Raw genomic sequence first — 115,343 nt, forward strand, 5'->3', positions numbered from 1 at the left:
GCAAGGCGGCCGATTCCTTGGGCATGTCGAGTTCCACGCTCTCGCGCAATATCGCCGCGCTGGAAAAGGAGATCGGCGTGCGGCTGCTGCACCGCTCCACGCGCCGGGTCGAACTGACCGAGGCTGGCGAGGCTTACTTCAACCGCTGCCAGGGCATCGTGGAAGAAGCCAACGTGGCGCACGAAGCGCTGCGCGGCGAGGCGGCCCACCCGAGCGGCACGCTGCGCATCTCGATGCCGGTGGACTTTGCCATCAACTATCTGGCACCGGTGCTGGCCGAATTTGCCCGAGCGTACCCGCTGATCGACTTTGAACTCGATGCCGGCGCGCGCCGGGTCGACCTGCTGGCCGAACCGTTCGACCTGGCGATCCGCATGGGGCCTGCTCCGGCCGCGCCATCGACCCTGGTCGCGCGCCAGATCGCGCTCCTCGAGCGCCATCTATATGCATCGCCCGCTTACCTCGATCAAGCGCCGCCGCTGGCCCATCCCGAGGATCTGGCGCATCACACATTGTGCGTCGCCGGGGGCATCAAGCAGGACGGATGGGTACTTTTCAACGGCGCGGACAGCATGGCTGTGCCGATCGCGTCGCGCTTCAGGTTGAACAGCATGGGGCTGAGCCGCGCGCTGGCGGCCCAGGGGGTCGGCATCGCAGTCCTCGACAACATGATCGCGCGCGCGGAACTGGCGTCAGGGCTGCTGCAGCGGGTGCTGCCGCAATGGAGCCTGGCGCCGATCCCGGTACACGCCATTACCGATACGCGCCTGCTGTCGGCGCGCACGCGGCTGTTCGTCGACTTCCTGAAGGCGCGTCTCGGCGGGCAGGACTCAGTGGTGCGGCGCTAGCACCCGTGCAGGGTTGCCGACCGCCGTGGCACCGGCTGGCACATCGCGTGTAACCACGCTGCCGGCGCCGATGATGGCATCGTCACCGATGGTCACGCCGGGCAGGATGATGGCGCCACCGCCGATCCACACATTGCGGCCGATGCTGACCGGACGGCCGAACACCAGGCCCGCGCTGCGCTGCGCCGGGTCGCGCGGATGGTCCGCCGTGTAGATCTGCACGGCCGGCCCGATCTGCGTGCCGTCACCGATGGTCACGCCGGCGACATCAAGAATCACACAGTTGAAGTTCAGGAAAACGCCTTTGCCGAGGCGGATGTTGTAGCCGTAATCACAGTGGAACGGAGGACGGATCACCGCACCCTCGCCCACCGCGCCGAGCTGCTCGGCCAGCAGAACGCGGCGCGCCGACGCCGGCTCGGCCAGCGCCGCGTTGAAGCGCACCATCCACGCCCTAGCCGCCGCGTCGTCGGCCTGGATTTCCGGGTCGCCGAAGCTGAACGCCTCGCCAGCCAGCATTTTCTGTTTTTCGCTCAGACTCACTTGGCGCTCCTATTGGCCGGGATGGTATTTGCGTTCGAGCTGCTTCTCGATATCCGCCTTGTAGAACAGCACGTCCTTGAACTGGCCCTTGCTGTACATCTCGGCCTGGTCGCTGAAATGCGGCGAGGCCGGATTGCTGCTGTTGCCACCCGCCAGAATGCTCTTGGCGCGCACGCGCGGCCCAAATTCCACCGCCGCCACGAAGCTGTTGCCACGGTCGCCGTAAATGCGTTTGGTCTTTTGCGGCGCCACCATCCCGAAAGCCGCCAGCGAACCCCAGCTGGCCGACGCGAACGCCACCGGATAACTCGGCTTGGCGTCGTCGTACTGCTGCCTGACGTCGCCGCTGATGCGCTGGAAGCGGTTGATGTCGCCCCAGGGCGTCTGCCAAGTGCCGAAATCGGCTTCCAGCTTCGCCGTGGCGCGCACCAGCGCCTGCAGGCGCTCGGCCGGCGCGAGGCTGTCGCGGATGTAGTCGACCGTCGGCACACCCTTCGCCTTGGCCGCGCCTGACGCCTTCTCGACCATGTCCTGGCCCCAGTAAACGGCCAGCGAGGTCGGTACCGATGACACGCCGTAGCGCCGGTCCCACGCGCGCAGGGCGGCCATCTGCGGCGCCAGCTGCGCTTTAAGCGGGTCGCTCTCCAGCAGTTCGTCATACGCCGCGGACAGGGAGGCGATCAGCGGATCGAAGGCGGTCAGGTGGCTGTCGTACGCGGCGGCGATCAGACTGTCGAGGGTGAAGTCCTTGCGTTCTTCCAGCACGGCCACGGCATGCAGGCCGCGCGCGTTTTCCGGCAGCGTCCACATATACAAGGGATAGTCCTGCTGGCGCGGGCTGCTGGCGCCCGAGGCGGCGAACGGCCAGTTGTTGGTGTTCTGGATCCAGCCGCTGGCGGGATTGAACAGCGTGATGGTCTCGTCGATGGCGTGCAAGCCTTGCCATTCGGTGGCCGGATTGCTGCCGTCGACCGGCTTTTTCCAGTCGAAGGCGGTATCGCGCCGGGGCAGGAAGTTCCCGTGGAAGTAGGCGATGTTGCCGTCGCCGTCCGCATACACGGTATTGTTCGACGAGTTGGTGCGCAGTTCCATCGACTTGCGGAACTGCTTGTAGTTTCGGGCCTTGGTGCGCGTGTACGACTGCATCAGCGCCTTGAGCGGCTCCTCCATCAGCTTGACCGACACCCACTTGCCGCCCTCCTCGCGCACCACCGGGCCGTGGTGGCTGAAGTAGGCGGTGACGGTCTTGCTGGCCATGCCGCCGTCGGTCTTGTAAGGCAGCGTTACCTTCACTTCGCGCAGCGCGCGCTCGCCGCTGCCGTATTTGTAGACGTACTTGCCGTCTTTTTCGGTCACCGTTTCGAGATACTCGTCGATCACGTCGCCGCCGCCCGAGGTGTGCATCCAGCCTGCCTTGTCGTTGAAGCCCTGGTAGACGAAGAACTGGCCCCAGGTTACGGCGCCGTACGCGTTCAGGCCCTCGTCGCTGACGACGTGGACCTCGGGGCGGAAATAGAACGAGGTATGGGGGTTAATCAGCAGGAGCGCGCGCCCGGACGCGCTCAGTTTCGGCGCGATGGCGAAGCCGTTCGAGCCGCGCGGTTCCTTGTCCAGTACATTGGATGCGTCGGCCAGCGCCAGCGCGGGCTTCTTGCCGTAGAACTGTTCCAGGTCCTTGAGGTTGATCGATTCGATGTCGCCGCCGATACTGCCTTCGCTGAACGCGAGCGCCATCCACGGCTCGAAATGCGTGATCAGACGCGGCTTGACCTCGGGATGGGTGTGCAGGTAAAAGTTCAGGCCATCGGCAAAGGCGACCATGAGCTTCTTGAGCCACGCCGGACTAGCCGCGTATTTGGCCTTCATGTCCTGCGGCGTGATGTACATCTTCATGCGCAGGTCGCGCCAGATTTCGGCCTCGCCTTCGACTTCCGCCAGGCGGCCCAGCGCGTTGATGTAATTGAGTTCGACCCGGTTGAAATCGTCCTCCGCCTGCGCGTACAGCAGGCCGAAGACGGCGTCGGCATCGGTCTTGCCGAACACGTGGGGAATACCCCACTTGTCGCGCATGATGGTCACGCGCTTGGCGGTCTTGTTCCAGCGCGCCTGTTCGGACGAAACGCTGGCGCGGGTATCAGGCGCGGCGCCGGCCGGCAGCGTGGCGCCGAGGGTGGCGCAGCCTAGCAGTGTCGAGACGAGAATGGGTCGAAACATCGATGAATCTCCTGACGAAAATGGGAATGCGAGGCTGCCGCCCGCGCTGCTACTCGCTGCTGTCGCCCAGGGCCGCGAGGCGCTCCTTGAGGGCCTGGTTCTCGGCGCTCAGAGCGTCGACCTTACCGCGCAGGGTAGCTACCTGGGCGCGCAGTTCGGTCTCGGCATCGGCTGCCGGCTCTTTCGGCGGACGGCTCGAAGCCTTTTGCTCGCGCACCTGGCGCGCTGCCTGCTGCAGTTCCTTGCGGCCGCCGGCGACGGCCGCGATCTGCACCGATTCGGGCAGCGAAGCCACGTTGGCGGCGGCGTTGATCGAGATGGTCCCCGAGCGCACCGCTTCGACCAGCTGCGGCGTGGCCGCCTTCTGGATACGTTCGATCTGGCTGATGGTATTGCTCGACACGCGCGCGGCCTTGGCCACGTCTTCACGCGTGTTCCAGGGCGGCGATTCGGGCACCTTCGGCGCATCCGCCGCGTCCTGCGTGGCAGCCTTCTGCTCCGGTTCGGCGGCGCGCTGCGCCACGCGGGCGGCGACGATATCCTTCTTGCGCAGGGCGAGCACGCCGCGCTGGTAGTCCGACACGCTGCGGCGCGCCAGGTGGTTATCGATCATCCACAGCATCACGTCGTCGAGCGTGGCGAAAGTCGCGTTCTGCACGGTTTTGAATTCGATGTTGTGCTTCTGGCAGATTTCGTAGCGATTGTGGCCGTCGATGAGCACATCGTTCCACAAAACCAGGGCGTCGCGGCAGCCCTCGGCCAGCAGGCTGCGTTCGAGCGCGGCGTATTCGTTGGCGGTGAGCGGGTCGATGAAGGAACGCAGTTCCTCGTTGATAGTGATGTTCAATTCGTGTCCTTGTAAGTACTGCGGCGGCCGGACTGCGGCGCGCCGCCACGAATGCTACACCATCCCGTGGGCCAGGGGAATGCGAAGCGGATCGTTCAGGATCCGGCGGCGTCAGCCAGCTGGGCGCAGTACCAGCGCCGCGCGACGGCGGCGATTGGCTCGCCCAGTTTGCGCGCGTCGAAACCATTTGCGCTGATCGTGTCCGCCTCCTCCTTCATCACGTCGCCGACCACCCAGCGAATGAAATCGGCCATGCCGGACATATCGAACGGCTTGCGCTGCTCATAAATGAGGTTGTGCAGACCCTGGCTCAGGCGCGCCTCGCTCACTGCCATGGCGACGAAGTCCGATGTCTTGGCGATCTTCTCCACGCTGACGGCCGCCAGCTTGGTCACGCGCGAGGCGGAATGCTTCTGGCCCTTGACCTTGAACCAGTAGTCCGAGCCCGGTTCATCGAGGCACCGCCATACGACGCCCTCGCCCACGCCCTCCCGGCCGAGCGCCAGTCCTGCCGGGCAGCGCAGCTCGACGGCCCGGGTGATGTCACCCAACATGCCCTGGGCCAGGGCCGGCTGCGCGAAGTCGATCACCATGTCGTACTGGGGAAAGTCGGCGATGCTGCGGATACGCGCAGGCTCGCTGAACAAGCAGTCCAGTGTATCGACGTCGTACCAGTTGCCGTTAATCCACACCGCGGAAACGACGAACATGGTTGGCAGCCCGGTCAGGGCGACTTTGTTCTGAATCGTGCCGCCGCACCACTCGCCGTACATGACCATCTGCGTGTCTGGCTAAGGCGACACCTGCGCCTGTGTCGCGATGAGGCCGGCGATACGCCGCAGCTCGTCCATGTGCCCACTCATATGAGCATGGAAGCCGAAGTTGTCGTCCTCCAGCGTCAGCAGCCGCTCGCGCGACTGGAAGCCGATGCCGTTTGGCCCGAACACGACAGCGGCATTACTGCCGTGCAACTTCACCGAGCCGCGAAAACGCAAGGCCGGAACAGGCCGCCGGTTGTCGTAGATGGGCTCGCCCGCCGAATCGAGCCCGACAAAGTGGGCTTTGTTGTGCACATTCCGGATGACATCACGAAACTGCTTAATCGATGGGAATGGGATCATTGTTGTGTTTACACCAACTGGTAGTTCGAAGTCGACCTCGGGCGGCAGCACAGCTCACCACGGATGGCGCCAGAGCGGCGAATCGGTCAGGGATAAAAAGGAGATTTTGCGGAACAGACCTGCATTTGCGGAATAGGTGGCGGGGCTTCGAAAACTTCAAAACCCCGCCATTGCTGGTGCCCGGAGCCGGAATCGAACCGGCACGCCCTTACGAGCACGAGATTTTAAGTCTCGGGTGTCTACCAGTTTCACCATCCGGGCAGCGGGCGAGATTCTAGCACAGGATGTGGTCGATACCGCTACTTTTGCCGGGAATGGGCGGGCAATGCGCTCGCGTCACCGGCTGCAGCTGTCCAATCACCGTCGGCCCGAGCGGCAAATGTGCACTCGGCGGGAGAATTTTATATTTCCGTCAATACATAGTTACCTATTATGCAAGTCATCTGATAACATACAATTTATCTTTGAATAACACTAGGGAGACACATGACGAACTTCATTCGCAAAACCTTCATCGCCAGCGCCACCGCGTTGCTGGCCTGTGGCGCTTCAACACAGGTGTTCGCCGCCGATTGGCCAAGCGGTTACACCAAGTGCGCCGCCGAGAACGGAACCTGTGTTGTCGGCGCCAGCAAGCGCTCCGTTTCTTACGGCGCCAGCAACAAGTGGGTCACCAAGAGCCTGTCCGGCAATGTGGCGTGCACCAACGCGACCTTTGGCGATCCGATCGTGGGTAAAAAGAAGTACTGTGCGATTGGTCCGGTAACGCCGACGCCCACTCCGACTCCGACGCCCACTCCGACTCCAACGCCGACACCCACTCCGACTCCAACGCCAACGCCTACACCAACTCCGACACCGACGCCAACGCCGGTCGTCGATGCGGGCACCACGACGACCGTCTGGGCCACCGGCTGCGACACCGGCAAGCCCGCCACCACACCGGGCACCTGGACGGCGGGCGGCCCCTCCCCCGACCGCGCCAACTACCGGCTGGTCAAGGAATCGGCGCACTTTGCCTTCTACTCCGACGAAACAGTGTCCGACGCCGACCTCAATCTGGCGGTGAACACGCTCGAAAACACGGTGTGGCAGAACCTCTTCAACAGCAACCTGTACATGCCCGAGCCGTTCTACAACACGGCCAACAAGATCAAGCCGTCGATCCACATCCATTCAACCGACGGCCTGACCGCCGGTGGCTGGGCGCGCGACCGGGTCGGCATGTGGATCGGCCCTGGCGCCTTGAAGGACCACTGGGGCCTGACCCACGAGTTCACCCACGCCTGGCAGTTCTGGATGGCCTACAACGGCGGCCTTGGCTGCCCGGACTCGAACACCTGCGGCTGGATCGCCGAGAGCCACGCGAACTACACGCCGCACCAGCTCCCTGAATACAAGAACGAGACTCACTGCTCCGAGATGCTGGTCAACGCGCCGCACCTGTATCTCGGATCGACCCGCGACCGCTACTGCAACTGGCAGTTCATGGAGTACCTGAAGGACAAGCAGTGCCCGGCCGCGACCAACCAGATCTTCACCACCCCGGGCCCGGACCCGTTCACCAACATCCAGAAGTCGCGCGGATGGAGCATCTCGCAGCTCAACGACTTCTTCGGCGACTGGGCCATGCACAACGTAACGTGGGACTACAAGTCCACGCCCGACGCCTTCCGCAACGCCTACGGCAATATCACCCAGACCGACAAGTCCGAGCGCTTGCACCGCCTGATGCCGCTCGAATCGCTCGACACCAACTGGACCAGCAACCGCCGCTTCGTCTCGCCGCACTACGGCGCGCCGCAGCGTTTCGGCTACAACGTGGTGCGCCTGTATCCGGCCAGCGGCGCCACCACGGTTACCGTCAAGTTCCGCGGCGTGAACCAGCCCGGATCAGACGCCGATTTCCGCTGGGGCCTGGTGGCCACCAACGCGCAGTTCACCGCGCCGCGCTACAGCGCCTTGCAGAAGGGCCTCGACGCCAACCTGACCTACAAGGTCAATGCGGGCGAGCCGCTGTTCCTGGTGGTGACGGCCACGCCGGCGGTGTTCAAGACCATCGTCGCAGAACAGGAGTACGGGAGCATCTGGCGCTACCCCTACATGATCGAACTGGCCAACGCCTGGCCGCAGGGCTTCCAGAACGGCCAGCGCGACCCCTGCCCATCGGGCACGGCGCGTCATGCCAACGGCGGCGGCTGCGCGCCGTCCACGACGCCGGCGAGCGTTTATGTCGGCCCGTATGCCACGGTACTTGCGGGGAACTCGGTGACTGGCAATGCCCGCATCGAAGACCAGGCCATCATTGCCAACGGCACGGTATCGGGTGGGACGGTGGGCGGCTTGAGCGTGATCGGCGAGAGGGGCAACAATGGCGACAACGCCTTTATCGTGGGCGGCTCGGCCCAGGTACGCACCACGTTCTATCCGCTCGGTTTCTTCGAGCGCGCCCAGGTCGCATCCGGCACCTTGAACCTGTACGGCGATGTGGAGTACCGCGGAACGGGCCTCAATCTGAGTTCAGGGAACCGGTCGGGCTTCGTCGACGCCACCTCCAATGTGGGATCGGCTACCGACATCAACACCAAGGCCCGGCCGGTCTGGCGGCCATGATCGGCGCCTCGCGGCATCTGTAATACGAAGCCCAGCCTCATCGCCGCAGCCGGCGGTGAGGCTGGCACCTCGCGCCCACATCGCTGTGCGGGCAGGGCAAATATCGTCACCTGATGCGCCATATTCGCCGGCACCTTTCTGTCCAGATACAGCGGTGCGATATCCGCAGCCAATTTCATAACGACGACCAATCTGCAGTCAATGCCTTCCCAACATAATTGTTGAACTTACTCAATTGTTGAGATAGCATGGGCTCGCCCTTTTCTGAAACTTTACTACGCAATTTTTGCTGGGGCAAACAAGCAGCGCGAGGACCACACTCGCGCGCACACGACAACAAGAACGAGACAGTCCCATGCACACAACAATGAACACGACGGAGATCTTTCTCCTCGCGATGCTCCTTATTTTCTCCATTCCCTATCTCGTCTGGCGGGTCTGCAAGACCGACTATTACGCGCCGCTGGTGGTGGTGCAGATCATCACGGGTGTGCTGCTCGGGCCGGGCGTGATGGGGGCGATTTATCCGGATTACTACAAATTCATCTTCAACCCTTCCGTCATGCTGGCCATGAACGGGATCGCGTGGTGGGCGGTGATGATCTTCGTGATGATCGCCGGCATCGAGCTCGACCTCAAGCAAGCCTGGGCCCACCGCCGCGAAACCACGATTACCTCGGCCTTGGCGCTGGGCGTGCCGCTGGCCTTCGGCGCGGCGGTCGCGGCCGGGATGCTCGGCTACGCAGGCTGGATCGGGCCCAAGGCGATGACCTGGCAGTTCGTGGTCGGCGTCGGCATGGCATGCGCGGTCACGGCGCTGCCGATCCTGATCCTGCTGATGGAAAAGCTCGACATCCTGCGCCAGCCGATCGGCCAGCGCATCCTGCGCTACGCCAGCCTGGACGACATCGCCATCTGGGGCGTGCTGGCCCTGATCCTGCTCGACTGGGACCGGGTCGGGCGCCAGCTGGGCTTTTTGCTCGCCTTCGGCATCGCCACGGTCGGCTACCGCCGCCTGATGGTCTGGCTGGCGGAACGCGACCGCTGGTATGTCGGCCTGATCTGGCTCGCACTGTGCGGCTTCGGCGCCGACTGGGCCGGCCTGCACTTCATGGTCGGCGCCTTCCTGGCCGGCGCGGTGATGGACGCGCACTGGTTCGACCAGGCCAAGATGGACCTGATGCGCCACCACGTGCTGCTGGCGATCATGCCGGTGTACTTTCTCAGCACCGGGCTGCGCACCAACTGGGACATGGGCAGCGCCGCGGTCTTCATCGCGGCCGGGGCGCTGCTGGTGGCCTCGGTCGGCGGCAAACTGATTGGCGCCCATATCGCGGGGCGCATCCTCAATTGGAAAAAGGGCGAAGCGGGCATCATCGGCTGGCTGCTGCAGACCAAGGCGCTGATCATGATCATCTTCGTCAACATCCTGCTCGACAAACAGATCATCACCAGCGAAACCTTCACCGCCCTGCTCCTGATGGCGATTGCCAGCACCATGCTGACGGTGCCGGTGGTCTACCCGCGCCTGCAGCGGATGAAGGAAATCATCTTCCGCAATACCTGACGGCGCGTCCTCAGAAGGTCGTGCGCAGGCTCGCGCACGCTGAGCGGCTCGATCGGGTGCACCAGGCGTGCGTCGATGCCGCCGCCACTGCCGTCGCGCCGTTCGGCGCGCGTGCGGGCGCCGCCCCATTACTCGACGTCATAATTTCCCAACCGGGGTCAGACCTCTGACTCGAAACATTTCCCGCGCGACGACGAACAATCCGGGCCTTCCCCAAATTTTGTTCACTCAATCGCCATCGCGCCTTACAAAAACGGGATTCATTGCCGATTCGGCAATTAGTTTCTAATTAGAGCTCTGACCCCGGTTGGGCGTTGGCGTGCGAACGCGCACGCGCGCATGGCCAGACACGCGAGCCGGCGCGCCGTAGCTAGGCAATGCATCGATGTCGGCAACAAATGAACAAAACCACGCCATGCCGCTGGGAACGCCAGGCGGGGAAATATGATTTAAGATGCAGCACTTCCCCCACGTCGCCCCGCCTGGCCCTTGCCGCACCATGAAACTTTACGAAGCGCTCGCGCGCGATATCTCCGAATCGATCCTCAGCGGCGTGCTGCAGCCGGGCGACCGCTTGCCGTCGGTACGCAAGACCAGCGCCAGCCGCGGCGTGAGTCCGGCCACCGTCTTCGAAGCCTATTACACGCTCGAGGCCCAGGGCCTGGTGCAGGCCCGCGAGCGCTCGGGTTATTTCGTCAGCGTCGGCGCCGCGCGGCTGCCGCCGGAACCGGATACGGCCTCGCGTCCGGCCGAAGATGCGCTGCCGATCGCCATGAGCGAACGCGTGTTCGACCTGCTCGAAACCACCATGCGGCGCGATGTGGTGCCGTTCGGCTCGGCCTTTCCCAGCCCGCTGCTGTTCCCGCTGGCGCGCCTGGCGCGGATGATGAGCACCAGCGTGCAGCAGCTCGACCCGTGGGCCAGCGTCGACGATCTCACGCCGGGCAACGCGCGCCTGCGGCGCCAGATCTCGCTGCGCTACCTGATCGACGGGATGACCGTGCACGCCGACGATATCGTCGTCACCAACGGCGCGCTCGAAGCACTGAGCTTGTGCCTGATGGCGTTGGCGCGTCCGGGCGATGCGGTGCTGATCGAGTCGCCGGCCTTTTACGGCTCGCTGCAGGCGATCGAGCGCCAGGGCCTGGAAGCGATCGCGGTGCCGACCCACCCGCGCGACGGGATGGACCTGGCCGCGGCCGAACGCGCGCTCGAACGGCACCGCCCCAAAGCCTGCTGGCTGATGACGAACTTCCAGAATCCCCTCGGCAGCCTGATGCCCGACGAGAAAAAGCGCGACCTGGTGCGCCTGCTGGCGCGCTACCAGGTGCCGCTGATCGAGGATGATGTCTTCGGCGAGCTCTATTTCGGCGACAAGCGCCCGCTGCCGGCCAAGGCCTTCGATACCGGGGGCCTGGTGATGCACTGTTCATCGTTCTCGAAATGCCTGGCGCCCGGCTACCGGGTCGGCTGGGTGGCGGGCGGACGCTTCACGCGCCAGCTGGCGCGCCAGAAGCTGGCCAGCACCCTGACCACCTGCGCCCCGGCCCAGGGCGCGCTGGCGCTGTACCTGGAAAAAGGCGGCTACGACCGCCATCTGCGCCTGCTGCGCCACACGCTGGCCTCGCAGCAGGCGCTGTTCATGGAAGCCGTGCGGCGCCACTTCCCCGAGGGCACGCGCGTCACGCGCCCCAAGGGCGGCTATCTGTTATGGCTGGAGCTGCCGGGCGCGGTCGATGCGCTGGCGGTGCACGCGGCCGCGCTGGCGCAGGGCATCAGCGTCGCGCCGGGACCGATCTTTTCGCCGCAGCCGGGGTTTGAAAACTGCCTGCGCCTGAACTACGGCCATGCGTGGGACGCGCGCGCCGAGGCGGCACTGGCCACCGTCGGGGGCATCGTGCAGGCGCAGATGGGGAAACAGAACGCTTAGTCGCGCCCGTCCTTGGTCTGGGTCTGCTGCAGGGTAAAGCCGATCAGGCGCGAGACCACCGCCGCCAGGTAAATCAGGCCGACGAACATTTCGACGCTGGCCAGCGCGCGCGCATGCGCCGTGAGCGGAATCACGTCGCCGATGCCGGTGCTCGATAACAGCGCGAAGCTGAGGTAATTGAGTTCGGTCCAGGTGCGCGCGTCGGCCGCGTTGACGGCGGCGGCGTAGGCCCCGGGATGCATGGCCTGCACCAGCACGAACAGGTGGGTGAAGCCCCAGGCGATCAGGGTGAAGGTGGCGCCGGCGGCGAACAGTTCGTCGGTGGTCGCGAGGCGGTCTTCCATCATGTAGGCAATCAGGCTGGCCGCGGCGTAGAAGTAGAACAGCGCTTCGAGCGCCGACGACCATGGCAGCAGGTCCGCGCGCCCGAATAGCATCTGCAGCACCAGCAGCACGATGATCGGCAAGGCGATGCCGGCGCTGATCCAGGCGTGGCCGGGCGTGCGCCGCACCATGCGCGTGGTGAAGCCGAGCACGACGATGCCGAAGGCGTTGAACACCACCAGCCCGCTCGGCGTCGATTCGATGAAGGGATACAGAAGCATGCCGAGCAGTTGCACCATCAGCAGGATGGCGGACGGGTGGCGGTGGGTGCTGCGCATCAGGTTGAAAGCGTTCATGGTCGAAAAAGTCGTACGGAAAGACGGCATTGTAGACCAGTCAATACGCGCGCTGTCGACCACGTGTACGAAATTTCTGAAAGGCAACATGCGCGGCGAACGCGGGCTACAACGGTTCAGGAAGCGAGCGCCAGCGGCTCCTGGTCGGCCTCGGTCGCCGGCGCGGGCTTGAGCAGCAACAGCTGCCCTTCCAGCACCCGGAACACCAGCGGCGCGTTCAGATGCGTGACCTCGCCATCGATGGCGACCTTGATCCGGCGCCGCCCAACCAGCCCGCGCTGCTTGACCGTCATGCTGGTCAGGCCGAAGGCGTGCAGATCGGGCGAGTCGCCCAGGCGCCCGAGCGCGCCGCGCAGCAGCAGGGCCAGCATGCCGAACTTGCCCACCACCTGGGGCGCCAGCGCGGCCAGCTTGCCATCCTCGATGCGCTCGGCCAGCGGCGCAATGCCGACCTGCTCCATCTGCAAACGGTTATTGCCGACGAACAGGGTGGAGGTGCGCAGAGTGCGCGTCTTGCCGTTGAGCTCGACGGTGATGTGCAAATGCCGGTAGGAACCGAGCACCGTCTTGAGGGCCGACAGCAGGGCCACCAGCCGGCTGCGTCCGTACTGTTTCTTGTCGATCTCGCGCTCTTCGAGCAGCTTGGGATACAGGCCGATGCTGGCGTTGACCAGGAAAACCTTGTCGTTGACCAGCCCCACCTGCACCGGCTCCACGCGCGCCGTCAGCAGCGCCTGCACGGCCTCGGCCAGGTCTTCCGGAATCTGGTGGGTGCGGCCGAAATAGTTGAAGGTGCCCTGCGGCAGCACGCCGAACTGGCAGCCGCTGTCCACCGCCGCGCGCGCGACGGTGTTGATGGTGCCGTCCCCGCCGGCGGCGACCAGCACGCCCCCGGTGTCGCGTGCGCGCGCGGCCATGTGCTTCGCGATGCCGGCCAGCTCGCTGGCCTGCTCGAGCACGGCCAGTTCAAACTCGCGTCCGGCGGCGGTGAGCAGGTCTTCGATGGTTGTACGCTGGAGTTCCGTTTCCGCGTGACCAGATCCGGCATTGAGAATGATAAAAAGCGGCGCGGGCATGTGGGCTGACTGTGAGATGGACGAAGCCAAACTTTACCATCGCGCTTGCGATGTTGCGCTTTCGATACGCCAAATGGCGCGTCGCGCGCGGCCTTTACCCACGTCGCATGCGCGCCGTCAGCCGTGCGCTCCGGCCTCGGCCGGCATCGCCTGGTTGGCGCTGGCAACCGGCTTGATCCGGGCCAGTACGCCGATCAGCTCGGCCGTATTGGCCGGCTTGACGAAATAATGGTCGAAACCGGCCTGCACCGCGCTGGCTTTGTCGTATTTGTTGCCGTAGCCGGTCACGGCGATCAGGGTGGCGCCGCGCGCGTGCGTGCTGGCCCTGAGCCGGCGCGCCAATTCGTTGCCGTCCATGCCGGGCAGGCCGATGTCGAGCAGGCAGGCGTCCGGCCCGAAGCTGCCCACGCTTTCCAGCGCCCGATGCGGATCATGCTCGACCATCACCACGTGGCCGGCCGACTCCAGCACCATGGCCATGGCGTTCGCGGCATCCTTGTTGTCGTCGACCAGCATCAGGCGCAGCCCTTCGCCCTCGTGGTGGCGGGGTCCGCGGCCTGAACCGCCGGCCCCGCCGGGCGCGGCGTGCTTTTGCAGGTACACCGAGAAGGTCGCGCCCTCCCCCGGCCCCGGGCTGGCCGCCGTCACATGGCCGCCATGCAGCGATACCAGGCTGCGCACCAGCGCCAGTCCCAGGCCCAGCCCGCCCTGGGAACGGTCGGACGAGCGTTTTTCTTGCGTGAACAGGTCGAAAATGTGCGGCATCAGCATGGCATCGAGGCCAATGCCGTTGTCGCGCACGTGCAGCTCGACCGTGTCGGCGTGATGGCTGATCTCGAGCATGATGCGCCCACCCGGCTGCGTGTACTTGGCCGCGTTGTGCAGCAGGTTGGTCAGCACCTGCACCAGCCGCTTGCGGTCGCCCCACACGGCAACCTCGCCTTCGCCGGGCACGTCGAGGCTGAGCGTATGGCCGCGCTCGGAAATGAGCGGCTGGGTTTGCTCGACCGACTCCAGCACCACCTGGTGCAGGTCGATCGGCTGCTTGTCGAGCACCACCAGCCCCGTGTTCACGCGCGACACGTCCAGCAGATCGTTGATCAAACTGGTCATATGGTTGACCTGGCGCTCAATGATGACGCTCGACATCTTCACGCGCGAGGCATTGTCTGGCGCCATGGCCAGCAAGTGCGCGGCCGAACGGATCGGCGCGAGCGGATTGCGCAGCTCGTGCGACAGCATCGCCAGGAATTCATCCTTGTGGCGCCCCGCCTCGCGCAACGATTCCTCGGCGCGCTTGCGGGCGCTGACATCGATCGACACGCCGCGTATGCACCTTGCATTGCCGGCCTCGTCCGGCACCACGGTGGCGTACACCTGCAGCCAGACGGTCTGGCCATTGTCGGGCCGGCGCAGGCGCACTACCTCGCCGTAGCTGCCATTCGATTTGATCGCCTCGCTGCGCGCAAGTTCCATCCTTTGCAGATCGGCGGGATCGAGAAAATCCCACAGACTGCGCATGTCGGTCCAGTTTTCGCCGAACAGTTCGGGCGCGTTATCGGAGAACAAGACCTCATTGCTGGCCAGGTCCCAGTCCCACACCACCATGCGCGCCACTTTCATGCCTTCTTTCAGGCGCAGTTCGCTGCGCTGCAGCGCCTGGCGCCCCATGGTGCGGTCGGTGACGTCGAAGCCCTGCACGAAAATGCCGCTCACGCTGCCGTCTTCGATGATCGGCTGGTACACGAAGTCGATGTAGGCCTGGACCGGCCCGCTGTCGGGCGTGGTGCGCAGTTCGATGCGCAGGTCGCCCGCCTTGTACGGCTTGCCGCTGGCATACACCGCATCGAGCAGCTCGAAAAATCCCTGGCCGACGATGTCGGGCAGCGCCTCGCGCACGCTCTTGCCGATCAGCGGACGCTCGCCCACCAGGCGCAGGTAGGCCGAATTGGCAAATTCAAAGACATGCTCCGGCCCGCGCAGGATGCACATGAAGCCGTGCGCCTGCTCGAACAGCGAACGCAGGCGCGTGGTTTCGGCTTCGCGCTGCTCGCGCAGGGCCTGTTCGGCGCGCAGGCGCTGTCCGGTCTGGATGGCTTCGAGCCGCTGCGCCTGCTCGCGCTGGGCGATCTGTTCGGTCAGGGCCAGGTTCATCCGTTCCAGCGCCGCCTTGGCATTGTGCTGGGCCGTGACGTCGTTGCACACCACCAGCACCCCGTGCACGCCATCGTGGTCTTCGATCGGGCTGTAGCCGTAGGTCCACCAGACATCCTCGCGCTTGCCGTGGCGCGTGACCGGCACCAGCTGGTCTTCGTGCCAGGTGCTGCCGCCGCCGGCCATGACCGTCTCGATCTGCGGGCCGATGATGGGCCAGATTTCTTCCCAGCAGTCGCGCCCGCGCTGGCCCAGCGCACACGGATGGCGCTCCGGACCCATGGTCAGCCGGTAGGCGTCGTTATAGAACTGCACCAGCTCGCCGCCCCACCACAGGAACATCGGATGGCGGGAGGTGAGGATCAGGCGGATCGTGCTCTTGAGCAGCGTTGGCCAGTGTTCGGGGGGACCGAGGGGCGTGGTGCTCCAGTCCTTGGCGCGCATCAGGGCGCCGAGTTCTCCGCCGTTGGAGAGGAAATCAAATGTCAGACGCATCCAGTGCCCGAGTTGTTGTCGCCGATAATGAAAGCACGCACACGGTAAAGCGGTGGCGCGTGCGTAATCGTATCATTATGTAACGACATGCGACGTACGGTTTGTCCAACGTCGGCGGATGACAACACGCGCGCGCAATCAGCCCGGCAGATCATTGCGTGCGGCGCGCGCCGCGGGCAGCAGCGCCGCCACCGGCGCCAGGGGGGCGCCGGAATTGAAGTACGCGGACAGCGCATGGCGCGACCAGCCGCCGGCGGCCCGGCGCAGCGGCCGCGCGCGCAGGGTCGGCACGTTCGGACGCTTGCGAAACGCAGGCTCGGGCGGCGGCGGCAACAGCACGGGAACGTCGTGCGCCATGCCCCTGGCGCCCGCCAGGAAGCCGAGGATGCGGTTCTCGACATCGTAGAACACGCCATCCTCGAACCAGCCGATGTGCTCGCCCTTGAGCGAAAACGCGCTCAGGCCGAACACGAAACCAGCCGGCTCCCCGCCGATGGTGCGCAAGCAGAATTCGTCCAGGATGGCGGACGCCCTGCCCGCCTCGTCATATAGCCAAGTAACCAAAAATCATCCCCTCAATGCGCCATGTTGTTCCTTCCACTGATTTTAACTTGTAATATTCGCAACTTGGCGCACCGTTGAAACGATCGCGGAATCAGGTCCAGCCGGCGTCGACGACAAATTCCTGGGCCGTCATCATGCGGCTGTCGTGCGCGCCCAGGAACAGCGCCATGCTGGCCACATCCTGTCCGACGATGCGTCCCGGCAGGCACTGGTGTTCATCCATGGCGCGCTCGCCGGCCGGGTCGACCCATGTGTCGAGCTGGCGCGGAGTCATGACCCAGCCCGGCGTGAGCGTGTTGACGCGGATGCCGCTCTTGCCGAATTCGCGCGCCAGGCTGCGCGTGAGGCCGTTCACGGCCGATTTGCTTGCCGCGTACACCGGATAGCCGGCCACCTTGTTCTTCCAGCCGGTCGAGCCGAGGTTGATGATGGCCCCGCCGCCGCGCCGCTGCATGCCTTCCATCACCGCCTGGGCCGCGAAAAACGCGACCTTGAGGTTGATCGCGACCTTGTCGTCGAAGTACTCTGGACTGACCTGCAGGAAATCGTGGCGCTCGTCGTTGGCGGTATTGTTGACCAGCACATCGAAGTCGCCCAGCTTTTCGCCGGCCGCCTTCACGCTGGCGCGCAGCGCATCGATATCGGACAGGTCGCAGCCGATGAAGTACGGCGTGTGCGCCACCGTGCCGGCCAGGCCGTCGACCAGCTCGGTGGACGAGGCGATATCGCGGTCGGCGAACGCCACGCGCGCGCCCTGGCGCGCAAAGGCGGCCACGATATCGGCCCCGATGCCCGAACCGCCGCCGGTCACGAAGACGGCCTTGCCGGCCAGGCTCGGGTAATTCGCAAATTCCATGGTATTTCCTTTTTCTTGTTGTTGAGCGCTGCTTCTGCCTATGCGGCTGCTGATGCACTTCGACTGTTCATGCACGCGGCATGTCGACCGCTGCTGCTAGCTGGCCCGGGTGGCCTGCCACGCGGCGACGAACGCCGCGGCCCGCGCACCCAGTTCGCCCGGCGTCACGCCCGGTGCATACAAGGCGCCGCCGATGCCGAAGCCGGTGGCCCCGGCCGCGACCCAGGCGGGCATGGTTTCCGGCGACACGCCGCCGACCGGCCACAGGGGCGTGCCCGGCGGGAGCACGGTCTTGAAGGCTTTCAGGCCGGCGTAGCCGACCATCTCGGCCGGGAAAATCTTGAGCGCGTGGGCGCCGGCGCCGAGCGCGTCGAACGCTTCGGTCGGCGTTGCCACGCCGGGCGCGCACAGCATGCCCAATGCTGCCGCACGCGCGATCACGGCCGTGTTGCAATTCGGCGCGACCAGCATGCGTCCGCCGGCCGCATGCACGGCGTCCACATCGGCCACGCTGAGCATGGTGCCGCCGCCGACGATGGCGCCGGCCGGCGCCATGCGCGCGAGCAGCGCGATCGATTCGAGCGCGCCGGGGCGGTTGAGGGGCACTTCGAGCAGGCGAAAGCCGGCCCCGAACAGGGCTGCGCCGGCCGCCTCGGCGTCACGCGCTTGCAGGCCGCGCAAGATGGCGACCAGCGGCGGATTGAAGTGGGTCAGGTCCATGATCAGAGCCTTTCAAAAAAGTGGGCCAGCGCGGCCAGGTAGACTTCGTCCGGATCGTGCGCGCGCGCCGGCATGCCGTAGTGCTCGGCCGCGCGCTCGTAACGCGCACTGAGCGCGGGCGAAGCGATGATGTCGATGGCGCTGTCGGCATGGCCCTGCGCCGCCACGAACTCGGTGCCGATCAGCAGGCCGCTGACGAACGAGCGCGCCTGCGCCGCCGCCATGGTCTTCGACACCACGCGCGCGCGCACGCCGAACAGCGCGTTCGACAGCGGCCGCGCGCGCCGCGCTTCCTGCAGGCCGGCGGCAAAGGCGCTGGCGTCGTCCGGGCCGCCGGCCATCAGCGCGGCCAGGGTACCGCCGGCGGCCAGCATCGCAAACAGTTCGCCGGTCATGTAGGTCACCAGCTGGTCGACGCGGCCGCCGCGCAGGAAGACCCACTTGCTGTGGGTCCCCGGCAGCACCACCCAGCCGTCGCTCAGGCCGCGCCCGGCGGCGCCGAGCAGTTGCGTCTCTTCGCCGCGCATCACATCGACCGCGCCATCGCGCGTGCAGTAGCCGGGCACGATGAAGCAGCCGGGGTGGCCCGCCACAGGCGCCAGATGGGCCGGCAGCGCGGTCAGCGGCACGCCGGTATCCAGATAAGGTACTTCCTGCCAGCCGCTGGCCGAACCGACCATGCCGGACATGACCACCGGGATGGCGGCGCCGACGCCCATGCTGGCGCGCAGCGCCGCCAGCGAGCCGGCGAAGTCGCCGCCGACGGCCAGCATGCCCTGGTCGTCCGCATGGCGCGCGAGACACTTGCCGTCGCGTCCGACCAGATAGGCGCGGCGGTTGCTGGTTCCCCAGTCGATACCAAGTAATTGCGTATGCATGGTTCCTCTCATAGTTTGTACGATAAGCCGAGATTGAAGCGGCGCCCGAACTCCGTCACTTCCTGCTCGTACGGATTGTTCGCGCTGGTGTAGACCACCTTCTGGTTGGTCACGTTATCGACACCAAAACGCAGCTGAAGTTTCGGCGTGAGGTGCTTGGCGAATGACAGCGCGACATAGGTTTCGGCGTCGTTGTCGACCAGCTGGCCCGCGCCCCAGGTCGGGTTGCGCACAAAAGCGCTGTGATAGTTGGCCGACATGCGTGCCTCGTAGCCGGCTTTTTCGTACCAGACGGTCAGGCCGCCGTTGTGCTTCATCAGCCCTTCGATCGGGAACGGTTTGGCGGCCGGGATATTTTCGTGGATGTTACTGGCAGTGTAGGCGTAGTTTCCGGAGAGTCCAAGGCCGTTGGCGAAGGATTGCTGGTACACCAGCTCGACCCCGCGGATATTGCCGCCCTTGCCGTTGACCGAACGTGTCACCAGCGCGCCGCGCCCGTCCAGCGTGGTCTTGTCGCTGGTGATGCCGATGTAGCGGCTGATATCCTTGTAGAACAGGCCCGCCGACAGCAGCGCGCCTTTGTCGAAGTACCACTGGTAAGCCAGGTCGATCTGGTCGGCCAGCATGGGTTTCAACTGCGGATTGCCGGCGCCGCCGGTCAGCGGCTGGGTGGGATTGGCGTCCACGTTCAGGTTGCGCGAGGCGCGCATTTCGTCGAGCGGCGCGCGCGACATGGCGCGGGCGATGGAGAAGCGCACCTGGCGTTCCTGCGTCTCGTCCACATTGAAAATCAGGTTCACGCTCGGCAGCACTTCGGTGTAGGAAGTGCCGTCGCCGACCGCCGTGGGTGCGGCACCGTTGAGCGCCTGCATGCCCTCGCCGGTCTGTGTGGTGTGGACCACGCGCAGGCCGGCATTGCCACGGAAGGTTTTGCCGAACAGCGTGCCATCGAGGTCGGCCTGGCCGTACAGCGAGGCGCCGCGCTCGCGCACCTTCCAGCCCGACAGAAGGTCGTTCTGGGTGCGCGGGCGGCCCGCCGCGTCGAAAGCGCCCGGCCCGAAGGCGGCCGCCGTGCTGGCGCCGAAGTCGCGCAGGGCGATGTAGGGCGCCATGCCGGCCACGTTGACGGTCTCGTAGTCCGCGTCGGGAATCGCCGCGATCGGGGCGACCTGCCACGTGGTCTGGCCGTACGATTTTTCGCGGTGGGTGGCGCGCGCGCCGAACTTGAGGCGCTTGACCGGGCCGAGCTCGATATCGCGCGCCGCGTTCAGGTGCAGCGCGCCCAGTTCGTCCTTGAGGCGGCCGTCGGTATCGATGTGCATGGTCGGCCCCCAGAAATTGGCCGGGTTGCCGCTGTCCTGGCCGAGCGAGAACGATTGCTGCTCGCCGCCGGTGAAGGCCCAGCTGAGGGTGCCTGTGCCGCGGCTGAACTGGCGCAGGTCGCGCCACTGGCTGTCGCGCTGCGCGCGCGAGGTGGACAGGTCCGCCTCGAGCTTCCAGGCGCCGGCCGTGGTTTTGCCGTTCACGCCCAGCGCCAGGGTGCTGGTGTCCTGCACCCACAGCGTATCGTGGTTGCTGAAGCCCATATCGGCCACGCTGGCGCCGGCCACGTAACCGTTTCGGATATCGAGCTTGCTGTAGCGGCCCTTCTGGCCGTTGTCCCAGTTGCCGATGTCGCCGCTCCAGTGCTGCAGGCCCGGCTCGCGGATCCTGGCCAGGGCGTAGTAGGCGTCGGCGGTGAGCAGGCTCTCGCCGCTCTTCCATTCGACTTTCCCCAGCACGCTGGAGCGTTCGTCGGTGCCGCGCAAGACCTTGTCCTGGAAGCCCCACGGCGTTTTGTCGACCTTGCCGTCGCCATCGATGTCGCCCGCATTGTTTTCGTTGAAGCCCCAGTGATCCTTGTTTTTTTGCAGCGATGGCTGGTCCTGGTAGCTGAACGCCAGCGCCACGCCGAGCGACTTGTCGACGAACTGGTCGAGGTAGATGCCGCCCACGCGCGGCGCGGTTTTCTTCGCGCCCGGGATATCGCGCCCCAGCGCGTAGTACAGCGCATCGGCGCGCAGCGAAGCCTGGCGGCCGCTGTATTTGAGCGGCTGCACGGTTTTCAGGTCGATCGTGGTGGCCACGCCGCCTTCCACCAGTTCGGCCGACTGGGTCTTGTAGACGGTGGCGCCGCTGAGCGACTCGGACGGAAACTGCTCGAAACGCACCGAACGATCCGGTTCCGACGTGGCCAGTTCGCGCCCGTTGAGGGTGGCGCCGATGAAGCGCGGGCCGAGGCCGCGCGCCACCACCTGGCTGGCATTGCCGCGGTCGATGCCGGACGACAGGCCGGGCAGGCGCGCAAGCGATTCGGCGATGGTGGTGTCGGGCAGCTTGCCGATGTCTTCGGAGGCGATCACTTCGACCATGCTGTCCGACGCTTCCTTGACCGCCAGCGCATTGCGCACCGACGAACGGATACCGGACACCGTCACTTGCTGTACCTCGTCGGCTTGGGCGCGGGCGTCCGCCGCGGCGAGCGGCAAGGCGAACAGGCTCGCGATCAGCCAACTGAGTTTCTTCTGTTTCATACGGGTCTCCTGGGTTGTATGGTGCTGCCACGCCCAGTTCGCTTTGCTGTCCGCGAATCCGGGTCATGGTCAGGATCGTACGGACTCCAGGGATATGATTCCAATTGCTTATTTACAAAAAAGCATGCTTAAATCATATAGCTTGGGACGGTGGATAGCGCAGGGCCGCCACTTCGCGCATCGTGGCCAGCATGCTCTCGGCGCCGGGCGAGAGCTGGTGGTGGCGGCGCGTGATGATGCCGTACATGTCCATGCGAATGTTCAGGTCGAACGGCAGCACGGTCAGCAGGCCCGTTTGCAGGTAGGGCTGCGCCAGTTCCAGCGGAAGCGCTACCACCATGTCGCTGCCGGTCAGCAGGTGCGCGATCACGGGAAGGGCCAGCGTTTCGACCGTTTCGGCCGGCGGTTCCAGGCCGCGCGCGAGGAACAAGGCGGTCAGACGGTCGCGCAGGATGCTGCCGTTGGGCGGCAAGATCCAGCCCTGGCGCGCCAGTTCGTCGAGCGTGAGATCGGTGCGCTCAGCCAGCGGATGGCCGGCGCGCACGATCAGGCTGTGGGGTTCATCGGTGACCGGCTCGAAATACAGTTCGGAGGCGGCGCCCGTGTCGAGAATGCGTCCGACGACCAGATCGAGTTCGCCGGCGCGCAGGCGCTGCACCAGGATCTTGCTGGTATCGACGGTGATCGACACGTGCACGCGCGCGTGGCGCGATTTGAGCAGGTTGACCGCCTCGGGCACCAGGCTGGTGGACGGCGTGAGCACGGTGCCCACATCGACCCGGCCGCGCAGGCCGGAGAGCAGTTCCATCACTTCCTGGTGGGCGGCGTCCATCTCGGCCAGGGCCGCGCCGGCGCGGCGGATCAGCACCTGGCCGTACCAGGTGGGCGCCACGCCGCGCGGCAGGCGCTCGAACAGCTGCACGCCGAGCGCGTGCTCGAGTTCGCCGAGCAGCTTGGAGGCGGCGGGCTGGGTCAGGTTCGCGGCTTGCGCCGCGTGCATGATGGAGCCGTGCCGGCCCAGTTCGACCAGCAGCACCAGGTGGCGGGTCTTGAGGTGCGAGCGGACAAATCGGTCGGAGCGTGGATCAGGCATAGGTGTCTGTCGGAAATCAGGGATGCCGATGATATATGTACAGTAAGCAAAACGTCAACACATATGACATCTGACGTTCCGACAACCATTATCCTCGCTTATGTGCGGCGCTCGCCCCGTGCCTTGAGCTGATCGAGCAGCACGGCGGCCAGCAGGATCGAGCCGCGTACCAGATACTGGTAGAACGAGTCGACGTTCAGCAGATTCATCACGTTCTCCACGGTCCCCATGATCAGTACCCCGATCAGCACACCGAAGATGCGCGCCTTGCCGCCCTGGAGCGAGACGCCACCGAGCACGCACGCCGAAATCACATCGAGTTCGAACCCCTGGGCCGCATTCGGCTGGCCGCTGGTGATGCGCGACGCCAGGATCAGCCCCGCCAGCGCCGTCACCAGCCCTTGCAGCAGAAAGATCCACACGCGCAGCTTCTCGACCTTGACGCCGGCCAGGCGCGCCGCTTCCGGGTTGCCGCCGATGGCCAGGGTGTTGCGCCCGAAGACCGTATGATTGAGCAGCACGCCGAAAATCAGGAAGCAGGCGCCGGCCACCAGCACCGGCAGCGGCAGCCCGAACACCTGGGCATCGCCGAACGCGATGAAGGCGTCGGAGTTGATGCCCACCGCCTGCCCTTGCGAGGCGATGAACGCCAGTCCGCGCACCATCAGCATGGTGGCCAGGGTGGCGATCAGCGCATTGACGCGCAGGTACGCAATCAGCACGCCGTTGCCGGCGCCGATCAGTGCCCCCGCGCCCAGGCCGGCGCCCACCGCCAGCGCCACGCTGCCGGTGCGCTCCAGGACCATGGCCCCGAGCACGCCGGCAAAGGCGATGGTGGAGCCGACCGACAGGTCGAAGTCGCGCGAGGCCAGGCACAGCATCATGGTGCAGGCGACCATGCCGATCTGCGCCACCGACAGCATCAGGCCGACCACGTTGGCGACCGAGAAGAAGTTATCGACCGTGGCCGCCAGCACGGCGAACAGCACCGCGTACGCCAGCGGCATGCTGTATTCGATCAGGAGCGCGCGCTGGCGGCCTGCCGGCGCGGGGGCGCCGGTGTGGGTGACTGGGATGGTGCTCATGCGGTTCTCCGGGAGGTGTTATCGGCGTTGTCGCCGTCGTTATCGTTATCGTTGTCGTTGCCGGTGTCAGGCAGCGCCAGGCGCAGCACCGCTTGTTCGTCGGCGTCGGCCCGCGCCAGCTCGCCGACGATGCGGCCGTCGCGCATCACCGCCACGCGGTCGGAAATGCCCAGCACTTCGGGCAGTTCGCTCGAGACCACGATCACGCAGCAGCCGCGCGCGGCCACTTCGTGGATGATGCGGTAAATGTCGTTCTTGGCGCCGACGTCGATGCCGCGCGTCGGCTCATCGAGCACCAGCACTTTCAGGCCCGGTTCGGCCAGCCAGCGCGCCAGGATCACCTTCTGCTGGTTGCCGCCCGAGAGCAGGCGGATTTCCTGCTCTCGGCTGGGGGTCTTGATGCGCAGGCGGGCGATGAATTCGTCGGCCAGCGCCGCCTCGCGCGCGTGGCGCAGGAACACGCCGCCCAGCAGCGCGTGGCGACGGCAGCTGACGTTGATGTTCTCGGCCACCGAGGACTGGGCCAGGATGCCCTGCTCCTTGCGGTCTTCGGGACACAGCACGATCCCGGCCGCGATAGCCGCCGAGGGGCCGCCCATCGCTACCGGCGCGCCGTCGAGCATCACGGTGCCGGGTGCGCGCTTGTCGGCGCCGTACATCTGGCGCATCAATTCGCTGCGCCCGGCCCCCACCAGGCCGAAAAAGCCCAGCACTTCGCCCGCGCGCACGGAAAAATCGCAGCCATCGGCCATGCCGCGCACCGCCAGGCGTTCGGCGCCCAGTTCACGTTCGCGGTAGTCGTAGATGTCGCTCAGCTCGCGCCCGACCATGTCGCTGATCAAACGGTCGCGCGGCACCTCGGCCATCACCGGGTGGGTGGCGACCTTGCGCCCGTCGCGGAAGATGGTGCAGGCGTCGCACAGCGCGTACAGTTCTTCCAGCCGGTGCGAGATGTAGATCAGCGTGCGCCCTTCGGCGCGCAGGTCGCGCACCAGCCGGAACAGGATTTCCGTTTCGCGGTGCGACAGGCTGCTGGTCGGCTCGTCGAACGCGATGACCTGCGCGTCCTGCATCACCGCCTTGCAGATCTCGACCATCTGGCGCTGCGCGATCGACAGGTCGGCCAGGCGCGCGTTCGGATCGAGGTCCACGCCGATCTTCGCAAGGCGCTCGGACACCAGCTTGTTGGCGGCGCCCTTGTCGAGAAAGCCCATGCGGGTCGGCATGCGGCCCAGCAGGACGTTCTCGGCCACCGTCAGCTCCGGAACGTACTGCAGTTCCTGGTGAATGATCGACACGCCGGCGGCGATGGCGTCGCTGGCCGAACCGAAGCGCACTTCGCGCCCGTCCAGCAGCAGGCGCCCGCCGTCCGGGCGGTATTGCCCGCCCAGGATCTTGAGCAGGGTCGACTTGCCGGCGCCGTTTTCGCCCAGCAGGCCGTGCACGGTGCCGGCATGGGCCTCGAAGCTGACGCCCCCGAGCGCGATCACGCCGGGGAAGTGCTTGGAGACCTGGTCAAACTGGAGGTAAGCGGACATCGTGGATCACTTCTCCATTTCGGCGTGCACTTTGGCGGCATTAGCGCGCGTCATCAACGTGCCGGCGGTCAGCGTTTCGGCAGCCGGGACCTTGTTGGTGGCGATCCAGTCGTACAGATTGGCGGTGGTCTCGTAACCGTGGCGTTTCGGGCTGATCATCACGGTGCCGAAGAAACCGGTCGGCTGCGGCTTGGCGAATTCGTTCAGGGCCGTCTTGCTGCCGCCGATGCCGATGCCGATCATGGCGTCGGCGCGCATGCCGCGTCCTTCGGCGGCGCGCACGGCGCCGAGCACCGCTTCATCGTTCAGGCCCACCGCTACCCAGCGCTTGAAGCGCTGCTGCTTGGTGTAGGCGATGTTGGCGGCGTTGAAGGCCGATTCGGTATCGGTCTTCGATTGGGCCGCATCGACCACGTTCGCGGCCGGTACGCCGGCCGCTTTCAAGGTGTCGACCGCGCCCATGGTGCGCTCGCGCGCGGTCGGCAACTGGTCGTACGACACGCGCAGGATGCCGACTTCGGCCAGGTTCCAGCCGCGCGCCTTGATTTCGGCGGCCAGTCCGGCGCCCACCTGCTTGCCGATTTCGTAGCCCGAAATGCCCATGTGCGGCACCGATGCCAGCGGCTTGCCGGCGCCATCGAGCAGGCGGTCGTCGACCGAGATCACTTTCATGTTATTGCGCTTGGCGGCGCGTTCGACCGCCTTGCCCAGCTTGACGTCCGGCGCGCAGATGACGAAGCCCTGCGCCTTTTGCGCGGCCAGGTTGTCGATCGCGGCGATCATTTTTTCGCCGTTCGGGATACCGATCTTGATCAGGGTGAAGCCCTTGTCTTTGGCGGCTTGCTCGGCGAAGCGCCATTCGTCCTGAAACCACGGTTCCTCGGCCTGCTTGACCAGGAAGCCGATCTTGACCGGGTCGGCCGCCTGGACGGCGCCGAAAGCGCATGCCACGACAGCGGCTGCCGCCAGTTTTGCGAGAGTAGGGAAGGTTTTCATGGTGGTCTCCTGTTCAATTATTGTGATGGATGATCGTCGAATGGACTGTCTGGCTGGCCCGCGACGCCGGGAACAGAGACGGTGAACAAACCGCCCTCGCCTACTGCGGCGAGCTGCGTAAGGCCAGCACCGCCAAAGGCGATGCTGCTGCAATCGAGCGCGATGCGCCGTAACACCTTGCCGTCGGGCGCGTACTGGACCAACTGGCCCGCCTGGGCGTTCCACAGGCAGCCGGCGGCGTCCAGCACCGCGCCGCGCGGCGTGGCACCGGCATCGAGCTGCGCGAACACCGTGACGCCGCCGACGTGGCCACGCTCGGCGTCGTAGTCGCAAGCGAGCAGCTGGCTGGCGCGCGCATCGGCGAAAAACATGCGCTTGCCGTCGGCGCTGAAGCAGATCGCGCTCGCTTCGGCCACCACCGGCAAGGCCAGCCGGCGCAAGCCGTACTTGCCCGAAAACTGATAAAAACTGCCGATCGCGCGCCCGTCCTTGGCCACGTTGCGGGTTCCGAACACCAGAAAGCCGCGGCGGTCGGTGCAACCGTCGCTGATCGCCGTGCGCGGTTCGGCGGCGTCCACCGCCACCAGCGGCTGCACGCGCAGCTGGCGCGGGCCGGTGTCGCGGCCCGGCTCGGAGAAACCGAGGCGCTTGCTCAGCCCAAACAGCACGCGCCCGGACGCGCAGTGCGCCAGCAGGCCGGCGGCGTCGGGCAGGCGGCAGGCCAGCGGCGCCGGATCCCGCTCCGCCAGGGCGTGCACCGCATGCGCGCCGCTGCCCGCCCACCACCAGCGGTGGCCGCGCGCATCCCAGCGCAGGCAGCGCCCGGGATGGTGCGACAAACGTGACGATGGCGCCGTCATCGTCACGGCTTCACGTCGAGACGGTAGATCGGGGTCACGCGCACGGCGCGCAGTTCGGCGATCTGCTCCTTGCCGCCGAAGTCCGGGCGGCCTTCTGTCGGAATGTAGACCGGGGCGTCGGCGCGCAGCGGCAGCACCGACAGGGTCAGCGGGCCGCTGCCCGCATGGCGCGCCGCGAACTGCCAGCCGTAGCCGCTGTAGTACCAATCGTCGAGCATGCGGGTGCCGTTGAACAGACGTCCGATGTCGCCGACGAAATCGAGTTCGACCAGCGCATCGAGCTTGTTTTTGATTCGTGGCAGCTCGATCGACCAGGCCGCGGCGGCGCTGAAGCTCTCGGGCAGCGGTTGCAGCGCGGCGTTGGCCAGGCCGCCGATCATCACCGGGCGCACCATGCGCGCCGCGCGCACCGGCTTGAACGCCGCCTCATGGCTGCGCGCGGGCAGCGTAACGGCGAACGACTGGAACATCCCGTCCTGGCCGGCGATAAGTGGCATGCCGGCCTTCGGGGTGCGCGGCAGCGCCGGATAGACGGCGAAGCGGAAGGCCGGATTGCCGTCCGAGCGCATGCGCAGGCCGCCGTCGGCAAACCAGGTCTGCTGGGCGCCGATGACAAGGCGGCGCTGGCCGGCCAGCTGGCCGATGGCCAGTTGCTGCGATTGTTCTGGCGTGAGCACCAGCAGCGTCACGGGCGCCTTGCCGGCGCGCCGGATCGTCACCGCCGCCTGCGTGCCGGGGGTGATGCCGTCGATGACGGTCTTGCCGCCCTCCTGGTTGACGCGCGCGCCGGGGGCTGTCAGGCTGCTTGCGGCGGCGGCGTCGAAACCCAGTTCGACCGGAATGCCGGCGCTGGCCGCGAACACGTACACGACGCCGGCCGTGCCGTTGTCGAGCCGCGCCACCGGCTGCGCCGTGGCATAGGCCAGGCGCGTGCCGTCCAGGTCCATGTTGAGCGGCCAGATAAAGTAGGCGCCGTCGGCCAGGTCGACCGGCTGGCGCGGGAACTCCACGGTCCGGCCGGGCAGCTTGACCGAGAAGCGCACCTGGCGCTGCAGCGGCATCGGATACTGGCGCACGTGGTTGCTCACGAACAGAAAGGCGCTGTCGCCCTGGCTGCGCACGGACAAGCGCGGCGTTGTCAGGTCCTCCGGGCCGGTCGGCACGACATCGGGCTTACGCACCGTCATGGGCGCGAGACGGTCGCCGAAGTCGCGCATGAACAGGTGGAACGGCCGCAGGCGCGTGAGCACGGGGCGCTGCTGGCCGTCCGGGCCCAGTGGCGCCTGGAAGTCGTAGCTGATCATCGGCGTGTCGTTGTAGCCGCCCGTGAGCGTGCTCTCTTCCAGCGTGGTCATGCCGACCGGATTGCGCCCGCCGTGGAACATGTAGTAGCCGACCAGGTTCACGCCGGACCCCAGCTGCACCGGCAGCATCGAGGCGATGTCGTCGCTCGATACCACCGGACGGCGGCGGTACATGAAAGGCAGGCCCGCGCCGTATTCGGCGCCCAGGAACGGGGTTTTATCGATATCGGTGTCGGCGGTGCCGCGCGTGCTTGCGCGGGTCTGCGCACCGAGGTCGCCGCTCACGCGGCTGTCGAAGCGGAAGGCGTAGGTTTCTTTCGGCGCCAGCTCGGTGGTACTGCGCGCCCATGGCTCGTCGGGATAGCCGCCGAACACCGGTGTCACTTCGCCCGACGGATACACGGTCTGGTCCCAGCCGGTGACGGTGTACAGCGGCACATCCATGCCGGCCTCGCGCGCCATGCGCTTGAGGGTGCTGATATGGCCGGCGCCTTCGCCCGGCCCATTGAGGTTGTATTCGTTTTCGATCTGCACGCCGATCACGCGCCCGCCATCCTTCCACAGCAAGCCCTTGAGCTGGCGGCCGATCTGGCCGTACAGGCGCGCGACGTGGCGCAGATACTGCGGGTCGTCACCGCGCGTGGGCATGGCGCCCACCACCCAGTCGGGAATGCCGCCGTAGCGCACTTCCGCGTGCACCCACGGGCCGACCCGCACCATCACGTCCAGGCCCGCGCCAGCTGCCAGCTGCACGAAGCGGCGCAGGTCGCGCTGGCCGTTCCAGACGTACGTGCCCTGCTGCTCTTCGTGGTGGTTCCACATGATGTATGTGGCCACGATGTCGATGCCGGCGGCCTTCATCTTGCGCAGTTCCGCTTCCCATTCGTCGGCCGGAGTGCGGCTGTAGTGGAACTCGCCCATCACCGGCATCCATGGCTTGCCGTTGCGGGTCAGGTACTGGCTGTTGGCGCCGATGCGCTCGCCCGAAGGCGACACCGAGGCGCCCATCTGCAGCTGGTTTTCGAGCGGCGCCCTGGCCGGCGCGCTGGCGTCGATGCGCAGCAGGGCCTGGCCGCACGCGGTGCTGGCAAAGGCGCCTGCCACCAGCAGCGGCAGGCATTTGACGATCAGGTGCATCTTGTCTCCGTTATTACTGTTCTTATTTTTTATGGTGCTGCCGGGGCGAAGCCCCTTATGTCTTGATTCTGTTTACCGCTACCACTCGGCGACGCTGCCATCCTCATGGCGCCACAGCGGATTGCGCCAGTCGGGCGCGTTCTTGCTGGCCTCGATCACGCGTTCTTCGTCGACCTCGACGCCCAGGCCCGGCTTGGTCAAGGCCGCGATATAGCCGCCTTCCATGCGGAAGTCGTCCTTGTTCTTGACGTAGTCGAGCAGTTCGGCGCCCTGGTTGTAATGGATGCCCATGCTCTGTTCCTGCAGCACCGCATTGTGCGAGACGAAGTCGAGGTGCAGGCAGGCCGCCAGCGCGACGGGGCCGAGCGGGCAATGCGGCGCCACGGCGACGTCGTAGGCTTCGGCCATGGCCGCGATCTTGACGCATTCGGTGATGCCGCCCGCGTGCGACAGGTCCGGCTGCAGGATCGCCAGGCCACCCTGTTCGAGCACGCGCTTGAATTCGAAGCGCGAGTACATGCGCTCACCGGCTGCCAGCGGGATCGAGGTCGATTCGGCCAGGCGCGGATAATACTCGGCCTGTTCGGCCAGCACCGGCTCTTCGACAAACAAGGGCCGGTACGGCTCGAGGGCGCGCAGCAGCACCTTGGCCATCGGGGCGGCCACGCGGCCGTGGAAGTCGATGCCGAATTCGATCTCGTTGCCGAAGGCTTCGCGGATTTCGGCGATGCGCCCGACCGCCTGGTCCACCGCGCGGGCGCTGTCGAGCATGCGCATTTCTTCGGTGCCGTTCATCTTGAAGGTGTCGATGCCGACCGCGCGCAGCTTGCGGATGCCGGCGATGACGTCGGACGGACGGTCGCCGCCCACCCAGCTGTACATCTTCATCTTGTCGCGTACCCGGCCGCCCAGCAGGTCGTAAACCGGCACGCCGAGCAGCTTGCCCTTGATGTCCCACAAGGCCTGGTCGATGCCGGCAATGGCGCTCATCAGAATCGCGCCGCCGCGGTAGAAGCCGCCGCGGTACATGGCTTGCCACAGGTCGTTGATGCGGCCCGGGTCCTGGCCGATCAGGAACGGCGTCATCTCGTGGACCGCCGCTTCGACCGTGCGCGCGCGGCCTTCGATCACCGGTTCGCCCCAGCCGACGATGCCTTCGTCGGTCTCGATCTTCAACAGCATCCAGCGCGGCGGAACCCGGTACGTCGTCAGTTTGATGATTTTCATCGCTTAGCCATTAGTCAAGAATGACAAGCAGTCTAAGCCTGCGATCTAGGCATGAAATATGAATATTCGACAAAAAGCTATACTCAAATCGCATAGCTTACGTGCCTTCCGCTGCACGCTATGATGGATATTCTCCGTAGTACTTTACTGACGGCAATATCACATGCTTTTGCAGGGAGCACGCGCATGACATTCCGCATGACATTCTGTTCTCAACTGATCGGCGGCACCGTGGCACTGGCCGGGCTGCTGGCACCCGGCGCGGCGTTCGCCATTCCGATCGCTTCACCCGGCACCGAGGGGCTGGCCGTGCTCGCCGCGAACGCGGGCGCCATCGTGGCAACCTACCAGGGCAGCTCGGCCGACTATGCCAACGACCTGTATTTGTTTACCGATGACGGGGTCGACAACAACGATGTGTTCATGTTCAGTAATCGCGACACCCCGGTCGGCGGCATCTTCAACCTCGGGCGGTTCGTGGTGGGCAGCGAACTGATGTTCCGCCTGCACGTGAATACGACCGGGCGCGATTTCTTCAGCGGCCCCGGCAGCCGTAATCCGGACCGGCGCGCCCATGCGCGCGTGCAGCAGGACTGGACGCCCGGAACCGCACTCGTCAGTTTTGAGGATTTGCGCGGCGGTCCCTACAAGTTCAACGATCTGAGTTTCTCGCTGAGCAATGCGGCGACCACGGTGCCGCCCGTGCCCGTTCCCGCGCCGGCCTCGCTCGGCTTGATCGGCATCGGCATCGCCGGCCTGCTGGCCGCACGGCGGCGCCGCGCCGGTTGATGCGCGCGCACAAACCGGCCGGGAACCTTAGTTGGTGCACTGTTGTCCAATCAGTCATCACTTCAGTGGAGACTTGCCATGACCAACAGCAACCCTCATGAAAACGACCAGCTGGACCAACTGCCCGGCGCCACGCCGTCAACCGCGTCGCGCCGCCCCGGCGTGCCGGATGAGGGCATCACACCACCGGACGACGAGCTGAAAGCGCCGGACTATCCCGATGACGACGAACTCGATGACGACGATCTGCGGCTGATGGATGACACCATGCCCGGCGAGGGGCCGGGTGACGACTAGGGACGCCGCCAGCGCCAGCGCCAGCGCCAGCGCCGCAGGCAAAGCGATCCATTTCCAGGTCGCAAGCTATCGCTTGGGCTTTTCAGATTGGTATTTTTATTCCCGCATCCGGAAAAGGAAGCGCCGCCCTTGCACATCCATCAAAAGTTCCCCTTTGGTATGCGTCGATAATTTATACAGGCCTGCGCGCGTACGCCGTTGGCACGGCGCCGTGCAGGAAGACGATCAACGAACCGGAAGGGAAACAGCATGAAATCGATGCAATCGGAAATTGCGGATTCAGTCACCAGCGGCGGGATGTCGGACGCCGGCAGCGCCAGCGCGCACGACATGCCGGGCGCTCAGATGATGAGCCAGCCTGCCGCGGCGGCCGCGGCGGAGGACGACACGCCCGACGCGCAAGCACTGGCTGTGCAGCCGGGCCCGCGCCGGCCAAGTTCGTCTCCCGTCGTGTCGTGGGGTCCGAACCGGCTCGACGTGTTCGCGCTGGGAACGGGCCGCGCGATACATCACAAATGGTGGAACGGTTCGAGCTGGAATCCGTCGGTGACCGGCTACGAATTCATGGGCGGGATCGGCACCAGCGCGCCACAGGCCATCTCGACCCAAGCTAACCGCCTGGACGTGTTCGTGACCGGCACCGACAGCGCGCTGTATCACAAGCAGTGGAACGGCAGCAACTGGTTGCCTTCGCTCACCGGCTACACCAACCTGGGCGGCCTGTGCATCGGCGACCCGCGTGCCATCTCGTGGGGCCCCAACCGGCTCGATGTGTTTGTCATCGGCACCGACCGCGCGCTGTATCACAAGTGGCGCAGCGGATCGACCTGGGGACCATCGCTGACCGGCTACGAAAACATGGGCGGCATCATCATGGAGCAGCCTGAAGTTGTCTCCTGGGGTCCGAACCGGCTCGATGTGTTCGTCATCGGCACCGACCGCGCGTTGTACCACAAGTGGTGGAACGGCAGCAGCTGGGGTCCATCGCTGACCGGTTACGAAAAACTGGGCGGCGTGTGCATGTCGGCGCCGCGCGCGGTAGCGTGGGGCACCAACCGCCTCGATGTGTTCGTCACCGGTACCGATGGCGCGCTGTATCACAAATGGTGGAACGGCAGTACTTGGCTACCCGCCGGCGGTAACCTGGAAAAACTCGGCGGCGTGTGCGTCGGCATGCCCGAGGCAGTGTCGTGGGGGCCTAACCGTATCGATGTGTTCGTGGTCGGCACCGACAGCGCCCTGTATCACAAATGGTGGAACGGAAGCAGCTGGGGCCCGTCGTTACTCGGTTACGAAGCCATGGGCGGCATCCTGTCTTCGCAACCGCGGGTGGTGGCTTGGGGTCCGAACCGCCTCGATGTGTTCGCCACGGGTTCGGACAGCGCGCTGTACCACAAATGGTGGAATGGCTCGAGTTGGGGACCGTCGCTCACGGGGTACGAATTTATGGGAGGTGTCATCCAGAATTTCGGACAGTCTCCCGTCGGCGCTTCCGACCCGGCGGACAGTAGTGGCGACGCCTCCGGCCAGAGCGCGCAGATGAGCAACGATATGGATAGCTGACTTTTTCCCGTCCGCGGCAGCGCGGCGCCGGTGAACCTGACGCCGGTGCCGCTCTCTCCGCCCCTTGGCTGGAGCGGCGCTCGCGCCCTCGCCCAGCCAGGAAACAGCCCACATGCGTGGGCTTTTCTTTGCCACCCATGCCTCCAGTCGGGCACCTGACCGCTGCAGGAAATGGCAACGCCCCCTGCGCTGTCGTGGCGGCGATCATGCCCACGCCATGCCGTCCGCATCCGCGCACGACACGCCAATCGACCTGTTGGGCATGGATACCGCAGTGGTCTCGGCGTTGCTGGCCTGACCCGCGTGCACGCGGGCGCGCCGCGCTAGTGCGAACCTGGGCCCTGCTCCGGGCCGTCCGCGCGAAGGTGTTTGCGGAAGCCATGACCAGGACGACCGGACCGGCAGACCTGCTGGCGACCGGCGAGCTTGATGCAAGCCTCATCTCGCATCATCCAGAGCACCGTTGACACAGTGCAATTCGCATGGGTCTCGACCTTGACGACTGTCGACGCTTTTTACAACTCAGCCTGCCGCGTTTTTGTAAGCAATTGACTCATATGAGGTTTGAATAACTGGACCAGATTTTGCTTTCCCGATCGGTGTCTTTAACCTGGGGAAAAATGATGTCAACAAAATCTGTTTGTGCAATGTTCAGTCTTCTGGTGCTCGCGAGCCAGGCCCACGCGGGCTTGACCATTATTGCCGAGGCGGAAGTGCCGACCCATCGCGTGAAGGACTACCGTACCGATATCGACCGTGAATTCGGGGAGCCGTCGCTTGAATTGACCCAGTCGGCCTCCAGCATTTATTCGGCCGCCAACGCCTATGGCTATGCGCGCCCGGGTGTGCTGAAGGCGTATGCGCACGCGGCAACCAGTTCGGAATTATCCTCAAGCGCATCCGCGAGCGCATTTGCGATGTGGGAATTTTCCGCCACCCTGTCGAACGCCGCGCTGGCAGGGAAAAAGGGACAATTCACTATCCGCAACCATTTCGATTACGCGCCGAGCACGTCGATCGGGACCTACCCGGGTAGCGGCACATTGGCAGCCTCTGGCCACTTTCAATTCGACAGTATTTTCGGGGCGCGCACTTCGCTCGGACTGAGCTACGCCGATTTCCTGCAAACGTACTCCTGGGACAACCAGGGCAATGCCACCTGGCTGACCAGCCACGTGGTGGACGACGCCAACGGCGTCCGCCAGGAGCCAGGTTTTGGAATGCAGGAGCTGGTGGTCGATTTCGTGTGGGGCGAGCCGATCCTGTTTCACCAGATGGTGGGCGCCGCATGCTCGGTGTACGAAACCGATGAAATCGACTCCACCGCCGGGTGCTTCGTCGATTCGACACATTCAAGCTACTGGGGCGGGCTGTCCAATGTCACCGCCAATGGCGTGGCCGTGCCGGATTACGCCATCGTGACCGATGCCGGCATCGACTTGCGCCAGTCGCTCCTGCCTGTTCCGGAGCCCGAGTCCTGGGCGATGATGGTACTGGGCGGCTTGCTGATAGCCGGTGTGGGCGGCCATCGCCGCAAGAAGGATTCGTTGATTGCTGCTTCCTGCTGATCCGGCCTGGCGCGCGCTGCGGCGACATGGTCGAGGTCATGCACGATCGCGCGAGCCCGAACCTGCGCAACGATGTGCGCATGGCCTGGTCAACGAAGACGCGTGCGAATCGCCGCGCCGGTGCCGGAAACCTGGCGGTGCGGGCACTGGCCGACCCACCAGGCCCAGGTCCAGGCACGATACCCATACCGCCGCCAAGCGCCGCTTATTGCGCCACGATGCGCAGCAACTGGCCGTTGTCTTCATCGGTAATCACGTACAGATGCCCGTCAGGCCCCTGGCGCACATCGCGCACGCGTTTGCCGATCTCCAGCCGTTCCTGCGACACCACATTGCCCTCCTTGTCCAGCACGATGCGCCGCACGTCCGTGGTGGCCAGCCCGCCGCTGAACAGGCTGCCGCGCCATTGCGGGAACTGGCTGCCGCTGTACTGCGTCAGGCCGGAGGCACCCGGCGACGGTACCCATGCAATCTTCGGTTGCGTCATGCCGGGCACGACCGGCTGGCCGACCGGTTCGCCCGTGCGGTAATCGCGCCCGTAGCTTTGCAGCGGCCAACCATAATTTTGACCCGCTTCGACCAGATTAAGTTCATCGCCGCCGCGCGGTCCGTGTTCGGTGGCCCACACGCGGCCGCCGGCATCGAGCGCCATGCCCTGGATGTTGCGGTGGCCGTAGCTCCAGATTTCCGGCAACGCTCCGGGGCGCGCAGCCAGCGGATTGCCGGGCGCGGCCTTGCCTGCATCGGTCAGGCGCAGGATGGCGCCTTGATGGCTGCCCAGGTTCTGGGCCTGGTCGCGCGCCAGCATGCCGCCGATTTTCTGCGGCGGATTGCCGCCGTCGCCGACGCTCATCAACAAGGTGCCGTCCTTGTGCCACAGCAGGCGCGAGCCGAAATGCTGTCCGCCGCTCTTGTCGGGCTGGACGCGGAACAGCGTCTTGATGGCGTGTACGCGCTTGCCGTCGAACACGCCTTGTACCAGGGTGGTGCGGTTAGCCTCATCGGTACCGGTGGCCATGGTCATGTAAATGCGCGGATTTTTCTTGTCGCCCGGATGGATGGCAATGTCGAGCAGGCCGCCCTGCCCGTTGGTGAAGACTGGCGGCATGCCCTCCAGCGCGACTGGCTCGAAGCGCTTGCCCTTGAGCAGATGCAGCTTGCCTTCCTTGGTACTGACCAGCAGGCGCCCGTCCGGCAACCACGCCATCGACCAGGGATGGGACAAACCTTCGCTGACCACTTCCGCGCGCCAGCCTTTGGCGGGCGGCGGCGCATCGCTGGTGGGCAACTGGGCCAGCGCGCCAGGCAGCGCCAGCATCATCGCCGCGATGCTCAGGGAGTGGGACAAGGGAATGGGCAACATCGGATATCTCCTTCAACAATGGGGTTCGCCCTTCATCGTACCGGATCGCTGCCGGATGCGCACGCCCGGCATCGGCACCGGGCGTGGCGTATTGACGATGCGCCGGCCGTGACGGGCCGGCGCATCGGGTGCTGTTACTCCTGCGTCGACGGAGCCTGGAACTGATAGGCGCCAATGTCATACCCGGTTTTGGCGTTGCGCGGGTTTTCCAGGTAGTCGAATTCGAGCGCCTCGGTGGCCGTGCCGCGTCCGATCGCAGGCGAGCTGCTGGTCAGGCGCAGGTCCGGCGTGCCGGTCCGCTTGTAGTCCACGAACAAGGGGTCGGAGGTCACGGTTTCGGTGTGCTTCAGGCCGTTTTTTAGCCTGAAGTTGTACGTCGAATTCTGGAACACCAGATTGTTGCGGTAGGTGTTGTTCTTGCCCGTCTGGCCCTGCTCCGACACGCCCATCTTGTTGTCGTACACGATGTTGCTGTACACGGCCGTGTAATCGTTCGGTCCCTTGGTGTGATAGTAGTCACCGCCGCCGACAATGATGCCGGTGCTCGAGGTCGTCACCGTGTTGTTGGTGATGATAACGCGGTTGGCATCGTGCCACAGGTGGATCGCGCCTTCCGACACGCGGTAGACCACGTTGTTCTTCACGCTGCCCGAGGTGCTGACATAAATGCCCTGGATAAAGCGGCAGCCGACAGGACCGATGTCGTGCACGAGGTTGCCCACCACATCCGACTTGATGCCCTTGTAGTAGCTGTCCACGCCGATGGCCGAGCCGCCGCCGCCGTTGCAGCCGACACCCTTGGCGACGTCGTGCACATGGTTGGCGCGGATCATGGCGTAGGAGCCGCCGTTGTAGATGCCGTTGGTCCACTTGCTGCCGCTGCCATCGACGTGAAAGCCGATGATGTCCACATAGCTGCCGCGGTTATCCCAGGCCGCCTTGCCGCTGGAACCGGGGGCGACGATCTTGGCACCCCATTTGGTGCTCGACACGTAATAGATACGCCCGCTCGCGGAACCGCTGACGGTGGTCTTGATGCCGCCGGTGTAGGTGCCGGGGGCCACGAACACGGTGGTGCTCGGCTTAGCCGCTTTCGACGCACGCGCCAGCGTCTTGAACGGTGCGGCAGCGGTGCCGGCGTTTTTGTCGTTGCCGTTCGGTGCAACGTAAAAGTTATAGGTGGTGGAAGGAACGGCAGGCGCCAAGGCCGCCGGGGCAGGCGCCACTGCCTGCTGCCCCCTGGCCTCGGCCAGGGCGGCGGCATCGGTGGCGCCGTACGCGGTCGTGGTGGCCCGGGGCGGCATGGCGTCGGCGGCGCCATAGCCGGTCAGGGCGAAATCTTTCTCGGTGTAAGGCGTTGCACTGCTGGGCGCGGCATCGGCGCCCTTGTCCTGGGGAGTAATGGCGGCGGGTCCGGCCTGATCGCCATCGGCGCGCACTGCCGTCAGCGCATCGACCGGCATCGTGGCGGCAGTGGTCGATTCGGTGCTGACGATATAGCCGGCCGTCTGCGTTTGCTGCTTAGCCTGGGACAAGTCCTGTTGGTCAGCAGCACCACCGCAGGCGGTCAGCAAGACCGTCATGCTGCTGCATAGCAACGCACTGACACGGATGTCCGAAACAAAAGTGACAAATTTATTCATTACAGGTTCCTAACTTTGTGACGTGAATGAGTAAGGTTTGAGCCGGATCAAGTGTTTAGGTTCAACTATTTGCTAGGAAAATTTCTGTCAAGTATGAGAACCACATTCTTAATTCCCGTATAGAAATCAAACACTTAACTGCAACTTGGCTTCGCCGGGCCGCTCTAAGCAAGACATTCAACCTGACGGAGAACCCATGCGCGACTACACGGATGTCAAACACGCCCTTCCCGCCGGCGAGCACTATGCCGGTCTGATTCTTGGAAAAGACAATTGCCGCGACCACCATCTGGTGCTGCTTCCCGACGAGCTGGAAGAGGTTCCGTGGGCACTTGCGCGCGACTGGGCAGCGCAGTGCGGGGGCGAATTGCCGACCCGGCGTGAGCTGGCGCTGCTGTATGCCAACCTGCGCGAGCATTTCCAGCGCATGTGGTATTGGTCATGCGAAACGCAGGAACCGCGCGCGCACTTGGTGTGGGGGCAAAATTTCACCAGCGGTATCCAGACCATGTACGGCCGGCCCTATCGCGGCCGGGCGCGCGCCATTCGCCGCCTGCCGATCGATTGATGTCGGCCACACGGGCGCTACTGAGCATGCGCTATGTGCCCTACCGAACGGATCGGCAGATGCTTTTCCGATATCGTCCGTTCTGTCTACTCCGAAGCACTTAAATAACAACAGCCGTATTGGAAAACACCATGAATATCCTCATCAGCCTCATCGTCTACCTGGTCGTCTTCGGACTGATCTGGTGGCTCGTCAGCATGCTGCCGCTGCCGTCGCCAGTAGCACAAATCGTCCGCGTGCTGTTCATCATTCTCCTGATCCTGATCGTCCTGTCGGTCTTCGGCATCATCCCGGGTAACTTCCTGCCGCGACTAAATTTCTAGTCCCGCAACAGCTCGACCGGCCCGGCCAGTTCCCAAAGGAACCGCCGGGCTTTTTTACGTCTCGTGGGAATATAATCAGGCAACCATGACAGCCTCATTACCCATGCAAGCACAGATCCAGGCCTTTTTCGACGACGCCACCGCCACCATCACCTACGTGGTGTTCGCCGGCCCGGGCACGCCCTGCGCGATCATCGATCCGGTGCTCGATTTCGATCCCAAGTCGGGCCGCACCGCCACCGCATCGGCCGACCGGGTCATCGAATTCGTGCGCGCCAATGCGCTCAGCGTGGCCTGGCTGCTCGAAACCCACGCCCACGCCGACCACCTGTCGGCAGCGCCCTGGCTAGCCGCGCAACTGGGCGGGAAAACCGCCATCGGCGCCGGCATCCGCAGCGTGCAGCGCGCCTTTTCCGCGCTGTTCGCCGATCCGGGCGAAACGACCCGCTTCGACCACCTGTTCGAGCCCGACGACACCTTTGCCATCGGCGCACTGCAGGCACGCGCGCTGCACGTGCCCGGGCACACGCCGGCCGACATGGCGTACGCGATCGGCGACGCCGTCTTCGTTGGCGACACATTGTTCATGCCCGACGTGGGCACCGCGCGCTGCGATTTCCCCGGCGGCAGCGCGGCGCTGCTGTACCGGTCGGTGCGGCGCATCCTCGCGCTGCCGGCCGCCACGCGCCTGTTCATGTGCCACGACTATCCACCCGGCGGGCGCACACCCGCATGGGAGACTACCGTTGCAGAGCAGCGCGCGCACAACATCCATGTGCACGAAGGCGTGAGCGAAACCGATTTCGTGGCGATGCGCAGCGCGCGCGACGCCACGCTCGCCATGCCGACCCTGATCCTGCCCGCGATCCAGGTCAACCTGCATGCCGGCCAGCTGCCGCCGCCCGAGGAGAACGGCGTGCGCTACCTGAAGATACCGCTCAACGCTTTCTAAGCCGGCTTTTACTGTTTGGCGGCGTCGACCCAGCGCGCCACCGGCTTGTCGGTATTGGCCAGGAACCAGGTGGTGGCCGCCATCAGCGCCACGTGGCGGCGCAGGTTTTCCGGATCGACCTTGTCGAGCGTATCGGCCGCGGTATGGTGGTAATGGAAGTAGCTGGACGTGTCGATCAGCGGCGAGAAGCTCGGCACCCCGGCCTGTTCGAGTTCGTGCAGGTCGCCGGTGCTGAGCGCATCGCTGCGCTGGAAGGCGCCGGCGCCCATCGGTTCGAGCGCGGCCTGCAGCGGCGCGAACTGCGCCACGTCGCGCGCCAGCACGCTGGCGCGCAGCCCGAACGGCCGCCCTGCCCCGCTGTCGCTCTCGATGGCGGCAATCTGCTTGCCCAGCGTCGTCTTGTTCGCCTCGAAATACGCTTGCGCGCCGCGCCCGCCGTTTTCCTCGTTGGCCCAGGCGATCACGCGGATCGTGCGGCGCGGCCGGTAGTCGAGCTTTTTCAGCGTCTCGATCACGGCCATCGCGCTGGCGACCCCGGCGCCGTCGTCGTTGGCGCCGGTGGCCAGGTCCCAGGAATCGAGGTGGCCGGAGACAATCACGAATTCGTCGGCCTTGTCGGTGCCCGGCCAGTCGGCGATGACGTTGAAACTGTCGGCGTCGGGCAGGATTTGCGGCGTGAGCGTCAGGCGCATGCTCAGCGGGCCGCGCGCGGCCAGGCGCACCATCAGCATGGCGTCTTCGGCACTGACGGCGGCCGCCGGAATGCGCGCGCCGTCCTGCATGCCGCCGGTGCCGGTGTGCGGCAGGCGGAAATCGGCGCCGCCGACCGAACGTACCAGCGCCGCGGCGGCGCCCAGTTCGGCCGCCATGCGCGGTCCGCCGACCCGGTATTTCGCGCCCTGGCGGTAAGCCTGCGACGCCATGCCCCGCTCGGCCATGCCCTGGTCGAAGGCCACGTCGAACAGCACGATGCGGCCCTTCACCTCGGCACTGCGCGCCTTGAGTTCATCGAAGCTGCGCACCACCATCACCGGCGCCACCAGCCCCGCCGCCGGCGTGGCGGACGATCCGCCCAAGGCGGTGAGCACCACGCGCTGGGTCACGCCGGCCGGCCGTCCGCGATAATCCACCAGCTCGCCCTTTTCTTCGCCACGCACCCAGTGCGGCACCTTGACCGGCTGCAGCGTCACGGTGGCGCCCAGCTTGCGCATGGCGTCGGCCACCTGGGTGACAGCGGCGGCGCCGCCGGCAGACCCGGACAGGCGCGGCCCGATCAGGTCCGTCATGTCGGCCAGGCGCTCGTAGGCCCAGTCGCTTTTGAGCGCGGTATCGCGGATTTTCGCCAGGGCGGCAGGGTCGTTGCCGGGAGCGGCGGCAAACGCGCCGCCACTGACGATGCTGGCGGCGAGAAGGGACAACACAGGCGTGTGGAACGTGCGTGACATGCGTTCAATCCTAGAAGTGGGCAGAAGGATTCCAACGATAGCGCATTTACGCCGGGCGTGCCGGGATGATGCCGGTCAAAGGCGGGTCGGCAGCGCGTCCCCCCCGCTCATGCCGCCACCAGCCGCACCCGCGTGATCTCGGACGGGGCGCCGAAACGCTTCGGCGGGCCCCAGTAACCGGTGCCGCGGCTGGTGTAGACCCACAGTTCGCTCATGCGGTTCAGGCCCGCGGTGAACGGCTGCTGCAGGGGTACGAACAGGTTCCAGGGGAAGAACTGGCCGCCGTGCGTGTGGCCCGAGAGCTGCAGGTGAAAGCCCGCGTCGGCCGCGGCGGGCGCGCTGCGCGGCTGGTGCGCCAGCAGGATGCGCACGGTTACGTGGTCCGGCGCGCCCGCGGCCGCCGCGCGCGGATTGCTGCGGTGCGTTTCGTCGAAATGGTGCGCGGTGAAGTCGGTCACGCCGGCGATCATCAGGGCCGCGTCGCCACGCTCGCAGACCACGTGCTGGTTCATCAGCACCGTCAGGCCGAGGCGGCGCATTTCGGCGATCCACTCGTCGGCGCCGGAATAGTATTCATGGTTGCCGGTGACGAAAAAGGTGCCGTCGCGGGCCGACAGGCGCGCCAGCGGCTCGGTGTGCATGCGCAGGCGCCGCACGCTGCCGTCGACCAGGTCGCCCGTGATGGCGATGGCGTCCGGCTTGAGCGCGTTGACCCGGGTGACGATGGCGTTCAGGTAGCCGCGCTTGATGGTCGGGCCCACGTGAACGTCGGAAATCTGCACGATCGAGTACCCGTGCAGCGCGGCCGGCAGGCCGGCGATGGGCACGTCCACATCGACCACGCGCGCCACGCGGCGGGCGTTGACCAGGCCAATCAGGGTCACGCCCAGCGCCAGCAGCGGTACCGCCATGGCCGTGCCGCGCACGATGGCCTGGCCGGCGCCGCCGGCCATTTCAAACGCCAGCAAGCCAAGGTCGCGCACGAGGGTCAGGACCAGCAGCGAGGAAAAAAAGCCCATCGTCAGCATCCCTGCCCACGCCAGCTGGTCGGCCCAGCGCCAGCGCTTGAAGCGCACCGACAGCAGCCCGGCCGGCATCAAGAGAGTCGACGCGGCCAGCAAGGCGACCGCCAGGGCCACGCCCAGCGGGCCGGGATCGATGGCCGGCACCAGCCGCATGCCTATATAGACATGCAACATTGACAGAAGGGCCAGGACGATGAAAACGGCGCGCGCGGGCATGGGCAGGTCCGGAAAAGGAGGGGTAACCGAAGGCAGATGGGGCGGCATTCGGCTTACGCAAGGGCAAAGATCGCACGCGACCGTTGTTACAGTACGCACGCATTTGTAAGATTCTGTATTACCAATGGAGTTCCCATGGAGTACCGCTATAGTGGAGTCATGCCCCAGCGCTTGCGTGATCATCCCGATCTCGGTTGAGGCCAAAGGAAACGCTATGTTGAACACACAATTTGTTGGTGCGGTGATTCTGGCTGCAGCGGCCATCTCATCCACCGCAATGGCTAGCGACCGCGGCGTCAATACGGCGATCGGCGCCGTCGCCGGCGCAGCAATCGGCAACAGCACCGGATCGCGCAACGGCGCGCTGGTTGGTGGCGTCATCGGTGCGGTGGTCGGCAATTCGATCAGCACCCGTGACCGTGCTTACAACTCCGGAAACTACAACGACAGCCGTTACGACAGCCGTTACGACAACCGCTATGAAACCCGCTACGAAGAGCGCCGCTACGAGCGCCCGTACCGCGAGCCGGCACGCGTGTATGTCGAATCGCGCAGCTACTACCAGCCAGCCCCGGTGTATTACGCGCCGCCTCCGCGCTACTACGGCCCTCCGGCGGTCGTGTATGTTGAGCGCGGCCGCGGATATCGTCACGGGTACGGACATGGTCATGGCCGCGGCCACGGTCGTGGTCACGGACACGGTCACGGATACGGATACGGATACGACCGTTAATAACAGCTAGTTCCCCCCAGATTTGCCCGGGCACGAGTTTCTCGTGCCTTTTTTTCGTCTCGACACCCTTTCCCACGCCCCCGACTATGGCTTGCTGACGGCACGTGCCGGCACCTGAGGGGGAAGCATGGAAACAGCGGACGCAATCATCGCGCTTGGGGCGGGCCAATACCGCCTGTGCGGCCAGCTGGGCGGCTCCGCCTACGGCGTGGTGTGGCGTGCGATGGGGCCGCGCGGCGAGGTGGCGCTCAAGCTGGTCAACCGCGACCAGATGGCGCGCGCCCATCCCCTGCAGCGGGAGCGCTGGGTGACCAGCGCCCGCAACGAAATCGCCTTCCTGCAATCGCTCGCCCCGTGGGACGAGCGCCACGTGGTGCGCCTGCTCGACAGCGGCGAGCACGATGGCTTGCCCGTCATGGCGCTCGAACTGCTCGACACCGACCTTGGCCGCCACATCGCCATCGAACGCGATGCCGGGCGCCCGCTCGCCACCAGTCAGCTGCTCGACTGGCTCGGGCAGATCAACCAGGCGCTGGCCAAGGTTCACCAGTACGGCTGGTCGTATCTGGACTTAAAGCCGGCCAATGTGCTGCTCTCGCGCCGTCACGGCAGCGTCAAGCTGGCCGATTTCGGCACCAGCCGCCCGCTGGCCGACGGCCATGCCCGCGCCTACGCCGGCACGGCCAGCTGGCAGGCGCCGGAACAGTTTTTCCCGGACCGCGCCGGCTGCTACGATACCGATACGCGTACCGACTATTTTGCCCTCGGGGCGCTGTTTTATTATCTGGTGACGGGCGGCCTGCCGCTGCGCTTTTGCAGCGACTGCGGCCAGGCATACCGCGAGCACCGCAACGAGGGCGCGGCCATGCTGCTGGCGCGCCACGGAAACCGCCCTCCTCCCACCCTGCACGCCGATGAAGCGGCCCATTTCGTGCGCGCCTTCGGGCGCCAGGCCGACGCCGGCACCTGGAGCCCGGCGGCCGATGTCCCATCGAGCGGCGCGGACGAGGCGCTGCTCCTGCTGCGCGCCCTGCTCGGCGCCGACCGCGCGCAGCGGCCGCGCCACGCCATGCAGATCAGCCGCATGATCGGCGCCATCCGCGCCGCCCTGCCCGCGAGCGTCCAGCCATGATGCGCTTTCAGCTTGCGGACCGTTCGCCGGGCTTCATCCTGACCGCCAGCCTGCTCGCGGTCCTGTGCCTGCTGCAGCTGGTGTGCCTGTGGCGCGCGCCGCCGGCATGGTCGCCCGAGCGCATTTCGGTGTCGCTGCCGCCGGGCGAATCGCTCACCTTGGGCGACGCCGAACTGGCCGCTCCCCAGGCCGACAGCGCCCACCTGGCAGTGCGCCGCGCGAATGACGGCAGCTGGTGGGCCAGCAACGTCAGCGCCGGCAAGCAGGTGCTGCTTCAGCGCGATGGGTTTGATCGCCGCATGGGCTCAAGCGCCCTGCGCGCCGGCCAGTCGTTCCGCATCGGCGCCGCGCGTTTCGATGTCGCCGACGCCAGTGCCAGGCAAGTCGCGTTCTCCGGCCCCGGCGCCGCATGGCGCTACGACGGCGCCACCCTCTACCGCAACGACAGCGCCCAGCCCGCGTGCCCGGACGCCGGCGTCGCCGCGCGCGCCATCGCGCTCTGGAACCGCGCCATGCCGCAAGCGCTGACGGTGGCGCGTCCGCTTACCTTCGGCGGCAATCTGTACTGCGGCAACCGGCTCGGCATCGCCTATGTGGAGGGCGCCAGCGCCACCATCGCCCGCGCCCGCGACGGCCTGCTGCTCTCGGGCGCCGCCGAACGCGCACCGCTCCTGATTTCGTCCGCCGCCGGAACCGTCGACCTGGCGCGCAGCGCCGAACCGCTGGCCGGCGTGCAGACGCTGGTGGCCGGGCGTACCCGGCTCGGCGTGCGGATTAGCGACGGCGTGCTGCACCTGCTGCCGCAACGCCACGTGGCGCTGTACGCCGAAGCCGACGCCCTGCTGCCGGCCCAGGTGGCGTGGCAGTGGAAGAAACGCGGCCTGTGGACGCTGCCCGCCGGGCGTCCTTGGTACGTTGCTCTGGGCCTGTGCATCTTGCTGGCCGCGGCGGCGGCCGTGCAATGGCAGCGCGGCGCCTGGCCTTTTACACGCGATACCGGCCGCGCGCTGCGCGCGGCGGCCATCGGCAGTGCGTTGCTGGCCATTGCCGGCGTGGCCGCGCTGCTGTTCCAGCGCTCCGGCAGCGCGCCGGGCGTGGGCTGGTCGATGCTGCTGGCATGGACAGCGCTGTGGGGCTGCCTGCTGGTGCCGGCGCGCCTGACCTTGGCCACGGCGGCGGGCGTGCTGCTGCTGGCGGTCGGCCTGCTGGCGCAGCTCGAACTGGGCTTCGGCGGTGCCGAATCGGCCGCGCTGCGCCATTTCCAGAAATCGGTGGCGCTGCTGGCGATCGGCCTTGGCATCGGAGCGCACCTGCGCCTGCGTGTACGCTCCGGCACGCCGGTCGTGCCGCAGACCAGCCTCGAATGGGTGCTCGCCCTGTTTGCGCTGGCGGCCCTGGCGGCGCTCCTGATGCAGGTGGTCTTCGGCGACGAAACCGGCGTGTTCGACCTGCAGCCGGTCGAATTCGCCAAGCTGGCGCTGACCGCGCTAACCGCGCACTGCCTCGCCATCGGCCTTGGCCGGCATGCGGACATGCCGGAACAATCGAGCCCCGCGCGGCGCTGGCTGCGCCTGGCGGCCCCGGTCCTGCTGTTCGCCGCCCTGCTCGGGCTGGCCCTGGTCCAGGTCGACGATTATTCGCCACTGATCCTGCTGCTGGTGTGGTGCATGGCGATGGCGCTGGCGTGGGCGCTGGCCACCCGCACCCACGCCGCCACCGCGGCCTTATTCGGCGTGGCGTGCGTGGCCGCAGGCAGCATCGCCTGGCTGCGCAGCGCCGGCGTGGCGGAAGTGGCGCAGTGGGGCTTTTATGCCGACCGTTTCCTGGTGTGGCTGGACCCGGCCCAGCATCCGCATACCGGCCAGCAGTTGCTGCTGGCGGCGCGCGCCATCGCCGAAGGCGCGTGGTGGGGCGCCGACAACGTGCTGGGACTGGGCGCCATGGGTCAGATCGGCGGCAGCGCGCTGCATATTCCGGCGGTGCAGGATGACTTTGCGCCGTCCTTCTTCCTGAACCGCCACGGCCTGCTGGGCGCACTGGCGCTGTGGGCGCTGCAGGCGCTGTTCCTGGTCGGCGTGCTGCAGACGGCGGCGCGCGCTTTTGGGGCCAGCGAGCAGACGCGCGACTTCCGCCAGGCCTGGCTGTGGCGCTTCCGCTGCTTCGCCCTGTGCGGCGGGGCCGCCTTCGTGCTGGGCCACTTCCTGCTGTCGTGGGGGACCAACCTGGCGATCTTCCCGATCATGGGCCAGCCCATGAGTTTTCTGTCGGCCGGCGGCAGCCACCTGCTGTTTTTCATCTGCCCCCTGCTAGCGTTCAGTGCAATCAGTGCGCAATCAATCGAGGAGAATCAACCATGCCGGTCTACGTCCAACATGAAGTCCTGGGCAAGGTGAACGATGTGTTCAACGCCGAAACCCTGTGGCAGGCGCCCGGTCTGGCCCTGTTCTCGCGCCGCCCGCTGCTGCGCGACCTGCTCGAACGCTCGCCGCGCGAACACCGCGGCCGCGCGCCCACCCGCTGCTTCTCGCATATCACCCTGATGCTGGCGCAGGATGAAGTCGACGACGACCGCCACCTGACGCGCGGCGCCCGCGTGCGCGACCTGGCGCAATCGCTCACGGCCCTGCACCAGAAAGACTTCGGCGACCTGCTCGGCAGCGACGACGTGCGCTACGACGTGATCGGCACCGACGCGCTGGAACCGGGCCAGGTCGAGGTCAAGTTCGGCCACGCGGTGTACCTGCCCGCCGCCGGCGAGCAGCCCTTGTATACAGTGGAAACCTCGCGCGACAGCGCCATCTGGCAGGCGGTGTGCCCGATCTTCCCGCAACAGCGCCTGGCCCTGATCGGCCACGATGCCGACCTGGCCAGCCACGCGGTGCCGGCCTGGCCGTTCGGCACGGTGGGTGCCATTTTGCTCATTAACGATGGTCCCGACGCCCCGATCGAGGTGCAGGTGCGGCCCAAGGGCGCATTCGACTGCGTGCTCGACCCGCTGAGCGGCCATTACGTCGTCAGCGCCAAGGGCGACAGCGCCGGCGCGCGCCTGCTGATGCGCGTGCGCCGCGCCGGTGCGGCCCCGATCCCCGCTCCCTCGGGCAAACCGGCGGCGGTCTGGAAGGCGCGCGCGCCGGCCGGCCTGGATGCCGGCGACACCGCCGTGCCGTTCAGCCACCGTCCCGCCGCCGCGCCGGTCGAGAGCGACGCGACTTACGCCCCGCTCGCGCAGCAGCGCGTCAGCCTGGTCGGCTTGGCGCTGCCCTGCCTGAGCCGCTATCACGATACCGGCGCCGTCTCGATGGAGATTGGCCTGGCGCCCTCGCTGCAGCTGGCCGCCGACGGTGAAGCGGCCGCCATCGGTTTCGCCGTCGACGCGGCCGACCAGCTGTTCGCGGTCACCGGCGCCGGACGCCAGCCGATCGAGGCGCCCGCCACCTTCACCCCGGTCGACGCGCGCGCGGTGGAACTGCTGGCGGTCGCCCCGGCCATGGCGGAGCGCTATCGCGCCCTGCTGCGCCTGCCGCATCCGATCGCCGCTCCCGTGGCCAGCGGCGCACGCTTTGCCTTCGGACGCAGCGCGCCCATGCTGGCGGCGCTGCGGGTGCTCGATTCGGCGCGCTTCCTGCGCCTTGCCGGCGGCGCCGACAGCGCCAGCGCCGACCGTATCGGGCTGTCGCGCAGCGCGTTCAGCTTCGAGGCGGGACCAGGCGGTTACCGGATCGGGCGCCTGAGCGCGACCCAGGCGCTGTACCACCTTGACGACCAGCTGGTTTTCGTGGCCAGCATCGGCGAGGCCAGCGCCGACAAGCCCTATATGCTGCCATCCGGTCATCATCTGGTGGCCGGCCACTACGTGCTGCGTTTCGACGCGTAAGGAGAGCGCCATGCCAAGCGCAAGTTATCTGACCATGGCCGCCTACGCGGCGGGCCTGGTCGCCACCCTGGTGCTGGCGGCGTGGCTGACACCTGCGCGCTGGTGGCGCCGGCCGAACCTGCGCGCGGCTGGCATCCTGGTGGCCGGCACCTGGGGACTGGGCGCCCTTCTGATGTCGCTGCTGCCGGCGGCCTTGCCGGCGCTGGCGGCCGCACCGTCCAACGCCGGCATCAGCTACACCGTCTACGACGATCTGAACCTGCGCGCGGACAAAGGCATCGGCGCCCAGCGCATCGCCGTGGCGCCGGCGGGAACCGTGGTAACCACGACCGGCCTGCGCGACGGCGACTGGTGGCAGGTCAGCGCGCGCATCGACGGCAAGATTGTACGCGGCTGGTCGAGCAGCCTGTGGCTGCGGCGCGCCGAGGAAGCGCGGCGCTGAGGGTGGTCAGGCGGGCAGCTTCATCGGGTTGAAATGCAGGCCATTGACACTCTGCATGGGCGAGGCACGCTCGAAACCCATGGCCTGGTAGACCGGCAGCGCGTAATTGGAGGAATTGACGGTAAAGCTGCCATCGCCACCGCCATCGATCGCTTCGCGCCGGGCCACGTCCCACATGGCGCGCGCCACGCCGCGTCCGTGGAAGTTCTTACCGACGAACATGTGATACAGATGCCTGCGTTCGCGTACGGCGATAAAACCCGCCAGTTCGCCGTCGATCTCGGCCACGTGATACACATAGCCCTTTGCCAGAAAACCCTGGAAACCCTGTTCGTCATTGTCACGCAGGAAGGTGGCGACCACCTCCGGCGGCGATTCGTGCACGATGAACTCGGTGGCCAGCGCGCGGAACAGCGCGACGACGGCGGGGATGTCGCTGGGCTCGATGGGACGGATACGCATTGTCGGTTTAATGAGGTTGGCAGAGCACTATTGTGCACGTTTGGCCGCGATTGTGCAGGCCATTTGCGCCCGCATGTTGACGCCCGGCACTAGCGCGCCGTAGACTGGAACGATCATGTCCAAACCGAGCCTGTCCGTTCCCCTGCCGGTGCCGTCGCTGTGCGCCAAGGTGCCCTTGTCCAAGCCGCTGCGCCACGCGCGCTTCCGGCATTTGTGGACCGCCAACCTGATATCGAACCTCGGTACCTGGACCCAGACCTTCGCCTCGGCCTGGCTGATTGCCTGTGTGGCAAGCTCGGCTTCGACGGCGAGCCTGGTCCAGACCGCGAGCTACATTCCCATTTTTCTGTTTGCGCTGTTCGCCGGCGTGATTGCGGACGCGGTGGACCGGCCCAAATTTTTGTTCTTCTGTAATCTGTTCATGGCCCTGTGCGCCTGCGCCATGGCCGCGCTGGCCATCAGTGGCCGGGTGTCGACCGCGCCCGTGCTGGCGTTGACGTTCTGCATGGGCGCCGGCGCGGCCTTCATGTGGCCGGCCTGGCAAGCGTCGATGTCGGGCCTGGTCGAACCGGACGAGGTCGAAGCGGCCGCCACCCTCAACAATCTCAGCTACAACGTCGCGGCCATCGTCGGGCCGGCGCTGGGCGGGCTGCTGTTCAACTGGGTCGGCGCCGGCGCGCTGTTCCTGGTCAACGCGCTTTCCTTCATCGGTTTGCTGACCGTGTACTGGTCGTGGTGGCGCGACGGCGTGCCCGAGCCGCGCGCCCGGGTCGATTTTGCAAGCAGCCTCAAGCTCGGCGTGCGCACCGCGCTCGGCTGCGGGCGCTACCGGCGCATCCTGCTCAATGTGTGCACCGTGTTTTTCGCGACGATTGCGTTCGCGGCGCTGCTGCCGGTGTTCGTGCGCCAGGTGCTGGACATGGATTCGAGCGTGTTCGGCATCCTGATGGGCAGCCTGGGCGCGGGCGCCGTGTGCGGCGCCTTCCTGCTGCCTTCGCTGCGCACACGGGCCGGCAAGACGCGCCTGCTGAGCGGCTCGCTACTGGTCTACGGCGCCATGCTGTGCCTGCTGCCATTCATCCGCTCGCTGGCGTTGCTGGTGCCGCTCATTGTGGCGGCCGGCATGGCGTGGTCTGCCACCGTCTCGACCCTGAACGCGGCGGCCCAGCTGGCTTTTCCGGCCAGCATACGCGCACGCACCCTGTCGATCTATCTGTTCGTGATGGCAGGCGGCTATACCGTGGGCAGCGTGGTCTGGGGGGCGCTGGCCGACCGGGTCGGCGTGCAGGCCGCGCTGGCCACCGCCGGCGCCTGCGTGATCGTCAATGCCATTGCACTCGCGACAGGAAAGCGGGAAACATCCATCTGATCGTCGTTTTGGCGCGGCACCGTTTCGGATAAGCTGTCAGGATTGCATCTGTGCAAAACAAATCCGCCCAGCCCCATGACCACAGCAGCCCCCAGCCTGGATTTTGGCCCCTATCTCGACGTGTCGGTGCACTCTAGCGCCGGCGCCAATGCGCCGCCGCGCCTCGAGAACCAGGACAATTACCTGGTGATCGACAGCACCGGCAGCGCCGTCTTCCTGCGCGAACAAGCCGGGCAGCGCGAGCAGGTGGCCGACTGGCCCGCCGGGCACATGCGCGTGGCGGTGCTCGACGGCATGGGCGGCCACGGGCGTGGACGCGAGGCGGCCGAAGCGGTCGTGGCCGGCTTGCTGGAGATGCCCGCATGCCACACGCTGGGCGATCTGTCGGCCCGGCTCGACCTGCTGCATGGGCAATTGCAGCGGCGATTCGGCTGCGACCCCACTACCGGCAAGCGGCCCGGCACCACCCTGACGATGCTGGAACTGCGCCCCGACGCGCCGGCGCTGCTGTACCACGTGGGCGATTCGCGTCTGTATGAAATCATCGGCGCGCACGTCACCCCGATGACGGTCGACCACGTTCCCGCGACCGCCTTTGCGATGGGCGGCTTGCTGGGAGAGCACGAATGGTGGCAACAGGTACATGGCGAGCACCGCTCCCAGATTTCGCAAGCTTTCATTCTAGGCAACGCGTTTTCCAATCCAGCCGAGCTGGCCGATGAGCTGTGTGAGCTATCGCCCCGCAACTTGCCGTCGTATCTGTACCACTTGCCGGACCGGCGCGCGCTGGAACTCGATCCGCGCGCGGTGTACTTGCTGGCCAGCGACGGTTTCTGGGCCTGCGCCGACCCCTGCGCGTGGCTGGCCCGCTGGCCGGCGCTGTTCGAAGGGCGCGACAACGCCCGCGCCATCAGCGACGCCCTGTTTGCGGAAATGCGCAGCAATCCACCGCCCGAGCTGCATATCGACAACCTGACGGCCATCGTGCTGCGGCCCCTGGTCCACGATGAGACGGCGGCACCGATATCGACCCAACAACTTTATGCGGGCGAGCCTTGATGACCCGACAACACTCTGTTTCAAAACACAAATATTGTTGTGAGGCACATACATTCCGCGTGCCACACATCCATAAAAGCGCGTAAGCTTTGACACTCATGAACGGCGAGTATTGCCATGAAAAAATGCAACAATCCTCTTCATCCGCACTGCACCTTCTGGGTCATGCCAGGGGAAAGCGCCTGTTCAAACGGCCATGCCCAATCGGGCGTACCGGCCCCGGCGGCGCCCGCGAATTCCAGTTATGAACTGATCAGCGCCCTGCGCAGTTCGCGTCCCACGGCCAAGCCAGGAGCGGCGCCGTTTTCCTACCCTGAGGAGGCGCCACCCGCGCTGCAGCGCCCTCACCTGCACATCAGCGGTTTCGATCCGCGCGCGGCGGGCGGGCGCCAGGCCATCAAGGTCGAGCTGCGCGGCATGCCGCCCGACAGCGCCCCCTTGGTGACCATGCAATTGCAGTCGGCACTCATCGCGCAGGGCAACGCGCGCCATTCCTTCGTGCGCACCCTGCGCGGCGACTGGCGCCCGCTGTTCATCGAATTTTCGTCGCGTAACAAGGAACACGGGCAGTACCGCATCGAGGTGGAGCTGTTCAACCTGCATGACAGCCGCATCCGCCATAAATGGGTGTGCACCCTGGTGATCCTGGTGCCGCGGCCCGATGCCACCCTGACGGAAATCCACCAAACCTTCCTGTCGACCCATAAAAACGTGCGCGTGATGGCGGACGACGCTTCCATCGCCCGGGTCAATGCCCAGGCCGGCGGCGGACGCCTCGATATCGACGTGCACGCCCGCAACGCGTCGATCGCCAACCTGAATCTCGACGCCAAGGCCGGCAAGGTCGACCTGGGCTTTTCGACCATTGCCTGGGACGAAGACCTGATCGAAATCGACGTGCCCGCACATTCCGATCCGCACCCGCACCCGACCGCCTGCGCCTGCCTGGTCAACGCCGCGCCCGAAGCCGGGGCGCAGCGCCAGGTGCGCCTGTTCGCAATGGCGGAATGCGTGCTGGGCCGGTTCGAACTGTACGACCCCGAGGCGGACGTGCTGCTGACCCACTTCGGCGACGATGGCCAGGACCGCGACGGCCTCACGCGCCGCCTGTCGGGGCGCCACGCGGTGATCCGCCCGGGCGTCAACGGCTTTGAGATCGAAGATGTGTCGCGCTACGGCATCCTGCTCGACGGCGTGTGGCCGGGCAAGAACAAGCCGGTGCCGCTGCGGCTGGGCATGCGCATCGAGCTGTCGGCCAGCATCAAGGGGATTGTGGAGCTGAATGTGACCGCCATCATGCCGCATGGCGTGATCGTGCACCGCATCGACCAGGGTGCGCATGCGGAGTGTTTCTATTTTCTGGAACCGGGGCGGCATCCGGGCTTCCCGCTGGCGCCGTTTGGCGCGGCGCCGAGAGCGTCGGTGATGCCGGTGATTTATCACCAAAATGGCGGTTTCTGGCATCTGGACCCGGCTTCCGGCAAGGAAACAGCACTCAGCCCCGGGGCGGCGCTGGACCGGCTGGCCCAGTTTCCCCGCCATACGCGCTTTGCCAGCGAGTCGTACCCGGAATGTTGGATCGTGCGCTCGGCGTTGAAATCGACACACGGCGTGGCGGACATGCAGACCGCCTGACGCTTGTCCCGGCGGTTCGCTAGCCGCGTTCCTTGATGCGGCGTAGCTGCGCGGCCTGATAGGCGCCGAAGACATCGTTAAACAGGCAGCGGATCAAGGGATCGTCCACCAGTTCGGCACCCTGCAGATCGGCTTCGGTCCGGGCGTCGAATACCGCGTCATTCATCCGCATGTACATCGACGTCAGTGCCTCGCCCAGTTCCAGCGCTGCATATAATCTCGCGACCGGCACTTCGGTGGTCCACGACAAGGCATCCGGCACGCCGGCGAGCTGCTCGATATTGTCGCCAACAATGCGGTAATGGAAATGCGTGCCCTGCCCTTCATGGTCGAAAACCGATAAACGCCACACGCGCGGCGTCTCGAAAAAACTCTCTTCCGGCAATTCCATATCCCGGTATTTGTCCAGCAGGCCCGCTTCGCAATAGTTAATCACACGCTCGTGCTGTGCCGCGGTCAAGGGCGGAAAATGGCGCGCGATATCGGCCGTGCGCGGCGCCTGCGCGTGCCCCTCGTACTGGTAATCGACATTCTGGTCGCCCACCGGCACCACCCAGCTTAACGGCGGCGCGGCGCTGAGCGAATCATGGCCAAGCACGAACGACACCGATGGATTCATTCTGACGATGCGCGCGCTTGGTAAGGCCGCGCCCACCTCGTCCTCGAACTGGCGGTACGTAATCGGGAAAAACGCGTGGTTATACCAGGACCATGGCTCCTGCACGAACTGGCAGGAGCTGGGCACGACATAGCGCGGCCTGAGCGCGGTCAGTTGTTCGATCCACTCTTCCGGCAGCCGGGGTGGCGCGGGAGCGGCGCGCGACGGCGACAATACCTCGATTTCGCGCATGGTCTGGAATGGCCACAGCACCATGTCCCACGGCGCGAAGCGCGCCAGCGCCGGCAGCGTCGCCGGATCGATCCACGAATCGACGACATTGAGCACATTCAGGCCGCCGGCCTGGATGTGGAACATCGAATCGACGTCCGCATCCATGGCCTCGCGCGGCGTCACCGCAAAGGTGCCGATGTGCACCGGCGCGTCGACGCGCAGCTGGTGAACGTGAACGAAGCCCAGCTCCCGCACCATGGCGAACAATTCGTCGAACAGGCAGTAGATGTAGATGGGCGTGGCGCGGTCCAGTAAATCCAGGCTGTCGAACGAACAGTGGTCGTCATGGAAATGCGAAATGAAGACGGCATCGAAGCGCACATCGCGGATCTGCGCGTGGTCGAAGCGGACGTCGGGAAAAGCGTGGCAGTTGCGGCTGAAGGGATTTTCAAAGACCGGATCGAAAGCGATCAGTGTGCCCTCGCATTCGAATACATAGCCGGCGTGAAGAATCCTGGAGATTGTGAGCGTCATGCCGGCCATTATCTCACGCGGGCGGTCATCCCAAAACGCTCGGCCATACCCCGGATCGCCTATCATGGCGGTATTGACCGGCATCCGGTCGCCGAACTCCTGTAAGTGGACAAACAATGACGATCATCGAACTCCCGTTTCGGGCGACAACAGAACAAGCCTGTGCGTGGCTGGAACAGCAAACCGGCTCGCCCTGGACCCTGGCGCGGCTGATAGAACAGACGCTCACGCCCTATGTGTGGCTCGATTACGACGCCAGTTATCCCGATTTGTTCGGCGACGCCAATGGCGGTTATGCGGCGCCGATCTTCTTCGAAGGCGACACCGCGCGCCTGGCGGCCGGCAGCGACGATGTGCTGATCACGATCACCAAGGACGCGTACAAGATCGTGGTTCAGCTGCCGCCACCGGGTTTCCGGCGCGAGCTGCACGAACTGCGCTTTCTCAAGAAGGAGCTGGAAAAACTGGTCGCCAGGCACAAACGCGAGGCGGAACCCAAGCCGGTGGTAGTGGAAACGGCGCATGAGGCGCGGGTGGGCATCAGCAGGGACGAAGTGATCGCCGCTTTCGCGGGCATGCTGCGGATCGATATCGGCAAGGCGCTCGACGACGCCGGCGGCATCTTCGGCGATGAAGGCGCGCGCATCAAAGGCAGCGCCAGGAAGTCGAAGAAGCACGCCATGTGGAATCCGGTGACGCTGGCGCTGGGAATGAACGATCTGTACCGGGTGCCGGTATCGCAACTGAAACGGGCATTCCAGGGCCACGATTTCCTGCATCCGTGGCTGGGGCAATGGAATGCATCGCTTGCGCTGCTTGGCAAGTGAGCGATAGGTTAAACTACGCCCTACCACCTAAGACTATGAAGCACTGACACTATGACCACCAAAAAACAGCCTGCGGTAAAACGCGCACCCGAGGAACCAGTCGGCCGGCCTGAAAATCCGTTCATCAGTACCGAATTTTTCGCCCGGATGCGCGATTACACCGAACGCGATGCAGCCTTTTCCAAGGAAATCAAGGCGATCGGGGAACGCGGCGCGGGCAAGCTGTCGACCGACGCGCGCACGGCGCCGTCGCTTGAACCGCTGCGTGGCGTCATCAAGAAAGGCTTGCCGCTCAAGGATATGTTGGGCCGCATCGTGCAGGGAGTGGAATCGGGTCTGTGGGAGCCATGGCTGACCTCCTACGGCTTTGAACTGCGCGGCGTGAATTACGCCAAAATGGGGGCGCGCAATGCCCGCCTGGCGCTCGATATCAGTCTCGCGTCGAAAGCCACCACGGTATTTGCCAACGCCGGCATTCCCAACTGGCGCAGCCTGGTTGCGGAAGACTGCGCCCAGATCCAGATCGAAAAGCCGACAGAAAAAACGCCTGCCAAGGCCTATGCCATTTTCTGGCTCGACGCCGCGGACTGAGACTTCAGCGCACAGGCACTGGGCCGTATCGCGATGGTACGCCAGATTTCGTAACACCAATCTCAAGTGCTTCGCGGGTGGCACGCTGCATGGCGCCTGGAAGCGCAACGAGCATATGCAGCGCGGCGCAGAGGAATTGCTTTGATTACATTCGTCAATCGGGCGTAAAGCTTAAAGGACGATAGCCGGTTGGGAATTGCTTCATAGAGAAGATTTGCTGACAAGCAACTTCTACACGATTCGCGCTACTTCGTATTTTCAATCTCAAAAGAGGTGTTTCTTTGAAAACCAACACGCAACGAATGGCATTCGCCTCCTGCGCGCCGCTGGGTGGCATAGCGCGCCCCGTCTTTACCGCTTTGCTGGGCCTGGCTGCGGCCACGATGTCGGCCGGCGCACTTGCCGATGCTAACACTGCGAAAACTAATTTCTTCGCAAATATGGACCGGGCGGGCGTGACATTCCCAGGCGTGAACGCGTCGACTGCCAAGATGGTCCCGGCGCAAGTGAAAGGCTTGTACGGCATTTACAGCCCGAAAGGGAACCTGATCTCGGTCACCAATGAGGCGGGAACCCTGACCGGCAAGGCTGGCGGGTTCAGCAGCGTCGGGCTGGAACCCGGCAAACCACGCCCGATGTCCCCACAGCAAGTGGCCGGGCTGCGCGCCGAGATCATGGCCAACATCGATTACGACAAACTGATCAAGACCTCGTATGGAAATGGCGGAGGACGCAAAATCCTGATGTTCTCGGCTCTCGATTGTCCGGGCTGCAATCAGCTGGAAAAGGCCTTGCACAAGGCAGCGCCGACTCTGAACACGACGTTCTACATCGTCCCCGGCTCGTTGCGGGATAGCTCGAGTGGCGGCATCCCCTGGCTGGAAAAAGTTGCCCGCATAAGGTGCGACGACAATGCCGGCCAGGCATGGCAAACATACTGGACGAAACGCACCTTGCCGGCCGCCCGCGCATGCGCCCTGACGCCTGAACGCGTGGAGCTGGATAATTACCTGATGTCGCACATCATGGATGGCATCAAGGTCATGAAACCGGCCTATCCCATGCTCGTTTCCGAAGATGGCAAGTGGCTTCCCCTGCCACGTGGAATGACATCAGCCTCGATCTCAGCCGTGTTCGGTCCCGAGAGCAAGCCGGCGGCGGTTCAGGCACCGGCACAATGGCTCGCCGCGGCGCCGGTCGCCGGCAAGAGCAAGTAAAAAGACGCAAGGCGTCGCAAGCTCTGCGAACGCCCTGCTGTCTGCGCGCTTGCGCGATTACTTCATCGTGAAGGTTTGCTGGGCAGTATCGACCGCATAATTGCGCGTGGTATCCCAGTAGGTAAAGCTGTACTTGACCACGTCGCCAGCTTTCAGGCCACCTGCCGCGTAGGTATTATTGCCGGCATCCTGGCGCATGCGCAGGTTTTGCTGGCCACCGGAGTTGACCGTGTAATGCACGTCCGCCCAGCTCGACGTGCGCACTGCGAACTGCAGCGTTGTCGGGCCGGTCTGGGTGGCGCTGACCGACACCGGGGTCGGCGTTGGGGTCGGGGTCGGCGTTGGCGTTGGCGTCGGGGTCGGCGTTGGTGTCGGCGTTGGGGTTGGCGTCGGCGTCGGCGTCGGCGTCGGCGTTGGCGTCGGTGTCGGTGTCGGTGTCGGCGTACCTGACTCCCACACAATATCGTCAATCGCCATCTGGAACGGCGCGCCCGGCAATTGCGTCGCTTCGCTCGAAAACTGGAACAGATCCAGCATCGACTGCAACGCGACTTTCGGCCCTACCAGTGTCGATACCGGAATCGTCGCCGTCGCCCACTCACCGTTACGCACCAGGCCATAGGTGGTTGCATTGGCCGGGAACTTGACCGCGTTCTGGTTGGTGTAGGTATCCTGGATACTCACATTGAACGCGACATTGGCAGGGATCTTGATCCGGAACTTCAGATTGCCGTTCCTGAAATTGCTCATGTCATGTGCCTGGCGCGATTGCACGCTGCCGCCGAACCACTGGTTTGGCGCGGTGTAGTTCAGGGCCATGACATTGCTGCCCTCGAACGGCGGGATATTACCGGCGGACATGGACGCGGTATTCCACACGAAGACATCGGAGCTGGTGCCGGCGACCTGCTTGTTATTGACCGCGGTGGTATCGGTGAACACGCCGAACTTGCCCACTTCCGGCGTCGACTGGCTGCCCAGCTTGACCGATCCCTTGCCATCGAGCTGATACACGCGCACGTAATCGACATACATGGTGCCCGGCAGGGGCGCGGTGACTTGTCCCGGCGAAGCGGCATCGGTAAAGTTACCGCCCACCGCCATGTTCAGCAGCAGGTAGAACGGCGCTTGCAGCGCGGTCGAATTGACCGGCAGCGGGTTGTCGTACATATTGTGCTCGACGCCGTTATCGACGATCGTGAAGCGCATTTGCGACTCGGTCCAGTACAGACGGTAGGTAACGAACCGGTTCGCCATCGAGGTCGGTGCGATATACCAGTTCTTGGTTTGCCACGCCGTCGACGCGGCGCAGCTTTCGTTGCCCGGCACGCAGGCGGCTTGCTGCCAGGTGATGACGTTCGAGCCGACGAAGTTATCGATGCCTGCGCCCCCGTTTCGATAGGCGGCCCGATGGCCCATCTCGAGAATATCGATCTCGCCATTGCGCGGCCAGGTTTGCGGGCTGGAACCGAGCAACCATCCGGCCGGCCACAAACCGGTGCCGAGCGGCGGCGTGCTCACGCGCATCTCGATCATGCCGTACTGCACCTGTACCTTGCCGGCCGATGTCACTTTGCCGGACGTAAAGGAATTGCTACCGACCGTTTGCCGCTGGGCCTTGATGGCAAGCGCGCGCGAGTTCGACTCGAACGGCACGTTCACGATGGACAGGTTATTGGGGCTGTAGTACTGCAATTCCTGGTTGCCGTAGCCACACAGATTGATCTGGCAACCGTTGCCATCGTCCGGCGTCCAGAAAGAGGTATTGAGGCTTGGGCCGTTGAACTCTTCCGACCACAGCAGCTGGCCGATCACCGGATTGGTCACGCTGGCGCCCGCGCTGGCGCCGTAAATGGCCAGAATACTGCCCGCGATGGCGGACAGCACGAATGTGCGTTTGCGGCTGACCAGCTGGTTGTTTTGATTTTTCACAATGTCTCCTCGTAACTACTCTTCATAAAATGCGGCACCGTGCCGGAAGCCCTTTGGTAGCGCTTCCATCAGCGTCGGCATCGCGCTGTGCCAGGCTGCGCAAGCTGCAAGCGCGGTCGGACAAGATGCGGGTGGAACGTGCAGCCGGCGCCCAGCGATGCGCGCGGCCCGGGCTGCATCGGGCGGGAAAGCCGAGGCGCCGTCATGCCTGTGGCGTGAATGGTGCACGCCGGACATCGGTCTCCTTGCGGGCCGGGCCGCATGCCTGTGCACACGGTTTTTCGGATGTATTGGAGAGCGGTAACTTACCGTTCTCCTGGTTATGGAAACGCTTCCAAATACGGAATGTGAAATATATGCCGATTGAATTTTGATGTCAAGATAAAAAGATATGCATGTTGCGCCCCTGGCGCAGCCTTCGGGCCGGCTGGGCCGACGCTGCAACGCGTGCAAGCGGAATGAGCGTTGCGGTCGGCAACCCGATGCCTGGTTCAGGCGCAGCTCGTCGTTACATCAGTGTCAGGCGCGTTGCCGGACCCGGTGCGGGCATCGCCCCGTATGCGGGCCACGATACGTAAACCGGACGTCACCAAAGATTGATTTCTGCAACAATGCTCCATGATCAAAGACCTCGACTACGCGGCCTTATTCCAGGCTTCGCCCTATCCTTACTTGCTGATTTCACCCGATTTCACATTGGTCGGCGCAAACGCGGCCTATCTCAAGGCCACTGGCACGACCGCCGATACGCTCCTCGGAAAGAAAATCTTCGACGCCTTCCCGGCCAACCCTGCCGATCCGGCGTCGACCAATCTCGACGAGGTACGCAAATCGATCGAGCTCGCGGTTGCAACGCATCAGCCGCACACAAGTCCACTGCTGCGCTACGCGATTCCACTGTCCACCCTGGAACACGGGCCGTTCGAAACGCGCCTCTGGAGCGCGGTGCATACGCCGGTGATAGACACGCATGGCGAGGTCGTCTTCATCGCGCAAACCGCGATCGATGTCACCGACCTGTACCGTTTCGATAAACCAAAAAATCGCTATTTCCTTAAAGAAAGCGTACAGACGGTTCCCGATATCGCAGAGCGCACCCGCCTTCAGTTGCATGAGGCATTGACCCGGGTCCTGAATGCCGAGCGCACCGAGCTGCAGACGCTGTTCGACCAGGCGCCGGGTTTCATTGCCGTGCTGAGCGAGGCCAACCATGTATTCATGATGGTCAACGATGCTTTTTACCACTTGGTCGGACGGCGCAATCTGATTGGAAATTCCCTGTGGGAAGCCTTGCCGGAACTGGTCGGGCAAGGTCTTGAGCCGATCCTGGACGAGGTCGCGCGCAGCGGCAAGCCAATCGTGCTGCACGACCGGCGTCTGACCTTAAGGGGCGAGCAGGATGGGGCTCAGGCGGAGCGTTACGTCGACCTTGTGTTCCAGCCAGTCCTGGATGCGGACGGCACCGTGTCCGCCGTGTTCGCGCAGGGACATGACGTGACGGGCGCTTATCTCGCCAGTGCAGCCTTGAAAGAAAAGGTGCGCGAGCTCGAAGCGGCCAAGGCGCGGCAGACAGTGCTGCTAAAGCTGGGCGAGCGTTTGCGCAGCCTGTCGGACAACCCCGACGCGATGATGCTGGCCGCCAGCGAAGAACTGGCCGCGTTCCTCGGCGTTCCGCGCACCGGGTACGTCACCTTCGAGAAAAATTCCAATCGGGCCGTGGTGATCACCACGTATGCCGACCCGGACCGCGTGCCGCCGCTGTCGGCCATCGTCGCCGAGCCCGACGAATATGGACAATCGGTGATGAACGAGCTTCGCTCCGGACGCCATATTGTCGTGCACGACATGGATACCGACCCGCGCACAGCCGGTGCGGTCGCGCAGGCACACGCGGCCATTGGCGCCCGGGCCTCGCTTGCGGTGCCTATCCGGCGCCAGGATCAGTCGGTCGGTTTCATGTTTGCGCATGACGACCAGCCGAGGCAATGGCTGGACGAGGACATCGAGCTGATGTACCAGACTACCGACCGTACCTGGGAAGCGGTCGAGCGTGCGCACGCCCTGTTGGCCATGCGCGAGGCGGACCGCCGCAAGGACGAATTTTTGGCCATGCTCGCCCACGAATTGCGCAACCCGTTGGCGCCGATCGGTGCGGCTGCGCAGTTGCTGCAAGTGATCAAGCCTGACGAGGCGCGCCTGCGTCAGACAAGCGAAGTGATCAGCCGCCAGGTTCGCCACATGACCGCGCTGATCGACGACTTGCTGGACGTGTCGCGCGTGACGAGCGGGCGCATCAAGCTGCACACCGCCCTCCTGGAGGTGCGCGATATCGTGGTCGAAGCCGTCGAGCAGGTTCAACCGCTTATAACGAGCCGCAAGCAGAACCTCACGCTCGATCTGGCGCAGCAAGCAACCCTGGTAGAGGGCGACCGGAAGCGGCTGGTCCAAGTTGTTGGCAATATTCTCGGCAATGCCGCCAAGTATACCCACGATCGCGGGCATCTGGTGGTGAGAACGAGCGTCGTGGAGGGAAATGTCGTCATCGAAGTGCGCGACAACGGGATAGGCATGACGGCGGCGCTGTCCATGCGTGTGTTCGACCTGTTTTCCCAGGCTGAACGCACTTCTGACCGCACTTCCGGTGGCCTGGGCCTGGGTTTGGCGCTTGTCAAGAGCCTGGTCGAACTGCATGGCGGAAGTGTGACCTGCGCGAGCGAAGGCGCCGGTAACGGCAGCACGTTTCGCGTGCAGCTGCCGCACGTGCCGGATTCATTGCAGGCCGGCGAGGAACCGATGCCAGACAGGTACCCGCACAAAGCGCCGGCCGCATTGCGCATCCTGGTCGTGGACGACAACACCGACGCTGCCGACATGCTGGGCATGCTCCTCGACGCGATGGGTTACGAGGTGCAGCTTGCATACAGCTCGCTACGGGCCCTGGAATGCGCCAAGGAATGCAAACCGGATGTCTGCCTGCTCGATATCGGATTACCCGACATCGATGGCAACGAACTGGCACGGCGCCTGCGCGACTTGCCGCAGACGCGACATGCAAGGCTCATAGCCGTGACCGGCTACAGCCAGCACAGCGATAAGGAAAACACGTCGGCGGCCGGCTTTGCCCACCATCTTGTCAAGCCGGTTGACATCGACAGGCTCGCCGCTATCTTAAAAGACATCGCCGCAGTATGACGGGCCGCCATCGTCCGATGACGAAACGACACGGGGTGGCACGCGCACTGAGCTCAACCGGGGGCAAGCCCGGCACAGTGCCCGCGCGTCCGCTCCTTATTATCCCTGCGCAACATGCGCCGACGCGCCCTACCAGCGCGAGGCGTGGTCTTCGGTCACCCCGGCCAGGCGCGTCACGGCACGGCGCGGCCCATCCGCGCCCGCCCTCACCCACCCGGAAAAGGTGCCGATCGGCTGCACATAGCGGCTTGCCGCCACCAGCAGGTTCTTGTCCTCGCGGCGTGCCCCTTCCGGCGTGAAATGCAGGTCGAGCAAGCCATCGTCGGTGAACACGTGCCACGGGGCAGCCGGATCGCCCTCGGTGAACTCGAACGTGGCGGCGCCGAGTCCGATCAACTGCCCGTCCAGCCACAAAGCGTTTTCGTGCGCGCCAAAATAGCCGGCCTGCAGGTTGAAGCCCAGTTCCAGGCTATGCGCCGAGGCCCAGCGCCACGCCGTATTGCGGGCCAGCAAACCGTTTGAATAGTCGAAACTGGCAACGCCGCCATCGAGCCGGTACGCGCGCGCGCCGACGCGCACCGTGCCCGTGAGCGCGAGGCCGGATGATTTCTGCGTCGCATGCACCGCCCCGCCCTGCACCGGCCCCACCGCCAGCAACAGCGGCGCGCCCGGCGCCGCCATGGCAGCATCGATCCGCAAGCCCTTGCAGCGCAGCGACAGCTGGCTTGCCGACATGTCGACGCGGCTGCCGGCAAAGCTGAAGCGGCTCTGCCCGCCCGCATGATCGGCAAGGTGCGCCGTCAGCCCCGGAATGCCGTCGCGCGAAAAACCGGCGACGACTTCGCGCTGGCCGCGCTCGAACACATACGCAAAGGCCGTGTTGGTCCAGCCGACATCGACAATGGCAATGCCGCAAAACAATTCATCAGTCGCGAGCGCGGTGTAGTGCCAGCGCTTGTGGTGGAAGCGCCGCCACCAGCGGCTGCGCGCGTGCGGCGCGGACAGGCGGGCCCAGTCGAAGCGCGCGGCGGCGCCGGCAAAGCGGCCGAAGGCAGGCACGCCGTCCGGTGCGGGAATGGTCGGGGGCGCGGCGGGAAGTGGCGTCATCGGATGGGTGTGGAGAGCGGCGTGCCGCGGTCGCCCAGCCTAGCAGATACGCGCGTGCGCCGGCAAATTTCCGCACCAGAAACGACAAAGCCCTGCCGGACGACGCAAGGGCCTTGTGCCTGTGCTGCCGCGCGCCGGGGCAAGCCCCGGCCCGTGGATGCTTACTGCACCGTGAGGATGACTTTCACGGTATCGTCCACAGCCGACTTGTCGATGTAGCCGATGGCGCTCACATCGGCCGCGACCGCTTTCTTCACCTCGGCTGCCGAGTTGTATTCCTTCGGCGCCGTGCCCTTGCCGGTAAACACCAGCTTGGACCAGATGGCTTTGACCTGGGCCGGTTCCTTCTGCAGCACCTTGCTGTAGAACTCGGTGCGGATGGCCGCGCCTTCGTTGAATTCCACCGGCGTGAACAGCGATGACTTGCCGATAAAAAACTGTGCCGCCTGCTCGCTGAACATGCGCGTGGCTGGATTCTTTGGATTGACGATGACGACGATTTCCGCTAAGGCGGGCACCGCTGCCACAAACAAGCCTGCCGCAAGCAGCATCTTGCCGATTGTTGTCTTCATGCTGCTCTCCTTAAAATACAAAGTCGATGCCGGCGGCGTACACGTTGACCGTGTCCTTAAACCCTGGCTTGGCCCTCAGGAACGTGCCGGCGCCATCACGTGGTTTGATGTGGTCGACCTGGACCTTCAACGCGGCGGACTTGTGGAAGTCCCAGCGCACGCCGACCGCGTTGGTCGATTGCTGCGCCGCCTTGACCACGCCGTTCACGCCAGCGGCCAGGGGCGCCAGCGGACCGCTGGTCGGCAAGCCGGCATACGTGCGGGGGCTGTCCTGCTTGGTGTCGCCATAGAAGTAGTACGGGGTCACCTTGCCGAATCGATAGCCGAACATGGCGTAGTACGAATTGGTGTCGACGATGATGCGTGAATCGGTGCGGCGCATCGCGTATTCGCTCTGCACCAGGATGTTCTTGTAATCCATTGTGAAGCCGACCGAGGTGAACGAACCATCGACATCGGTAATGCTCAGGTCTTGTGCGACCTGGGTCAGGCCAACCCGGCGCAAGGTGGCCAGCAGGCCATCGAGCGCCTTGTTGTCTTCCACGGTCACCTTGGCATCGGCACGGCCGAAGCGCAGGGTGAACGGACCGTTTTCGGCCACGATGTGAATCGCCGTCGCCGGCTTGTACGTGACCTTGGCACCATCGACTACCTTCGCCTTCATATTGCCAATGCCAGCCTGCGCCGTCAACGTGGTGTCGCCAAAACTGTGTTGATACACCAGATCGACGCCGTCGAACGAATCACCGTTAACCTGGCGATACACTTCGGTGGGTGGACGGATCATGGTGTTGGCGTAGCCGACCTGGCGGAAGTCCGAAATCATGTAGATCGGCATGCCAATGCGGCCGACGCGAATCGCCATCTCGTCATTGATCTTGAACTTGGCGAACGCCCAGCTCAGTTCAGCACCCCACGAATCAGTGGCATTCTTGCGGGCCAGACCCTGCACGGTGAACGACAGCCAGTTGTTCATCTTGGCCGTGCCCTGGATGCCCAAATTAGAATCGACACCGGGACGCGGGCTCTTGCGCACACCCGCTTGTTGATTCGGCCGCGAAAATTCGACGTCATCGGTATCGGTCGCGGTCAGGGCCGCGGTGCCGAATCCGCTGATCGTCACGGTCGGGCCATCGGCCGCATGCGACGACATGCTGAAGCCTGCAAGGATTGCTGAGACCAGGGCAAGGCGCAGTGGTTGATTCATTCTATCTCCTCAAGTGTTCGCTAGTGCTGAAGCTCTAGTGTGGGCCACGAGTAACAGTTTGTGTACCGCGATCACGGCTAAATTAACGAAATCGTTGTATTGAAGGAACACAGGCAGGCATTGGTGCGCTTTAATCTAGCATAACGAATAACACTCTTCGCGAAAGGTATTTTTATGGCATGCCAAATGGAAAAGTTTTAGACATAACGGTGCGCAAGCGTGCATTACGCCTGGCAATCAAATGCGAGAGATGGGGGGAAGATGATTACTGCAGAGATGCAGCGAGAGGAGATGCGCCGGCCGGAACGACCGGCGCAATCGGGAACGCCATGCGACTGCGCGCCGGGCGCACAGGCCCGGGCTGCAATGGCTTACTGCACCGTGAGGATGACTTTCACGCTATCGTCCACGGCCGACTTCTCGATGTAGCCGATGGCGCTCACGTCGGCCGCGACCGCCTTCTTCACCTCGGCTGCCGAGTTGTATTCCTTCGGTGCCGTGCCCTTGCCGGTAAACACCAGCTTGGACCAGATCGCCTTGACCTGCGCTGGTTCCTTCTGCAGCACCTTGCTGTAGAACTCGGTGCGGATGGCCGCGCCTTCATTGAACTCGACCGGGGTGAACAAGGCCGATTTGCCGACGAAGAACTGGGCAGCCTGCTCGCTGAACATGCGCGTGGCCGGGTTCTTTGGGTTGACGATGACCACGATTTCCGCAAAGGCGGGCAGCGTCGCCGCGCACAAGCCAGCTGCAAGCAGCATCTTGCCGATGATTGTCTTCATGCTGCTCTCCTTAGAATACAAAATCGATGCCGGCGGCGTACACGTTGACCGTGTCGTTGAAACCTGGCTTGGCCTTCAGGAAGGCGCCAGTGCCATCGCGTGGTTTGATGTGGTCGATCTGCACCTTGAGCGCGGCCGACTTGTGGAAGTCCCAGCGCACGCCGACCGCATTGGTCGACTGCAGGCCGGCCTTCATGGCCGAATTCACGCCAGCCGACAGTGCCGCCAGCGGGCCGGTGCTCGGCAAGCCGGCGTAGGACCGGTCGCTGTCCTGCTTGATGTTGCCATAATAGTAGTACGGCGTGATCTTGCCGAAGCGGTAGCCGAGCATCGTGTAATACGAGCTCGTGTCATGGATCACCAGCGAGTCGGTCTTGCGCACGGCGTATTCGCTCTGGACCAGGAAGTTCTTGTAGTCCATGGTAAAGCCGAGCGAAGTGAACGAACCGTCGACGTCGGTGATCGCCAGGTCGTTGGCGACATTGCTCATGCCGACCCGGCGCAGGGTGGCCAGCAAGCCGTCGAGCGACTCGCTGCCTTCCACGCTGACCTTGGCGTCGGCACGGCCGAAGCGCACGGTGAACGGACCATTTTCCGCCACGATGTGAATCGTCGTTGCCGGCTTGTACTGTACGCGGTTATCGTCGGTAATCTTGGTCGACATCTTGCCGATGCCAACTTGCGCGGTCACGGTGGTATCGCCGAAGTTGTGCTGATACATCGCATCGACGCCGTCGTACGAATCGCCGTAAATCTGGCGGTACACTTCCTGGGCCGGACGGATCATGGTGTTGGCGTAACCCACCTGGCGGAAATCGGAAATCATGTAGATCGGCATGCCGATGCGGCCGACGCGGATCGACATCTCGTCGCTGACCTTGAACTTGGCGAACGCCCAGCTCAGTTCGGCGCCGTAGGCATCGCGTGCATTCTTGCGGGCCAGGCCCTGTGCGGTAAACGACAGCCAGTCGTTCATCTTGGCCGTGCCCTGGATGCCGAAATTGGAATCGACGCCCGGACGCGGGCTCTTGCCCACGCCGGCGGCCTGGTTGAAACGTGCGTATTCGACATCATCCGTATCGATGGCCGTCAGGGCGGCAGTGCCGAACCCGCTGATCGTCACGGTAGGTGCATCGGCGGCGTGCGACGCCGCGCTGAAGGCTGCCAGGATCGCTGTGACCAGGGCCAGGCGCAGTGGTTGATTCATTCGTTTTCCTCAATAGGTTGCTTAATTCAGGGAACGAATTGTGGACTACGGGCAACTATTTAGATACCGAGTATCTCTTCAAGTTCACAAAAACGTTGTTTTGGGGAAACACAAGCAGGCATTGGTGCGCTTGACTATGGCGTAACAAATAAGCTTCCTCGGGAACCTTATTTCTCTTGCATGCAAAATAGAATATGCATTCTCACAACGATGCGCGTGGGGGCGCATTTGCCGGGAAATGTGCAGCGGTCAAGGAAGAAAAAGAGGATGTTCTGTAAAAGAAAAGGATGCCGGCAGCGGCATGCGGCCCCACTGCCGGTATGGCAGGCTCAGCCGCCGGGGAGAAGTACCCGGAACACCATGGCCACGCCGAACAGCAGCGCCGCTTGCAATGTAAAAACGATGGCAGGAATTTGCAGCTCATCAGGAATCTTCACGATCGCCTCCACGGTTTGTTGACGTGAAGGCTTAGACCACTGTTACGCCGCAATATTCCCGTTAGCGCTTGGGCAAGGGAATGCATTCGGTCTCGCCGGGCACCTTGTCGAAGCGCTGCCGCTCCCAATCGTCGCACGCGCGCGCGATGCGCTCCTTGCTCGACGAGACGAAGTTCCAGACCATGTGGCGATGGCCGTCCAGCGGCGCGCCGCCGATGACCACGAACTGCGCGCCGGCGCTGCTGTACACGCTCGTGCCGGTGCCGGCGTCGAGATACGCCATCGTGTGCGGCGCCAGCAGCTCGCCGTCGATGGCGATCTCGCCGGAGACCGGATAGATCGCCGCTTCCGGCGGCAGGTCGTCGAGTTCGATGCTGCGGCCCGCGTCGAGCGCAATGTCGAGGTACAGCGTTTCGCTGAAGGTCGCCACCGGCGAGGTCTGGCCGAAGGCGCTGCCGATCAGCACGCGCACCAGCGCGCCGTCGAGCTGCGCCAGCGGGATGCTGCTGGCCGGCGTGTGCGAAAAGCTCGGCGCGTCTTCCTCGTGCGCGCGCGGCAGCGCGGCCCACAGCTGCAGGCCGTGCGAGCGGCGCGGCTTGCCGGCCAGGTCAAGCGGGGTGCGTTCGGAATGGACGATGCCGCTGCCGGCCGTCATCCAGTTGATCGCGCCCGGCTCGATGCGCTGCACCGAACCGACGCTGTCGCGGTGCTCCATCGCGCCTTCGTACAGATAGGTCACCGTGGCCAGCCCGATGTGGGGATGCGGGCGCACATCGTGATTGGCCTCGGCCGGCGCATCGATGGGACCGAAGTGGTCGAAAAAAATGAACGGCCCGACCGCCTGCTTGGCCGCCGCCGGCAGCACGCGGCGCACGCGAAAGCCGCCGCCGATATCCTTCTCGTGCGGCTTGAAAAAGTAGGCGATGCTCATGGCTGCACCTGGGTGGTGGTGATCTCGGTGGTGACGCCGGTCATCAGCTTTTGAATGGGGCATTTTTCGGCGGCGGCCATCAGGTCGGCGCGCTGTTCGTCGGACAGCTCGCCACCGAATTGCAGCGCGGCCGACAGGCGGTACACGCCCTTGCGCTCTTCGCTGGCATCGCGCTCGATGCTCACTTCGATATCCTCGACCGGAATGCCCTTGCGCTTCGCGTACCAAACCACGGTGAGGGCTTTGCAGGCGCCCAGCGCCGCGTCGTACAGGTCGTGCGGGGACGGACCGGCATCGGCGCCGCCCTCCTCGACCGAGCCATCGGCCGGGATTAGGTGGTTGCGCACGTGGACGATATGGCGCATCGCTTGCGACAAATCGCGCTTGACAGTAATGGACATGAGGTTCCTTCTTGATGAGGGGGGATGTTGGGGGAATTTACACCCTTTCGCGGCAGCGCGCATCCCACGAAATGGGGGGCCATGGCGCTGTTTCAGGGCCGGGAAGTGCCATGTCTGCGCCCGAAGCGCAGGCGCGCACCGTCTCGATGCGCAAGCATCGAAATAATATCTTTAAGTCAATTTTAAGTATAATGAACAACCACCCATTCGTACCGTCCCGGAGCCACCTGAATGTACAAATCCGCTCTTGCTTTACCGTTGGCCGCCCTGCTCGCCGCCCTCCCCGCCCAAGCCCAATCGACGTCGACGTCCACCTCCTCGATCTCGAACATTCGCTACACGCTGATCGACCTTGACTTGACTGACGGCGACTCGCCTTCCTTCACGCCCGGTTACTGGGAACCACAAGGGAGCGGGTTGAGCGTCGGCGTCCGGGACCATGACTCCGGCCACGAACAATACGACTCCCGGCACAGCCCCGATGTGGATTTCTTCGACCAGCAATCGATTGTCTTCAATACTGTAACGCCAGGATCACAGCCCAAGCATGTGCAAGTGGGCGCCGGCATCAGCGGCACTTCCCTGGACAGTTTTGCGATCATCGCGAATGCCAACATAAACGGCAGCGGCCGCGGCTCCGGCACCTCGCACGTTGATCTGTACCGGACATTCTATCTCTCGCCAAATACGTTACTGAGCATCTCGTTTGACATCAATACCGTCGCCACCCACACCGGCCCCGCGCTCCATGGCTGGGCCAGCTCATACGCCTCGGTATGGATCGGCAAGCAAAACGCGCACTTCCAACACAATGCCGAGGTACCAGGAGAACTACCGGGACAGGGAGGCCTGCAGACCTTCACCATCACCGTTCAAAGCGACAATTCGGAACGTCTCGTGAATATCGGCATGGAGGCGCGCTCGACTTCGGTATTACACGATATCTCTCCGGTTCCGGAACCGGAAACCTATGCCATGCTGCTCGCTGGCCTGGGATTGATTGGATGGCGCAGAGCGCGCCGCATCGCGGCCCGGTAGTCAGGGCGTCACGAGCTTGCGCGCGACCCGAAATCCGACGATGTCGTTGCTCAGCTGCGCCGAGAAGCCATTGCGCAGCGCTGAACGCAGATAGCGCGGGTTGTACAGCCACGAGCCGCCGCGCAAGATGCGCCGGCTCTGGTCCCCGCCCTGCTCCCACGCCTCGCCGGTGGGCGGCGCGCCCTCGTAATTGTCGTGCACCGTGTCCTGCACCCATTCCCACACATTGCCGTGCATGTCGTACAGCCCCCACGGATTGGGCGAGAACAGCCCGGCGCGCGTGGTGCCCTGGCGGTACTCGCCCTTGGGACTGCCGTTATAGGTGTAGTTGCCGTCGTAGTTGGCCAGGCTGGTATCGATCTCGTCGCCGAAGCTGAACGCGGTTTTGGTGCCGGCGCGGCAAGCGTACTCCCACTCCGCTTCGCTCGGCAGCCGGTACGTCTGCCCGGTCTTCTCGCTCAGCCAGCGTACGTACTTTTGCGCATCGTGCCAGGTCACGCCCACCACCGGATGGTCGTCGGTCTGGGCGAACCCCGGCTCGGCCCAATTGACCTCGCCGTGCGGCTGCCAGCCGGTGGCGCGCACGAACTGGCGCCACTCGCCCACCGTGACGGGAAAGCGCCCCATCGCCAGCGGCTGCTCGATGCCGACCCAGTGCTGCGGCGTTTCGCGCTCCACCCACGCTTGCTGCGAGCCGGCCCGCATCGCGATCTTGCGTTCGTGTTCCGGAGAGCCCATCTGGAAGCGCCCGGTCGGCAGCAGCACCAGCTCCGGCCCCTTGCCCGTCCCGTCCAGGAAGCGGTCGCGCAGCACGCCCTCGGTGTCGGCAACGGGGCTGCCTGTTTCCGATAACTGGGGCGCGGGTTCGGCCGCCACTTCGGCCACGCTGCGTTCGGCCATCTCTTCGCGCGCGCGCTGCTGCTCGGCGCGATATGCCGCCACCGCCTTGGCCTGCATGGCCTTGCGCTGCTGTTCCTCGCGCGCCTTGCGCTCTTTTTCGGCATCGGCCTCGCGCCGCTCGCGCAACTGCTGGCGCAGCGCCTCCTTGCGGTCGCGCTTGGCCGCATCGGCTTCGGCGCGTTCGATCGCCTCCTGCTCCTTGCGCTGCTTTTCCTTGAGCAGATTGGCTGCCGCGGCGGCTTCCGCCTCGGCCTTGCGCTGTACCGCCAGCTGCCTGGCGCGCTGCTCTTCCTGCAAACGCAGCGCCGCCTGCTGCGCCGCGTGCGCGACCTGTTCCTGCGCCTGTTGCGCGGCCTGCTGCGCCGCCAGTTCCTGCGGCGACGGCCCCACCGCCCCGCGCAGGGAGGCCAGCAAGTCCGGCACGGTGGCCGGACGCAGGTCCGGATCGAAGGCAAAGCCGCTGCGCAGCGCATCCCATTCGCGCGCCGACAGCGCCTCGGGGCGCGGCGGCTCGTGACCGGCGCTGCGCGGCCCGTCGAACGGCATGTGACCTTCCACCATCTGGTAGATCATCACCGCCACCGCATACACGTCGAGCGAGCGGCTCGGCTGGCGTTGCAGGGTGCCCGCTTCCGGCGCGCGGTAGCCCGCCGTGCCCGAGTTGCCTGGCGCCTCCAGGCCGATGCTGCTTGCGCTGCTGCGCGCGCGCGCGGCGATGCCGAAGTCGAGCAGCTTGACCTCGCCCTTTTTGGTAAGGAACACATTGCCCGGCTTGATGTCGCGGTGCACCAGCTTGTGCTTTTCCCACGCGTACTGCAAGGCGTCGGAAATCGGCGCCAGCAGCTCCTGCACGCGCGCCAGGCTTAGAGGGCCTTCGCGCGCCAGCAGGCTGTCGAGGTCTTCGCCTTCGAGGCATTCCATGATGATGAAATAGCTCGACGTGGCCGGATCCTGGGCCCACTCGTAGACCCGCACGATGTGTTCATGCGCCAGGCGGCGCGCCTGCGTCGCTTCTTCGATCAGCAGCTTGGCGTGGGTGGCGCTCTGGGTCAGCTGCGGCGGCAGGATCTTGAGCGCGACCATCGCGCTATGACCAAGTTCGGCGTGGGTCGCCAGGTCGATCGCCTGCCACACCTGGCCCATGCCGCCCTGCGCGATCAGCTGTTCCAGGCGGTAGCGGCGGTTTTGCGGGCCGATCTCCTGGCCCACCATCAGTCCGATCTCGGTGCCCTGGCGGATGTGTATCGCCGGCGGCGCCATGGGCGTGCCGCTGCCGCCGGGCGGCGCGTACTCCGCGTCCAGGATGGCGTTCTTGCGGCTGTCGAATTCCTGCTGGCTTAACAGGCCGTCTTCGTGCAGGCTGCGCAGTTCGCGGATCTTGTCTCTTGCCGTTTGCATCTGTCCTGTCAAGGTTGGATCGCCGCGCCGCATTCGGCACAGAATTTATCGTTAGGACCGGCCCGGTGCCCGTTGGGGCACATGCGCACCAGCGGGCGCGGGGCCTGATCATAGCGCACCTGGGCGCCACCCTGCGCCACACCGGTGCCGAGCGCCGACTGCGAGGCCAGCGCCGCCTTGTTCACATCGTTCTGCATCCCCAGCAAATCGAGCTGGTGGCGCCGGTCCTTGTCCACTTCGGCGTCGCGTAGCGCGCGTTCGCGGTCGACCCGCTCCTGCGCGCCACGCGCCGCTTCAGCCGGCGTGACGCTGTACGTCGCCGCCACCACCGACGCCAGCGCCGCCAGCTGGTGCGGCGTCATGCTGGCGTGGACCTGGGTTTTCATCACATCGGCCAGCGCTTGCGCGTTGGGCCCGGCCGCCAGCGCCACCTTGCCGGTGTCGCTCAGGTTACCGATGGTCGACACGCGCGAGATTTCGATGCGCGCCAGTTCCGCTTCGTGCGCCTGCTGCGCGAACTGCGTTTCGCGCTCGTGGCCAAGGCGCTTGAGTTCCTGCTGCCAGGCCGCCTCCTGCTCCTGCTGACGCAAAGCGTGGCGCCGCTCTTCCGCTTCCAGTTCGATCTGCTGCGACTGGCGCGTGTGGCGTCCGTCGGCATCGATCGTGCGCAGCAGCTTTTCGTGCTGGGCGATGGAATCCTGCTGCGCGCCGCCGCGGCGCAGGGTCTCGATCTTCTGGTTGATTTCCTCGGCGTCCGCCTTCGCGCCGGTATCCTTGAGCATGTCGGTGCGCAGCAGGTCGCGCTTGCGGTCCAGCGCCAGTTGTTCTTCCCATTCCGCGATGCGCTCGGCCTCGCGCTTGTGGGCCGCGTTGGCCAGCGTCAGCGACTGCCACTGGGCCTTGTGCTGCTCCGCTTCCATGGCCGCCTGGCGCTCGTTGGCCGCTTGCTGCGCCTGATGCAGGCGCGCCAGCTCGGCACGTTTGCGCGATTCATCCTCGATGCCCAGCGCCTGCGCGATCTTGTTCTGGATCTGCTGCTGCAGCAGCTGGTGCGAAAAGCGCTGCTGCGCGAGCTGACGCATCTCCAGCGCGCCCTGCTGCGCCACCTCAAGTTCGGTGCGCATGCGAAGCTGGGCCAGGTGGCGCAGGTGCGCCCACTCGGTCGACTCGTCCTCGCGCGCCGCCCCCTTCTTGGCCAGTTCGTGCTCCAGCTCATTGACGATATCGCCGGCGCCCCGTTCGAGCGCCTGCTTGCGGCTCTTGGAGTCGACGATGCGTCCATACAGGTCGATCTCGCGCGCGCGCAGCGATTGCAGGCGCTCGGCGTTCTGCAAGGTCAGCTCGGCTTTTTCGATGCTGTCGTCCTGGCGCAGTTCCTGGCGGCGGTAGCGCAGGCGGTTTTCCTGCTCCTCGCGCCGGATGCGCTGCCATTCCTCGTCGTTATACAACTCGTCGAGCTGCTTGGCGTGTTCCAGCTTCACGTGGCGTTCGTCAGCCACCAGCCACAGGGTGCCGATGCGGGCCTGGTGCGCGTCGAATTTATCGTGGCGCAGGGCCAGCGTGTCCACCTGCACCACCGCCAGCCCGTACTGCGCCAGGCGCAGCTTGAGCGAGCCTTGCAGGCGCTCGTCGAGCTGGGGCCGCAGGTCGCGGTTGCCCGACATGTCGCGGATCGACTGGCCGGCGATGAATTCGGCCGCCAGCTGGCGCACCGACGGCTCCAATAGTTCGCGCAAATGGCTAGAGGTTACCGCGCCCGGCATCGTCATGAAGTGCTGGGCAAAAGCGCTGACCTGTTCGATCTTGACGCTGACCGTGAAGCGCGCTCCGATGGCCAGGTGTTCGGCCGTCAGCAGATCGTCGAGCGAAAACTCGACCGGCATCGCGGCGGTGCGCGTGATGAGGATTTCGGCATGCTGGTTGCGCAGCAGGTGATTGAGGCGCGTGAAAAAGCCCTCGATCTCGTACTCGCCCTGCGGCACCTCGGTCGCCTGGCCCGCCTGGAGGATGTAGGCGCGCGTGGTGGCCGGCACCCGCAAAGTCTTCACAAACAGGCCGGAAAGCTGCTCGACACCGAAAAACACAGCCAGATCGTCCGGACCGGGAATCCAGCGGTTCTCGCGGAACACCGGCTCGTTGCGCGGCGCGCCCAAGGTCAGGCCGCACTGAGCGCAATAGCCGGAATCGCCGGCATTCTGATGCTCGCAACGCGGGCAGGCCACGCCGCCAAAACCAAACATCTGGAACATATCGACTCCTGGTTGTTCAACTTGCACCACTTTTTACCAAACCCACCCGGCCCGTTCGATTTTAGCAGGGGACGAGGCGCACGACCGTCGCGCACGCCGGTAGACGCTTTACTATTAAACGCATGTTCAGATAATCCCGATCCGCTCGACCAGCGCCACGCTAGCGCCGCGCGCGCGCACGGCATCAAGGAACTCCTGCGCCAGCGCGCCTTCCCATGCCTTGGGCAGCAAAATCCGGTCGCCGGCGACGGCCTGCTGCAAGATCAGCGCGCATTTCGGCGCGCAGCCTTCGACGGAATCGACCCGCCCCGCATGCCAGGCGCCCGAGCAGCCGCTCGCGATGACCCGGCCGCGCGCCAGAAACTCGCGTCCGCGCGCCATGCGGTCGGCCATCACCAGCGCCAGCTCGAAGGAATTGCCCTGGAAGCGCGCCTGGGCGAAGCGCACGACCGTGCGCCAGCGCCCCAGCGCACGGCCGTCGAAATGGCGTGCCCCGGCCAGCGCCTGGCGCACCGCCAGCAGCTGTACCGGGTCGAGCCCGGGCGCGGCGATCGTTTCCTCTTCCTCGCCGTCCGCTCCGGCCAGCGGATGGACATTCACCTCGACCCAGCACAAGCTGTCGTTGATGCCGCCGCAGTGCAGCGGGAACCAGGCGCGCGCCGAGGCCACGCTGGCCGCGCTGTCGGGCTGCCCGGTCAGGGCGCCCAGCCAACCCAGCCCCTGCGGCCCGCCCAAGAGTGCATGTGCGGGAGCGTTGGCCACGTCATGGCCGTCGACGCGGCCCAGCTGCCATTGCTCGGACCAGCCGTTGGCCAGCACCGGGCCGACGGGCTGCCACACCCCGCGCACCATGCGGTCGGCCAGCACCACGGCCAGTTCCCAGTCGCGCTCATGGCGCCCGGGAGCGCGGTCGATGCTGATGACCACCTGTTCGCGGCTGTCGAAACAGCCTTCGGTCAGGCGCGCCAGACGCACCACCTGCTGCATGCGCTCGGCCACAGCGGCGTCGCCGGCGCCGCTGCATTTGACATCGGCACGGCCGGCGCGCGGGCGCACGGTGGCGCTGACGGTCAGCAGCGCGCCGCCGGCCAGCACGCTGCGGACTTCGGCGCCGTGACGCTTTTCGGTCGGGACGCTCATGCCGGCTCGCTCTCGGGAACCAGGACCGCCACGCGGCGCGCCGCGCACTCGTGTTCGAGGTTGGCGATGATGCGGTCGGCGTCATCGAACAGCGGCGCAAGATCGGCATCGGCCGCCAGTCCCAGGCGCGCCAGCAAGGCCCAGGCTTCGTCCAGCGCGGCACTGGCGCGCAGGCTGTGGTGAGTACGCGTTAGCTGACGGTCGGCCGGCAGCGTTTCGCCCGGCGCGGCCAGGGCCAAGGCCGGCATGGCGTTGACCGACAGGCTCACGTTGTCGAGCCGCTGCAGCAGCGCCATATGCTGCTGGAACAGTGCCTGGCCGGGCGGCAGCACCGCCATGCGCAAGCCGTGCATCACGCAGGGCAGTTCCAGGAACAGGCGGCGCAGCGCCCTGGCGTCGGCAGCAGCGGCGTCAAACGGCATGGCGGCGCATACCTGCAACGGCTGCGGCTGCGGCGCCCGCACTTCCGGCATGCTGACCGCACGCGCCAGCAACAGTGCGGCGTAGTCGACACGCTCGCCCAGGTCGACCGGTATGCAATCGTCGACACTGATGCCGAAGCGGGTATATAACAGTTGGTTGAAGCCGGCGCGGAAGGCATTCCATTCGTCCAGCGTGGTGCACGGCGGCAGGGCCAGATGGCCCAGCCCCAGTTCCTGCTGGAGCGCGGCTTCGATGGCGGCCGCAAAGTCGCCCAGGCCGAGCGTGTCGCCCGCTTCGCTGGCCAGGTACAGGTCGAAGCGCTGCTGCGCCACGCGCGGATCGGGCCCGTCGACCGCGAACGACAGGCGCAGTCCCAGTTCCGGAGCCGCGGCGAACGGCAGCAGGTCGACGCCGTACGGCCCCGGATGAAAGCAGAACGCGGTTTCAATCTCGGCCAGGACGATGCGGCTGGCCTCCGCCACGCGGCGCGTATGGCCGCCCGTATCGGCCACCACGCCGATGCAGCCCTTCGGTACCGTGCAGCCGGAGTCCATGCGCAGCGCCAGCGTGGCCGCGCCCAGCGCCGAGGTATCGGGCGGCGTGGCCCTTGCCGGGCGCTTGAACAGACCGATCATCGCATTCCTCACACGTGCACCGGTTCGACCGCGAAGCGCGCGCCGAACTGCTGGAAGTGCGGTGCGGGTGCGCTGTCGAAGGGCCAGCCGCATTCCACTTCGCCGTCGGCGTCGAGCCGCCCTTGCAGCAGGATGGCGCCGCCGCCGTCGACCACGCGCAGCATCGGCTGTTCGCGCAGCAGACGCGCGGCGAACGGCGCGGCGGCATCGAGCGACAGGATCAGACGCCAGGCATCATCCTGCGCCACGAAATGCAGCGTCCAGTGGCCGTCGTCGGTCAGCAGGCGGGCCAGATCGGCGCCGTCGGAGGCGGCGCGCAGCATGCCGGCGCTGCCGCTCCAGGCGTCGTCGTTGGCCGCGCGCGCGCCGCCGCGCTCGATGGCCAACTGACGGAAGCGGCGCAGGGTCAGGGGCGAGGCGCGCAAGGCGGCCAGTTCGGCGCTGTTCAAGGGGTGGTTCCCATTGATCGCGGCAAGCAGCACGGAATCGCCCAGCATCAGGCGGTCGCCCTCCACGCGGCGCGACAGCAGCAGGCGCTCGATCAGCTTGCGGTCGGGTTCCTGGTTCGTTTTCACATCATTCTCCTTCATGGAACTGCCTCCAGCAGGCTGGCGATGGCGGCGTCGCGGCGCTTGCGCAGGGTCGGCAGCGAAATCTGGTCCAGCACCGCCAGTTGCTGCATGGTCGGCAGCTCGCCGGTGGCCGGGTCCAGCCATTCGCCGGGATAGCTGTCGTCCAGCCCACCCAGCATTTTCAGGTACACCGCCAGCCGCACCGGCAGCGAACAGGCGGCCAGTTTCCGCGCGCTCCAGCTGCCGTGGTCTTGCGCCGCCCACGCCAGTTCCATGAAGCGGGGGGGCAGTGAAAGGCTGACGGCAATCGCGCTGTCATACGGCGCCGGCTCGGGCGCGTCGTGCGGGGCCGGATCGGGGTCCTGGGCGTCGGCATCGTCTTCGCTGTCCGGCGCCGGCAGGATGCGGCTTTCGGCCTCGTCCACCGCGGCGTCGCTCACGCGCCACAGGTCTTCGAGCCAGTTGGCCGCCTCGCCGGCGTCGTGCAGCCAGTCGCGGTCGCGGTTGGACGACAATTCTTCGTAGTCGCCGATTTCGGCGAGCATCTCGGTGATCTTTGCGTCGTTGTTTTTCAGGTTCGCGAAGCGTTTCGATCTGGTGTGCAGGGGACCGGCGCCGCCGCCGAAGCGCTCCAGCGACTCGCTCCAGCGCAGCACCCACTCCGCCTTGCAGGTGCCGATGGAGCGCATCTGGCGCACCTCGATCGGCATCGCCACCACGTCGCGCCCCAGGATGGCGGCCACCTGCCCTGCATGCTCGCGCCAGGCGCCGAACAGGCGCGCGATGTCGCTGTACGCGGTATCGAGCATGCGGTACGCATACATCTTATTAGGACTACAACTACGACCGCACGCGGCCTGGTAATTATCCGAATCGACCTTGTCGCGCACGCCCGCGTACATATCGTTGATCTTCTTGCGCAGGATGGCGTCGCCGCCCGGCGTGATCCAGAACGCGCCGATTTTCTGGTGTTCGTTGGCCACGGCGGCGCACAGGGCGGCCCAATCGGCGGGGCGCGCCTGCAGCTCGTACAAAAGACTCAGTGACAGTTCCAGCGCGCTCTCGCCATAGCTGTTGGCCGGGGCCTCGGCGCGCGCCGTGCGGGCGCACGCGTGCAGTGCCTCCGCCGTCAGGTCCACATAATCGGCCAGCGTATCGACCAGCGTCCCGGGCGCATCCAGCAGGCGTGCCGGCGAACTGGCGGCGAACGCCTGCAGGGAGCAGTGCCCAAGCAGTTTGCGCACCTGTTCCCAGCCCTGTTCCTGATACCGGGTTCCCGGCAAGCGCATACCATCCCCATCGTTGTGTCAGCATCAAAATGATGCCATAGACCGGGAATCGGCAAGGCGCGCTTGAAACCCCTGTTTACCCTTCTGTTCCGGATTCTGGGCCGCCATCGCCCCCAGTACGGCGGCTACGATGGGCGCCGCGTGCTCGCCCCCGGTCGCGTCGGAATGGCTGACAAAAGCCGCCACCGCCAGGCGCCGGGTCTGGCCCGGCAGGCTGCCCGGCTCCAGCCAGCCGGTGAACCACACCGTAGCCAGTTCGCGCCCATCGACCACCGACGGCGAGGTGCCGGTCTTGCCAGACAAGCCACGCCGCACGGCATCGAACCCGGCCCCGCGAAAGGCGCCGGCCGCCGTGCCGCTGTCGACCACGCCCTTCATTCCGGCCCGTACCCGGTCGACCCGCACGCCCAGGGCCGTCCGCTCGCCAGGCAGGGCATCGCGACCGTCGAGCGAGAGCAGCAGGCGCGGCGCGATCATCCTGCCCTCGCCCACCGCGCCGGCCACCAGCGCCATTTGCAGCGGCGTGACCTGCATGCGCAGGCCGATCGCCATCTGGCGCAGCTCGTGGCGCGTGTGAATCGGGTCGATGTGGGCGGGACTGGCCTGCAGCGCGTCCCAGGTCGACCATGCGAAGCCTGGCGGCAGCAAGCCGCCATCGAGACGCGCGGCCTGCTCGAAGCCGAGGCGATGCGCCATCGCCACGATCGGACGCACGCTGTCCAGGGCACCGCCATCGAGCGCCTGCAGGTCCGGGGCGCCGCCATCGGGGCGGCCGAACAGGCTTCTGTCGCTCAGTTCACCGGACCAGGCAAACCAGGTATTGAGGCTGTAGGTCAGGGCCTGGGACAGTCCCAGGCGGCCGTCCTGCGCGCGCCGGTCGAGGTGCTGGTCCTTGTAATTGGTGATGTGGGCCAGCTTGGTGTCGAGCGGATAGCTGGCCGCGTTGGTCTGGAAGGCGAAGCCTTTCGAGTGCGCCATGCGGTTAATCGCCGGCAGCGGCAAGCCGGCCAGCAGCGCTTCGAGCTGCGGATCGCGTCTGGCGGCCAGTTCCAGGCCCAGCGCGCTGATCACCTTGAAGGTCGATCCGGGACTGCGGTGCGCGCCGCCATCGTGCTGGAGTGCCGGCAGACGCAAAGGGCTGCGGGCCGGATTGGCGCGATCGAAATCGCGCACCTCGTTCCAGTTACCCGGGGTGACGGCGCCACTGCCGGCGCCCGCCGCCGCCAGCACGTCGCCGGTGGCGGTATCGAGGATGACCATACCCGCCTGGCGGCCAGGCACCACGGCCTGCGCCGCGCTGCAGGTGGCGCCGTTCCAGCGGCCGCGCCGCATGCCGACGCAATCGAGGGCCTGCTGGCTGGCCGTCTGCAACGCCAGGTCGAGCGTCAGCCGCGCGCTGTGCGCGACGCCATCGGGCGCCGGCACGCGGGCCAGCATGCCGGCCACGCTGTTGGCGTGGGCCGCGCGGATGCCCAGCAGCGGCGCGAGACCGGCATCGACCGCCGCCCGGGTTGGCTCGCCGCCGCTCCACACCACCGTGCCATGGCGGTCGGCCAGCGTCACGCCCGCGAGCGGCGCGGCGCGCGCCGTGGCGCTGTTCGCCGCCAGCGGCTGCCATGCAAGCCGGCCACCAGCCAGGCGCAGATGGCGATATTGCTGGTCGCCCGCCAACCCCGCCATGCGCAGGGGCGCGGCCGTCAGGGTGATTGCGCGCGCGCCCGGTTGCAGGTCGAGTACCAGCGACTGGACCGATGCAGGCGACGGACAATCGCGCCCGCTGCAGGCATCGCGTGGCTGGCCGCGCAGCTGCGCGCCGTCGAGCGAGAGCAGGCGTCCGACCAGCATCAATTCGATCGACTGGCCGGCTTGCGCCGCGCGCGGCAGGGCCAGGGTCAGGCGCGCGGGTGCGCCGGCGGCGGCGTCCGGCCAGGCGCCAACCCGGGTCCACGGCGCCCAGCCTTGCGGCACATCGGCGAACAGGCGCGCGGCGGCGGGCGGCATCGCCGCCGTGGTGGATGCAGGCGCCGAGGCGACGCTGGCCTGCCATTCGCCGGTTTGATTCGGTTTGAGGCGCCATGCAAGCAGGCGCCGTTCGCTGTTGAACACCTGGACCTGCTCGCGCACATAGTCGCCGTCGGCCATGCGGTACAGGCGCTTGAGCAGCTTCAATGCGGCGGCATCGAGACGCGCGCCGGGCCAGCCCGCCGGTTGCGCGGCGCGCGCGGCGTCGCCGGCCGCCTGCCAGGCCGCCAGGTCGCGCGGCGCCAGTTCCGCCAGTCCGCTGGCGCCAAGGCGCACCAGGCCATGCTGCTGCAGGGCCAGGAACAGCGCCTGGTCTTCCAGGCTGGCGCGCGGCAGTACCGGCACCTGATAGCGCCCCGGCGACAGCCATGCCGACAACGCCGGGCCGTGAGCCGGAAATGCCACCACCAGCGCCTTGGCGGCGGGCGCCGCCTCGCCGCTGCGAAACAGCTGGACCAGCAGCTCGCCGGCTTGGGGGCAGCGGTTGCTGGCGCGGCGCTGGAAGCGCAAGGCGGTGTCTTTCCATACCAGCCAGCCCTCGCGGTGCAGCCCGACCGAACCGCGCGGGCCGCGTACGGTGCCGCTGGACTCGCCCAGCCAGCGCGCGCCGGCTTCGGCCCCGGCCCAGTCGAGGCGCAATGCCGAACCGCGCGCATCGGCGAAATCGGGCAGCGCCATGCCGCTCAGCTGAACCTGCGGCATGTTTGCCACGTCGGGCCCCGCCAGGGCGATGTTACGCAGCGTGACCGGACTGGCCGAGGCGTCATTGCGCGCGACCCAGCGCGCAACGTCGGCGAAGCGGTAACCGACGCGCAGCGGGAGCAGGCGCGGATTGCCGGTGTCGAGCATCTGCGTGCACAGGTCGATGCGCACAGGCGGCGCACTACGCAGGCTTGATGCGATCAGCAGGGTTGCGTCGCCATGGGCAGCCACGCCGATGCCGGATGTGCGCGGCACGCTGAACTGCGCCCCGGGCGCGGCTGGCTGCAAGGCGTCAACCGACACCGGCAAGCCGGCGCCGTGCAGGACGGCGGCGCCGGGGTCGGACGACGCGGCCAGATGACGGGCGTGGGCGGCGATCAGCAGCGCGCCCGCGGCGGCGGCGACAACCCCGGCGGCGCCGATCCAGTGCGCGCAAGTCAGCGTGAACGAGTGTGGCGCGGAAGACACGCGCGAACCCTGGCGCAGATGGCGGGCGCGCCGCCGTGCCGTCCAGCGCCGTGACCACGCCTGCACAACCGTTTCGAGCCAGCCTCTCATTATTTCTCCGCAAATAAGGTGGCACGCCTCGCGCGTGGCCTGCCCAGCACTAGCGGGGGGCCGAGCGAAACCGGGCAACGTTATCAACTGCGCAAGGTTGCCGGCCAAAGTTACGGAACTTACGTCTGCCCCCGATTCTGTTTCATTTGTAAGCAGGTGAATCAATCTTCCTGAACCACCACATCGCTTGCTATATTGAATTCATAGGATTTCACAAGGAGAAGTAAAAATGAAGCGCACCCTGACCTTTGCAGCACTGATCACCCTCGGCGCCGCCGGTTTCATGCCTCTGCCGTCGGTCGCTCAAACTGATTTCCGCGTGATTATCAATACCGCTCCACCCGCACCGCGCTTCGAGAGCGTGCCAGCTCCCCGCCGCGGCTATGTGTGGGCGCCAGGCTTCTGGAACTGGGAAAACAACCGCCACGTCTGGACCGCCGGCCGCTGGGAAAGCGCGCGCGACGGCTACGAATACCGCCGCAGCGAATGGATCCGCGATAACGACAGCTATCGCCTCAACCGCGGCGGCTGGCAGCAAGTGTCGCAGCGCGACTACGCGGTAGTGCGCGTGGCCCCGCCGGCGCCACGCTACGAACGCGTACCGCGTCCGCGCGCCGGCCATGTATGGGTGCCCGGTCACTGGGAGTGGCGCGGCAACCGCCACGCGTGGATCGGCGGCCAATGGATGCGCGAACGCGCGGGCTATGTGTACTCGCAGCCGGCCTGGGTCCAGCGCGATGGCCACTGGTTCATGGAACCGGCACGCTGGAGCCGCCATGGCGAAGGCCGTGACCGCGACCGTGACGGCGTCCCCGATCGCTTTGAAGGCCGCGACCGTGACCGCGACGGCATCCCCGACCGCTTTGAAGGCCGCGACCGCGACCGCGACGGCATCCCCGACCGCTTTGAAGGCCGCGACCGCGACCGCGATGGGGTCCCGGATCGCCTGGAACACCGTGACCGCGACCGTGACGGCGTGCCCGATGCCTACGACCGCGACCGCGATAACGACGGCGTGCCGAACCGCGCCGACCGCGACCGCGATGGCGACGGCGTCCCGAACCGCCACGACAACCGCCCCGATAATCCACGCCGCGATTAAACTGTCATCAAGCTTGACCAAGCGCCAGCCCGGCTCCCCCGGCTGGCGCTTTTTTCATTTGTCCTCCAACGCCATCCGCGCCAGGTACGCGGCCCTGCCCTCCTCCCCGCGCAGGTCGCAGGCGACCTTGCCCTCTTCAAGCACGATAATGCGTTCGGCCGAGAGAATGGTTTCGCGCCGGTGCGCCACGATGATGCGGGTCATCGGCAAGGCGTGGATGGCCGCGTTGACGGCCTGCTCTCGCGTCACGTCCAGGTGGCTGGTGGCCTCGTCGAGCAGCAGCAGGACCGGCTCGCGGTACAGCGCGCGCGCAATCAGAATGCGCTGCTTCTGGCCTCCGGAGAGCACCGTGCCCATGTCGCCGATCAGCGTATGGAAACCCATCGGCATCGCATTCACATCGTCCTCCACCGCCGCGCGCCGCGCGCATTCGCGGATGCGCTCCATCGACGGGGCATCGGCAAAGAAGCTGATGTTGTCGGCGATCGAGCCGGCGAACAGCTGGTCGTCCTGCAGCACCACGCCGATCTGCGCGCGGTATTCGCCAAGGCCGCTCTGGTTCAGCGCGCGCCCGTCGACTTCGATCTCGCCCGATACCGGTTCGAGCAAACTGGCCAGCAGGCGCAGCAAGGTGGTCTTGCCGCATCCGGAAGGTCCGACGATGGCGACCGATTCGCCGGCCTCGATCTGCAGGTCGATCCCGTCGAGCACCCAGGGATCGCTGGCGCCGTAGCGAAAGCGCAGGCCGCGCAGACGGATCGCCATCGGCTTGCGCTGCTCGTCCGAGGCGAGCGGCAAATGGCACACCTCCGGTGGCGTCAGGGCGATATCGGCCAGGCGCTCGGCGTGCAGACGCAGCATGAACAGGTCGAGCGTCTTGTTGATCAAGGCGCTGACCCGGCCCATGAACTGGTCCTTGTAGCTGATGAAGGCGAGCAGCATCCCGACCGAGAACGTATTGTTCAACACCCGCTCGGCCCCCAGCCACACCACCAGGATCGCGATGATGCCGATCAGGAGCGAGTTCACGGTGCGGAACATCAATCCCAGTTTTTGCGTCGTCACCTGGCGATTGACGGTTTCCACCAGCAGGTTGAGCCAGTGGGCCTGGCGCGAAGCCTGGGCGTTGAACAGTTTGATGGTGCGCATGCCGCGCAGCGTTTCGAGGAAGTGGCTGTCGCGCTTTGCGCCCCACACGATCGCTTCGACCGACGCATTGCGTAGCGCCGTGTACGAGGCCGCGCGCACCAGCGCGTACAGCACGCTGCCGCCGACGACCAGCATGGCCAGTTCGGGCGCGTAGAACAGCATCACGCACAGGGTGATGGCAGCCATCAGGCCGTCGAGCAGGATTTCCACCATGTCGGTGGTGATGGCCTGCAGGATCACTTCCTGGGAGCCGAAACGCGACATGATGTCGCCCAGGTGGCGGCTTTCAAAGTAGGCCGCGGGCAGGCTGACCAGATGGCCGAACAGGCTGGCGCGCCCGGCCACCTTGATGGTGCTGGAGACGGCGATCAGGGTGGCGCCGCGCGCGGCCGTCACCGCCACCCGGATGATCAGCAGGAACGCAAACCCCAGCGCGAGCGTGAGCAGCAGGTCGCGGTCGGCGCTGACCAGCGCTTCGTCGATTACCCACTGCATGAAGAACGGGCTGACCACGGCCAGCACTTCGATCGCCAGCGCCATGGCGGCCAGCGCGCACAGCGACTGTTTGATGCCCGACATGCGCCCGAGCAGTGCGCTGAGCCGCACGCGCGGTGCCGCCTGGCCCGATTCGAACGACGCCGTGGGACTCAGTTCGAGCGCCACGCCGGTGAAGTGTTTAAGCACGGTGGCGCGCGGCAAACGGCGCACGCCCACCGCCGGATCGTGAATCACGACGCCCTTGGCGGTGACCTGCTTGAGCACGACGAAGTGGTTCAGGTCCCAGTGCAGGATGCACGGAGTGGCCAGCAGGTCCAGTTCCTCGGGTTCGAGCCGCAGGGGGCGCGAGGCCAGGCCGAGGTGGACGGCGATGCCGACCAGGTCCTTGAGTGTGGCGCCGCGCAGCGACATGCCGAAACGGCGGCGCAGGTGCGCCAGGTCGGTGCCGTTGCCGTGGTAGGCGGCGATCATGGCCAGGCAGGCCAGCCCGCATTCGGCGGCTTCGGTCTGCAGGATCGACGGCAGGCGTACCCCCAGGCCGGCGGTGGCGTCCATTGGTTTGCTCATCGTCCCAGCCTCCCGGTGATGGTGTAGACCGGATCAAGCACCCATTCATAAAGACGGCGCCGCTCCAGGAGAATATCGGCCTCCAGCTGCATGCCCGGGGCCAGCGGCACGCGCGCGCCGTAGGCCGCCACGTCCTGGCGCGCCAGGGTCACGGTGATGCGGTACAGCGCCTCGCCCGGCTTGCCGGCGCCCGCCGCCGCCCCGAACTGGGCCGGCAGCTCGGCCGGCTCGATGCCGGTGCGCGAAATACTCTTGATGGTGCCCTTGTAGTGGCCGAATTTTTGATACGGGTAGGCCAGGTAGCGCAGGTGCACCGGCTGTTGCGCGCGCACGAAGCCGATCGCGCGGCTCGACGCATACAGGTGCGCTTCCAGGGTGGCGCCGCGCGGCACGATGCTGAGGATCGCCGTGCCGGTGCCGACCGCCGCGCCGCGCGAGGCATGGATCGCCGTGACGGTGCCTGCCTGCGGGGCCGTGATGAGCAGTTCGCGCCTGGCCGCCACCTCGGCCAGTTCGCGGTCGATGGCGCTGGTGTTGCGCGCCACCAGCGCGTTTTGCGTGGCCAGCTTGAGCGGCATGTCGTTCAGTTCCGCCTCCAGCGCCATGCGTTCGCGCCCGAGCGACGACAGGGCCCGTTCCAGGGAGCGCAGCTTGCCCGCCTGGTCGAGCGTCGCCTCGGACGTGGTCTGCACCTGCTGCGCTGAGATGAAGCCGCGTGCCTTGAGTTCGTCGAGCCGCTTTTCGGACTTGCGCGCCAGCGCCACGCGGCGCTTTTGCAGGGCGATTTCCTGCACCATGTTGTCCTGCTCGGCGCGGGCGGCGGCGATGCGCTCGGCCAGCATGGCGCGCTGCTGGTCGAACGACTGCGCCGCGCGCGCCTGCTCCGCATCCAGGCTGGCGCGCTGGGCCTGCAGTTCGCGCGCCGCCCGGGCATTGGTCTCGCCCACAGCCACGCTGCGCTCTTCGCCCGACAGCGCCACCAGCGCCTGGCCGGCGGTCACAGTGTCGCCCTCGCGCACCATCAGGCGCGTGGCCACGCCCACGCGCGGCGAATACACACGGATCATGCCCTGCTCGGGTACCAGCCAGCCGGCCACGCGCGCCTTGCGGGTGTAGCTGGCCATGAACAGCGTGGCGGTGATGGCAACGATGATCAGCAGCGAAAAGGCGGCGTACCAGCGGTGCGCCAGGCGCGGCCTGATCGCCACCGTGCCGAGCCAGCGCGTTTGCTGTTCGCTCAGCACCTGCGGCCGGAACAGGGCCTGCTCCGCCGCCTCGTCCGGCGCGCCGGCCTCACTCTTCGATGAAGTAGTCGCGGACATCGTAACTGACCTCGATCATGCGCGCGATTCTTTTGATGCGCAGCACTTTACGGATACGTGGATCGGCGAAGTCGCGCATCAGCGGCGGGCGTGGCGCGTTGAAGAAGTAGCCCGGGTCGGTGGCGACGATCGACTTGGCCACCAGATCGAGTTCGTCGCGCGAGCTGACGGTCTGGATGACGCACGGCGCGTGCGTGATGCCCAGTTCGAGCAGGGCGCAGGTGCGGTGGTAGCCGTTATTGAGCACCAGGCGCCCGCTGTCGTCGTCGCACACGGCGTTGAGAATGTTGGCGCTGTAGCCGACCACCAGACCGACCACGCCGGCCACGGTGCCGGAAGCGCGGTAATCGTTCAGCTGGTCCGGGCGCAGCAGCACCGGTTCGTGAAAGCGGAAATCGGTCGATTCGGACCGGAATACAAAGCGCTTCGAGCCGGCCTCGCGGATATGGACCGGGGCGCGCACTTCGTCGGGCGGAAAGCAGAAGCGGAACAATGCGGCGGGATCGGGATTGGGGCCCAATTGCGCCTTGAGTTCATCGACGAAGCTGCGCGTGACGTGGTTCTGGCACACCACCATGCGCCCCAGTTCGACCATCGCGATCCGGGTCGGCAGGCTGTTGAAGGTGCGCGTGTACTGCGAGCTGGCGCACACCTGCTCGGCCAGCGGCAGCATGGCGGCCGGCAGCGCGGCGCAGTCCAGATGATCGGCGACGCCGGCCTCGGTGCGGGCCAGCTCTTCGTAATACAGGTTGGCAGCGCCCCATTCGCGAATCAGGGCGGGGCGGATGGCCTCGGGCGATTCGGCGCACAGGTCGTCGGCGAAATCGAGATACTTCTGCAGCGGCGCCTGGCCGAGCAGCCAGAGTTCCTCATGCGTGGGACGTTCCGGCTTGGCAATAGCTGTCGATGTGTCGAGATTCTGCATTTTGCAACCTCACTTGAGAATTCAGTCCGCCGCCGCGTCCGACGGCGGCCTGAAGAAGCAGTTCCGCCAACTAGCGGAACAATTGCCCGGCAAAGCGTTCAAGCAGGGAACGCTTTACAGCAGCCATCCGAGCAGACCGCCGCGGTTGCGCGACTTGCTGTCGCAACGGCGGGTTTTGCACTTGTCTTTGCTTTTGCTTTTGCTCTTGCTCTTGCAACGGCTTTTGCTCTTGCTCTTGCTGTGGCATTTCGTGTCGCAATGCGATTTGCCACCGCCATACACGTGTTGCAATTCAGTGCTGGTCAGGTTACGCATGATGTTCTCCTTTAACAAATTGAAACTGGACCAGTGGCAATTCCCACTCGTCCTCGTGCGGACCGCTACGGCCATACTAGGCACTGACGGACTCTGCAGTTTGATGCGTCACAATCGTGCGGATGAGTGGTTTCAGTCCTTCCCGACGCACAATTTTGGCAATATATTGCCGCTACGGTCATTCAGTCGCGGCGGCGTTCAAGTCCGAATGCAACGCCAGCCGCAAACTTTCCGCACGCGCCAACATCAGCGAGGAACAGGCCTTGCGCGGCACGCTCGAACAGCGCGCCGTGGCCCGCTTGAGCGGCATGTCGTTCAGCTCGCCCTCCAGCGCCATGCGCTCGCGGCCCAGCGCCGACAGGGCCCGTTCCAGCGTGCGCAGCTTGCCGGCCTGGTCGAGCGTCGCTTCGGCGGCGCTTTGCACCTGCTGGGCCGAGATGAAGCCGCGCGCCTTGAGTTCCTCGAGGCGTTTTTCAGATTCGCCGGCCAGGGCCAAGCGGCGCTTCTGCAGGGCGATTTCCTGGACCATGCTGTCCTGCTCGGCGCGGGCGGCGGCGATGCGTTCGCTCAGCGCGGCGCGCTGCTGCGCAAACGATTCGGCGGCGCGCGCATGTTCGGCATCGAGGCTGGCGCGCTGCGCTTCCAGTTCAAGCGCCAGCTGGGCATTGGTCTCGCCCACGGCCACGCTGCGCTCTTCGCCCGACAGCGCCACCAGCGCCTGCCCGGCGGCCACTTCGTCGCCCTCGCGCACCATGAGCCGGGTGGCCACGCCGACGCGCGGCGAGAATACGCGGATCATGCCCTGCTCGGGGATCAGCCAGCCGGCCACCCGCGCCTTCCTGGTGTAGCTGGCCATGACCAGCGCGCCCACGATGGCGGCGACGATCAGCAGCGAGGCGGCGGCGAACAGGCGGTGGGACAGGCGCGGCCTGATCGCGACCGTGCCTAGCCAGCGCGTCTGCTGTTCGCTCAGCACCTGCGGCCGGAACAGCGGCCGCTCCGCCACGGTCGGCACCCGGTCGGTGTCGGCGCTCATCCTGCTCTTCGATGAAGTAGTCGCGCACGTCGACACTGACTTCGATCACCCGCGCGACCTTTTTGATGCGCATCTGCTTGCGAATGCGCGGCCCTGTCCAGAATCTCGACGGGACCTGTAGGCTTGAGTTCGTGCATGTTGCAACCTCATCTAAGGAATCAGCCAGCCGCCGCGTCCGACGGCGGGCTGAACGAATCGGCTCCGCTAACTGACGGAGCGTCTATCCGGCATGGCGTTCAGCCAGGCTGCAAATTACTTGCAGCTGTGGCTTTTGCTATGCGATTTGCTGCAGCTTTTGCTCTTGCTCTTGCTCTTGCAGGGGCCTTTACCCTTGCCTTTGCTCTTGCTGCATTGGTCTTTGCCACCGCCATAAACGTGCTGCAGTTCAGTGCTGATTAAGTTACGCATGGTGCTCTCCTTTGCTAGATTTAAACTGAGTAAAGGGCAAAGCCCCTCACCCGCTTGCGGACCGCTTAAACCATACTAGGTAGCGATAATGGGCCGGGTTTGATGTGTCACAAGGGTGGCGGCGAGTGCGCGCGCATCGCCCGCGCCGCCGCTTTGTTCAAAAACAGGGCGATTGCGGTTATGCTGTCACCATGATTGACATGACTCAATTGCTTGCCGCCGCATACAAGTCCGAACTGGCCCTCAGCCGCAAGCTCGCCATGCGCAACGGAATCAGCGACGAACTGGCCTTGCGCGCAACGCTGGAGCAGCGCGCCGGCGCGCAGGGCCTGCCGCATTTGCTCAACGAGCGCGCCGCGCTGCGGGCCGCCGAACAGTCACGCGCAGCCGCACGCGCCGCACAGCAGGCCAGCGCGCGCCGCGTGCGCATGGCCAGGCACGACGGCCCGCCGAGCCCCTGGCGCGCCTGGTTCGACGGTTCGGCCCATCCCAATCCGGGACGCTGCGGCATCGGCGCCGTGCTGACCGGCCCCGTTGGTGAGCGCGTCGAGATTTCGCGGGCGGCCGGCTACGGCAACAGCAGCGAAGCCGAATACCGCGCACTGATCGCGGTGCTCGAAGCGGCGCTGCACGCCGGCGCGCGCGGACTGACGGTGCATGGCGACAGCCGGGTCGTGATCGACGACGTCAACGGCCCGGACGGGGCGGCGGCATCCTCGCTGCGGGCCTACCGCGCGCAGGCGCTGGACCTGCTCGGCCAGTTGGACGAGGTCTGCGTGCGCTGGCTGCCGCGCCAGAAAAACCAGGCCGCCGACGCCCTGTCGCAGCGCGCCGCCGCAGCCTGCCTGGCGCCGGAAGTGGCATAATCGCGCTCCCACAAGTAACCCATGCCCATGCGATGACCGACGACGAACTCACTCTTTGGCAGCCACGCCTGCAGGCCCTGGCCGGCGCCGCCTGCGGCGACGACGGCGCCCACGACATCAATCACCTGCACCGCGTGTGGCGCAATGCGCAGGCGCTGCTGGCCAGCCACCCGGAAGCCGATGCGCTGGCCGTGATGGCGGCATGCTATCTGCATGACCTGGTCAACCTGCCCAAGAATCACCCGGAGCGCAGCATGGCGTCGCGCCGCTCGGCCGAACTGGCGCGGCGCGAGCTGGCCGCCCTCGACTTCCCGGCCGCGAAGCTGGACGCGGTGGCGCACGCCATTGAAACGCACAGTTTCTCGGCGGCGCTGCCGCCCCACAGCATCGAAGCGAAGCTGGTGCAGGATGCCGACCGCCTCGACGCCCTCGGCGCCGTGGGCCTGGCGCGCCTGTTTTACATCGCCGGCCAGATGGGCAGCGCGCTGGCCCACCCCAGCGACCCGCTGCCCGGAACGCGCGAACTCGACGACCGCGCATACGCGCTCGACCATATAGAAGTCAAGCTGGCCAAACTGCCAGCCATGATGCAGACCGCCGCCGGCCGCGCGCTGGGGGAAGCGCGCATGGCGCAGCTGACCACCTTCCGCGCCGCCTTCGCGCAGGAATGGGCACTGTAGGAACTGCCGCGTTCGTACGGGGGGCGTAGTGCGTTAAGATAGGGCATCGCCCATTCGCGCCCGGCCCCGGGCTTTTCTCCATGAGCAGCAGCCCCGCCGCCGCACCCGCCTCCCCCGCTTCTCCGGGCAACCTCAATTTCGTGCTGGTCGCCGTCTTCATCGACATGCTCGGCATCGGCATGATCGTGCCCGTCATGCCGGCGCTGGTGGGCCAGTTCGTCAATGGGCGCGACGAGCAGGCGTTCTGGTTCGGCGTGCTGGCGACGCTGTTCGGGCTGTTGCAGTTCATCTTCATGCCCATGCTCGGCGCCATCAGCGACCGTGTGGGGCGCCGTCCGGTAATGCTCTATTCGATGGCCGGGATGTGCCTCAATTTCCTGGCCACCGCCTGGGCGCCGAGCCTGGCCTTCCTGTTCATCGGCCGCGTGATCGGCGGCGTATCCTCGGCCAGCATGTCGGTCGCCTCGGCCTATGCTTCCGACATATCGACCCCCGAGACGCGCGCCAAAAGCTTCGGCAAGGTGGGCGCCGCCTTCGGCCTGGGGTTCATCGGCGGTCCGGCGCTGGGCGGCGCGTTGGGCGAAATTAACCTGCAACTGCCGTTCTACGTGGCCGCCGCCCTGTGCGCCGCCAACTTCGTCTACGGTTACATCGCCGTGCCCGAATCGCTGCCGCTGTCGCGCCGGTCGGCGTTTTCGATCGCCAAGATCAATCCTTTCTCATCCCTGCGCAGACTGTTGCGCCGCACCGACATCCGCGGCGTGGTGATCGTCTATGCCCTGTCCACCTTCGCCCATATGATGCTGCAGTCGACCTGGGTGCTGTACACCACCTTCCGCTTCAACTGGAGCCCGGGCGACAACGGCGCCGCCATGTTCTGCGTGGGCCTGGCGGCGGCCGTGGTGCAGGCCGGCCTGCTGGGCATGCTGATGAAGCGCTTCGGCGAGGTGCGCCTGACGCTGCTCGGCCTGGCGTCGGGCTGCATCACCTACGTGCTGTACGGCCTGGCCACCCAGGGCTGGATGATGTATGTATTTATTTTGTGCAACTTGTTGGCGTTTACCACCGCACCTGCGCTGCAGAGCATCATTTCGCGCGGGTCGGACGTGAATGGCCAGGGTGAACTGATGGGTTCGCTTCAATCGATCAGCAGCCTGGGCGTCGTGTTCATGCCGCTGCTGGGCACGGCCATCCTGGGCCTGGCGAGCCACCTGCCGCCGCAGGACTGGCGCATCGGCAGCACCTTTTTCCTGTGCGCGGCGATGCAGGCGGTGGCGATCGGCGTTGCACTTTTCTATTTCAAATCACATCGGATGCGCACGTGAGGCAGGCATGCGCTAGAATTGGCCAATGGGCAAAACCTCTATTCGCAGCGCGACGCGCGCAGCCGCGTTTGTCATTGCCGTCCTCGCAGCCGGTGCCAGCGCGCCTGCGCTGGCCAACTGCGAGCAACCGTTCCTGGCGCCGGTCGCGCCCACGGGACTGAGCGTGAGCATCAGCGGCGAGTCGATCAGCGGCATCTATCCGGACCTGCTGCGCAGCGTCAGTGCGAAAAGCCCCTGCAAGTTCACGTTTTCGGTGGTGCCGCGGGCGCGCCAGGAAGCCATGTTCGAAGCCGGCAAATCGCACCTGCTGATGCCCGCCGTGCGCACCCCGCGCCGCGACCAGCTCGGCTACTTCGTCCCCGTGATCGGCACCCGCGCCACCCTGCTGTCGATCGACAGCAAGCGCGCGCCGGTGCGCTCGATCCGTGACCTGCTCGCGCGCAAGGAGCTGCGCGTGGTGCTGGTGCGCGGTTTCGACTACGGCGACGCCTACCTGGACATGATCGATCAATTGTCGGCCCAGGGCCGCCTGCTGCTGGAAAAGGACGCCGCCGCGGTGGCGCGCGTGCTCGACGCCGGCTTTGCCGACGTGACGCTGATGGCGCCGACCGTGCTTGCCGGCGCCATCCTGGAAGACAAGCGCTTTACGTGGATGATGCCCAAGCTGCGCATCGAGCCGCTCGAGGAGCTGCCGTGGGGCGAAAGCGGCATCTACATCTCCAGGCAGACCGTCACGGCGAGCGACCGCAACGCGCTCCAGAACCTGTTCGCGGCCGCCGTCAAATCGGGCGCCGTGTACGAGAGCCTCAAGCGCTACTACCCGGCCGCCATCCTGGCTGGCGGCGTGCGCCCGCGCTGAGCCGCGCCGCCAGGCCGACTATTTTTTAGCGCATTGACCATCCGGGCGACGGAAAGCGCTGCACAGGCGCAGCGCGCCGTTATAATTGCCCATCGTTTTTAAAACAGGTTGAAGCCCGTGTCCGATCGCATAAAAGTCATTCCCCAGTATTTCATTCCGAAGCAAGGCCTGACCCGGTTCGCGGGCCGCGTCGCCGGCCATCAGGGCGGCCAGTACACGACCACCCTGATCCGCTGGTTCGTGGGCCAGTACGGCGTGAACATGGAGGAAGCGGCCAATCCGGACATCGCCAGCTACGCCAGCTTCAACGAATTTTTCACCCGTCCGCTGCGCCCGGGCGCGCGCCCGCTGGCCAAGGCCGATTTCGTGTGCCCGGTGGACGGCGCGATCAGCCAGTTCGGCAGCATCGACGACGACCAGATCTTCCAGGCCAAGGGCCACAAGTTCAGCACCACGGCCCTGGTCGGGGGCGACGCGGCGCTGGCGGCCGAGTTTCAGCACGGCAGTTTCGCCAACCTGTACCTGAGTCCCAAGGATTACCACCGCCTGCACATGCCGTGCGACGGGCGCCTCACGCGCATGATCTACGTTCCCGGCGCGCTGTTTTCGGTGAACCCGACCACCGCGCGCGGCATTCCCGGCCTGTTCGCGCGCAATGAGCGCGTGGTGTGCGTGTTCGATTCAAAAGTGCATGGCACCTTCGTGCTCACCTTGGTGGGCGCCACCATCGTCGGCAGCATGGCCACGGTGTGGCACGGGCTGGTGAACCCGCCGCGTCCGGGCGTGGTCAAGGAATGGCGTTACGACGACCAGAACATCGTGCTCAAGAAAGGCGACGAGATGGGCCGCTTCCTGCTTGGCTCGACCATCGTCATGCTGTTCAAGAAAGACACCATCGCCTTCAATCCCGAATGGGCGCCCGAGCGCTCCGTGCGGCTGGGTGAAGCGATGGGCAACAAGCCGGCCGCCAAACGCGCCTGATTTCACGAGAGAGCGCCATGAGCGAAGCAGTGGACGACCTGGTCGGCCCGCCGGCCCCGGTGGCGGAACCGGAACCGGGACCGGGACCGATGCCCGATCCTGTGGCTGCCGCCTCGCCGGCCCCGCGCCCAAGCGTGCTGACGGCCTGCGACTGGCTCGGCGAAGGCGCGCGCTCGATGCTGCTGCTCGCCCCACGCTGGGAACGGCTGGTGGCGTCGCCGTGGCAGATGGCGTTCCAGATGCTTCTCCAGGTGGGCCTGGGCGTGCTGATGCACCGCATAATGATCGAGGGCGATGCCATCTTCATTTGGCGCGCGCTGCTTGCCGGATGGTCAACTGCCCTGTTGACCGTGTGGCTGTGCTACCTGATTCAGCCCGACCCGCGACTGCGGCGCAGCCCCCATGGCGCGCCCGGCGCCGCGCATTTGTACACGCTGCTGATCGCCCAATCGACACTGTTTGCGATGCTGGCCTGGGGGCTCTATTTTCTCCTGATCCGTACCGATGTCGTCCCCGCGGCCAGCATGGAGGCGCAATGGGCTCTCTGGTTCGTACCGATGCTCTGGTCGGTGCTGGCAAAGCTCACGGTGCTGATTCGCGCCGCCCGTCCGCTGGCGCCGCAGCGCGCCATCGTCACGATCGCGGTGGTCGCGCTCACCACGGCCTTGGGCCACTATATCGCGCCGCCGCCGCCGACATGGCGCGCCGCGCCCCAACCCGAGGTGCCCGAGGAAGAGCCGTTCGAGGTGAGCCAGGAGATGATGGAAGCGCAGCTGCCCCTGCTGGGCGAGCAGATCGACGCCCTCAAGCCGCAGCGCCCGGGCTTGATCGACATGTACACGATCACTTTCGCGCCGTACGAAGGCGAAGAGGTATTCCGGCGCGAGAGCGCCATGGTGTCCGACGTCATGGCGCGCCGTTTCGACGCCGCCGGCCGCGGCCTGCAGCTGATCAACCACCACAAGACCGCCGACACGCTGCCGTGGGCCACGCCGCTGAACCTGGAGCGCGCCATCGAAGGCATCGCCGGGATCATGGACCGCGACGAGGATGTGCTGTTCATTCACCTGACCTCGCACGGAGCGTCGGACGGCGAGCTGGCGGCCAGTTTCTGGCCGATCGATGTGGCGCCGGTGCTGCCGCCCGCGCTCAAGGGATGGCTCGACCAGGCCGGCGTCCGCTACCGCGTGCTGTCGATCTCGGCCTGCTACGCGGGCAACTGGATCGCGCCGCTGGCGGCCGACGGCACCCTGGTGATGACGGCGTCCGACGCCGACCACACGTCCTACGGCTGCGGCAAGAAGTCGCCGCTGACGTTTTTCGGCCGCGCCATGTACGACGAACAGCTGCGCACCACGACGCGCTCGTTCACCGAAGCGCATGCCGCGGCGCGCAAGGTCATCCTGCAGCGCGAAACGGAAGCCGGCAAGGACGATGGCTATTCGAACCCGCAGATCAAGGTGGGCAGCAAGATCGTGCCGGTGCTGGAACAGCTGAACCAGCGGCTGGTGAACAAGCCGTGAGCGGGTAGCGCTGCTCGCGTCACGCGTTTGAGTTTGACGCTCAATGCGCGTTAATTGATGAAGCTATCAAATCCGCTGTTATTCCGAACAGGCGTGCGCGCGGTCAAACAATGACCGCTGCGTCAATCGCTTGATTTACGCCACTTTCGTGATGAACTGTTCGCTCGGACGACGCACTTTTTTCAAGTCGACCAGCCAGTCGCCCGCGGCTTCGCGGTACCCGAGCGCCATGATCGCCACCGAGCGCAAGCCACGCGCGCGCAGGCCGAGCAATTCGTCGAGCTGGTCGGGATTGAAGCCTTCCATCGGGGTCGCATCGACCTGCTCGAAGGCGGCGGCGGTCAAGCCGATGCCCAGGCCGATATACGCCTGACGCGCGGCGTGCTGGTAGTTGACCTCGGGGTCGCGCGGCGGGTACGTCGACAGAATGAACTTGCGGTAGGCTTCCCATCCTTCGTTGACCAGGCCGCGCTCTTCGTTGACGAGGTCGAACATCATGTTGATGCGCTCTTCGGTGTAGTTGTCCCACGCCGCGAAGACGACCATGTGCGACCCATCGACCACCTGGCCCTGGTTGCTGGCAATCGGTTTCATCTTTTCGCGCAGCTCGGCATTGCTGACCACGATCAGCTCAAACGGCTGCAGACCGCTCGATGTCGGCGCCAGGCGCACGGCTTCGAGAATGCGGTCGACTTTGTCTTCCGAAACAACCTTGGTGGCATCGAATTTCTTGGTGGCGTAGCGCCAGTGTAATTTTTCAAGCAGCATGGAATTTCCTTCAGTTTGATGGGTGAACTTCTCGGCCAGGGCGATCTCAGGATAGGCGCCCCGACGAGTTCATTATCAACGATTCCGCCATCCCGCGTATCCGGACGGAAAATTCTTGCTCTACACCATCCCCATGCGCTTGCGCGCTTCGGCGCAGCACAGCCCTTCCATCATGTCGAGGAAAGCACGCGTCTTGGCCGGCATCAGGCGGCGCCCCGGGAACACGGCCCACCCGGTCACCAGCGGCAAATTCCATTCCGGCAGCACCCGCACCAGCTCTCCGCTGGCCACATAGGGCGCCGCGAACAGGTCGGAACTGGCCGCGATGCCCGCGCCGGTGCAGGCAACGCGCGTGAGCAGGTCGGGCGAATTGGCCGTGAGCCGGCCCGGCAGCGCGCGCTCCCACACCGTTTTGCCGCGCGTGAGCTTCCAGGGCAACGGCCCGCTGCCGTGGCTCAGGAGGCACAGCAGATCGTGCTTCAGCAGCTCGTCCGGATGCTGCGGCATCCCGCGCAGCGCGATGTACGACGGCGCCGCGTACAGCGCCATTTGTTCGAGCGCGACGCGGCGTGCGTTGAGGGACGCGTCATCCGGCAGGTCGCCCATGCGGATCGCGATGTCGAAGTTCTCGCTTACCAGATCGACCCGGCGCGGCGACAGGTCCAGTTCCAGGGTGATGGCCGGGTACTGCGCCATGAAGTGCGTTATCACCTGCGTCATGCCAAGGCTGGCGAAATCGGCCGGCATCGAAATGCGCAGGCGCCCGCTCGGGGCCTGCTGGCGGTGCTGCACCAGCGCGCCGGCCGCCTCGACCTCCTCGACCACCTTGCGCGCGTGATCGAGCAGGCTGGCGCCGAATTCGGTGAGCATCAGCTTGCGCGTGGTCCGCTGCAGCAGGCGCTCGCCCAGTTTCGCTTCCAGCAGCGCAATCCGGCGCGAGACGGTCGACTTGGGCAAATCCACCCGCAGCGCGGCCTGGCTGAAGCTGCCCGCCTCCACGATTCGCGCGAACAAAAGCAGGTCATTCGGTTCCACATTCATTTGATTGTCCCACTGACTGAATAATGATATCCATTTTAACGCCTTCCGCATTGATTTTGGAACGCGTAAAGTCACACCATCGCAGTTCAACTCATAAAAAGGAAATAAAATGAACATCTTGCAAATCAATTCCAGCGCCCGTTCGACCGGTTCTGAGTCCACCCGCATGGCCGACGCCATCGTCGCCAAGCTGCAAGCGGCCAACCCCGGCGCCCAACTGACCCGGCGCGACCTGGCCAGCAACCCGCATCCCGCGCTCGACGAGCCGACCCTGGGCGCCCTGTTCACGCCAGCCGACCAGCGCAGCGCCGAACAAGCGGCCCGCGTGGCCCTTGACGACGCCCTGATCGCCCAGGTGCAGGCAGCCGACGTGCTGGTGATCGGCGCCCCGATGTACAACTTCGGCAGCTCGGTGCAGCTCAAAGGCTGGTTCGACGCGATTGCCCGCGCCGGCGTCACCTTCGCCTACACCGCCACCGGCCCGGTCGGCAAACTGACCGGCAAAAAAGTCTACGTGGCGTTTGCCCGCGGCGGCATGTACCGCGACACCCCGAACGATACCCAGACACCGCACCTGAAAATGCTGCTCGGCTTCCTCGGCATGACCGACGTGACGTTCGTGTACTCAGAAGGCATGGCCATGGGCCCGGAAGCGGTGACCAAGGCGCAGTCCCAGGCGAATGCCGAGATCGAGGCCGCACTGGCCTGAGTCATCCCGGACGACGCTGTATCTGTATAAAGGAGAGAAAAATGACACACGAGTTGATGAAATCGGATGTCGCGGTGCGCCAGCCGCGCGCCGTCGAGCGCCTGATCAACGGGCAGTTCGTGACGGATGGGGCCGGCGTCAAGATCAACCGCGTGCTCACGCAAAACCTGCAGCGTCGCCTGGACCCGTTTCTGATGCTCGATGCCTTCGGCAGCGACAAGCCGGGCGACTACATCGCCGGCTTTCCGGAACACCCGCACCGCGGCTTCGAGACGATTTCGTACATGATCGCCGGCAGCATGCGCCACCGCGACAGCGCCGGCAACGAAGGCCTGATCACCGACGGCGGCGTGCAGTGGATGACGACCGGGCGCGGCGTGGCCCACTCCGAAATGCCGGAGCAGACCGACGGCATGATGGAAGGCTTCCAGCTGTGGCTTAACCTGCCGGCCAGGGACAAGATGACCGCGCCGTGGTACCGCGACATTCCGAACACCGAGATCCCCCGCTTCACCACCGGGGCGGGGGTAACGGTGCAAGTGATCGCCGGCGCCAGCCACGGCGTGCAGGGCGCGATGCAGCGCGCAGGCACCGAGCCGCTGTACCTCGATATCGAACTGCCGGCCAACGCCACCTTTGAACAGGTGCTGCCGCCGGGGCACAACGCCTTTGTGTACGTGTTCCGCGGCCAGGTGCTGATCGACGACAAGCCGGTACCGGTGTCGCGCATGGCGATCCTGGCCAACGACCCGCAGGCGGACGGGGTGCGCATCATGGCCGCCCAGGACAGCCGCCTGATACTGATTGCCGGGCGCCCGCTGAACGAACCGATTGCCCAATACGGCCCGTTCGTGATGAACACCCAGGCCGAGGTATTCCAGGCCGTCGAGGACTTTCGCGCCGGCCGTTTCGGCGCCTGATGCACACGTCCCGCCGCCGGCTTCGAAGGCTTGGCGGGGGGCCTGCAACCACAAGGAGAACATCTTGCGCTACACTGGGGGCATGTTCCCAATCCTGACCCAGGCCCTGGCCTACGTTAGCCGCGTATGCGGCTTTGAAACCGTCGATTCCTTCCCTCCCGGGCACGCCCATGCGCGCACTCACTGGAGCGGAGCTCATTTCGACATCGCCTCAGACCTCAAGCCCGACCAGATCGAGCGCGCGCTGTGTGAGAAAATCGCCAACACGCCGCTCATTTTCGCCAACATCGCCAACCCGACGCCGGCCATGCAGCGCGTGCTGCTCGACCTGATCGGCACCCGCATGCGCCATTCGGGCGGCCAGCCGGTCGATCTGGTTTCGCTGCTGGCCAATGCCTACCGCAGTCCGTACACCCAGGAAGCGGTGCCCGGCCTGCGCGCAGCCATCGAAGAGAGCGGCGGCGACGCCCGCAGCGTACTCGCCTTCCTCAGCGAGATGCCGGCCGCCTTCGACGTGATCGACGCCAGTCCGCGTCAACGCGGCTTGAAATTGGTCGGCAGGTAGCGCTGGCGCAGCTGCATGAAGGGCCGCTCGACGCAGCGGTACAGCACCCAGCCCGACAAAACGCTCAGCGACAGCATCGCCGCGATCGCGACCGGCGAGCCGGGGCCGTAGCCGTGCGCCGCCAGCGGCCTGGCGGCCAGGATGCACACCTGCTTGTGCGTCAGGTAGATCGAATACGACCATAGCGCCATGCTGGCGGCGCCCGGAATACGCGTCGTGCGCAGCAGCGACCTGTCGCTCAGCGCCGCCACGATCAGCAGTGAAAATCCCAGCGCCAGCATCGGATACCCCAGCACGGTGGCGCCGAAGCCCTGGCGCTCGTCGAGGAACAGCCAGATCGCCAGGCCGGCGAGCCCCAGGCCGGCGCCCAGGGCCAGGTTGCCGCGCGACGTAAGCACGCGCCACTGGCGCGGGTGAAAATTCTTCAGCAGCGCCAGCGCCACGCCGGCCACCAGTTCATCGAAACGGCACAAGGTCGAGTAATAAATATACTGGTAATAGTTACGCGAGCCACGCGGATTGGCGTGCACCAGTTCCTGCCAGGTATAGGCACGCACCAGCATCCCGGCCACGATGGCCAGCGCGATGGCGGCCCAGCTCCAGCGCAGCGAACGGCGCAGCGATGCAATCGCCAGCGCCAGCGCCGGCAGCACCAGGTAAAACTGCTCCTCGATGCATAGCGACCAGGCATGCGAAAACGCGGTGCCCGGCTCCAGGCTGATATTTTGCGTGAAGGTGAGGAAGCGCCACAGCGGCGGCAGTTCGAGCCCGGCGCGAAACCATGGCCAGAACCAGTACAGCGCCAGCATGGCGTGGAACACCGGCAGCGTGCGCAGCGCGCGCCGTCCGTAAAAGCGGGCCAGCGAAAATTCGCCTCGCGAGCGCATGGCGGCGAAGATCTGGTTGCCGATCAGGTAGCCGGACAAGGCAAAAAACAGGTCCACCCCGATCCAGCCCACCTCCCCTATCCAGCCGAAGGTATCGGCACGGCTGACGAACAGCACATAGTGGTGCAGTACGACCAGGGTGACGGCCAGCCCACGCAGGGTGTCGAGACCTTCGATGCGGGCGCTGGAGACAGGATTTTTCATGCGCCACATGATGACATGGGGCTTCGGCAGGCGCCAGCGATGTCCGATAAAATAGACGATCCACCAATCGTCCAGGCTACCTCCGACCATGACCACCGCACGCGAGCTGCAATTCAAATCGATCAACTACACCGGCCTTGGCACCGGTCCGCGCCTGATCGTCACCGGCGCCGTGCATGGCAACGAGACCTGCGGCACCAAGGCGATCCTGCGCGTGATCGGCGAGATCGACAGCGGCGCGCTGCACGTGGCGGCCGGCAGCGTGACCTTCGTCCCGGTGACCAACCCGCTGGCCTACGCGCTCAAGCAGCGCTCGGGCGAACGTAACCTGAACCGCAACCTGTTCCCCAACCCGCAGCCGCAGGACTTCGAGGACCGCGTCGCCAACTGGCTGTGCCCCTTGCTGGCGCAGCACGAGGTGCTGCTCGACCTGCACTCCTTCAATGCGCAAAGCCAGCCCTTCGTCATGGTCGGACCGCGCAATAACGATGGCACCCTGCAGCCGTTCCGGCACGCCGAAAAAGAACGCGCGCTGGCGCGCCGCCTGGGAGTGCGCCGCTTCGTCGACGGCTGGCTGGCAACCTACGGCCAGGGCGTGCAGCGCCGCATGAAGAGCGGCGACGAGTCCACCCTGAACCTGGTACTGCGCTACGGGATGGGCACCACCGAATACATGCGCAGCACCGGCGGCTACGCGCTCACGCTCGAATGCGGCCAGCACCTTGATCCGGCCGCGCCCGACGTGGCTTACCGCGCGATCGTCAATACGCTGGCTTTCCTCGGCCTGATCGAGGCGCCGCAGCCCGAGCCGATCGCGCTGGACCAGATGGAAGCGCTGTCGATGGTGGTGGTGCACGACAAGCTCGATGCGGGCGACCAGTTCAGCCGCGTGTGGTCCAGCTTCGATGCGGTGGCCAAGGGCGACCGGATCGGCACGCGCGCCGACGGCACGCCTGTGACGGCCGACTTCGACGGCAAGATCCTGTTCCCCGATGTGAACGCGGGGCCGAATCAGGAATGGTACTACCTGACCCGCGCCAATCCGGATTTCGAGCGCTTTGCCGAGTAGGCGCGCGCGCCGTGGCGCAGCTCAGGGAATGCCCCACACAAACGGGTCGCTCTCGTCGAAAATCAGCTGCGCCCGGGCATTCACCCAGGCCTTGCCGCGAATGCTGGGCATGATGCGTTCGCCGTCGCGGCGGTACGAGGCGTCGAACACGCTGCCGATGATGCTCTCCTGGCGCCATTGGGCGTGTTCGGCCAGTTTGCCGTCGGCCGCAAGGCACGCCAGCTTGGCGCTGGTGCCGGTGCCGCAGGGCGAACGGTCGTAGGCCTTGCCGGGACAGAGGACGAAACTCTGGCTGTCGGCACCCGTGCTTGACGCCGCGAACAGTTCGATATGGTCGATCACGGCGCCGTCGTCGCCGGTGATGCCGTGCGCCTCGAGCGCATCGCGCAGCGCCACCGCGTACGCGGTCAGGGCGTCGACGTTGGCGCGCCGCAGCGCCAGGCCGTGGCCGGAAACCAGGAAAAACCAGTTGCCGCCCCACGCCACGTCGCCGGTCACGGCGCCCACGCCATCCACCTGCACCGTCACCGCGTGCCGCGTGCGGTAGGACGCCACGTTATCGATAGTGACCGCGCCGTCGTCGTGCAGCTCGGCTTCGACCACGCCGACCGGCGTATCGATGCGGTGGCGCCCGGGCCCGATGCGGCCCATGAACGCGAGCGAGACCACCACCCCGATCATGCCATGGCCGCACATGCCGAGGTAGGACACATTGTTAAAGAAGATGACGCCGGCGGCGCAGCCCGGCGCGAACGGTTCGCACAGCAGCGCGCCGACCAGAACATCGGAGCCGCGCGGCTCGCAGACGACGGCCGAACGCACGTGGTCGAAGTCGCACCGGAAGCGCTCGCGCCGTTCGGCCAGTGGCCCGCCGCCCAAATCGGGGCCGCCGTCGATGATCAGGCGAGTCGGTTCGCCGCCGGTGTGGGAGTCGATGATGGATATGGTCTTCATGCTTCCAGCATACGCCCGGCTAGCGCGATTGTCTTGCATACTCACTGGCATGGTGCGACGAAATTGGCACAATCGGGCGCAGGTCCCGGCACCGTGTCAGCCCGGCGCGAGCAGCTTCAATCCGAGGATGCCGGCCACGATCAGGGCGATGCAGGCCAGCCGCATGGCGCCCGCCGGTTCACCCAGCACCAGCATGCCGAAAACGGCCGTGCCGACCGTGCCGATGCCGGTCCAGATGGCGTACGCGGTCCCCAGCGGCAGGTGGCGCAATGCCAGTCCGAGCAAACCGACGCTGCCGGCCATCGCGGCCAGCGTCAATACGGAAGGAACGAGACGCGAAAATCCGTGGGTGTATTTCAGCCCGACGGCCCAGCCGACTTCAAGCAAACCGGCGACGAACAGATAGATCCATGCCATGACAACCTCCTGAATTGGCAAGGTCGTCCATGCCTGGCTCCGTGTGCGGCGGGGTCGTCCCCGCCGGAGAAAAAGGTGGCTCAAGTATACCATCGGCCGCGCCGATGCGTGAAGCCTGGCCTACGCAGGTATTCGCAGGAATGCGATCAGACCACCAAAGCCGCCGCGCGCCGGTACGCGGCCTTGTAGGACGGCTCGTGCGCCGCCAGAACCCCAAGCAGCGCCGCATGCCCTTCCCTGAACGGATCGAGCACGCCCGCGTCTTCCGCAGGACCGGCCAGCGCCAGCGCCTTGTCGATCAGGGCCAGGTCGGCTTCCAGTTCGGCGAGCGGCAGGCCATCGCGCTCGCGCATCGTCCCCAGGCGGAAGTAGCACGAGCGCAGGGTGTGGCGGATCACGTCGTGTTCGGGAAGATAACACCACAGCGTTTCCCGCTCCAGATGCGCGATGGCGGCGCGGCAGGCCGCTTCGTTCACGTCCAGCAGGCCAAGTTCGAGCGAGACGAAGCGTTTTTTATCGAGCACGTGCGCCCATTTGACGGCGTCGCCGCAGCCTGCCTGCGCCAGCATGCGCTCCGCCTCGTCCACCTGCGCCATGGCGCTGCGGTAGTCGCGCCGCTGCACCAGCGTGTCCAGGTCTTCCATCAGGCCGTCGAAGCGGTGGCTGTCGAAATCGACCGGTTCGAGCGGCTCCGCAAAATACTGCATCTCGTCGTTCGCCCATTGTTCGGGCGTTTGCGGCCACAGCGCCGCCAGCGCCATGTCGCCGCGCAGATAATGACACAGCGCCAGCGCGTGCCGGGCGTGCGCAAGGTCGTCCTCGTCCACCTCCTCATTGGCGTGGGCGTCGAGCACGAACTGGCAATCTTCCATGGCCAGCTCGATCCGGCGCGGCGTGGCGCGCATTGCGCCCTCGGCCCGGTTCAGGTACAGCCAGCCCAGGTCGAACTGCTTGCGGTGCCTGGCGATCAGGGTATCGAACACCTCGTAATAGACCGCACCCGGCACCAGGCGCTGGTCGCCATCGTCCAGCAGCGCGGCGACGCACACCTTGACGCTGCGCAGCGCGAGCGGCACCAGCGCCAGGTTCTTTGCCGCGTCGTCCTTGATGGCGCGCGTGCAAATCGCCTTGCTGCGCTGCGCGACCGGAATATGCTCGATCTGGTCCGGGTCGATCTGGCTGGCCGTGTCGCTCATGGCCTGGGTCACGAAGCGCTTGGGAATGCAGTAGAAATAGACCGGATGGCGCTTGAAGCATGCCTCGGCCACCGCCTGCGTGAAGCAGGCGTCGGGGATTTCGTAGGGCGCGAGATAGTCGTCCTCCCTGGCGATCTGCGCCAGCATGAAGGGTTCGGTCCAGAACACGCTCCAACACTCGGTCACGCACTTGGCGGGCGGATCGCGCTCGATGGCGCCGCGGTCGTGGCGCGCGACGATTGCGGGCCAGTCGGCATCCTGGCCGTAGCGTTGTTCGGCATACGCGAACAGCGCGGCATCGACGCGGTAGCCGGGTATCGCATCGAGGGCGCATTTGTACTGGCCGATCGCCAGTTCCAGCAAGGGGCGCGTCTTGTACATGCCCGGCAGGCAGTTGTCGAAGCCGTAGTCGTCGCCGTGGGCGATGGCGGCCGCGATCAGGTCGTCGTCGATCAGTTCCGGCGGCACTTCTTCCAGCCGGCGCGCGTGGGCAGTCACGCACGCCAGGCACAGGGCCTTGTTCACATGCTGCGGCGGCACGCTGGCAATCGACTCGCCGCACTGCACCGCCCTGACACAAACGTCGAAGTCGACGATAGGGCCCGGTACATGCGCCAGCGCGAAGCCGTGCGTGCCGGGACGGGCCAGCAGCATCAGCGCCTTGTCGATGAAGCGCGGCGGGATGTTCTCCAGCCAACCGGGCGACGACGCGATCAGGGTTTCGGCAATCTCGCGCGTGAACGCGCTGTCGGGAAGATGTTTGGCGTAACCCAGCTTATCCGGCCCGCTGGCGCGCACCACTTCGCGGCACAAGGCGTCGGTGCGGTACTCGTCCGGCACCCTTCCGAGCGAGGCCGATTCGACGTGCAGCATGTAATTGAGCCAGTACGCCTCGTCCCTGGCGGGCAAGCCGACGGCGCCGGCGTCGATCTGGTCCCAGTCGACGCGGTTGTCGGCGCAGTACAGGAAACCGGTGTCGCCATGGGTGTCGTAGGACACGGCGTAGCGTTTGTCGTAGCGGCAGGCCGCGGCGTGATCGGCGTTTGCCTGTTCAAGTTCATTGCGCTGGAAATGCGCAAGGCCCTTGAGCCAGCGCGCCGATTCGAGGTGCCGATCGAGTTCCAGCGCCCGCTCCAGGTCGGCCATGGCGGCACCGACCTGGCCCGACAACAGATACGCTTCGGCGCGGTAGCAATATGCCTGCCCCGCTTCGCTTTCCTTGTACTCGGACTCCTGATTGTGCTCGATCGACATGCTAGCCAGCTCGATCGCCAAGCCAAGCTGGCGCGTGTGAACCGCGCACAGGGCCGCGTGGTTCAGCGCCGGATTGACCATGCCGGTCTGCTCCTTCGGGAACAGCGCGGCGGCCTTGCGGTACACGCCCAGCGCCTGTTCCCATGCGCCCTCGCGCAGTAGCGCGTACGCCATGCCGAACCAGGCTTCGTAGTAGGCCGGCGCGATGGCGGCCGATTTTTTATGCAGCAGATAGGCGTCCCGATGGTCGTCCGCGGCCATGGCGGCCTGCGCGGCCTGGTGGAAGGGATAGCAGGCGATGTCGTAGCCATCCTTGAAAATGGTGCGTCCGCGCTTCAGTGCGGAGATGATGGACGGGCTATGCCATGAAAAGTCGTCCGAACCGTCACGCACGACGTAGGCGACGAAGCGTTCGTCGAGCACATGCACCGCATCGTGCCACGAGAACACCGGATTGGGCAGGTCGAGGTTGGCGCAGTAGTCGCCGTCACCCAGAATGAAAATGACCGCGCCGGGGTTGAGTGTGAGCTGGTCGATCCGGTAAAACCAGGCGAACAGAAATTGCGTGTCGAGGCGCAGTGCGGGCGGGCGGCGCATGGCGCAATCGTCCTCCGCAAGCAGCCAGGCGGATTTGGCCACGACGCGGCCGCCGACCGCGTTGCTCTGCATGGCGTCGAGCCGGATCGCGTCCATATACACGTCGCCGCTGACAAAGCCCACCTGGCCGAGCGGGTCGCCCCACCCCAGATCGCCGCCGCCATCGTCGATATGCAGGTCGCCGTCGACGACGATCCGGCTCCAGGCCTGGCCCCCGGCCGCCTCCAGCATCTGCTTGCCGATGCTGACATTGCCGGTAACGAGCAACCACGGCAAATCGCTATCGTCTTCGGGCGCGTCATCCTCATCGTCCTCGCTGGCACCGGGAAAGCGTTCGCGAAAACCGGCATGCGAGAGAAGCGTGTAGCCGTCCCACGTCGTCAAGGGAATGATGTTCTTTGTCATGGAAGCCTGAAAAGTGGACAGCGAGAGAAAGCAGGATATGTGAAGAACATTATTATAACGTTAACATCCCTTTCCTCCCGCAGGCGACCCCACCCATCCATTCGCCACGCAGCTTGCACGCGGTTACACTGTCTATCCCACCATCCATAACAAGGAGCCATCAATGGCCATCGCCGCAAAAGTGTTGATCGGTTTGATTTTGCTGTTGCACGTGTACTTCGTCCTGCTCGAAACGGTTCTCTTCAAGACGCGCGGGCGCCGCGTGTTCGGCCTGACGGCCGAAAAAGCCGAGATCATGGCGCCCGCCATGTCCAACCAGGGCTGCTACAACGGTTTCCTGGTAGCGGCGCTGGCGGTCGGCCTGTTTCATCCCAATGCCGAGATCGCGCATGCCTTCGTGATGTACGGACTGGCCTGCATCATGGTGGCCGGCATCTGGGGTGCGCTGACGGTCAAGAAGACCATCCTGTTCTTCCAGACCGTGCCCGCCGCGCTCGCGCTGGCCCTGGTCTATCTGTCGCACTGAGCCCCCGCAGTCCCTCGTTTTAGTCCCTGCCCAGCAGGAATTTTTTACATATCGTAATATGACGATATTAGATTCGGAAAAACCCGATATGCAAATCGACGCCATTCACAAGGCATTGGCCAACCCGATGCGCCGCCAGATTCTTGGCTGGCTCAAGGAACCGCATGTGCACTTCGCACATCAGGTACACAACCTCGACGTCGGGGTGTGCGCCGGCCTGATCGACGCGCGGACGGGGCTTGCGCAATCGACCGTATCGGCCCATCTGGCAGCGCTGCAGCGCGCCGGGCTGATTACCTCGCGCAAGGTAGGCCAGTGGATCTATTACAAGCGTAACGAGGAAGCCATCAAGGCTTTCCTCGACCATATGAACGAGGGACTTTAGGAGTTAAGCATGACGACATTATTCGACCCCATCACCATCGGCGATCTCACGCTGCAAAACCGCATCATTATGGCGCCGCTGACGCGCGCCCGGGCCATCGGCGGCGGCCGCGTGCCGAACGCGCTCATGGCCGAGTACTACGTGCAGCGCGCCTCCGCCGGCCTGATCCTGAGCGAGGCGACCTCGGTCACGGCGCAGGGCGTGGGCTACGCCGACACGCCGGGCATCTGGTCCGACGAGCAGGTCGAAGGCTGGAAGCTGGTGACCGACGCCGTGCACAAGGCCGGCGGCAAGATCATGCTGCAACTGTGGCACGTCGGCCGCATTTCCGACCCTGAACTGCTGGACGGCGACGCGCCGGTGGCGCCGAGCGCGATCGCGGCCAAGGGCCATGTCAGCCTGCTGCGCCCTTTGCGCGACTATCCGGTGCCGCGCGCGCTCGAGCTGGAAGAAATCCCGGGCATCGTGGCCGCTTACCGCAAGGGCGCCGAGAATGCCAAACTGGCCGGTTTCGATGGCGTGGAAGTGCACGGCGCCAACGGCTACCTGCTCGACCAGTTCCTGCAGGACAGCACCAACCAGCGCACCGACATTTACGGCGGCCCGGTCGAAAACCGCGCCCGCCTGATGCTCGAGGTGACCGACGCTTGCATCGAGGTATGGGGCGCCGGTAAAGTGGGCATGCACCTGGCGCCACGGCGCGACGCGCACGACATGGGCGACTCCGATCCGAAGGCGACCTTCGGCTACGTGGCGCGCGAGCTGGGCAAACGCGGCATCGCGTTCATCTGCGCGCGCGAAGGCCTGGGCGAGGACCGTCTCGGTCCTTACCTGAAGCAGGAATTCGGCGGCGTGTACATCGCCAACGAAAAGCTGACCAAGGACAGCGCCGAACAGCTGGTGGCCGCCGGCGAAGCCGATGCCGTCGCCTTCGGCCAGTGGTTCATCGCCAACCCCGACCTGCCGCGCCGCCTGCAGCTCGACGCGCCGCTGAACCCGGTCCGCGCCGACAAGTTCTACGCCTCGAACGAAGAAGGCTACACCGACTACCCTGCCCTGCAGGCGTAATTACTCGGCCACGGCTTCCACCTGGATGCGCAGGTCGACATCCATCTTGAAGCCGTAATCCTTGCCGGCGGTCAGGCCGAATTCATCGCGCTTGAAGCTGCCGTAGGCATCCGCACCGCACATCTCGCGTTTGAGCATGGGGTGCTGGATGCATTTGAAGCTCTTGATCTGCAGATTGACCGGCCTGGTCACGCCGTGCAAGGTCAGTTCGCCCTGCAGCTGGGACGGCGCGCCATCCTTGAAGCCGGTCAGCTTGCCTTTGTAGCGCGCCGCGCCGAACTTCGCCACATCGAACAGATCCGGGCCGGCCGCCCATTTATTCAGTACCTCCTGGCCGAAGTCGATGCTGGCCGGGTCGATGCTGATATCGACCAGGCCGTAGCCGGCCGCCTTGTCCAGGGTGACCTTGCCCGAGTTGCTGTTGAATTTCCCGCGCCAGACGGACACGCCCATGTGGTCGGCCTCGAAGCTGGGGAACGTGTGGTCCGGATCGATCTTGTAAGTGACCGGCGCTGCCAGCGCGGCGCCGCTGACGCCGGCCAGCAGGAAAAAGAGAACGTGTTTTTTCATGGTGAGTATCGGTTGATTCGCGTTGCGGGAGATCCCGGAAACTGTCCTGACCGAGGCCTGACCCCGGTTAGGAAACGTTAGCTAAGCCTGCGCTGCTTTGACGACCGTCGCCAGGTATTTTTCGTATTCGTCGTACATGCCGCCAAAGCCCTGCTGCATGGAGGCATGGCCGGACTTGAACGTCTCGATTTCGATGGCGCTGGCGTTGACCGGCGTCGAATGCAAACTGAGCGTGGTCTTGCCGTCGGCCTCGGTCAGGGTGCTCGTGTTGAGCACTTCCAGCGGCCACGTCGGGCTCATCGCGTGATGGATGCGATTGCCCTGCGCATCGGCAAAGCCGTTGACGAACACGAGGCGCTCGGGCGGCGTGATCTCGCGGTAATCGAATTTTCCGTACATTTCCACGCCCGGTCCGAAACGCATGCAGTAATGGAACACGCCGCCCGCCTGCGGCTCGTGGCGGATCACCTCGATGGTGCAGCCCTGCGGCCCCCACCATTTTTGCAGGTGTTCGGTGTCGATCATGGTCTTGAACACGAGTTCGCGCGGCGCGTTGAAGACCCGCGTCAGTACGAAATCGACGCTGGAATCAGGGTTGGTCATCGTGGTGCTCCTTTGCTTGCAGGTTGGTGAGATAGTCGTCGAGCCGGTCGAGGCTGCCCTCCCAGAACTGGCGGTAATGCGCCATCCAGTCGGCTGCCTCGCGCAGCGGTTGCGCGTCGAGTTTGCAGGGCCGCCATTGTGCCTGCCGTCCGCGGGTGATCAAGCCGGCACGCTCGAGTACCTTGAGGTGCTTGGTCACGGCCGGCAAACTCATCTGGAACGGAGCGGCCAGCGCGGTCACCGAGGCTTCCCCATCCGCCAGGCGGGCCAGGATGGCGCGCCGGGTCGGATCGGCCAGAGCCGCGAAGGTGGTGCTGAGATGGTCTTGCCGCATACTAAACCCGGTGGTTAATTAACCTGACGGTAAATTATCAGCTGTTGAGGCGATCGTCAAGCGCCGCCCGTGAGGGCCGTCGCCGGCAGCCCGAGCGCCGTCGAAATTTTTTACTCCGGTAACTTTGACATTCCTGAAATCGTTGCTATAATCTTGTCTTTCGCGGCTGTAGCTCAGTTGGATAGAGTACTTGGCTACGAACCAAGGGGTCGTGGGTTCAATTCCTGCCAGCCGCACCATTATTCGTAAGATCGAAGGCCTGAAGAGCAATCTTCAGGCCTTTTTTCTTTTTTTACAACATTTTGTTGTAGTGTCACATTCTCTTACACTTTAGCCTCCGCGCGGATTCTGGCGTTTTACGCGAAGAAGCGCCCTCTTCCAAGGAATTAAACGCGTGTTAGTGTAGGTATTAACCTACAGATAATACGTTGGCTTGGTAATCTTTGTAAATATGCATTAGAATCGGACGCGCTCCCCTATGAAAATGTAAAAATGGACTTATAGGGGAGCAATTAATTTGCCGGTGCAAGAATGCAGCGGCGTTGCGCGCACGTCGCGTCGTATCGCCGATGTTGAACGCGCCTTTGCTAGCATTAAGCTCCCCGATTCTTGATAACCAGGCCGTCTTGCACGGCTGATTTTTTCTTACGAGGTAACACCTATGAAACATATGAAATCCCTGATTGCTGCTGCTGTCCTGGCAACTGCAACGCTTGGTTCGTCCGCAGTCTTCGCTGCTGACATTTCCCATACCACGCAAGCGTTGCCTGTCATCGACAACAGCGCCAATTTCGGCAGCTCCTTCGCTCAGAACAACCAGAACAACACGTTCATGGACAAGTTCAGCTTTTCGGTCACCCGCGTGGCGCATGACTTCGACGCCATCGTGACCTCGTTCACGCGCAATGCCACGACCGGCATGGACGTCACCGGTCTGAGCTTGTTCAGCAACAACGGCACCCTGATCACCACCGGGTTCCAGGAAAGCACCGGCGCCACCGATATCTGGAGCCTGCGCGCGGACAGCCTGGGCCTGGGTAACTACTACCTGCAGGTCAGCGGCAAGATGGTTTCGGGCACCGCAGGCAGCTTCGGCGGCACCGTGATGCTGGCACCAGTACCAGAACCAGAAACCTACGGCATGATGCTGGCAGGCCTGGGCGTGGTCGGTTTCCTGGCCCGTCGTCGCAAGGCAGCCAAGCAAGCGTAAGTTGTTGCTTGTTGCATAAAAAAACGGAAGCCTCGGCTTCCGTTTTTTTTCGTCCGAACAAAGCGCCCTACCCGCGCACTTTCTTGATCACGCTGCGGTTGCTCAGAATTTCCTCGATCTGCTCGAAGCGCACCGGCTTGACCATATGATGGTCGAACCCGGCCTCGAAGGCCAGCTGGCGATCCTTTTCCTGGCCCCAGCCGGTCACCGCGATCAGCAAGGTCATTTGCCCGCACGACAGGCGCCTGATACCGCGCGCCAGGTCGTAGCCCGACATTTGCGGCAGGCCAATATCGAGAAACGCATAATCGGGGCAAAAGCGCGCCGCCGCCGTCAGCGCATCGGGCCCGTTGTGGGTGATCACCACGCTGTGCCCCATGGCCGAGAGCAAGGCGCCGATGCTGTTGACGAAGTCGACGTTGTCGTCGGCCAGCAGGATCCGGTAGGTTTCCGAGGTCATGAAGGCGGCCGGGCTGGTCTTGGTCGGCATTTCCGGCTCGACCACGATCGGCAGGCGCACCACGAATTCGCTGCCGCGGTTGATGCCGGCGCTGTGCGCTTCGATGCTGCCGCCATGCAGTTCGACCAGGCGGCGCGCCAGCGACAGGCCCACGCCCAGCCCCGCGTTGGTGCGCTCCAGGGTCGAATCGACCTGCACGAACATTTCGAACACGTGATTGAGCATGTCGGGCGCGATGCCGATGCCGTTGTCGGCCACCTGGATCACCAGGTCGCGCTCTTCCACCCGCGCCGTCAGGCTGACCCGGCCGCCGCGGTTGGTGTACTTGGCCGCATTATTGAGCAGGTTCGACAAAATCTGCGCCAGCCGCGTGGCGTCGCCATGCAGGAACACCGGCCGGTCGGGCAGATCGATGGCCAGCTCGTGGCCATGCAGCTCGATGTAGGAACGCACCACTTCGAGCGCATCGTTGACCACCGCCTTGAGTTCGACCCGGCCCATCTTGATGGCAAACTTGCCGGTATTGATGCGCGACACGTCCAGCAAATCGTCCACCAGCCGGACCATCTGGCGCAGCTGGCGTTCCATGATATCGGTGGCGCGCTGGGTGGCCTGGGCGTCGCCGCTGCGGATGCGCAGGATGTCGAGCCCGGTGCGGATCGGCGCCAGCGGATTGCGCAGTTCGTGCGCCAGGGTCGCCAGGAACTCATCCTTGCGGCGGTCGGCCACCAGCAACGCTTCCTCGGCCCGGTGGCGCACCTGCATTTCGTGCTCCAGGGTCAGGTTGGCTTCCTGCAGGGCGTGCGAGCGGCGTCCGATTTCGGCCAGCATGTCGTTAAAGGCCGCCACCAGCACCCCGATTTCACCCGGGTTATTGCCCGGCACGCGCAGGCTGAAGTCGCGCCGCTGCATCACTTCGCGCGCCACGTTGGTCACCGCCAGCAGCGGACGCGTGATGCCCTGCTGCAGGCGCGACGCCACCAGGGCCGCGATCACCAGCGAAATGAGCAGCACGATGCCGAGGATCGCCGCGTAATTGAGCATGCGCTCGACCAGGCCGAAACGCGCGCGCAGGTACACCGTGCCCAGCACTTCGCCATTGTCGACAATGTTGTGGTACACCACCAGCTCGCCACGGTCGATGGTGTAGCCGGGCCGGCCCGGCTTGACCGGATACGCCGGCTCCAGCGTACCCTGGGTATAGGAGGCAAAGCGCACACCGCTGCTGGTGTACACCGCGCCCGACAGGATCTGCGGGCGCACCCTGAGCACGGCCAGGTTCTGCTGCGCGCTCCTGGCGTCGTTGAACGAGAGCGCCGGCGCGCTGACGCTGGCGATGATGTCGGCCTGGGTCATCAGGTCGTCGACCCAGTATCGCTGGAACGTCCGCAGGTCGTACAGCAGCATGGCGATCGAGGCCGACAGCAGCGCCACGAAAGTGGTCGAGACAGCCATGAGGATGAGTTTGCTACGGACGGAGCCGCTATCGTGTTGCATCACGGTGCTCCCTTGTGAACGTGATTGGCCACTGTCAGCAGGCGCGAACTGAGCTTGACGCTGTTCCGGTCGGCCGCTTCGAGCGAGACGTCGAAGCGCACGCGCTCTTCGACGATCCTGAAATTGATAACACTGCCTTGCTGCAGCCCCTGCTGCGATTCGGTCACCACCAGGGTCGGCCCGGCGCCGATCGCGCGCAGCGCATGGCGCAGGCGCACCGGATCGTCGCCGCCGACGAACAGCAGATGCACCCCGGCCGGCGCATCCTGCTCGCGCAAGGTGCGCACCGCTACCGGCCGCCCCTGCACCACGCGACCGGCCACGATGCGGGCCAGGTCGGCCGCCAGGTCGTCGGCCCCGGTCACGCCGATCACCAGCGGCGCGGCGCCATCGGCGAAAGCCGCGGCCGGAAACTCCGCGTAGCCCAGGAACTTATACAGGAAAGCGGCCTTGATGCTGCGCTCGAGTGACGCGGCGCCGCCCGCCGGCAGGGCCGCCTGTGCTCCGGACAGGCCCGGCAGGGCGGCCAGGAAGCAGGCCGCCATGCCGCGCAACAGTGCGCGGCGCGGCGGAGGAGGTGCGCGGCCGGGCATGAGAGACGCCGCGCTCAAAACCGCGCGCTCAGCTGGAGCGACACGGCGCGCTCGATCGGGCGGCGCGTGGCGGCCGGCCCGAATTCGGCGTGCGAGCGATGCAGCAGATTGTGGCCGGCCAGCGCCACCTCCACGTTCCGATGCGGCTGCCAGGCCATTCTCAGGTCGAGCTCGTAATAGGCCGGCACCAGCGGCTGCGGCAGCTGGCCGACCCGGCGCAGGGCCAGCTCGGCCTGCCACTGATCGGACAGCTCGTGCGACGATCGCAGCGACCAGTAGCTGGCCGGATCGTTGGTGCCGATGCCGGCCGCGGCAGAGACATCGCGGCTGCCGGCCACGAGGCCGGCGTCGATATCCTGCAGCACCATACCGGCCACCAGGCGCCAGCGCGGCGCGGCCTGCCAGCGGCTCCAGAACTCCAGTCCGCGCGTGTTCGCCTCGCCCATGTTGGCGAACTGGGCGCCCGGTACAGGGACGCCCGGTATAGGGGCGCCCGGCATAGGGGCGCGCGGCTCCAGGGTGCGCAAGCGGTCGTAATCGCTGGCGAACACGGTCAGCGAATACGAGACGCTGGGCAGCGGCTGGGCGCGAAAACCGGCTTCCAGCACGCGCACCGTTTCGGCGACAAAGTCCGGGCCGCCCTCGATGCTGTAGCCGCCGCGCGCGCTGCGCAGGTACATGTCGCGGTCCAGGCGGGACGGCGCGCGCACGCTGCGCGAGGCGGCCGCCCACAGCACGCTGGTCGGACTGGCGTTCCAGACCATGCGCATGCTGGGCAGCTTTTCCAAGCCGGTGTAGGTGTTGTGTTCCAGTTTGACTCCGATACTCATCCGCAAAGTACTGCTCAGTTGTATCTTATCTTGCGCGAACACATTCGCCCAGCGCAGATTCTTGTCCGCCGGGAAAAAAGCCAGCAAGCTGCCGCCGCTGACCCGGTCCCAGGCGTGGCGGTAGCCGCCGCCCCAGACCAGGCTGTGCGACGCGCCCAGACGCATGCCGTGCTGCATGTCGAGGTCGACCATGTCGAGCCGCTGCGACCCGGTGCCGGACTGGACCCGTTCGGTATGGTCGAGCGAGGCCTGGATGCGCCAGTCGCTGCCGCCGGCCAGGATGCCGCTGGCGCGTCCCAGCAGGTTGGCGCCGGTCGCGCGCGTTTCGCCGCCGCCGCGCCGGTGCAAGCTGCTGCGGTATGCATCGGCACTGAGGCTGGCGGCGCTCGTGCCGCTTTTCCAGTCGCTGCGAAAGCCGGCCTGGCGCCGCTCCAGGCCGCCGCCCGGCGCGTCCGCAAAGTCATCGATGTCGCTGGCCTTGACATACACGCGGTACAGGCCGCCGCCGTCGAGCTTGCCGCCCTGGCGCGCGGTCACGCCGCGCTCGCGCCGGCCGGCATCCAGCGACAGCAGCGCGCCCTGGCTGTTGGCGGCATTGCGGGTGATGATGTTGATCACGCCGTTGACCGCGTTGGCGCCCCAGATGGTCGCGC

At 65.5% G+C, this 115,343-nt stretch carries 98 protein-coding genes and 2 tRNA genes (2 of these 100 running past the window's edge); 41 read left to right on the forward strand and 59 right to left on the reverse strand.

From position 1 onward, the window contains the following. On the forward strand, positions 1 to 848 hold the 3' portion of the coding sequence (locus tag CR152_RS25905) for a LysR family transcriptional regulator (protein ID WP_099879806.1). Its footprint begins 58 nt before the window's first position; the window shows 848 of its 906 coding nt (coding positions 59-906); the start codon falls outside the window, past its left edge; its stop codon occupies positions 846 to 848. Here CR152_RS25905 and CR152_RS25910 read toward each other — a convergent pair. The 6 genes from CR152_RS25910 to CR152_RS25935 form a co-directional block, all read right to left on the reverse strand. Continuing rightward, positions 831 to 1,367: a sugar O-acetyltransferase gene (locus CR152_RS25910; protein WP_370663866.1), complete on the reverse strand. Its 537-nt coding sequence runs from the start codon at positions 1,365 to 1,367 to the stop codon at positions 831 to 833. The two genes, CR152_RS25905 and CR152_RS25910, sit on opposite strands and share 18 nt — an antisense overlap. Before the next feature lie 33 nt (positions 1,368 to 1,400). Then, the gene (locus CR152_RS25915) at positions 1,401 to 3,605 is read right to left on the reverse strand and encodes an acylase (protein WP_099879809.1); all 2,205 of its coding nucleotides are present in this window, start codon (positions 3,603 to 3,605) and stop codon (positions 1,401 to 1,403) included. A gap of 49 nt (positions 3,606 to 3,654) precedes the next feature. After that, on the reverse strand, positions 3,655 to 4,452 hold the full coding sequence (locus tag CR152_RS25920) for a hypothetical protein (protein WP_099879811.1): 798 nt from the start codon (positions 4,450 to 4,452) through the stop codon (positions 3,655 to 3,657). A gap of 95 nt (positions 4,453 to 4,547) precedes the next feature. After that, positions 4,548 to 5,231, reverse strand: coding sequence for an RNA ligase family protein (locus tag CR152_RS25925; RefSeq protein WP_099879813.1), 684 nt, complete (start codon positions 5,229 to 5,231; stop codon positions 4,548 to 4,550). 12 nt (positions 5,232 to 5,243) lie between these two features. Continuing rightward, positions 5,244 to 5,573, reverse strand: a complete 330-nt coding sequence (locus CR152_RS25930) for a hypothetical protein (RefSeq protein WP_157778741.1) — start codon at positions 5,571 to 5,573, stop codon at positions 5,244 to 5,246. A 174-nt stretch (positions 5,574 to 5,747) separates the two neighbouring features. Continuing rightward, a tRNA-Leu gene (locus tag CR152_RS25935) sits at positions 5,748 to 5,834 on the reverse strand. Between the two features lie 225 nt (positions 5,835 to 6,059). Here CR152_RS25935 and CR152_RS25945 point away from each other — a divergent pair. From CR152_RS25945 to CR152_RS25955, 3 genes are all read left to right on the forward strand, one after another. Beyond that, entirely contained in the window at positions 6,060 to 8,186 is a 2,127-nt protein-coding gene (locus CR152_RS25945) for a DUF6055 domain-containing protein (RefSeq protein WP_208640208.1), read from the forward strand. Between the two features lie 355 nt (positions 8,187 to 8,541). Further along, positions 8,542 to 9,753, forward strand: a complete 1,212-nt coding sequence (locus tag CR152_RS25950; protein ID WP_099879817.1) for a cation:proton antiporter — start codon at positions 8,542 to 8,544, stop codon at positions 9,751 to 9,753. 499 nt (positions 9,754 to 10,252) lie between these two features. Further along, positions 10,253 to 11,683, forward strand: a complete 1,431-nt coding sequence (locus CR152_RS25955) for an aminotransferase-like domain-containing protein (protein ID WP_099879819.1) — start codon at positions 10,253 to 10,255, stop codon at positions 11,681 to 11,683. Here CR152_RS25955 and CR152_RS25960 read toward each other — a convergent pair. The 15 genes from CR152_RS25960 to dgoD form a co-directional block, all read right to left on the reverse strand. Continuing rightward, entirely contained in the window at positions 11,680 to 12,363 is a 684-nt protein-coding gene (locus tag CR152_RS25960; protein ID WP_099879821.1) for an ion channel, read from the reverse strand. The two genes, CR152_RS25955 and CR152_RS25960, sit on opposite strands and share 4 nt — an antisense overlap. A 116-nt stretch (positions 12,364 to 12,479) precedes the next feature. Next, on the reverse strand, positions 12,480 to 13,439 hold the full coding sequence (locus CR152_RS25965) for a diacylglycerol/lipid kinase family protein (RefSeq protein ID WP_099879823.1): 960 nt from the start codon (positions 13,437 to 13,439) through the stop codon (positions 12,480 to 12,482). Positions 13,440 to 13,556: 117 nt separating this feature from the next. Further along, positions 13,557 to 16,088 carry a hybrid sensor histidine kinase/response regulator gene (locus tag CR152_RS25970; RefSeq protein ID WP_099879825.1) on the reverse strand — a complete coding sequence of 844 codons (2,532 nt, stop codon included), beginning with the start codon at positions 16,086 to 16,088 and terminating at the stop codon, positions 13,557 to 13,559. Positions 16,089 to 16,226: 138 nt separating this feature from the next. Then, positions 16,227 to 16,652: a 4-fold beta flower protein gene (locus tag CR152_RS25975; protein WP_099879826.1), complete on the reverse strand. Its 426-nt coding sequence runs from the start codon at positions 16,650 to 16,652 to the stop codon at positions 16,227 to 16,229. 91 nt (positions 16,653 to 16,743) lie between these two features. Beyond that, positions 16,744 to 17,508, reverse strand: a complete 765-nt coding sequence (locus CR152_RS25980; protein WP_099879828.1) for an SDR family NAD(P)-dependent oxidoreductase — start codon at positions 17,506 to 17,508, stop codon at positions 16,744 to 16,746. A gap of 96 nt (positions 17,509 to 17,604) precedes the next feature. Then, on the reverse strand, positions 17,605 to 18,228 hold the full coding sequence (locus CR152_RS25985) for a 2-dehydro-3-deoxy-6-phosphogalactonate aldolase (protein ID WP_099879830.1): 624 nt from the start codon (positions 18,226 to 18,228) through the stop codon (positions 17,605 to 17,607). Between the two features lie 2 nt (positions 18,229 to 18,230). Next, positions 18,231 to 19,106 (reverse strand): 2-dehydro-3-deoxygalactonokinase, encoded by an 876-nt coding sequence (locus CR152_RS25990; protein ID WP_099879832.1) that lies wholly within the window; start codon positions 19,104 to 19,106, stop codon positions 18,231 to 18,233. Between the two features lie 8 nt (positions 19,107 to 19,114). After that, positions 19,115 to 21,679: a TonB-dependent receptor gene (locus tag CR152_RS25995; RefSeq protein WP_099879834.1), complete on the reverse strand. Its 2,565-nt coding sequence runs from the start codon at positions 21,677 to 21,679 to the stop codon at positions 19,115 to 19,117. A gap of 133 nt (positions 21,680 to 21,812) precedes the next feature. Continuing rightward, positions 21,813 to 22,772, reverse strand: coding sequence for a LysR substrate-binding domain-containing protein (locus CR152_RS26000; protein WP_099879836.1), 960 nt, complete (start codon positions 22,770 to 22,772; stop codon positions 21,813 to 21,815). 98 nt (positions 22,773 to 22,870) lie between these two features. After that, on the reverse strand, positions 22,871 to 23,857 hold the full coding sequence (gene araH, locus CR152_RS26005; protein ID WP_099879838.1) for an L-arabinose ABC transporter permease AraH: 987 nt from the start codon (positions 23,855 to 23,857) through the stop codon (positions 22,871 to 22,873). Further along, positions 23,854 to 25,395, reverse strand: coding sequence for an L-arabinose ABC transporter ATP-binding protein AraG (gene araG / locus CR152_RS26010; RefSeq protein ID WP_099879840.1), 1,542 nt, complete (start codon positions 25,393 to 25,395; stop codon positions 23,854 to 23,856). The genes araH and araG overlap by 4 nt, the downstream gene beginning before the upstream one ends. Positions 25,396 to 25,401: 6 nt before the next feature. Next, a complete protein-coding gene (locus tag CR152_RS26015; RefSeq protein ID WP_099879842.1) occupies positions 25,402 to 26,391 on the reverse strand; it encodes an arabinose ABC transporter substrate-binding protein in 990 nt (329 codons plus the stop codon). A 17-nt stretch (positions 26,392 to 26,408) separates the two neighbouring features. After that, positions 26,409 to 27,251 carry an SMP-30/gluconolactonase/LRE family protein gene (locus CR152_RS26020; protein ID WP_099879844.1) on the reverse strand — a complete coding sequence of 281 codons (843 nt, stop codon included), beginning with the start codon at positions 27,249 to 27,251 and terminating at the stop codon, positions 26,409 to 26,411. A 2-nt stretch (positions 27,252 to 27,253) separates the two neighbouring features. Continuing rightward, positions 27,254 to 29,692, reverse strand: a complete 2,439-nt coding sequence (locus CR152_RS26025; protein WP_099879845.1) for a beta-galactosidase — start codon at positions 29,690 to 29,692, stop codon at positions 27,254 to 27,256. Between the two features lie 78 nt (positions 29,693 to 29,770). Then, positions 29,771 to 30,919, reverse strand: coding sequence for a galactonate dehydratase (gene dgoD, locus CR152_RS26030; RefSeq protein ID WP_099879847.1), 1,149 nt, complete (start codon positions 30,917 to 30,919; stop codon positions 29,771 to 29,773). Between the two features lie 198 nt (positions 30,920 to 31,117). On the opposite strand from dgoD, the gene CR152_RS26035 reads away from it, so the two are divergent. From CR152_RS26035 to CR152_RS26050, 4 genes are all read left to right on the forward strand, one after another. Continuing rightward, positions 31,118 to 31,708: a PEP-CTERM sorting domain-containing protein gene (locus CR152_RS26035; RefSeq protein WP_099879849.1), complete on the forward strand. Its 591-nt coding sequence runs from the start codon at positions 31,118 to 31,120 to the stop codon at positions 31,706 to 31,708. 78 nt (positions 31,709 to 31,786) lie between these two features. Next, the gene (locus CR152_RS26040) at positions 31,787 to 32,005 is read left to right on the forward strand and encodes a hypothetical protein (protein WP_099879851.1); all 219 of its coding nucleotides are present in this window, start codon (positions 31,787 to 31,789) and stop codon (positions 32,003 to 32,005) included. 249 nt (positions 32,006 to 32,254) lie between these two features. Further along, positions 32,255 to 33,568 (forward strand): PLL family lectin, encoded by a 1,314-nt coding sequence (locus tag CR152_RS26045; RefSeq protein ID WP_099879853.1) that lies wholly within the window; start codon positions 32,255 to 32,257, stop codon positions 33,566 to 33,568. 584 nt (positions 33,569 to 34,152) lie between these two features. Beyond that, entirely contained in the window at positions 34,153 to 35,136 is a 984-nt protein-coding gene (locus CR152_RS26050; protein WP_157778742.1) for a PEP-CTERM sorting domain-containing protein, read from the forward strand. A 205-nt stretch (positions 35,137 to 35,341) separates the two neighbouring features. On the opposite strand, the gene CR152_RS26055 is transcribed toward CR152_RS26050, so the two are convergent. Continuing rightward, positions 35,342 to 36,499 (reverse strand): PQQ-dependent sugar dehydrogenase, encoded by a 1,158-nt coding sequence (locus CR152_RS26055; protein ID WP_099879857.1) that lies wholly within the window; start codon positions 36,497 to 36,499, stop codon positions 35,342 to 35,344. Between the two features lie 134 nt (positions 36,500 to 36,633). Continuing rightward, positions 36,634 to 38,142: a right-handed parallel beta-helix repeat-containing protein gene (locus tag CR152_RS26060; protein WP_099879859.1), complete on the reverse strand. Its 1,509-nt coding sequence runs from the start codon at positions 38,140 to 38,142 to the stop codon at positions 36,634 to 36,636. Positions 38,143 to 38,338: 196 nt separating this feature from the next. Here CR152_RS26060 and CR152_RS26065 point away from each other — a divergent pair, with 196 nt between their 5' ends. The 3 genes from CR152_RS26065 to CR152_RS26075 all read left to right on the forward strand — a co-directional run bounded on the left by CR152_RS26065 (position 38,339) and on the right by CR152_RS26075 (position 39,985). After that, a complete protein-coding gene (locus CR152_RS26065; protein ID WP_099879861.1) occupies positions 38,339 to 38,710 on the forward strand; it encodes a hypothetical protein in 372 nt (123 codons plus the stop codon). Positions 38,711 to 38,841: 131 nt separating this feature from the next. Then, positions 38,842 to 39,033 carry a Thivi_2564 family membrane protein gene (locus CR152_RS26070; protein WP_099879863.1) on the forward strand — a complete coding sequence of 64 codons (192 nt, stop codon included), beginning with the start codon at positions 38,842 to 38,844 and terminating at the stop codon, positions 39,031 to 39,033. Between the two features lie 103 nt (positions 39,034 to 39,136). Next, positions 39,137 to 39,985 (forward strand): MBL fold metallo-hydrolase, encoded by an 849-nt coding sequence (locus CR152_RS26075; RefSeq protein WP_099879865.1) that lies wholly within the window; start codon positions 39,137 to 39,139, stop codon positions 39,983 to 39,985. A gap of 8 nt (positions 39,986 to 39,993) precedes the next feature. Here the strand turns inward: CR152_RS26075 and CR152_RS26080 are convergent, their stop codons facing one another. Both CR152_RS26080 and CR152_RS26085 read right to left on the reverse strand, forming a co-directional pair. Next, on the reverse strand, positions 39,994 to 41,430 hold the full coding sequence (locus CR152_RS26080) for a M20/M25/M40 family metallo-hydrolase (protein WP_099879867.1): 1,437 nt from the start codon (positions 41,428 to 41,430) through the stop codon (positions 39,994 to 39,996). A gap of 107 nt (positions 41,431 to 41,537) precedes the next feature. After that, positions 41,538 to 42,671 carry a metallophosphoesterase gene (locus CR152_RS26085; protein WP_099879869.1) on the reverse strand — a complete coding sequence of 378 codons (1,134 nt, stop codon included), beginning with the start codon at positions 42,669 to 42,671 and terminating at the stop codon, positions 41,538 to 41,540. A gap of 214 nt (positions 42,672 to 42,885) precedes the next feature. Here CR152_RS26085 and CR152_RS26090 point away from each other — a divergent pair, with 214 nt between their 5' ends. From CR152_RS26090 to CR152_RS26110, 5 genes are all read left to right on the forward strand, one after another. Further along, positions 42,886 to 43,404, forward strand: coding sequence for a YMGG-like glycine zipper-containing protein (locus CR152_RS26090; protein WP_099879871.1), 519 nt, complete (start codon positions 42,886 to 42,888; stop codon positions 43,402 to 43,404). 127 nt (positions 43,405 to 43,531) lie between these two features. Next, positions 43,532 to 44,536 carry a protein kinase domain-containing protein gene (locus CR152_RS26095; RefSeq protein ID WP_099879873.1) on the forward strand — a complete coding sequence of 335 codons (1,005 nt, stop codon included), beginning with the start codon at positions 43,532 to 43,534 and terminating at the stop codon, positions 44,534 to 44,536. Beyond that, on the forward strand, positions 44,533 to 46,929 hold the full coding sequence (locus tag CR152_RS26100; protein WP_229413592.1) for an FtsW/RodA/SpoVE family cell cycle protein: 2,397 nt from the start codon (positions 44,533 to 44,535) through the stop codon (positions 46,927 to 46,929). Before CR152_RS26095 ends, CR152_RS26100 begins: the two co-directional genes overlap by 4 nt. Beyond that, positions 46,890 to 48,410, forward strand: a complete 1,521-nt coding sequence (locus tag CR152_RS26105) for a hypothetical protein (protein WP_099879875.1) — start codon at positions 46,890 to 46,892, stop codon at positions 48,408 to 48,410. Before CR152_RS26100 ends, CR152_RS26105 begins: the two co-directional genes overlap by 40 nt. Before the next feature lie 10 nt (positions 48,411 to 48,420). Then, positions 48,421 to 48,852 (forward strand): SH3 domain-containing protein, encoded by a 432-nt coding sequence (locus CR152_RS26110; RefSeq protein WP_099879877.1) that lies wholly within the window; start codon positions 48,421 to 48,423, stop codon positions 48,850 to 48,852. A 6-nt stretch (positions 48,853 to 48,858) separates the two neighbouring features. Here the strand turns inward: CR152_RS26110 and CR152_RS26115 are convergent, their stop codons facing one another. After that, positions 48,859 to 49,314, reverse strand: a complete 456-nt coding sequence (locus tag CR152_RS26115) for a GNAT family N-acetyltransferase (RefSeq protein WP_099879879.1) — start codon at positions 49,312 to 49,314, stop codon at positions 48,859 to 48,861. A gap of 115 nt (positions 49,315 to 49,429) precedes the next feature. Between CR152_RS26115 and CR152_RS26120 the strand changes: the two genes are divergently transcribed. The 3 genes from CR152_RS26120 (at position 49,430) to CR152_RS26130 (ending at position 53,377) form a co-directional block, all read left to right on the forward strand. Then, positions 49,430 to 50,683, forward strand: a complete 1,254-nt coding sequence (locus tag CR152_RS26120; protein ID WP_099879881.1) for an MFS transporter — start codon at positions 49,430 to 49,432, stop codon at positions 50,681 to 50,683. 75 nt (positions 50,684 to 50,758) lie between these two features. Further along, positions 50,759 to 51,742: a PP2C family protein-serine/threonine phosphatase gene (locus CR152_RS26125; RefSeq protein ID WP_099879884.1), complete on the forward strand. Its 984-nt coding sequence runs from the start codon at positions 50,759 to 50,761 to the stop codon at positions 51,740 to 51,742. A gap of 117 nt (positions 51,743 to 51,859) precedes the next feature. Then, positions 51,860 to 53,377 (forward strand): FHA domain-containing protein, encoded by a 1,518-nt coding sequence (locus CR152_RS26130; RefSeq protein WP_229413593.1) that lies wholly within the window; start codon positions 51,860 to 51,862, stop codon positions 53,375 to 53,377. A 19-nt stretch (positions 53,378 to 53,396) separates the two neighbouring features. Here the strand turns inward: CR152_RS26130 and CR152_RS26135 are convergent, their stop codons facing one another. Next, complete coding sequence (locus CR152_RS26135; RefSeq protein ID WP_099882793.1) at positions 53,397 to 54,743, reverse strand: MBL fold metallo-hydrolase; 1,347 nt, start codon at positions 54,741 to 54,743, stop codon at positions 53,397 to 53,399. 116 nt (positions 54,744 to 54,859) lie between these two features. Between CR152_RS26135 and CR152_RS26140 the strand changes: the two genes are divergently transcribed. The 3 genes from CR152_RS26140 (at position 54,860) to CR152_RS26150 (ending at position 57,378) form a co-directional block, all read left to right on the forward strand. Next, entirely contained in the window at positions 54,860 to 55,570 is a 711-nt protein-coding gene (locus tag CR152_RS26140) for a hypothetical protein (RefSeq protein WP_099879886.1), read from the forward strand. Between the two features lie 51 nt (positions 55,571 to 55,621). Further along, positions 55,622 to 56,161, forward strand: coding sequence for a hypothetical protein (locus tag CR152_RS26145; RefSeq protein ID WP_099879887.1), 540 nt, complete (start codon positions 55,622 to 55,624; stop codon positions 56,159 to 56,161). Positions 56,162 to 56,442: 281 nt separating this feature from the next. Continuing rightward, positions 56,443 to 57,378 carry a thioredoxin domain-containing protein gene (locus CR152_RS26150; RefSeq protein ID WP_157778743.1) on the forward strand — a complete coding sequence of 312 codons (936 nt, stop codon included), beginning with the start codon at positions 56,443 to 56,445 and terminating at the stop codon, positions 57,376 to 57,378. Between the two features lie 57 nt (positions 57,379 to 57,435). On the opposite strand, the gene CR152_RS26155 is transcribed toward CR152_RS26150, so the two are convergent. Further along, the gene (locus tag CR152_RS26155; RefSeq protein ID WP_099879891.1) at positions 57,436 to 59,310 is read right to left on the reverse strand and encodes a glycoside hydrolase family 16 protein; all 1,875 of its coding nucleotides are present in this window, start codon (positions 59,308 to 59,310) and stop codon (positions 57,436 to 57,438) included. Positions 59,311 to 59,928: 618 nt separating this feature from the next. Here CR152_RS26155 and CR152_RS26160 point away from each other — a divergent pair. Next, entirely contained in the window at positions 59,929 to 62,502 is a 2,574-nt protein-coding gene (locus CR152_RS26160; RefSeq protein ID WP_099879893.1) for a hybrid sensor histidine kinase/response regulator, read from the forward strand. A gap of 129 nt (positions 62,503 to 62,631) precedes the next feature. Here CR152_RS26160 and CR152_RS26165 read toward each other — a convergent pair whose 3' ends face one another. The 7 genes from CR152_RS26165 to CR152_RS26195 form a co-directional block, all read right to left on the reverse strand. Next, complete coding sequence (locus tag CR152_RS26165; RefSeq protein ID WP_099879895.1) at positions 62,632 to 63,609, reverse strand: DUF2804 domain-containing protein; 978 nt, start codon at positions 63,607 to 63,609, stop codon at positions 62,632 to 62,634. A gap of 161 nt (positions 63,610 to 63,770) precedes the next feature. Next, the gene (locus tag CR152_RS26170) at positions 63,771 to 64,181 is read right to left on the reverse strand and encodes a hypothetical protein (protein WP_099879897.1); all 411 of its coding nucleotides are present in this window, start codon (positions 64,179 to 64,181) and stop codon (positions 63,771 to 63,773) included. Between the two features lie 10 nt (positions 64,182 to 64,191). Further along, entirely contained in the window at positions 64,192 to 65,388 is a 1,197-nt protein-coding gene (locus CR152_RS26175; protein WP_099879898.1) for a porin, read from the reverse strand. A gap of 371 nt (positions 65,389 to 65,759) precedes the next feature. Further along, complete coding sequence (locus tag CR152_RS26180; RefSeq protein ID WP_099879900.1) at positions 65,760 to 66,170, reverse strand: hypothetical protein; 411 nt, start codon at positions 66,168 to 66,170, stop codon at positions 65,760 to 65,762. A gap of 10 nt (positions 66,171 to 66,180) precedes the next feature. After that, complete coding sequence (locus CR152_RS26185) at positions 66,181 to 67,377, reverse strand: porin (RefSeq protein ID WP_099879902.1); 1,197 nt, start codon at positions 67,375 to 67,377, stop codon at positions 66,181 to 66,183. Positions 67,378 to 67,875: 498 nt separating this feature from the next. Continuing rightward, positions 67,876 to 68,745 carry a pirin family protein gene (locus tag CR152_RS26190; RefSeq protein WP_099879904.1) on the reverse strand — a complete coding sequence of 290 codons (870 nt, stop codon included), beginning with the start codon at positions 68,743 to 68,745 and terminating at the stop codon, positions 67,876 to 67,878. Next, entirely contained in the window at positions 68,742 to 69,146 is a 405-nt protein-coding gene (locus CR152_RS26195) for an OsmC family protein (RefSeq protein ID WP_099879906.1), read from the reverse strand. Before CR152_RS26195 ends, CR152_RS26190 begins: the two co-directional genes overlap by 4 nt. A gap of 231 nt (positions 69,147 to 69,377) precedes the next feature. Here CR152_RS26195 and CR152_RS34415 point away from each other — a divergent pair, with 231 nt between their 5' ends. Then, positions 69,378 to 70,184 carry a PEP-CTERM sorting domain-containing protein gene (locus CR152_RS34415; RefSeq protein WP_099879908.1) on the forward strand — a complete coding sequence of 269 codons (807 nt, stop codon included), beginning with the start codon at positions 69,378 to 69,380 and terminating at the stop codon, positions 70,182 to 70,184. On the opposite strand, the gene CR152_RS26205 is transcribed toward CR152_RS34415, so the two are convergent. The 7 genes from CR152_RS26205 to CR152_RS26235 all read right to left on the reverse strand — a co-directional run bounded on the left by CR152_RS26205 (position 70,185) and on the right by CR152_RS26235 (position 82,072). Next, positions 70,185 to 72,482 carry an SUMF1/EgtB/PvdO family nonheme iron enzyme gene (locus tag CR152_RS26205; protein ID WP_099879910.1) on the reverse strand — a complete coding sequence of 766 codons (2,298 nt, stop codon included), beginning with the start codon at positions 72,480 to 72,482 and terminating at the stop codon, positions 70,185 to 70,187. It abuts the gene before it with no gap. Between the two features lie 8 nt (positions 72,483 to 72,490). Continuing rightward, the gene (locus tag CR152_RS26210; protein WP_099879912.1) at positions 72,491 to 74,731 is read right to left on the reverse strand and encodes an SPFH domain-containing protein; all 2,241 of its coding nucleotides are present in this window, start codon (positions 74,729 to 74,731) and stop codon (positions 72,491 to 72,493) included. Positions 74,732 to 74,857: 126 nt separating this feature from the next. Beyond that, a complete protein-coding gene (locus CR152_RS26215; protein WP_099879914.1) occupies positions 74,858 to 75,871 on the reverse strand; it encodes a hypothetical protein in 1,014 nt (337 codons plus the stop codon). Next, complete coding sequence (locus tag CR152_RS26220) at positions 75,868 to 76,929, reverse strand: hypothetical protein (RefSeq protein ID WP_099879916.1); 1,062 nt, start codon at positions 76,927 to 76,929, stop codon at positions 75,868 to 75,870. The genes CR152_RS26215 and CR152_RS26220 overlap by 4 nt, the downstream gene beginning before the upstream one ends. Before the next feature lie 8 nt (positions 76,930 to 76,937). After that, positions 76,938 to 77,504 (reverse strand): hypothetical protein, encoded by a 567-nt coding sequence (locus CR152_RS26225; protein WP_307718598.1) that lies wholly within the window; start codon positions 77,502 to 77,504, stop codon positions 76,938 to 76,940. Positions 77,505 to 77,515: 11 nt separating this feature from the next. After that, on the reverse strand, positions 77,516 to 78,790 hold the full coding sequence (locus CR152_RS26230) for a hypothetical protein (RefSeq protein ID WP_099879920.1): 1,275 nt from the start codon (positions 78,788 to 78,790) through the stop codon (positions 77,516 to 77,518). 24 nt (positions 78,791 to 78,814) lie between these two features. After that, positions 78,815 to 82,072, reverse strand: coding sequence for a penicillin-binding transpeptidase domain-containing protein (locus CR152_RS26235; RefSeq protein WP_099879922.1), 3,258 nt, complete (start codon positions 82,070 to 82,072; stop codon positions 78,815 to 78,817). A 229-nt stretch (positions 82,073 to 82,301) separates the two neighbouring features. Here CR152_RS26235 and CR152_RS26245 point away from each other — a divergent pair, with 229 nt between their 5' ends. Next, a complete protein-coding gene (locus CR152_RS26245) occupies positions 82,302 to 83,174 on the forward strand; it encodes a thrombospondin type 3 repeat-containing protein (protein ID WP_229413594.1) in 873 nt (290 codons plus the stop codon). Between the two features lie 54 nt (positions 83,175 to 83,228). On the opposite strand, the gene CR152_RS26250 is transcribed toward CR152_RS26245, so the two are convergent. The 5 genes from CR152_RS26250 to CR152_RS26270 form a co-directional block, all read right to left on the reverse strand. Beyond that, positions 83,229 to 85,388 (reverse strand): peptidase domain-containing ABC transporter, encoded by a 2,160-nt coding sequence (locus CR152_RS26250; protein WP_099879924.1) that lies wholly within the window; start codon positions 85,386 to 85,388, stop codon positions 83,229 to 83,231. After that, positions 85,385 to 86,710, reverse strand: coding sequence for an HlyD family secretion protein (locus CR152_RS26255; RefSeq protein WP_099879926.1), 1,326 nt, complete (start codon positions 86,708 to 86,710; stop codon positions 85,385 to 85,387). Before CR152_RS26255 ends, CR152_RS26250 begins: the two co-directional genes overlap by 4 nt. After that, complete coding sequence (locus tag CR152_RS26260) at positions 86,682 to 87,635, reverse strand: hypothetical protein (protein ID WP_099879928.1); 954 nt, start codon at positions 87,633 to 87,635, stop codon at positions 86,682 to 86,684. The genes CR152_RS26255 and CR152_RS26260 overlap by 29 nt, the downstream gene beginning before the upstream one ends. Positions 87,636 to 87,749: 114 nt before the next feature. Further along, entirely contained in the window at positions 87,750 to 87,950 is a 201-nt protein-coding gene (locus CR152_RS26265; protein WP_099879930.1) for a hypothetical protein, read from the reverse strand. 178 nt (positions 87,951 to 88,128) lie between these two features. Beyond that, positions 88,129 to 88,986, reverse strand: a complete 858-nt coding sequence (locus tag CR152_RS26270; protein ID WP_099879932.1) for an HlyD family secretion protein — start codon at positions 88,984 to 88,986, stop codon at positions 88,129 to 88,131. A gap of 135 nt (positions 88,987 to 89,121) precedes the next feature. Here CR152_RS26270 and CR152_RS33280 point away from each other — a divergent pair, with 135 nt between their 5' ends. From CR152_RS33280 to CR152_RS26300, 7 genes are all read left to right on the forward strand, one after another. Then, entirely contained in the window at positions 89,122 to 89,385 is a 264-nt protein-coding gene (locus tag CR152_RS33280) for a hypothetical protein (RefSeq protein WP_157778744.1), read from the forward strand. A gap of 209 nt (positions 89,386 to 89,594) precedes the next feature. Next, on the forward strand, positions 89,595 to 90,260 hold the full coding sequence (locus CR152_RS26275) for a ribonuclease HI family protein (protein WP_229413595.1): 666 nt from the start codon (positions 89,595 to 89,597) through the stop codon (positions 90,258 to 90,260). A gap of 32 nt (positions 90,261 to 90,292) precedes the next feature. Further along, positions 90,293 to 90,940, forward strand: a complete 648-nt coding sequence (locus CR152_RS26280) for an HD domain-containing protein (RefSeq protein WP_099879936.1) — start codon at positions 90,293 to 90,295, stop codon at positions 90,938 to 90,940. 80 nt (positions 90,941 to 91,020) lie between these two features. Beyond that, positions 91,021 to 92,265: an MFS transporter gene (locus tag CR152_RS26285; RefSeq protein WP_099879938.1), complete on the forward strand. Its 1,245-nt coding sequence runs from the start codon at positions 91,021 to 91,023 to the stop codon at positions 92,263 to 92,265. 25 nt (positions 92,266 to 92,290) lie between these two features. After that, positions 92,291 to 93,124 carry a substrate-binding periplasmic protein gene (locus tag CR152_RS26290; protein WP_099879940.1) on the forward strand — a complete coding sequence of 278 codons (834 nt, stop codon included), beginning with the start codon at positions 92,291 to 92,293 and terminating at the stop codon, positions 93,122 to 93,124. Between the two features lie 117 nt (positions 93,125 to 93,241). Further along, positions 93,242 to 94,105 (forward strand): archaetidylserine decarboxylase, encoded by an 864-nt coding sequence (gene asd, locus CR152_RS26295; protein WP_099879942.1) that lies wholly within the window; start codon positions 93,242 to 93,244, stop codon positions 94,103 to 94,105. A gap of 17 nt (positions 94,106 to 94,122) precedes the next feature. Beyond that, the gene (locus CR152_RS26300; RefSeq protein WP_099879944.1) at positions 94,123 to 95,628 is read left to right on the forward strand and encodes a C13 family peptidase; all 1,506 of its coding nucleotides are present in this window, start codon (positions 94,123 to 94,125) and stop codon (positions 95,626 to 95,628) included. Positions 95,629 to 95,763: 135 nt separating this feature from the next. Here the strand turns inward: CR152_RS26300 and CR152_RS26305 are convergent, their stop codons facing one another. Continuing rightward, complete coding sequence (locus CR152_RS26305) at positions 95,764 to 96,396, reverse strand: NAD(P)H-dependent oxidoreductase (protein ID WP_099879946.1); 633 nt, start codon at positions 96,394 to 96,396, stop codon at positions 95,764 to 95,766. Positions 96,397 to 96,516: 120 nt separating this feature from the next. Then, positions 96,517 to 97,437: a LysR family transcriptional regulator gene (locus CR152_RS26310; RefSeq protein WP_099879948.1), complete on the reverse strand. Its 921-nt coding sequence runs from the start codon at positions 97,435 to 97,437 to the stop codon at positions 96,517 to 96,519. Between the two features lie 109 nt (positions 97,438 to 97,546). Here CR152_RS26310 and CR152_RS26315 point away from each other — a divergent pair, with 109 nt between their 5' ends. From CR152_RS26315 to CR152_RS26325, 3 genes are all read left to right on the forward strand, one after another. Beyond that, complete coding sequence (locus CR152_RS26315; protein ID WP_099879950.1) at positions 97,547 to 98,146, forward strand: FMN-dependent NADH-azoreductase; 600 nt, start codon at positions 97,547 to 97,549, stop codon at positions 98,144 to 98,146. Between the two features lie 41 nt (positions 98,147 to 98,187). After that, entirely contained in the window at positions 98,188 to 99,066 is an 879-nt protein-coding gene (locus CR152_RS26320; RefSeq protein WP_370663832.1) for a pirin family protein, read from the forward strand. Between the two features lie 64 nt (positions 99,067 to 99,130). After that, positions 99,131 to 99,631: a hypothetical protein gene (locus CR152_RS26325; protein WP_229413597.1), complete on the forward strand. Its 501-nt coding sequence runs from the start codon at positions 99,131 to 99,133 to the stop codon at positions 99,629 to 99,631. On the opposite strand, the gene CR152_RS26330 is transcribed toward CR152_RS26325, so the two are convergent. Continuing rightward, positions 99,601 to 100,722 (reverse strand): acyltransferase family protein, encoded by a 1,122-nt coding sequence (locus tag CR152_RS26330; protein WP_099882797.1) that lies wholly within the window; start codon positions 100,720 to 100,722, stop codon positions 99,601 to 99,603. The two genes, CR152_RS26325 and CR152_RS26330, sit on opposite strands and share 31 nt — an antisense overlap. An 88-nt stretch (positions 100,723 to 100,810) precedes the next feature. On the opposite strand from CR152_RS26330, the gene CR152_RS26335 reads away from it, so the two are divergent. Continuing rightward, the gene (locus CR152_RS26335; RefSeq protein WP_099879956.1) at positions 100,811 to 101,791 is read left to right on the forward strand and encodes a M14 family metallopeptidase; all 981 of its coding nucleotides are present in this window, start codon (positions 100,811 to 100,813) and stop codon (positions 101,789 to 101,791) included. A 21-nt stretch (positions 101,792 to 101,812) separates the two neighbouring features. Here CR152_RS26335 and CR152_RS26340 read toward each other — a convergent pair whose 3' ends face one another. The 3 genes from CR152_RS26340 to CR152_RS33285 form a co-directional block, all read right to left on the reverse strand. After that, positions 101,813 to 102,745, reverse strand: coding sequence for a 4-hydroxyproline epimerase (locus tag CR152_RS26340; RefSeq protein WP_099879958.1), 933 nt, complete (start codon positions 102,743 to 102,745; stop codon positions 101,813 to 101,815). 96 nt (positions 102,746 to 102,841) lie between these two features. Further along, a complete protein-coding gene (gene sugE, locus CR152_RS26345) occupies positions 102,842 to 103,162 on the reverse strand; it encodes a quaternary ammonium compound efflux SMR transporter SugE (protein ID WP_099879959.1) in 321 nt (106 codons plus the stop codon). Positions 103,163 to 103,308: 146 nt separating this feature from the next. After that, positions 103,309 to 106,614 (reverse strand): tetratricopeptide repeat protein, encoded by a 3,306-nt coding sequence (locus tag CR152_RS33285; RefSeq protein ID WP_157778745.1) that lies wholly within the window; start codon positions 106,612 to 106,614, stop codon positions 103,309 to 103,311. Positions 106,615 to 106,777: 163 nt separating this feature from the next. Here CR152_RS33285 and CR152_RS26355 point away from each other — a divergent pair, with 163 nt between their 5' ends. The 3 genes from CR152_RS26355 (at position 106,778) to CR152_RS26365 (ending at position 108,593) form a co-directional block, all read left to right on the forward strand. Further along, positions 106,778 to 107,140, forward strand: coding sequence for a DUF1304 domain-containing protein (locus tag CR152_RS26355; RefSeq protein WP_099879961.1), 363 nt, complete (start codon positions 106,778 to 106,780; stop codon positions 107,138 to 107,140). 88 nt (positions 107,141 to 107,228) lie between these two features. Beyond that, on the forward strand, positions 107,229 to 107,525 hold the full coding sequence (locus CR152_RS26360; RefSeq protein ID WP_099882799.1) for an ArsR/SmtB family transcription factor: 297 nt from the start codon (positions 107,229 to 107,231) through the stop codon (positions 107,523 to 107,525). Between the two features lie 9 nt (positions 107,526 to 107,534). Beyond that, positions 107,535 to 108,593, forward strand: coding sequence for an alkene reductase (locus CR152_RS26365; protein ID WP_099879963.1), 1,059 nt, complete (start codon positions 107,535 to 107,537; stop codon positions 108,591 to 108,593). Here CR152_RS26365 and CR152_RS26370 read toward each other — a convergent pair whose 3' ends face one another. The 3 genes from CR152_RS26370 to CR152_RS26380 all read right to left on the reverse strand — a co-directional run bounded on the left by CR152_RS26370 (position 108,594) and on the right by CR152_RS26380 (position 110,100). After that, entirely contained in the window at positions 108,594 to 109,163 is a 570-nt protein-coding gene (locus CR152_RS26370; protein ID WP_099879965.1) for a YceI family protein, read from the reverse strand. Between the two features lie 81 nt (positions 109,164 to 109,244). Beyond that, a complete protein-coding gene (locus tag CR152_RS26375) occupies positions 109,245 to 109,766 on the reverse strand; it encodes an SRPBCC family protein (protein ID WP_099879967.1) in 522 nt (173 codons plus the stop codon). Further along, positions 109,753 to 110,100 carry an ArsR/SmtB family transcription factor gene (locus CR152_RS26380; protein ID WP_099879969.1) on the reverse strand — a complete coding sequence of 116 codons (348 nt, stop codon included), beginning with the start codon at positions 110,098 to 110,100 and terminating at the stop codon, positions 109,753 to 109,755. Before CR152_RS26380 ends, CR152_RS26375 begins: the two co-directional genes overlap by 14 nt. 162 nt (positions 110,101 to 110,262) lie before the next feature. Between CR152_RS26380 and CR152_RS26385 the strand changes: the two genes are divergently transcribed. Next, a tRNA-Arg gene (locus CR152_RS26385) sits at positions 110,263 to 110,339 on the forward strand. Between the two features lie 431 nt (positions 110,340 to 110,770). Continuing rightward, positions 110,771 to 111,310, forward strand: a complete 540-nt coding sequence (locus CR152_RS26390) for an FxDxF family PEP-CTERM protein (RefSeq protein WP_229413599.1) — start codon at positions 110,771 to 110,773, stop codon at positions 111,308 to 111,310. Between the two features lie 67 nt (positions 111,311 to 111,377). Here the strand turns inward: CR152_RS26390 and CR152_RS26395 are convergent, their stop codons facing one another. The 3 genes in view from CR152_RS26395 to CR152_RS26405 are tightly spaced (at most 14 nt apart) and all read right to left on the reverse strand, a layout consistent with a single transcriptional unit that may run on beyond the window. Next, positions 111,378 to 113,267 carry a sensor histidine kinase, YfiR-like protein-associated gene (locus tag CR152_RS26395; RefSeq protein ID WP_099879973.1) on the reverse strand — a complete coding sequence of 630 codons (1,890 nt, stop codon included), beginning with the start codon at positions 113,265 to 113,267 and terminating at the stop codon, positions 111,378 to 111,380. After that, entirely contained in the window at positions 113,267 to 113,860 is a 594-nt protein-coding gene (locus CR152_RS26400; protein ID WP_099879975.1) for a TOL_0243 family YfiR-like periplasmic protein, read from the reverse strand. Before CR152_RS26400 ends, CR152_RS26395 begins: the two co-directional genes overlap by 1 nt. 14 nt (positions 113,861 to 113,874) lie before the next feature. Then, positions 113,875 to 115,343, reverse strand: partial view of a TOL_0244 family TonB-dependent receptor gene (locus CR152_RS26405; RefSeq protein ID WP_099879977.1) — the 3' portion only. The gene runs 451 nt beyond the window's last position; 1,469 of the gene's 1,920 nt are visible here — the last part of the coding sequence; its start codon lies off the right edge, out of view — the gene reads right to left on this strand; it ends in the stop codon at positions 113,875 to 113,877.

The organism is Massilia violaceinigra (assembly GCF_002752675.1).
Lineage (GTDB): Bacteria > Pseudomonadota > Gammaproteobacteria > Burkholderiales > Burkholderiaceae_D > Telluria_A > Telluria_A violaceinigra.

Coding starts and splice junctions, on each gene's coding strand:
- CR152_RS26045 (WP_099879853.1), top strand. CDS start 32,255: ATGAAATCGATGCAATCGGAAATTGCGGATTCAGTCACCAGCGGCGGG.
- CR152_RS26020 (WP_099879844.1), bottom strand. CDS start 27,251: ATGACGGCGCCATCGTCACGTTTGTCGCACCATCCCGGGCGCTGCCTG.
- CR152_RS26250 (WP_099879924.1), bottom strand. CDS start 85,388: ATGAGCAAACCAATGGACGCCACCGCCGGCCTGGGGGTACGCCTGCCG.
- CR152_RS26035 (WP_099879849.1), top strand. CDS start 31,118: ATGACATTCTGTTCTCAACTGATCGGCGGCACCGTGGCACTGGCCGGG.
- CR152_RS26265 (WP_099879930.1), bottom strand. CDS start 87,950: ATGCGTAACCTGACCAGCACTGAATTGCAACACGTGTATGGCGGTGGC.
- CR152_RS25955 (WP_099879819.1), top strand. CDS start 10,253: ATGAAACTTTACGAAGCGCTCGCGCGCGATATCTCCGAATCGATCCTC.
- CR152_RS26390 (WP_229413599.1), top strand. CDS start 110,771: ATGAAATCCCTGATTGCTGCTGCTGTCCTGGCAACTGCAACGCTTGGT.
- CR152_RS26215 (WP_099879914.1), bottom strand. CDS start 75,871: ATGAGCGTCCCGACCGAAAAGCGTCACGGCGCCGAAGTCCGCAGCGTG.
- CR152_RS26370 (WP_099879965.1), bottom strand. CDS start 109,163: ATGAAAAAACACGTTCTCTTTTTCCTGCTGGCCGGCGTCAGCGGCGCC.
- CR152_RS26085 (WP_099879869.1), bottom strand. CDS start 42,671: ATGCCCGCGCGCGCCGTTTTCATCGTCCTGGCCCTTCTGTCAATGTTG.
- CR152_RS26125 (WP_099879884.1), top strand. CDS start 50,759: ATGACCACAGCAGCCCCCAGCCTGGATTTTGGCCCCTATCTCGACGTG.
- CR152_RS26170 (WP_099879897.1), bottom strand. CDS start 64,181: ATGAAGACAACAATCGGCAAGATGCTGCTTGCGGCAGGCTTGTTTGTG.
- CR152_RS26025 (WP_099879845.1), bottom strand. CDS start 29,692: ATGCACCTGATCGTCAAATGCCTGCCGCTGCTGGTGGCAGGCGCCTTT.
- CR152_RS26135 (WP_099882793.1), bottom strand. CDS start 54,743: ATGACGCTCACAATCTCCAGGATTCTTCACGCCGGCTATGTATTCGAA.
- CR152_RS26220 (WP_099879916.1), bottom strand. CDS start 76,929: ATGATCGGTCTGTTCAAGCGCCCGGCAAGGGCCACGCCGCCCGATACC.
- CR152_RS25990 (WP_099879832.1), bottom strand. CDS start 19,106: ATGCATACGCAATTACTTGGTATCGACTGGGGAACCAGCAACCGCCGC.
- CR152_RS26330 (WP_099882797.1), bottom strand. CDS start 100,722: ATGAAAAATCCTGTCTCCAGCGCCCGCATCGAAGGTCTCGACACCCTG.
- CR152_RS26185 (WP_099879902.1), bottom strand. CDS start 67,377: ATGAATCAACCACTGCGCCTGGCCCTGGTCACAGCGATCCTGGCAGCC.
- CR152_RS26165 (WP_099879895.1), bottom strand. CDS start 63,609: ATGACGCCACTTCCCGCCGCGCCCCCGACCATTCCCGCACCGGACGGC.
- CR152_RS26315 (WP_099879950.1), top strand. CDS start 97,547: ATGAACATCTTGCAAATCAATTCCAGCGCCCGTTCGACCGGTTCTGAG.
- CR152_RS25970 (WP_099879825.1), bottom strand. CDS start 16,088: ATGCGTCTGACATTTGATTTCCTCTCCAACGGCGGAGAACTCGGCGCC.
- CR152_RS26320 (WP_370663832.1), top strand. CDS start 98,188: ATGACACACGAGTTGATGAAATCGGATGTCGCGGTGCGCCAGCCGCGC.
- CR152_RS26160 (WP_099879893.1), top strand. CDS start 59,929: ATGATCAAAGACCTCGACTACGCGGCCTTATTCCAGGCTTCGCCCTAT.
- CR152_RS26340 (WP_099879958.1), bottom strand. CDS start 102,745: ATGAAGACCATATCCATCATCGACTCCCACACCGGCGGCGAACCGACT.
- CR152_RS26205 (WP_099879910.1), bottom strand. CDS start 72,482: ATGCAAACGGCAAGAGACAAGATCCGCGAACTGCGCAGCCTGCACGAA.
- CR152_RS26080 (WP_099879867.1), bottom strand. CDS start 41,430: ATGTCACGCACGTTCCACACGCCTGTGTTGTCCCTTCTCGCCGCCAGC.
- CR152_RS25965 (WP_099879823.1), bottom strand. CDS start 13,439: ATGCCCGCGCCGCTTTTTATCATTCTCAATGCCGGATCTGGTCACGCG.
- araG (WP_099879840.1), bottom strand. CDS start 25,395: ATGTCCGCTTACCTCCAGTTTGACCAGGTCTCCAAGCACTTCCCCGGC.
- CR152_RS26380 (WP_099879969.1), bottom strand. CDS start 110,100: ATGCGGCAAGACCATCTCAGCACCACCTTCGCGGCTCTGGCCGATCCG.
- CR152_RS26195 (WP_099879906.1), bottom strand. CDS start 69,146: ATGTCCATTACTGTCAAGCGCGATTTGTCGCAAGCGATGCGCCATATC.
- CR152_RS34415 (WP_099879908.1), top strand. CDS start 69,378: ATGTACAAATCCGCTCTTGCTTTACCGTTGGCCGCCCTGCTCGCCGCC.
- CR152_RS26260 (WP_099879928.1), bottom strand. CDS start 87,635: ATGCAGAATCTCGACACATCGACAGCTATTGCCAAGCCGGAACGTCCC.
- CR152_RS26210 (WP_099879912.1), bottom strand. CDS start 74,731: ATGTTCCAGATGTTTGGTTTTGGCGGCGTGGCCTGCCCGCGTTGCGAG.
- CR152_RS26290 (WP_099879940.1), top strand. CDS start 92,291: ATGGGCAAAACCTCTATTCGCAGCGCGACGCGCGCAGCCGCGTTTGTC.
- CR152_RS26280 (WP_099879936.1), top strand. CDS start 90,293: ATGACCGACGACGAACTCACTCTTTGGCAGCCACGCCTGCAGGCCCTG.
- CR152_RS26075 (WP_099879865.1), top strand. CDS start 39,137: ATGCAAGCACAGATCCAGGCCTTTTTCGACGACGCCACCGCCACCATC.
- CR152_RS25925 (WP_099879813.1), bottom strand. CDS start 5,231: ATGGTCATGTACGGCGAGTGGTGCGGCGGCACGATTCAGAACAAAGTC.
- CR152_RS26060 (WP_099879859.1), bottom strand. CDS start 38,142: ATGAATAAATTTGTCACTTTTGTTTCGGACATCCGTGTCAGTGCGTTG.
- CR152_RS25945 (WP_208640208.1), top strand. CDS start 6,060: ATGACGAACTTCATTCGCAAAACCTTCATCGCCAGCGCCACCGCGTTG.
- CR152_RS25980 (WP_099879828.1), bottom strand. CDS start 17,508: ATGGAATTTGCGAATTACCCGAGCCTGGCCGGCAAGGCCGTCTTCGTG.
- CR152_RS26055 (WP_099879857.1), bottom strand. CDS start 36,499: ATGTTGCCCATTCCCTTGTCCCACTCCCTGAGCATCGCGGCGATGATG.
- CR152_RS26115 (WP_099879879.1), bottom strand. CDS start 49,314: ATGCGTATCCGTCCCATCGAGCCCAGCGACATCCCCGCCGTCGTCGCG.
- CR152_RS26120 (WP_099879881.1), top strand. CDS start 49,430: ATGTCCAAACCGAGCCTGTCCGTTCCCCTGCCGGTGCCGTCGCTGTGC.
- CR152_RS26070 (WP_099879863.1), top strand. CDS start 38,842: ATGAATATCCTCATCAGCCTCATCGTCTACCTGGTCGTCTTCGGACTG.
- CR152_RS26140 (WP_099879886.1), top strand. CDS start 54,860: ATGACGATCATCGAACTCCCGTTTCGGGCGACAACAGAACAAGCCTGT.
- CR152_RS26015 (WP_099879842.1), bottom strand. CDS start 26,391: ATGAAAACCTTCCCTACTCTCGCAAAACTGGCGGCAGCCGCTGTCGTG.
- CR152_RS26180 (WP_099879900.1), bottom strand. CDS start 66,170: ATGAAGACAATCATCGGCAAGATGCTGCTTGCAGCTGGCTTGTGCGCG.
- CR152_RS25995 (WP_099879834.1), bottom strand. CDS start 21,679: ATGAAACAGAAGAAACTCAGTTGGCTGATCGCGAGCCTGTTCGCCTTG.
- CR152_RS26310 (WP_099879948.1), bottom strand. CDS start 97,437: ATGAATGTGGAACCGAATGACCTGCTTTTGTTCGCGCGAATCGTGGAG.
- araH (WP_099879838.1), bottom strand. CDS start 23,857: ATGAGCACCATCCCAGTCACCCACACCGGCGCCCCCGCGCCGGCAGGC.
- CR152_RS26365 (WP_099879963.1), top strand. CDS start 107,535: ATGACGACATTATTCGACCCCATCACCATCGGCGATCTCACGCTGCAA.
- CR152_RS26270 (WP_099879932.1), bottom strand. CDS start 88,986: ATGAGCGCCGACACCGACCGGGTGCCGACCGTGGCGGAGCGGCCGCTG.
- CR152_RS26360 (WP_099882799.1), top strand. CDS start 107,229: ATGCAAATCGACGCCATTCACAAGGCATTGGCCAACCCGATGCGCCGC.
- CR152_RS26000 (WP_099879836.1), bottom strand. CDS start 22,772: ATGCCTGATCCACGCTCCGACCGATTTGTCCGCTCGCACCTCAAGACC.
- CR152_RS26255 (WP_099879926.1), bottom strand. CDS start 86,710: ATGTCCGCGACTACTTCATCGAAGAGTGAGGCCGGCGCGCCGGACGAG.
- CR152_RS26090 (WP_099879871.1), top strand. CDS start 42,886: ATGTTGAACACACAATTTGTTGGTGCGGTGATTCTGGCTGCAGCGGCC.
- CR152_RS26245 (WP_229413594.1), top strand. CDS start 82,302: ATGAAGCGCACCCTGACCTTTGCAGCACTGATCACCCTCGGCGCCGCC.
- sugE (WP_099879959.1), bottom strand. CDS start 103,162: ATGGCATGGATCTATCTGTTCGTCGCCGGTTTGCTTGAAGTCGGCTGG.
- CR152_RS26040 (WP_099879851.1), top strand. CDS start 31,787: ATGACCAACAGCAACCCTCATGAAAACGACCAGCTGGACCAACTGCCC.
- CR152_RS26235 (WP_099879922.1), bottom strand. CDS start 82,072: ATGAGAGGCTGGCTCGAAACGGTTGTGCAGGCGTGGTCACGGCGCTGG.
- CR152_RS26110 (WP_099879877.1), top strand. CDS start 48,421: ATGCCAAGCGCAAGTTATCTGACCATGGCCGCCTACGCGGCGGGCCTG.
- CR152_RS25960 (WP_099879821.1), bottom strand. CDS start 12,363: ATGAACGCTTTCAACCTGATGCGCAGCACCCACCGCCACCCGTCCGCC.
- CR152_RS25985 (WP_099879830.1), bottom strand. CDS start 18,228: ATGGACCTGACCCACTTCAATCCGCCGCTGGTCGCCATCTTGCGCGGC.
- CR152_RS26065 (WP_099879861.1), top strand. CDS start 38,339: ATGCGCGACTACACGGATGTCAAACACGCCCTTCCCGCCGGCGAGCAC.
- CR152_RS26230 (WP_099879920.1), bottom strand. CDS start 78,790: ATGCGCTTGCCGGGAACCCGGTATCAGGAACAGGGCTGGGAACAGGTG.
- CR152_RS26095 (WP_099879873.1), top strand. CDS start 43,532: ATGGAAACAGCGGACGCAATCATCGCGCTTGGGGCGGGCCAATACCGC.
- CR152_RS25950 (WP_099879817.1), top strand. CDS start 8,542: ATGCACACAACAATGAACACGACGGAGATCTTTCTCCTCGCGATGCTC.
- CR152_RS26190 (WP_099879904.1), bottom strand. CDS start 68,745: ATGAGCATCGCCTACTTTTTCAAGCCGCACGAGAAGGATATCGGCGGC.
- CR152_RS26275 (WP_229413595.1), top strand. CDS start 89,595: ATGACTCAATTGCTTGCCGCCGCATACAAGTCCGAACTGGCCCTCAGC.
- dgoD (WP_099879847.1), bottom strand. CDS start 30,919: ATGAAAATCATCAAACTGACGACGTACCGGGTTCCGCCGCGCTGGATG.
- CR152_RS26175 (WP_099879898.1), bottom strand. CDS start 65,388: ATGAATCAACCACTGCGCCTTGCCCTGGTCTCAGCAATCCTTGCAGGC.
- CR152_RS26145 (WP_099879887.1), top strand. CDS start 55,622: ATGACCACCAAAAAACAGCCTGCGGTAAAACGCGCACCCGAGGAACCA.
- CR152_RS33285 (WP_157778745.1), bottom strand. CDS start 106,614: ATGACAAAGAACATCATTCCCTTGACGACGTGGGACGGCTACACGCTT.
- CR152_RS26105 (WP_099879875.1), top strand. CDS start 46,890: ATGCCGGTCTACGTCCAACATGAAGTCCTGGGCAAGGTGAACGATGTG.
- CR152_RS25915 (WP_099879809.1), bottom strand. CDS start 3,605: ATGTTTCGACCCATTCTCGTCTCGACACTGCTAGGCTGCGCCACCCTC.
- CR152_RS26335 (WP_099879956.1), top strand. CDS start 100,811: ATGACCACCGCACGCGAGCTGCAATTCAAATCGATCAACTACACCGGC.
- CR152_RS26400 (WP_099879975.1), bottom strand. CDS start 113,860: ATGCCCGGCCGCGCACCTCCTCCGCCGCGCCGCGCACTGTTGCGCGGC.
- CR152_RS26300 (WP_099879944.1), top strand. CDS start 94,123: ATGAGCGAAGCAGTGGACGACCTGGTCGGCCCGCCGGCCCCGGTGGCG.
- CR152_RS26395 (WP_099879973.1), bottom strand. CDS start 113,267: ATGCAACACGATAGCGGCTCCGTCCGTAGCAAACTCATCCTCATGGCT.
- CR152_RS26375 (WP_099879967.1), bottom strand. CDS start 109,766: ATGACCAACCCTGATTCCAGCGTCGATTTCGTACTGACGCGGGTCTTC.
- CR152_RS26305 (WP_099879946.1), bottom strand. CDS start 96,396: ATGCTGCTTGAAAAATTACACTGGCGCTACGCCACCAAGAAATTCGAT.
- CR152_RS25910 (WP_370663866.1), bottom strand. CDS start 1,367: ATGCTGGCTGGCGAGGCGTTCAGCTTCGGCGACCCGGAAATCCAGGCC.
- CR152_RS25930 (WP_157778741.1), bottom strand. CDS start 5,573: ATGATCCCATTCCCATCGATTAAGCAGTTTCGTGATGTCATCCGGAAT.
- CR152_RS26285 (WP_099879938.1), top strand. CDS start 91,021: ATGAGCAGCAGCCCCGCCGCCGCACCCGCCTCCCCCGCTTCTCCGGGC.
- CR152_RS26130 (WP_229413593.1), top strand. CDS start 51,860: ATGAAAAAATGCAACAATCCTCTTCATCCGCACTGCACCTTCTGGGTC.
- CR152_RS26100 (WP_229413592.1), top strand. CDS start 44,533: ATGATGCGCTTTCAGCTTGCGGACCGTTCGCCGGGCTTCATCCTGACC.
- CR152_RS33280 (WP_157778744.1), top strand. CDS start 89,122: ATGTTGCAACCTCATCTAAGGAATCAGCCAGCCGCCGCGTCCGACGGC.
- CR152_RS26355 (WP_099879961.1), top strand. CDS start 106,778: ATGGCCATCGCCGCAAAAGTGTTGATCGGTTTGATTTTGCTGTTGCAC.